At 67.6% G+C, this 115,343-nt stretch carries 109 protein-coding genes and 2 pseudogenes (2 of these 111 cut by a window edge); 73 read left to right on the top strand and 38 right to left on the bottom strand.

The features are described 5' to 3' along the window. From ruvA to HF886_RS09890, 8 genes are all read left to right on the top strand, one after another. Positions 1-472, top strand: the 3' portion of a protein-coding gene (gene ruvA / locus HF886_RS09925; RefSeq protein ID WP_169652191.1) for a Holliday junction branch migration protein RuvA. The gene continues 128 nt to the left of window position 1, outside the view; 472 of the gene's 600 nt are visible here — the last part of the coding sequence; the start codon falls outside the window, past its left edge; the stop codon is at positions 470-472. An 11-nt stretch (positions 473-483) separates the two neighbouring features. Next, positions 484-1,596 (top strand): Holliday junction branch migration DNA helicase RuvB, encoded by a 1,113-nt coding sequence (ruvB, locus tag HF886_RS09920; RefSeq protein ID WP_169621966.1) that lies wholly within the window; start codon positions 484-486, stop codon positions 1,594-1,596. Positions 1,597-1,738: 142 nt separating this feature from the next. After that, positions 1,739-2,071 carry a preprotein translocase subunit YajC gene (yajC, locus tag HF886_RS09915; RefSeq protein WP_169652190.1) on the top strand — a complete coding sequence of 111 codons (333 nt, stop codon included), beginning with the start codon at positions 1,739-1,741 and terminating at the stop codon, positions 2,069-2,071. A gap of 133 nt (positions 2,072-2,204) precedes the next feature. Then, on the top strand, positions 2,205-3,992 hold the full coding sequence (gene secD / locus HF886_RS09910) for a protein translocase subunit SecD (protein WP_169652189.1): 1,788 nt from the start codon (positions 2,205-2,207) through the stop codon (positions 3,990-3,992). A gap of 2 nt (positions 3,993-3,994) precedes the next feature. Beyond that, positions 3,995-5,185: a protein translocase subunit SecF gene (secF, locus tag HF886_RS09905; protein WP_169652188.1), complete on the top strand. Its 1,191-nt coding sequence runs from the start codon at positions 3,995-3,997 to the stop codon at positions 5,183-5,185. 1 nt (position 5,186) lies between these two features. After that, entirely contained in the window at positions 5,187-6,941 is a 1,755-nt protein-coding gene (locus tag HF886_RS09900) for an ABC transporter substrate-binding protein (protein ID WP_169652187.1), read from the top strand. A 26-nt stretch (positions 6,942-6,967) separates the two neighbouring features. Next, positions 6,968-7,495 carry an adenine phosphoribosyltransferase gene (locus HF886_RS09895; RefSeq protein WP_206038678.1) on the top strand — a complete coding sequence of 176 codons (528 nt, stop codon included), beginning with the start codon at positions 6,968-6,970 and terminating at the stop codon, positions 7,493-7,495. A gap of 100 nt (positions 7,496-7,595) precedes the next feature. Beyond that, positions 7,596-9,902, top strand: a complete 2,307-nt coding sequence (locus HF886_RS09890; RefSeq protein WP_169621751.1) for a RelA/SpoT family protein — start codon at positions 7,596-7,598, stop codon at positions 9,900-9,902. A gap of 9 nt (positions 9,903-9,911) precedes the next feature. Here the strand turns inward: HF886_RS09890 and HF886_RS09885 are convergent, their stop codons facing one another. Continuing rightward, positions 9,912-10,709, bottom strand: a complete 798-nt coding sequence (locus HF886_RS09885) for a peptidylprolyl isomerase (RefSeq protein ID WP_296549496.1) — start codon at positions 10,707-10,709, stop codon at positions 9,912-9,914. A 151-nt stretch (positions 10,710-10,860) separates the two neighbouring features. Between HF886_RS09885 and HF886_RS09880 the strand changes: the two genes are divergently transcribed. Continuing rightward, a complete protein-coding gene (locus HF886_RS09880) occupies positions 10,861-11,421 on the top strand; it encodes a dihydrofolate reductase family protein (RefSeq protein ID WP_169652184.1) in 561 nt (186 codons plus the stop codon). A gap of 79 nt (positions 11,422-11,500) precedes the next feature. Here the strand turns inward: HF886_RS09880 and HF886_RS09875 are convergent, their stop codons facing one another. Together HF886_RS09875 and HF886_RS09870 are read right to left on the bottom strand one after the other, a co-directional pair. After that, entirely contained in the window at positions 11,501-12,286 is a 786-nt protein-coding gene (locus tag HF886_RS09875; RefSeq protein WP_169652183.1) for a peptidylprolyl isomerase, read from the bottom strand. Continuing rightward, complete coding sequence (locus HF886_RS09870) at positions 12,286-13,167, bottom strand: peptidylprolyl isomerase (protein ID WP_169652182.1); 882 nt, start codon at positions 13,165-13,167, stop codon at positions 12,286-12,288. The genes HF886_RS09875 and HF886_RS09870 overlap by 1 nt, the downstream gene beginning before the upstream one ends. Before the next feature lie 149 nt (positions 13,168-13,316). Between HF886_RS09870 and HF886_RS09865 the strand changes: the two genes are divergently transcribed. Genes HF886_RS09865 through HF886_RS09855 form a run of 3 tightly spaced genes read left to right on the top strand, consistent with a single transcriptional unit; the run spans position 13,317 to position 15,988 of the window. Beyond that, the gene (locus tag HF886_RS09865; protein WP_296549510.1) at positions 13,317-14,000 is read left to right on the top strand and encodes an MBL fold metallo-hydrolase; all 684 of its coding nucleotides are present in this window, start codon (positions 13,317-13,319) and stop codon (positions 13,998-14,000) included. 52 nt (positions 14,001-14,052) lie between these two features. Beyond that, complete coding sequence (gene hisS, locus HF886_RS09860) at positions 14,053-15,327, top strand: histidine--tRNA ligase (RefSeq protein WP_169621755.1); 1,275 nt, start codon at positions 14,053-14,055, stop codon at positions 15,325-15,327. A 49-nt stretch (positions 15,328-15,376) separates the two neighbouring features. Next, positions 15,377-15,988: a hypothetical protein gene (locus HF886_RS09855; protein WP_169652181.1), complete on the top strand. Its 612-nt coding sequence runs from the start codon at positions 15,377-15,379 to the stop codon at positions 15,986-15,988. 47 nt (positions 15,989-16,035) lie between these two features. Here HF886_RS09855 and HF886_RS09850 read toward each other — a convergent pair whose 3' ends face one another. The 4 genes from HF886_RS09850 to HF886_RS09835 form a co-directional block, all read right to left on the bottom strand. Next, positions 16,036-18,615, bottom strand: a complete 2,580-nt coding sequence (locus HF886_RS09850; protein WP_346765340.1) for a carboxylate--amine ligase/circularly permuted type 2 ATP-grasp protein — start codon at positions 18,613-18,615, stop codon at positions 16,036-16,038. Positions 18,616-18,696: 81 nt separating this feature from the next. Continuing rightward, entirely contained in the window at positions 18,697-19,929 is a 1,233-nt protein-coding gene (locus tag HF886_RS09845; RefSeq protein ID WP_346765339.1) for a hypothetical protein, read from the bottom strand. Beyond that, positions 19,926-20,261, bottom strand: coding sequence for a type VII secretion target (locus tag HF886_RS09840; protein ID WP_169621757.1), 336 nt, complete (start codon positions 20,259-20,261; stop codon positions 19,926-19,928). The genes HF886_RS09845 and HF886_RS09840 overlap by 4 nt, the downstream gene beginning before the upstream one ends. A gap of 122 nt (positions 20,262-20,383) precedes the next feature. Then, a complete protein-coding gene (locus HF886_RS09835; RefSeq protein ID WP_346765338.1) occupies positions 20,384-21,694 on the bottom strand; it encodes a lactate 2-monooxygenase in 1,311 nt (436 codons plus the stop codon). A 201-nt stretch (positions 21,695-21,895) separates the two neighbouring features. Between HF886_RS09835 and HF886_RS09830 the strand changes: the two genes are divergently transcribed. The 4 genes from HF886_RS09830 to HF886_RS09815 all read left to right on the top strand — a co-directional run bounded on the left by HF886_RS09830 (position 21,896) and on the right by HF886_RS09815 (position 24,794). Then, positions 21,896-22,318, top strand: coding sequence for a hypothetical protein (locus HF886_RS09830; RefSeq protein WP_169652180.1), 423 nt, complete (start codon positions 21,896-21,898; stop codon positions 22,316-22,318). Positions 22,319-22,388: 70 nt separating this feature from the next. Next, entirely contained in the window at positions 22,389-23,420 is a 1,032-nt protein-coding gene (locus HF886_RS09825) for an Rv2578c family radical SAM protein (protein ID WP_169652179.1), read from the top strand. 221 nt (positions 23,421-23,641) lie between these two features. After that, a complete protein-coding gene (locus HF886_RS09820) occupies positions 23,642-24,016 on the top strand; it encodes a VOC family protein (protein ID WP_169652178.1) in 375 nt (124 codons plus the stop codon). 49 nt (positions 24,017-24,065) lie between these two features. Next, positions 24,066-24,794, top strand: coding sequence for a GNAT family N-acetyltransferase (locus tag HF886_RS09815; RefSeq protein ID WP_169652177.1), 729 nt, complete (start codon positions 24,066-24,068; stop codon positions 24,792-24,794). A 15-nt stretch (positions 24,795-24,809) separates the two neighbouring features. Here HF886_RS09815 and HF886_RS09810 read toward each other — a convergent pair whose 3' ends face one another. Together HF886_RS09810 and HF886_RS09805 are read right to left on the bottom strand one after the other, a co-directional pair. Next, positions 24,810-25,250 (bottom strand): acyl-CoA thioesterase, encoded by a 441-nt coding sequence (locus HF886_RS09810; RefSeq protein ID WP_169621762.1) that lies wholly within the window; start codon positions 25,248-25,250, stop codon positions 24,810-24,812. 67 nt (positions 25,251-25,317) lie between these two features. Next, positions 25,318-25,785: a MarR family transcriptional regulator gene (locus tag HF886_RS09805; RefSeq protein WP_169621763.1), complete on the bottom strand. Its 468-nt coding sequence runs from the start codon at positions 25,783-25,785 to the stop codon at positions 25,318-25,320. Positions 25,786-25,897: 112 nt separating this feature from the next. Between HF886_RS09805 and HF886_RS09800 the strand changes: the two genes are divergently transcribed. The 4 genes from HF886_RS09800 to HF886_RS21385 all read left to right on the top strand — a co-directional run bounded on the left by HF886_RS09800 (position 25,898) and on the right by HF886_RS21385 (position 30,250). Next, entirely contained in the window at positions 25,898-26,404 is a 507-nt protein-coding gene (locus HF886_RS09800; RefSeq protein ID WP_169652176.1) for a VOC family protein, read from the top strand. A gap of 55 nt (positions 26,405-26,459) precedes the next feature. Beyond that, positions 26,460-27,488: a pirin family protein gene (locus HF886_RS09795; protein ID WP_169652175.1), complete on the top strand. Its 1,029-nt coding sequence runs from the start codon at positions 26,460-26,462 to the stop codon at positions 27,486-27,488. After that, on the top strand, positions 27,485-28,279 hold the full coding sequence (locus tag HF886_RS09790; RefSeq protein WP_169652174.1) for a pirin-like bicupin family protein: 795 nt from the start codon (positions 27,485-27,487) through the stop codon (positions 28,277-28,279). The genes HF886_RS09795 and HF886_RS09790 overlap by 4 nt, the downstream gene beginning before the upstream one ends. A 93-nt stretch (positions 28,280-28,372) precedes the next feature. After that, on the top strand, positions 28,373-30,250 hold the full coding sequence (locus HF886_RS21385) for an SEC-C domain-containing protein (RefSeq protein WP_169652173.1): 1,878 nt from the start codon (positions 28,373-28,375) through the stop codon (positions 30,248-30,250). A gap of 65 nt (positions 30,251-30,315) precedes the next feature. Here HF886_RS21385 and HF886_RS09780 read toward each other — a convergent pair whose 3' ends face one another. From HF886_RS09780 to HF886_RS09765, 4 genes are all read right to left on the bottom strand, one after another. Continuing rightward, a complete protein-coding gene (locus tag HF886_RS09780) occupies positions 30,316-30,594 on the bottom strand; it encodes a hypothetical protein (protein WP_169621768.1) in 279 nt (92 codons plus the stop codon). Positions 30,595-30,850: 256 nt separating this feature from the next. Then, on the bottom strand, positions 30,851-31,861 hold the full coding sequence (locus HF886_RS09775) for a hemolysin family protein (RefSeq protein WP_169652172.1): 1,011 nt from the start codon (positions 31,859-31,861) through the stop codon (positions 30,851-30,853). Beyond that, entirely contained in the window at positions 31,858-33,237 is a 1,380-nt protein-coding gene (locus HF886_RS09770) for a hemolysin family protein (RefSeq protein ID WP_169652171.1), read from the bottom strand. The genes HF886_RS09775 and HF886_RS09770 overlap by 4 nt, the downstream gene beginning before the upstream one ends. A gap of 296 nt (positions 33,238-33,533) precedes the next feature. Next, positions 33,534-33,674 carry a hypothetical protein gene (locus tag HF886_RS09765; RefSeq protein ID WP_169652170.1) on the bottom strand — a complete coding sequence of 47 codons (141 nt, stop codon included), beginning with the start codon at positions 33,672-33,674 and terminating at the stop codon, positions 33,534-33,536. 334 nt (positions 33,675-34,008) lie between these two features. Here HF886_RS09765 and HF886_RS09760 point away from each other — a divergent pair, with 334 nt between their 5' ends. Further along, positions 34,009-35,466 (top strand): SulP family inorganic anion transporter, encoded by a 1,458-nt coding sequence (locus HF886_RS09760; protein WP_169652169.1) that lies wholly within the window; start codon positions 34,009-34,011, stop codon positions 35,464-35,466. A gap of 375 nt (positions 35,467-35,841) precedes the next feature. Here HF886_RS09760 and HF886_RS09755 read toward each other — a convergent pair whose 3' ends face one another. Next, positions 35,842-36,096 carry a hypothetical protein gene (locus HF886_RS09755; RefSeq protein ID WP_169621773.1) on the bottom strand — a complete coding sequence of 85 codons (255 nt, stop codon included), beginning with the start codon at positions 36,094-36,096 and terminating at the stop codon, positions 35,842-35,844. Between the two features lie 149 nt (positions 36,097-36,245). On the opposite strand from HF886_RS09755, the pseudogene HF886_RS09750 reads away from it, so the two are divergent. The 3 genes and pseudogenes from HF886_RS09750 (at position 36,246) to HF886_RS09740 (ending at position 37,754) form a co-directional block, all read left to right on the top strand. Further along, positions 36,246-36,666: pseudogene (locus HF886_RS09750) on the top strand (hypothetical protein). A 107-nt stretch (positions 36,667-36,773) separates the two neighbouring features. Continuing rightward, positions 36,774-37,184, top strand: a complete 411-nt coding sequence (locus HF886_RS09745) for a hypothetical protein (protein WP_169621774.1) — start codon at positions 36,774-36,776, stop codon at positions 37,182-37,184. A gap of 90 nt (positions 37,185-37,274) precedes the next feature. Next, on the top strand, positions 37,275-37,754 hold the full coding sequence (locus tag HF886_RS09740) for a universal stress protein (RefSeq protein ID WP_169621775.1): 480 nt from the start codon (positions 37,275-37,277) through the stop codon (positions 37,752-37,754). Here HF886_RS09740 and HF886_RS09735 read toward each other — a convergent pair. The 3 genes from HF886_RS09735 to HF886_RS09725 all read right to left on the bottom strand — a co-directional run bounded on the left by HF886_RS09735 (position 37,651) and on the right by HF886_RS09725 (position 40,052). Further along, a complete protein-coding gene (locus HF886_RS09735) occupies positions 37,651-38,799 on the bottom strand; it encodes a DUF6670 family protein (RefSeq protein ID WP_169621776.1) in 1,149 nt (382 codons plus the stop codon). The two genes, HF886_RS09740 and HF886_RS09735, sit on opposite strands and share 104 nt — an antisense overlap. 35 nt (positions 38,800-38,834) lie before the next feature. Further along, entirely contained in the window at positions 38,835-39,128 is a 294-nt protein-coding gene (locus HF886_RS21380) for a DinB family protein (protein ID WP_346765337.1), read from the bottom strand. Positions 39,129-39,566: 438 nt separating this feature from the next. Beyond that, positions 39,567-40,052 (bottom strand): hypothetical protein, encoded by a 486-nt coding sequence (locus HF886_RS09725; protein WP_169621777.1) that lies wholly within the window; start codon positions 40,050-40,052, stop codon positions 39,567-39,569. 106 nt (positions 40,053-40,158) lie between these two features. Here HF886_RS09725 and HF886_RS09720 point away from each other — a divergent pair, with 106 nt between their 5' ends. Next, positions 40,159-40,512 (top strand): protease inhibitor I42 family protein, encoded by a 354-nt coding sequence (locus HF886_RS09720; protein WP_169621778.1) that lies wholly within the window; start codon positions 40,159-40,161, stop codon positions 40,510-40,512. Here HF886_RS09720 and HF886_RS09715 read toward each other — a convergent pair. Further along, a complete protein-coding gene (locus HF886_RS09715) occupies positions 40,470-41,384 on the bottom strand; it encodes a neutral zinc metallopeptidase (RefSeq protein WP_240952456.1) in 915 nt (304 codons plus the stop codon). The genes HF886_RS09720 and HF886_RS09715 overlap by 43 nt on opposite strands. Before the next feature lie 140 nt (positions 41,385-41,524). Here HF886_RS09715 and aspS point away from each other — a divergent pair, with 140 nt between their 5' ends. From aspS to HF886_RS09690, 5 genes are all read left to right on the top strand, one after another. Next, on the top strand, positions 41,525-43,321 hold the full coding sequence (aspS, locus tag HF886_RS09710) for an aspartate--tRNA ligase (protein WP_169621780.1): 1,797 nt from the start codon (positions 41,525-41,527) through the stop codon (positions 43,319-43,321). A 290-nt stretch (positions 43,322-43,611) separates the two neighbouring features. Further along, on the top strand, positions 43,612-43,881 hold the full coding sequence (locus HF886_RS09705; RefSeq protein ID WP_169621781.1) for a DUF4235 domain-containing protein: 270 nt from the start codon (positions 43,612-43,614) through the stop codon (positions 43,879-43,881). 168 nt (positions 43,882-44,049) lie between these two features. Beyond that, positions 44,050-46,605, top strand: a complete 2,556-nt coding sequence (locus HF886_RS09700) for a circularly permuted type 2 ATP-grasp protein (protein WP_169652168.1) — start codon at positions 44,050-44,052, stop codon at positions 46,603-46,605. Next, positions 46,602-47,606, top strand: a complete 1,005-nt coding sequence (locus tag HF886_RS09695) for a transglutaminase family protein (RefSeq protein ID WP_169652167.1) — start codon at positions 46,602-46,604, stop codon at positions 47,604-47,606. The genes HF886_RS09700 and HF886_RS09695 overlap by 4 nt, the downstream gene beginning before the upstream one ends. A 139-nt stretch (positions 47,607-47,745) precedes the next feature. Then, positions 47,746-48,912 (top strand): kinase, encoded by a 1,167-nt coding sequence (locus tag HF886_RS09690; RefSeq protein WP_169621784.1) that lies wholly within the window; start codon positions 47,746-47,748, stop codon positions 48,910-48,912. 16 nt (positions 48,913-48,928) lie between these two features. On the opposite strand, the gene HF886_RS09685 is transcribed toward HF886_RS09690, so the two are convergent. After that, positions 48,929-50,542 (bottom strand): alkaline phosphatase D family protein, encoded by a 1,614-nt coding sequence (locus HF886_RS09685; protein ID WP_169652166.1) that lies wholly within the window; start codon positions 50,540-50,542, stop codon positions 48,929-48,931. Between the two features lie 141 nt (positions 50,543-50,683). Between HF886_RS09685 and HF886_RS09680 the strand changes: the two genes are divergently transcribed. The 5 genes from HF886_RS09680 (at position 50,684) to HF886_RS09660 (ending at position 58,000) form a co-directional block, all read left to right on the top strand. Beyond that, positions 50,684-52,096, top strand: coding sequence for a replication-associated recombination protein A (locus tag HF886_RS09680; RefSeq protein ID WP_169621786.1), 1,413 nt, complete (start codon positions 50,684-50,686; stop codon positions 52,094-52,096). A 133-nt stretch (positions 52,097-52,229) separates the two neighbouring features. Beyond that, the gene (alaS, locus tag HF886_RS09675; RefSeq protein WP_169652165.1) at positions 52,230-54,896 is read left to right on the top strand and encodes an alanine--tRNA ligase; all 2,667 of its coding nucleotides are present in this window, start codon (positions 52,230-52,232) and stop codon (positions 54,894-54,896) included. 2 nt (positions 54,897-54,898) lie between these two features. Further along, the gene (gene ruvX / locus HF886_RS09670; protein WP_169621788.1) at positions 54,899-55,417 is read left to right on the top strand and encodes a Holliday junction resolvase RuvX; all 519 of its coding nucleotides are present in this window, start codon (positions 54,899-54,901) and stop codon (positions 55,415-55,417) included. Next, complete coding sequence (locus HF886_RS09665; RefSeq protein ID WP_169652164.1) at positions 55,414-57,171, top strand: endolytic transglycosylase MltG; 1,758 nt, start codon at positions 55,414-55,416, stop codon at positions 57,169-57,171. The genes ruvX and HF886_RS09665 overlap by 4 nt, the downstream gene beginning before the upstream one ends. Then, a complete protein-coding gene (locus HF886_RS09660) occupies positions 57,161-58,000 on the top strand; it encodes a shikimate dehydrogenase (protein WP_169621790.1) in 840 nt (279 codons plus the stop codon). The genes HF886_RS09665 and HF886_RS09660 overlap by 11 nt, the downstream gene beginning before the upstream one ends. A gap of 64 nt (positions 58,001-58,064) precedes the next feature. Here HF886_RS09660 and HF886_RS09655 read toward each other — a convergent pair whose 3' ends face one another. Continuing rightward, the gene (locus HF886_RS09655) at positions 58,065-59,651 is read right to left on the bottom strand and encodes an FMN-binding glutamate synthase family protein (protein ID WP_169621791.1); all 1,587 of its coding nucleotides are present in this window, start codon (positions 59,649-59,651) and stop codon (positions 58,065-58,067) included. A gap of 140 nt (positions 59,652-59,791) precedes the next feature. Between HF886_RS09655 and HF886_RS09650 the strand changes: the two genes are divergently transcribed. Next, complete coding sequence (locus HF886_RS09650) at positions 59,792-60,145, top strand: YciI family protein (RefSeq protein WP_169621792.1); 354 nt, start codon at positions 59,792-59,794, stop codon at positions 60,143-60,145. Between the two features lie 5 nt (positions 60,146-60,150). Beyond that, positions 60,151-61,401 (top strand): DUF6596 domain-containing protein, encoded by a 1,251-nt coding sequence (locus HF886_RS09645; RefSeq protein ID WP_169652212.1) that lies wholly within the window; start codon positions 60,151-60,153, stop codon positions 61,399-61,401. A 16-nt stretch (positions 61,402-61,417) separates the two neighbouring features. On the opposite strand, the gene HF886_RS09640 is transcribed toward HF886_RS09645, so the two are convergent. Then, positions 61,418-61,792: a DUF1622 domain-containing protein gene (locus tag HF886_RS09640; protein WP_169621793.1), complete on the bottom strand. Its 375-nt coding sequence runs from the start codon at positions 61,790-61,792 to the stop codon at positions 61,418-61,420. Positions 61,793-62,037: 245 nt separating this feature from the next. Between HF886_RS09640 and HF886_RS09635 the strand changes: the two genes are divergently transcribed. The 6 genes from HF886_RS09635 to HF886_RS09610 all read left to right on the top strand — a co-directional run bounded on the left by HF886_RS09635 (position 62,038) and on the right by HF886_RS09610 (position 67,839). After that, on the top strand, positions 62,038-63,336 hold the full coding sequence (locus tag HF886_RS09635; protein WP_169652163.1) for a dicarboxylate/amino acid:cation symporter: 1,299 nt from the start codon (positions 62,038-62,040) through the stop codon (positions 63,334-63,336). A gap of 149 nt (positions 63,337-63,485) precedes the next feature. Beyond that, entirely contained in the window at positions 63,486-64,088 is a 603-nt protein-coding gene (locus HF886_RS09630; protein ID WP_346765336.1) for a prepilin peptidase, read from the top strand. A gap of 48 nt (positions 64,089-64,136) precedes the next feature. Beyond that, complete coding sequence (gene aroC / locus HF886_RS09625) at positions 64,137-65,324, top strand: chorismate synthase (protein ID WP_169621796.1); 1,188 nt, start codon at positions 64,137-64,139, stop codon at positions 65,322-65,324. Between the two features lie 4 nt (positions 65,325-65,328). Further along, positions 65,329-65,889, top strand: a complete 561-nt coding sequence (locus tag HF886_RS09620) for a shikimate kinase (protein ID WP_169621798.1) — start codon at positions 65,329-65,331, stop codon at positions 65,887-65,889. Further along, positions 65,886-66,995: a 3-dehydroquinate synthase gene (aroB, locus tag HF886_RS09615; RefSeq protein ID WP_169621800.1), complete on the top strand. Its 1,110-nt coding sequence runs from the start codon at positions 65,886-65,888 to the stop codon at positions 66,993-66,995. Before HF886_RS09620 ends, aroB begins: the two co-directional genes overlap by 4 nt. 40 nt (positions 66,996-67,035) lie before the next feature. Further along, complete coding sequence (locus HF886_RS09610; protein WP_169652161.1) at positions 67,036-67,839, top strand: transglutaminase family protein; 804 nt, start codon at positions 67,036-67,038, stop codon at positions 67,837-67,839. Positions 67,840-67,846: 7 nt separating this feature from the next. Here HF886_RS09610 and HF886_RS09605 read toward each other — a convergent pair whose 3' ends face one another. The 5 genes from HF886_RS09605 to HF886_RS09585 all read right to left on the bottom strand — a co-directional run bounded on the left by HF886_RS09605 (position 67,847) and on the right by HF886_RS09585 (position 70,940). After that, positions 67,847-68,437, bottom strand: coding sequence for a TIGR03086 family metal-binding protein (locus HF886_RS09605; RefSeq protein WP_169652160.1), 591 nt, complete (start codon positions 68,435-68,437; stop codon positions 67,847-67,849). Positions 68,438-68,493: 56 nt separating this feature from the next. Then, the gene (locus tag HF886_RS09600; protein WP_169652159.1) at positions 68,494-69,351 is read right to left on the bottom strand and encodes an alpha/beta hydrolase; all 858 of its coding nucleotides are present in this window, start codon (positions 69,349-69,351) and stop codon (positions 68,494-68,496) included. Continuing rightward, positions 69,348-69,776, bottom strand: coding sequence for a helix-turn-helix domain-containing protein (locus HF886_RS09595; protein WP_169652158.1), 429 nt, complete (start codon positions 69,774-69,776; stop codon positions 69,348-69,350). Before HF886_RS09595 ends, HF886_RS09600 begins: the two co-directional genes overlap by 4 nt. A gap of 75 nt (positions 69,777-69,851) precedes the next feature. Beyond that, positions 69,852-70,289, bottom strand: coding sequence for a hypothetical protein (locus tag HF886_RS09590; protein WP_169652157.1), 438 nt, complete (start codon positions 70,287-70,289; stop codon positions 69,852-69,854). Between the two features lie 72 nt (positions 70,290-70,361). After that, the gene (locus HF886_RS09585; RefSeq protein WP_169652156.1) at positions 70,362-70,940 is read right to left on the bottom strand and encodes a B-4DMT family transporter; all 579 of its coding nucleotides are present in this window, start codon (positions 70,938-70,940) and stop codon (positions 70,362-70,364) included. A 73-nt stretch (positions 70,941-71,013) separates the two neighbouring features. Between HF886_RS09585 and HF886_RS09580 the strand changes: the two genes are divergently transcribed. From HF886_RS09580 to HF886_RS09505, 16 genes are all read left to right on the top strand, one after another. Beyond that, entirely contained in the window at positions 71,014-72,111 is a 1,098-nt protein-coding gene (locus HF886_RS09580; protein WP_169652155.1) for an aminopeptidase P family protein, read from the top strand. Between the two features lie 34 nt (positions 72,112-72,145). Further along, on the top strand, positions 72,146-72,709 hold the full coding sequence (efp, locus tag HF886_RS09575; protein ID WP_169621808.1) for an elongation factor P: 564 nt from the start codon (positions 72,146-72,148) through the stop codon (positions 72,707-72,709). Then, positions 72,710-73,219 carry a transcription antitermination factor NusB gene (gene nusB / locus HF886_RS09570; RefSeq protein WP_169621809.1) on the top strand — a complete coding sequence of 170 codons (510 nt, stop codon included), beginning with the start codon at positions 72,710-72,712 and terminating at the stop codon, positions 73,217-73,219. It abuts the gene before it with no gap. 225 nt (positions 73,220-73,444) lie between these two features. Continuing rightward, positions 73,445-74,059, top strand: coding sequence for a bifunctional pyr operon transcriptional regulator/uracil phosphoribosyltransferase PyrR (pyrR, locus tag HF886_RS09565; protein ID WP_169652154.1), 615 nt, complete (start codon positions 73,445-73,447; stop codon positions 74,057-74,059). Next, positions 74,056-74,997 carry an aspartate carbamoyltransferase catalytic subunit gene (locus HF886_RS09560; RefSeq protein ID WP_169621811.1) on the top strand — a complete coding sequence of 314 codons (942 nt, stop codon included), beginning with the start codon at positions 74,056-74,058 and terminating at the stop codon, positions 74,995-74,997. Before pyrR ends, HF886_RS09560 begins: the two co-directional genes overlap by 4 nt. A 41-nt stretch (positions 74,998-75,038) precedes the next feature. Further along, complete coding sequence (locus HF886_RS09555; protein ID WP_169621812.1) at positions 75,039-76,352, top strand: dihydroorotase; 1,314 nt, start codon at positions 75,039-75,041, stop codon at positions 76,350-76,352. A 9-nt stretch (positions 76,353-76,361) separates the two neighbouring features. Next, entirely contained in the window at positions 76,362-76,862 is a 501-nt protein-coding gene (locus tag HF886_RS09550; RefSeq protein ID WP_169621813.1) for a transporter, read from the top strand. A 118-nt stretch (positions 76,863-76,980) separates the two neighbouring features. Next, positions 76,981-78,165, top strand: a complete 1,185-nt coding sequence (carA, locus tag HF886_RS09545) for a glutamine-hydrolyzing carbamoyl-phosphate synthase small subunit (protein WP_169621814.1) — start codon at positions 76,981-76,983, stop codon at positions 78,163-78,165. Next, the gene (carB, locus tag HF886_RS09540) at positions 78,165-81,512 is read left to right on the top strand and encodes a carbamoyl-phosphate synthase large subunit (protein ID WP_169652153.1); all 3,348 of its coding nucleotides are present in this window, start codon (positions 78,165-78,167) and stop codon (positions 81,510-81,512) included. Before carA ends, carB begins: the two co-directional genes overlap by 1 nt. After that, positions 81,509-82,336, top strand: a complete 828-nt coding sequence (gene pyrF / locus HF886_RS09535) for an orotidine-5'-phosphate decarboxylase (protein WP_169652152.1) — start codon at positions 81,509-81,511, stop codon at positions 82,334-82,336. Before carB ends, pyrF begins: the two co-directional genes overlap by 4 nt. A gap of 421 nt (positions 82,337-82,757) precedes the next feature. Beyond that, the gene (mihF, locus tag HF886_RS09530; RefSeq protein ID WP_006551450.1) at positions 82,758-83,078 is read left to right on the top strand and encodes an integration host factor, actinobacterial type; all 321 of its coding nucleotides are present in this window, start codon (positions 82,758-82,760) and stop codon (positions 83,076-83,078) included. 64 nt (positions 83,079-83,142) lie between these two features. Further along, a complete protein-coding gene (gmk, locus tag HF886_RS09525; protein ID WP_296550808.1) occupies positions 83,143-83,694 on the top strand; it encodes a guanylate kinase in 552 nt (183 codons plus the stop codon). A gap of 100 nt (positions 83,695-83,794) precedes the next feature. After that, complete coding sequence (gene rpoZ, locus HF886_RS09520) at positions 83,795-84,088, top strand: DNA-directed RNA polymerase subunit omega (protein ID WP_169621973.1); 294 nt, start codon at positions 83,795-83,797, stop codon at positions 84,086-84,088. Then, entirely contained in the window at positions 84,085-85,365 is a 1,281-nt protein-coding gene (gene coaBC, locus HF886_RS09515; protein WP_169621819.1) for a bifunctional phosphopantothenoylcysteine decarboxylase/phosphopantothenate--cysteine ligase CoaBC, read from the top strand. Before rpoZ ends, coaBC begins: the two co-directional genes overlap by 4 nt. Before the next feature lie 139 nt (positions 85,366-85,504). Further along, positions 85,505-86,719, top strand: coding sequence for a methionine adenosyltransferase (gene metK, locus HF886_RS09510; protein WP_169621820.1), 1,215 nt, complete (start codon positions 85,505-85,507; stop codon positions 86,717-86,719). Positions 86,720-86,738: 19 nt separating this feature from the next. Then, on the top strand, positions 86,739-88,787 hold the full coding sequence (locus HF886_RS09505) for a primosomal protein N' (protein ID WP_169652151.1): 2,049 nt from the start codon (positions 86,739-86,741) through the stop codon (positions 88,785-88,787). Between the two features lie 11 nt (positions 88,788-88,798). Here the strand turns inward: HF886_RS09505 and HF886_RS09500 are convergent, their stop codons facing one another. Then, positions 88,799-89,086: an antibiotic biosynthesis monooxygenase family protein gene (locus tag HF886_RS09500; RefSeq protein ID WP_169621823.1), complete on the bottom strand. Its 288-nt coding sequence runs from the start codon at positions 89,084-89,086 to the stop codon at positions 88,799-88,801. A gap of 219 nt (positions 89,087-89,305) precedes the next feature. On the opposite strand from HF886_RS09500, the gene HF886_RS09495 reads away from it, so the two are divergent. Continuing rightward, positions 89,306-90,037 carry a hypothetical protein gene (locus HF886_RS09495; RefSeq protein WP_346765164.1) on the top strand — a complete coding sequence of 244 codons (732 nt, stop codon included), beginning with the start codon at positions 89,306-89,308 and terminating at the stop codon, positions 90,035-90,037. Positions 90,038-90,360: 323 nt separating this feature from the next. Continuing rightward, complete coding sequence (locus HF886_RS09490) at positions 90,361-91,347, top strand: alpha/beta fold hydrolase (RefSeq protein WP_169621825.1); 987 nt, start codon at positions 90,361-90,363, stop codon at positions 91,345-91,347. A gap of 38 nt (positions 91,348-91,385) precedes the next feature. Here HF886_RS09490 and HF886_RS09485 read toward each other — a convergent pair. Then, positions 91,386-92,420: pseudogene (locus HF886_RS09485) on the bottom strand (DUF2804 domain-containing protein). 167 nt (positions 92,421-92,587) lie between these two features. Here HF886_RS09485 and fmt point away from each other — a divergent pair. The 5 genes from fmt to crcB all read left to right on the top strand — a co-directional run bounded on the left by fmt (position 92,588) and on the right by crcB (position 96,877). Continuing rightward, positions 92,588-93,511: a methionyl-tRNA formyltransferase gene (fmt, locus tag HF886_RS09480; RefSeq protein ID WP_169621827.1), complete on the top strand. Its 924-nt coding sequence runs from the start codon at positions 92,588-92,590 to the stop codon at positions 93,509-93,511. Beyond that, entirely contained in the window at positions 93,508-94,953 is a 1,446-nt protein-coding gene (locus tag HF886_RS09475) for a transcription antitermination factor NusB (protein WP_169652150.1), read from the top strand. The genes fmt and HF886_RS09475 overlap by 4 nt, the downstream gene beginning before the upstream one ends. 77 nt (positions 94,954-95,030) lie before the next feature. Beyond that, positions 95,031-95,960 (top strand): 1-phosphofructokinase family hexose kinase, encoded by a 930-nt coding sequence (locus HF886_RS09470; RefSeq protein ID WP_169621830.1) that lies wholly within the window; start codon positions 95,031-95,033, stop codon positions 95,958-95,960. Positions 95,961-96,053: 93 nt separating this feature from the next. After that, positions 96,054-96,503 (top strand): CrcB family protein, encoded by a 450-nt coding sequence (locus tag HF886_RS09465; protein ID WP_169652149.1) that lies wholly within the window; start codon positions 96,054-96,056, stop codon positions 96,501-96,503. Next, entirely contained in the window at positions 96,500-96,877 is a 378-nt protein-coding gene (gene crcB, locus HF886_RS09460; protein WP_169621833.1) for a fluoride efflux transporter CrcB, read from the top strand. The genes HF886_RS09465 and crcB overlap by 4 nt, the downstream gene beginning before the upstream one ends. A 42-nt stretch (positions 96,878-96,919) precedes the next feature. Here the strand turns inward: crcB and glpX are convergent, their stop codons facing one another. From glpX to HF886_RS09410, 10 genes are all read right to left on the bottom strand, one after another. Continuing rightward, the gene (glpX, locus tag HF886_RS09455) at positions 96,920-97,930 is read right to left on the bottom strand and encodes a class II fructose-bisphosphatase (protein WP_169652148.1); all 1,011 of its coding nucleotides are present in this window, start codon (positions 97,928-97,930) and stop codon (positions 96,920-96,922) included. 44 nt (positions 97,931-97,974) lie between these two features. Beyond that, positions 97,975-98,898: an urea transporter gene (locus HF886_RS09450; protein ID WP_169652147.1), complete on the bottom strand. Its 924-nt coding sequence runs from the start codon at positions 98,896-98,898 to the stop codon at positions 97,975-97,977. 52 nt (positions 98,899-98,950) lie between these two features. Continuing rightward, positions 98,951-100,012: an urease accessory protein UreD gene (locus HF886_RS09445; protein ID WP_169652146.1), complete on the bottom strand. Its 1,062-nt coding sequence runs from the start codon at positions 100,010-100,012 to the stop codon at positions 98,951-98,953. Then, positions 100,012-100,644 carry an urease accessory protein UreG gene (ureG, locus tag HF886_RS09440; protein WP_169621839.1) on the bottom strand — a complete coding sequence of 211 codons (633 nt, stop codon included), beginning with the start codon at positions 100,642-100,644 and terminating at the stop codon, positions 100,012-100,014. Before ureG ends, HF886_RS09445 begins: the two co-directional genes overlap by 1 nt. A 66-nt stretch (positions 100,645-100,710) precedes the next feature. After that, positions 100,711-101,403, bottom strand: a complete 693-nt coding sequence (locus HF886_RS09435) for an urease accessory UreF family protein (RefSeq protein WP_346765165.1) — start codon at positions 101,401-101,403, stop codon at positions 100,711-100,713. A gap of 9 nt (positions 101,404-101,412) precedes the next feature. Continuing rightward, a complete protein-coding gene (gene ureC / locus HF886_RS09430; protein WP_169621841.1) occupies positions 101,413-103,137 on the bottom strand; it encodes an urease subunit alpha in 1,725 nt (574 codons plus the stop codon). Continuing rightward, positions 103,137-103,562, bottom strand: a complete 426-nt coding sequence (ureB, locus tag HF886_RS09425) for an urease subunit beta (protein ID WP_169621843.1) — start codon at positions 103,560-103,562, stop codon at positions 103,137-103,139. Before ureB ends, ureC begins: the two co-directional genes overlap by 1 nt. Positions 103,563-103,623: 61 nt before the next feature. Further along, entirely contained in the window at positions 103,624-104,520 is an 897-nt protein-coding gene (locus tag HF886_RS09420; protein WP_169652145.1) for a hypothetical protein, read from the bottom strand. A gap of 1 nt (position 104,521) precedes the next feature. Continuing rightward, positions 104,522-104,827 (bottom strand): urease subunit gamma, encoded by a 306-nt coding sequence (locus tag HF886_RS09415; RefSeq protein WP_169621845.1) that lies wholly within the window; start codon positions 104,825-104,827, stop codon positions 104,522-104,524. Positions 104,828-105,523: 696 nt separating this feature from the next. Beyond that, positions 105,524-107,152 carry an ammonium transporter gene (locus HF886_RS09410; protein WP_169652144.1) on the bottom strand — a complete coding sequence of 543 codons (1,629 nt, stop codon included), beginning with the start codon at positions 107,150-107,152 and terminating at the stop codon, positions 105,524-105,526. 393 nt (positions 107,153-107,545) lie between these two features. Between HF886_RS09410 and HF886_RS09405 the strand changes: the two genes are divergently transcribed. The 7 genes from HF886_RS09405 to HF886_RS09375 all read left to right on the top strand — a co-directional run. Continuing rightward, the gene (locus HF886_RS09405; RefSeq protein WP_169621847.1) at positions 107,546-110,962 is read left to right on the top strand and encodes an FUSC family protein; all 3,417 of its coding nucleotides are present in this window, start codon (positions 107,546-107,548) and stop codon (positions 110,960-110,962) included. A 138-nt stretch (positions 110,963-111,100) separates the two neighbouring features. Then, positions 111,101-111,784, top strand: coding sequence for a ribulose-phosphate 3-epimerase (rpe, locus tag HF886_RS09400; protein ID WP_169621848.1), 684 nt, complete (start codon positions 111,101-111,103; stop codon positions 111,782-111,784). After that, positions 111,781-112,800: a bifunctional diaminohydroxyphosphoribosylaminopyrimidine deaminase/5-amino-6-(5-phosphoribosylamino)uracil reductase RibD gene (gene ribD / locus HF886_RS09395; RefSeq protein ID WP_169621849.1), complete on the top strand. Its 1,020-nt coding sequence runs from the start codon at positions 111,781-111,783 to the stop codon at positions 112,798-112,800. Before rpe ends, ribD begins: the two co-directional genes overlap by 4 nt. A 65-nt stretch (positions 112,801-112,865) precedes the next feature. Then, positions 112,866-113,471: a riboflavin synthase gene (locus HF886_RS09390; protein WP_169621850.1), complete on the top strand. Its 606-nt coding sequence runs from the start codon at positions 112,866-112,868 to the stop codon at positions 113,469-113,471. 74 nt (positions 113,472-113,545) lie between these two features. Then, on the top strand, positions 113,546-114,796 hold the full coding sequence (locus tag HF886_RS09385; protein WP_169621851.1) for a bifunctional 3,4-dihydroxy-2-butanone-4-phosphate synthase/GTP cyclohydrolase II: 1,251 nt from the start codon (positions 113,546-113,548) through the stop codon (positions 114,794-114,796). After that, positions 114,796-115,278 carry a 6,7-dimethyl-8-ribityllumazine synthase gene (ribH, locus tag HF886_RS09380; RefSeq protein ID WP_169621852.1) on the top strand — a complete coding sequence of 161 codons (483 nt, stop codon included), beginning with the start codon at positions 114,796-114,798 and terminating at the stop codon, positions 115,276-115,278. Before HF886_RS09385 ends, ribH begins: the two co-directional genes overlap by 1 nt. Next, positions 115,275-115,343, top strand: the beginning of a protein-coding gene (locus tag HF886_RS09375) for a PH domain-containing protein (protein WP_169652143.1). 402 nt of this gene lie beyond the right edge of the window; 69 of the gene's 471 nt are visible here — the first part of the coding sequence; its start codon is at positions 115,275-115,277; its stop codon lies beyond the right edge, outside the window. The genes ribH and HF886_RS09375 overlap by 4 nt, the downstream gene beginning before the upstream one ends.

The raw sequence follows: 115,343 nt of genomic DNA, 5'->3' as shown, positions 1-115,343 counted from the left end.
CGCGCGGCTCATGACGGCGATGATCGTGCGCGAGGACTCGATGACCCTGTTCGGGTTCGCCGATCCCGATGCCCGCGATCTGTTCGGGCTCCTGTTGACCGTCTCCGGCGTCGGACCCCGGCTCGCGATGGCGACGCTCGCCGTCCTCGAACCGGACGCGTTGCGGGCGGCGCTGTCGGACGGCAACACCGCCGCCCTCACCCGGGTTCCGGGAATCGGCAAGCGTGGCGCCGAACGGATGATCGTGGAACTGCGCGACAAGGTCGCCGCGTTCGGCGGCAACGGCGCGGCTCCACTGTCGGCCGTGCCCGCATCGCCGGTGCGCGAGCAGGTCGTCGAGGCGCTCGTCGGTCTGGGTTTCCCGCTCAAACAGGCGGAGCAGTCCACCGACACGGTGCTGGCCGATGGCCCGGACGCCGACACGTCCGCCGCGCTGCGGGCGGCGCTGTCGTTGCTGGGTAAGTCCCGGTGACCGGCGACGATCTGCCCGACGAGGGCGGTTCGTACGACGATCCGCACGACTCTCCGGTGACGGCCGCGTTCACCGCGACCGACGGTGACATCGAAACGAGCTTGCGTCCGAAGAGTCTCGACGACTTCATCGGGCAGCCCAGAGTGCGCGAGCAACTCCAGCTGGTGTTGCGCGGTGCGACCATGCGCGGCGGCACACCCGACCACATCCTTCTCTCCGGCCCTCCCGGGCTGGGCAAGACGTCCATGGCGATGATCATCGCCGCCGAGTTGGGAGCGTCGCTGCGCCTGACGTCCGGTCCGGCGCTCGAGCGTGCGGGCGACCTCGCGGCGATGCTGTCGAACCTCGTCGAGGGCGACGTCCTGTTCATCGACGAGATCCACCGGATCGCGCGCCCGGCCGAGGAGATGCTCTACCTCGCCATGGAGGATTTCCGGGTCGACGTGGTGGTGGGGAAGGGGCCGGGAGCTACTTCCATACCCCTGGAGGTCGCGCCGTTCACGCTCGTCGGTGCCACCACCCGCTCCGGTGCTCTCACCGGTCCGTTGCGCGACCGGTTCGGGTTCACCGCCCACATGGATTTCTACGAACCCGCGGAGTTGCAGCTCATCCTGCGGCGTTCGGCGACGATTCTGGGTATCGACCTGCACGACGACGCGAGCGCCGAGATCGCCGGACGCTCGCGCGGCACACCTCGCATCGCCAACCGGTTGCTGCGCCGGGTGCGCGACTACGCCGAAGTCCGGGCAGACGGTGTCGTGACACGCGACATCGCCCGCGCGGCGCTCGAGGTGTACGACGTCGATCCGATCGGCCTCGATCGCCTCGACCGCGCGGTGCTCGGCGCTCTGGTGCGCAGCTTCGGTGGTGGGCCGGTCGGCGTGTCGACATTGGCGGTGGCGGTCGGCGAGGAGCCGGGAACCGTCGAGGAGGTCTGCGAGCCGTTCCTCGTGCGTGCCGGAATGATCGCCCGCACGCCACGTGGTCGCGTCGCGACGCAGGCGGCCTGGCTGCAGCTCGGACTGACTCCGCCCCCGGAGGCAGCCACCGGTGGCATCGAGGTGCGCGCACGGGAACCGCAGCTCGATCGATCCGGTGAGGGCCCGGGACCACCCGGGGTCTAGCGCCCCGTGCGCGTGGTCGTAGGGTCTGCGGCGAGGTAATGGCACACTGGTTTATTGCATCGGTCCGTGGAGGCCGATTCCGACGTCGAGCCGGCCCTGCTGCCGCCACGACACTGGCTACAACCGAGGACTGACTTCAACGATGGAACTGCTATTCCCGCTCCTGATTCTCGCCTTGCTCGTCCCGACCTTCCTGGGCGTACGGCGTCAGAAGAAGGAAATGGCCAAGGTAGCGGAGCTGCAGGACTCGCTGCGCATCGGCGACCGCGTCATGACGACGGCAGGCCTGCACGCCACGGTGGTCTCGCTCGCGGAGGACACGGTCGAACTCGAGATCGCACCGGGCGTCGTGACCACATGGTCGCGCCTGGTCGTTCGTGAGCGCGTCGAGCCCGCGCACGACTCCGCAGACGACGGCGGCATCGTGTCGCTGGGCAAGGACAACCCGTCCGAAGGGCGTCCCACCGAGCACTGACGCCGACGCTGCGGCGCACCGAGACATTGTGTCGGCGCCGATGCGGCTGCGTGGCCGCCCCACGCGCGTAATGCGCCTCTGAGGGCTGCTCATCTCCGATTCCACTCACTCGTATCGAGGAGACACACACACCGTGGCACCTTCCAATGGATCGGTGCATCCCGCGCGTTCGCTCGCCCTGTTCGGGGTGATCCTGGTAGCGCTGTATGCATTGGTCTTCTTCACCGGGGACAAGTCGCCGGCTCCCAAGCTCGGTATCGATCTGCAGGGCGGCACCCGGGTGACGCTCACCGCGCGCACCCCGGACGGCAGCAGCCCGAGCGCCGACAGCTTGAAGCAGGCTCAGCAGATCATCGAAACCCGCGTCAACGGGCTCGGTGTATCGGGCTCGGAGGTGGTCGTCGACGGCGACAACCTGGTGATCACGGTGCCCGGCGACGACAGCTCGCAGGCGAAGACGCTCGGACAGACGGCGCGGCTCTATATCCGTCCCGTGCTCGGAGGACCGATCGCAAGCTCCAACTCGGCGGCCGAGCAGCCTGTCGAGGAGGACGGCCCTGCCGACGGCGCCCCGGCCCCGGAATCGGAGACGGACGCTCCGGCAGAAGCTCCGCCGGCCGAAGAGGAGGGTCAGGCACCCGTTACGGACGGCGCGGAGCCGCAGGGCCGTCCGTTCCCGGCACAGAACCCGACGGACGCGCCGGTCGAACCGGGCGAGCCCGCGGACACACCTGCGCCTGCGACAGACGCTCCCGCGACGGACGCTCCCGCCGAAGCCCCGGCCGCCGACGCGGTTCCCGGAAGCCCGCAGGCGGAAGCCGCCGACCAGATCGCTGCGGCCCGGGCCCTCCGTCAGAGTTCCGACCCCGCCGTCCAGCAGGAGGCGGCTCTCTCGCTCGACTGTTCGGCTGCCGACCCGCTCGCGGGCAACGACGATCCGGCACTTCCGCTCGTGGCCTGCTCGACGGACGACACCTCCGTCTACCTGCTCGGCCCGAGCATCATCGACGGACAGCAGATCGCCGACGCGTCCTCGGGATTCAACTCTCAGCAGTCCCGCTACGAGGTCAGCTTGACCTTCGACACCGAGGGCAGCAACACGTGGGCGCAGTTCACCGCCGCCAACATCGGTAAGCAGGCCGCCTTCACCCTCGACTCGCAGGTGGTCAGCGCTCCGGTCATCCAGGGTGCGACGCCCGCGGGTAGTGCCACCTCGATCACCGGCAACTTCACCAACACTCAGGCGAGCGAACTCGCGAACACGCTCAAGTACGGTTCGTTGCCGCTGTCCTTCGTCGCATCGGAAGCCGAGACCGTCTCGGCCACCCTCGGTTTCGCTTCTCTCGAAGCGGGTCTGATCGCGGGTGCCGTCGGACTGGCCCTGGTGTTCCTGTTCTGCCTGGTCTACTACCGGATGCTCGGTATCCTCACCGCGCTGTCGCTCATCCTGTCCGGGTTGGCGGTCTACGCGGTGATGGTGCTCCTCGGCCGGTACATCGGATTCACGCTCGACCTCGCCGGAATCGCGGGCCTGATCATCGGTATCGGCATGACCGCGGACTCGTTCGTGGTCTTCTTCGAACGCATCAAGGACGAGATCCGCGAAGGCCGGAGCTTCCGCTCCGCAGTGCCGCGAGGCTGGGCACGTGCCCGTCGTACCATCCTGTCCGGCAATGCGGTCAGCTTCATCGCCGCAGCGGTGCTGTACGTTCTCGCGGTCGGACAGGTGCGAGGGTTCGCCTTCACCCTGGGTCTGACCACGATCCTGGACGTCGTGGTGGTCTTCCTCGTGACCTGGCCGCTCGTGCACCTGGCCTCGCGGTCGAAGTTCTGGTCCAAGCCGAGCGTGAACGGTCTGGGCGCAATTCAGCAGGTGGCGCACGAGCGCCAGCTCGCTGCGGTAGCGGCGAAGGAGGCGTGACCATGACCGACACGACAACAGCGGAACGACCCACCACGCGTCGCGGAACACTTGCCGGGCTCTACACCGGTACCGGTGCCTTCGAGATCGTCGGGCAGCGCAAACGCTGGTACATCGTGACCGCGGTGATCGTGCTGCTCGCGTTGCTGAGCATGCTCGTGCGCGGCTTCACGTGGGGCATCGACTTCGAAGGCGGCACCCGCATCCAGATGCCGGTCGTCGCCGATGTGACCACCGAGAACGTCGAGACCGTCTTCAGCGACACGCTCGGTTTCGAGCCGGAGTCGGTCCAGACGGTCGGCGCCGGTTCGGGCGCCACCATCCAGATCCGGTCGGACACCCTCGACCAAGGACAGGTCGCCGCCGTGCAGTCGGCACTGTTCGAGGAGTTCCAGCCGGCCGGTGCCGACGGGCAACCCTCGATCAACGCGATCAGCGTCGCGGACGTGAGCGAGACGTGGGGCAGCCAGATCACCGAGAAGGCACTCATCGCCTTGGTGGTGTTCCTGGTGATCGTCAGCGTGTACATCGCGATCCGGTACGAACGCGACATGGCGGTCGCGGCGATCGCCGCCCTGTTCTTCGACATGATCGTCACCGCGGGTGTGTACGCGCTCGTCGGTTTCGAGGTGACGCCCGCGACCGTCATCGGCCTGCTGACCATCCTCGGTTTCTCCCTGTACGACACGGTGGTGGTGTTCGACAAGGTGGAGGAGAACACCCGGGGCATCCTGCATCTGCATCGGCGGACCTACGCAGAGCAGGCGAACCTCGCCGTGAACCAGACCCTCATGCGGTCGATCAACACGACCGTGATTTCGGTGCTGCCCGTGATCGCGCTGATGGTCGTGGCGGTGTGGTTGCTCGGGGTCGGCACGCTCAAGGATCTGGCACTCGTCCAGCTCGTGGGCATCATCGTCGGCGCGTTCTCGTCGGTGTTCTTCGCCACCCCGCTGCTCGTTACGCTGAAGGAATGGCGCGGACCGATCGCCAAGCACACCCGCAAGGTACTGGCCAAGCGCGAGGAGGCAGCGGCACGCGCCGCAGCCGCCGGAAGCGGCGAAGTCCCCGGCACCGCAGGGACTTCGGTGGCCACGCCTGCAGGTCCTCCGGCAGCCCGCTACGCGCCCGTTCAGCGAGCCCCCAGGCCGGGAGCCCGACCGACCGGAAAGCGCGCCAAGAGAAAGTCCTGATATGCCGGTGACCGAGTGGATTCAGCGAACGCACGCCTCCCGCCGGAGGGGCCGGCCACGACGCGCGGCTCTGGGCATCGCGCTTGCGGTGGTCGCGGCGGCAACGGTCTCGTGTGCCACGGAAGAAGAACGGGTGCACTCGATCGGCTACGCCATCGACAACACGGTGACCAGCTACAACGCCAACACGGTCGACGGTGCTGCGTCGGGAGCCCGGCAGGCGTTCACGCGGGTACTGCCGGGCTTCGGGTACATCGCCCCGTCGGGCTATGCCGTCTCCGACACGGACATCGGCACCGCCACCGCGGTGCCGGGGGATCCGCTCACCGTGCAGTACCGGCTCTCGCCCGACTCGGTCTACTCGGACGGTGTGCCGATGTCGTGTGACGATCTCGTACTCACCTGGGCGGCGGCGAGCGGACGGTTCACCACGCCGGACGAATCCGGCGGGCAGGTCGACGTGTTCGACTCGTCCCGGCGCGGCGGGTACGCCGACATCGACCGCGTCGACTGCCAACCCGGATCGAAAGACGCGACCGTCGTGTTCAAGGGCGGTCGCGGCGACGCGGACTGGAACACGCTCTTCGGTGCGACCGAACTGATGCCCGCCCACATCGCCGCGCGGCAGGCGGGTGTCGCCGACCTGGTCGGGGCGATCAACGGCAACAACCTCGACGAGGTCCGCCGCATCGCCGAGTTCTGGAACACCGGATGGTCGCTCACGCCGGGCGAATTCGATCCCGCGTTGTTCCCGTCCGCGGGCCCGTACCGCATCGAGTCCTACACCGTGGAGGAGGGACTCGTCCTGGTCGCCAACGAACGGTGGTGGGGTAACGCACCCGGCACCGACCGGATCGTCGTCTGGCCGAGAGGGACGGAGATGACGGCTGCGGCGGAAAGCGGACAGATCCAGGTCGTCGACGTCGGCGCCGGATCCATGAGCGAGGCGCACAGGGTGGTGGGCACCGTCGAATCCTCCACGGTGATCTCCCGCAATCTAGAACAGATCGTGTTCGCCACCCGCGGGGTCTTCGAGAATCCCGCAGCGCGCCGGGCATTCGCGCTGTGCGTTCCCCGCACGCAGTTGTTCGACGAGCTCGGTGCCTCGGGCGCGGGCTCGGGCTTCGCGACGGGCCCGGTCTCCTCGCGTCTGCTGGCGACCGATTCGCCGTTGTACCCGCAGACGGCTGGTCCCGCCGAGCGATACCTCCAACCCGACCTCGAGGCGGCGCGCGGCGAACGCACCGCGTCCGGTCAGGAACGCATGGAGGTCCGGGTCGGTTACCTCGCGCCGGACGACAGGCGGGCCCGCACCGTCGAACTGATCGCCGCGTCGTGCCGCGACGCGGGGATCGACGTGGTCGACGCCGGATCGGAGTCGTTCGTTCCGTCCCAGCTGGGAACCGACGTCGATGCCGTGCTCGCCGGTACCGCCGCGGCGGCAGGTTCCGGTGGCACTGCCGACATGGACATCGCGCGCGGCGCGCTGCACTCGGGTACCGGCAGCAACATCGGCGGATTCGCGAACGGGCGGGTGGACGAGATTCTCGACGGACTGCTCGTCGCGGGCGACCAGCAGGGCATCTCGGGTCTCGTCGGCGACGGAGAACGGATCCTGTGGGACGAGATGCCGACTCTGCCGCTGTTCGTGCAGCCCCGCTCGATCGGGTTTGCGTCCGGGCTGGCAGCCGGGGTTCCGAATCCCACCACCGCGGGTTCGGGCTGGAACATGGACCGGTGGATACTGACAGGATGAACGTTTCTCGGACCGATTCCTCCGATTTGATCGACCAGGCCGCCGCAGCCGTCACCGCCCACACGCGGTGGGTCGACGACTTCCCGAACCCGGGTGTCCGATTCGCCGATCTCACGCCGGTGTTCGCCGACGGTCCGGCGTTCTCCTCGATCATCACCGCTCTGTCGTCGGTCGCCCCCGGTGCAGAACTGGTCGCCGGGATCGACGCCCGCGGGTTCCTGCTGGGCGGCGGCATCGCCCGCGATCTCGGCGTCGGGGTGCTGGCCGTGCGCAAGGCCGGCAAGCTTCCCCCGCCGGTGCAGACGTGCGAGTACACCCTCGAATACGGCACTGCCGCCATCGAGATCCCGGGTGATTCCAAGATTCTGCACGGGCGGCGGGTACTGATCGTCGACGACGTGCTCGCCACCGGCGGCACTCTCGGCGCGACCGTCGAACTCCTCGAGCGCGCCGGCGCCGACATCGTCGGCGTCACCGTGGTGACGGAGATCGAGGCCCTGGGCGGGCGTGCGCGGCTCGCGGGGTACCCACTGACCTCGCTCGTCCGGATCTGAGTACTACAGTTGCGGCAGGTACCGGTGGACCGGCCGTGCCCCGTACGTCCGGACAGGATCTGTCCGGACTCCGGGCGCGTGGCCGAGATGGGAGAGTGGCATGACCCAGAATCTTGATCGGTCCCAAGGCTCCGGACCGACGCCGACCCCGGCGTCGACGTCCGCATCCCGCCGTGTGCGCGCCCGGTTGGCGCGCCGCATCACGGGCCAGCGCGGTACCACCTTGAAGCCGGTTCTCGAACCGCTCGTCACAATCCATCGCGAGTTGTATCCGAAGGCCGACCTGTCGCAGCTGCAGCACGCCTACGACGTAGCGGAAGAACGCCACGCCGATCAGAAGCGCAAATCCGGCGACCCGTACATCACCCATCCCCTCGCGGTCTCGACGATTCTCGCCGAACTGGGCATGGACACCACCACTCTCGTGGCGGCACTGCTGCACGACACCGTGGAGGACACCGGCTACAAGCTCGAAGACCTCACCGCCGATTTCGGTGAGGAGGTCGCACACCTCGTCGACGGTGTGACCAAGCTCGACAAGGTGGTGCTCGGTAACGCCGCCGAGGGCGAGACCATCCGGAAGATGATCATCGCGATGGCCCGGGACCCCCGGGTACTCGTGATCAAGGTCGCCGACCGGTTGCACAACATGCGCACGATGCGGTTCCTGCCGCCAGAGAAGCAGGCGCGCAAGGCGCGGGAGACGCTCGAGGTCATCGCACCTCTCGCACACCGGCTCGGCATGGCGACCGTCAAGTGGGAACTCGAGGATCTGTCGTTCGCGATCCTGCACCCGAAGAAGTACGAGGAGATCGTTCGTCTCGTCGCGACGCGTGCGCCCTCTCGTGACACCTATCTGGCGAAGGTCCGGGCGGAGATCAATCAGACGCTCGCGGCATCGCGTATCGATGCGGTTGTCGAGGGACGCCCCAAGCACTACTGGTCGATCTATCAGAAGATGATCGTCAAGGGCCGCGACTTCGACGACATCCACGACCTGGTCGGTGTGCGGATCCTGTGCGACGAGATACGCGACTGCTACGCCGCGGTCGGTGTCGTGCATTCGCTGTGGCAGCCCATGGCCGGACGGTTCAAGGACTACATCGCGCAGCCGCGGTACGGGGTGTACCAATCGCTGCACACCACCGTGATCGGCCCCGAGGGCAAGCCGCTCGAGGTGCAGATCCGCACGCACGAGATGCACCGCACCGCGGAGTTCGGCATCGCCGCGCACTGGCGGTACAAGGAGACCAAGGGACGCCACTCGGGCGACGTCGGCGAACTCGACGACATGGCCTGGATGCGGCAGTTGCTCGACTGGCAGCGGGAAGCCGCGGACCCGGGCGAGTTCCTCGAGTCGTTGCGGTACGACCTGGCCGTCAAGGAAATCTTCGTCTTCACCCCGAAGGGTGATGTGATCACCCTTCCGTCCGGTTCGACGCCCGTCGACTTCGCGTATGCCGTGCATACCGAGGTGGGGCATCGCTGCATCGGGGCACGTGTCAACGGCCGTCTCGTCGCGCTGGAGCGCAAACTCGAGAACGGTGAGGTCGTCGAGGTGTTCACCTCGAAGGATCCGAACGCCGGCCCGAGCCGCGACTGGCAGTCGTTCGTGGTCTCGCCGCGTGCGAAGGCGAAGATCCGCCAGTGGTTCGCGAAGGAACGGCGCGAAGAGGCGCTCGAGTCCGGTAAGGACGCGATCGGGAAGGAAGTCCGTCGCGTCGGTCTGCCGTTGCAGCGTCTGATGAACGCCGACCTGATGCTCGGTGTCGCCCGGGAACTGAAGTACTCCGACGTCTCGGCCCTCTACACCGCGGTGGGCGAGCACCACGTCTCGGCACACCATGTCGTGCAGCGCCTCGTCGCACTGCTCGGCGGTGTCGGAGGGGTGGAGGAGGAACTGGCCGAGAGGTCGACGCCGTCCACCATCCCCACCCGGTCGCGGCAGAGCGGCGACTCGGGCGTGCTGGTGCCGGGTGCACCGGGCACCGTCTCGAAGCTCGCGAAGTGCTGTACCCCGGTGCCGGGCGACGAGATCATGGGGTTCGTGACCCGCACCGGTGCGGTGAGCGTGCATCGCACCGACTGCACCAATGCCGGTTCGCTGCGTGAGCAGTCCGAGCGGATCATCGACGTCGAATGGGCGCCCTCGCCGTCGTCGGTGTTCCTCGTGGCGATCCAGATCGAGGCACTCGACCGGCACCGGCTGTTGTCGGATGTGACGAAGGCTCTCGCCGACGAGAAGGTCAATATCCTGTCCGCCTCGGTGACCACGACCGGTGATCGAGTTGCGGTGAGCCGCTTCACGTTCGAAATGGGCGATCCCAAGCACCTCGGCCACGTGCTGAACGTGGTCCGCAACGTCGAGGGTGTGTACGACGTGTACCGGGTCACCTCTGCGTCCTGACGGGCAGGGTTATCGCACCGCCTCGATGGTCACGGGCGTGATCGGCGTGCCGCCGCCGAGTGGATTGGTGCCGTCGTTGCCGGATGCCGCAGCCGCGTCCAGCACCGGCAGCCCCGCATCGGCGACACGTCCGAACACGGGGTAGTTCGGACGCAGCAGCGAGTCGCCGAGAAGCAGGAAGAACTGGCTTCCGTTGGTGTGGGCCACGCCCGTGTTGGCCATCGCCACGGTGCCACGGGGGTACACGACGGCTGCGGGCCGGTGCGGCTGTCCGTCGTAGGCCGGCACCGGATACTCGTCCGCGAAGGTGTATCCGGGGCCGCCCGTGCCGGTCCCGGTCGGGTCACCGCATTGGTACAGGTGACTGCCCGGATCGTTGGACAGCCGGTGGCACGACGTTCCGGTGTAGAAACCGCGCTCCGCGAGACCCACGAAATTGTTGACGGCGCACGGCGCGAGCGAGCGGTCGAGGACGAGGGGAACCGGCCCGGCCGACGTGTCCAAGGTCAGATTCACGACGCCGGAGGTGGGTGCGGTCGACGGCGGGTGGGCAACGGTGCCTTCTCCCCGGTCGACGTAGGTGCACGAGACCGTCGCCGCGGCGGGACGCGGTACAGCGGGCAGTGCGGGGTAGATGGACATGTCACGGGGTGGCGCGCCACGCGTGCTCGATTCCCCGGCGGCGAGGACCGGGGCCGTCTTGCCTTCGTCACTGCTACAACCGGTTGCGAGAACCGGTACCGCGGCGACGAATACCGCGAGAACGAGACGTACCAGGTGCGTACGCACAGAAGTGTCGAAGGTCACAATTCGGGGAGCGTAGCCTACGCGGTGACGAACGGATAGGGACCCGATGTCGTCCCACCGGATGACATGCCCTCGTACGAGCGCTCCTCGATGAGTTCGTTTCCCGGCCGGAGTCGGTACGGGTACAGAACCCGACTGCCTCGGAGGAGCGATGCGCACCCTCGCGATAACCCAGAACATCACCCTCGACGGATCCATCGAAATCCTGGCCGACTGGTTCTCCCCGCCCACGGAGGTCGAGGACGCCGATGAGGACCTCCTCGCGGAGACCCGTGCGCAGTCCGGGCAATCCGACACGATGCTGCTCGGCAGGCGGACGTTCGAAGACTTCCGTAGCTACTGGCCGCTGCAGCGCGACGATCCGACCGGGGTGGCCGAATACCTCGACGATGTGGACAAGTACGTGGTGTCGTCGACCCTCCGCGATCCCGGATGGCAGAACACCACGATTCTCCGGGGAGACCCGGTCGAACAGATCCGCACACTGAAAGCCGGTCCCGGCCTGGACATCGTGGCCACCGGAAGCATCACGTTGTGCCACAGCCTCATCGAGGCGGGCCTGGTCGACGAGTACCGGCTGTTCGTGTACCCGGTGGTGCAGGGCCGGGGTCGTCGGCTGTTTCCCGACGGGTACACCACGGCAGGGCTGCGTCTCCTGGATGCGCGACGATTCCGCGGAGGAGTGGCACTCACGCGGTACGAGGCGCCGTGAGAGTGCCCCGAGACGACGCCGGCCGTCCGTCCCGGCACACGGGAGCGGACGACCGGCGGTCGTGAGAAACGGGTGGGAATCAGCCCTCGACGGTCACCGATTCGATCTGTACCCCGCGGTTCGGCGCGCCACCGCCGGCGGCCATCGAGCCGTCGTCACCTTCGGCCGCGACTTCTTCGATCACGGCGAGCCCGGCGTCGTCCACGGTGCCGAACACGGTGTAGGAGGGCGGAAGCTGCGAATCCGCGTACACGAGGAAGAACTGGCTGCCGTTGCTGCCCGGCCGTCCCGTGTTCGCCATCGCGACGGTGCCGCGCGGGTAGATCACGGGCTGCCGAAGCTGCGCGTCACCCTGCTGGTAGAGGTTCTCCGGGTACTCGGTGTCGAACCCGTATCCGGGTCCGCCGGTCCCGGTGCCGCTCGGGTCTCCGCACTGCAGGACCTGCAGACCGGGAGAGGTCACCAGCCGGTGGCACGGCGTGTCGTCGAAGTAACCCTGCTCGGCGAGCGAGACGAAGCTGTTGACCGTGCACGGTGCTTCCGCCCGGTCTAGTTCCAGCCCGATCGGCCCCACACTCGTGGTGAGGGACACGCCGACGGTGCCGTCGGCGGGTACGTCCGTTGCGGCCGGAGCGCTCACGTCACGAGCAGGGTCGCCGGACGGGGTGTAGGTGCACGACACCGGGTCTCCGCCCGCGGGACGCTCGGGCAGCGCGCCCGTGTACTCGGGAGACTGCGCCGCACCGTTTGCCGTCGCCGATCCGGACGGGGAGGCGGCGGTGTCGTCACCCCCGTCGTCCGAACATCCGGTGAGGATCAATGCGAGCCCAGCGCCGACGGCGAGGGTGGTACGGAATCGAGTCATCAGTCCATCCTGACCGAGGTGAGTGTCGTGGCTGCCGCGGGGGCACCGTCGGCGGCTCCGCCCGAGACACCTGCGCCGGCGATCTTGTCGAGCGTCGCGAGACCGGTGTCGTCGATCGTGCCGAACACCGTGTACTGCGGGGGAAGTACGGAATCGCCGTACACCAGGAAGAACTGGCTACCGTTCGTGCCGGGACCGGCGTTGGCCATCGCCACCGTTCCGCGCGGGTAGACCACCGGCTCCTGCGACGCGGGGTCGTCCGCCGCGTACTGGTCGGTGGGGAATTCGTTCGCGAAGCCGTAGCCGGGTCCGCCGGTACCGGTGCCCGTCGGGTCGCCGCACTGCAGTACCCGCAGGGAAGGCGACGTGGTGAGGCGATGGCAGGTCGTGTCGTCGAAATATCCCTGGCTCGCGAGGGACAGGAAGTTGTTGACCGTGCACGGGGAGTCGCTGTTGTGCAGGATCAGCCCGATGTTGCCCTGGGGGGTCTCCACGCTCACGCTGATATCGGTGTTGTTCTCACCGGTGGTCATGATGCCTTCGGTGCGCGGCGCCTCGACCGGCTTCGCCGGTTCGCTCCCGTCGGCCGGGTACTCGCAGTTCACGGTCTCCGGCAGCGGTTCGGAGCGGCCCGCGGGCAGTGCCGGATACTCGCTGTCGGTCTCGGCCGTCGTCTCGGCCGCGGACGCATCCGTGGCCGTGTCGTCCTCACTCCCGGTGATCGACCAGAGGGCCGCGGCGGCAGCGACGACCACGACGACGCCGAGCGCCGACAGCGCGATGGTCATGCGTCGGCGCCTGCGCTCGCGTTCGGCCCTGTGCTCGAGCTGCCGTTCGAGTTTGCGTTTCGCGGCGTTGCGCCGCTGTGCGTTGCTCGGCACTGCAGTTGTCCTCCCGTGAACCGATCGATGGTGTGCCCGCGCTCTCGGGCCGAGTCGAGTTTGCCACCCCAACCTGAGAGCGAAAGGACGGGGCGCTGCGCCTACTCTGTAGGGGACCGCGAATGCCCACACTCGTAGGAGCGATGCCCGTGCTCGTGACCGGATTCCCTGCCGGGATGTTCCAGACCAACTGCTACATCCTCGCGCAGGACAACGCGAAGGAGTGCGTCGTCGTCGATCCCGGACAGGATGCCGCCGAGCCGTTGGGCGAATTCCTCATCGGCTCCGATCTCGCGCCGCGCGCCGTGTTGCTCACGCACGGCCATCTCGATCACATGTGGTCGGCTCAGGCTGTCGCGGACCGGTACGAGATCCCCGTCTACATCCATCCCGGCGACCGGATGATGCTCACCGACCCGCTGCAGGGCATGGGGTCGAGCCTCGCGCCCTTCCTCGACGGCGTCGAGTTCGTCGAGCCGCAGGAAGTGGTCGAGTTCGCCGACGGCGACGAGATCGAGCACGCAGGCATCGAGTTCGTGGTGGACCACACGCCCGGCCACACCCAGGGCTCGGTGGTGCTCCGCACCCGCACCAGCACCCCGGACGGTGCCGGCCTGCAGGTAGCCCTCACCGGCGACACCCTGTTCCAGGGCTCGATCGGCCGTACCGATCTGCCCGGTGGCAATCACGAACAGCTCCTGGACTCGATCGCGCGCAAGCTGCTCGTCCTCGACGACTCCACCGCGATCCTGCCCGGACACGGCGGGTCCAGCACTATCGGCCAGGAGCGTACGTCGAACCAGTTCCTGGTCGGGCTCCCGCAGTCCCGCTGACGGCTTCGCGCTGCCGGCACCATCGAACCGCCCACGAGAGAAAGCAGTACCAGTGAGCAAGGCCTCTACGTTCTCGGCGCCCAAGGGTGTGCCCGATTACGTTCCCTCGCAGTCCGCGGAGTTCGTCGCCGTGCGCGACGGTTTGACCCGAGCTGCGCGACTCGCCGGTTACGGGCACATCGAGTTGCCGATCTTCGAGGACACCGGCCTGTTCGCGCGGGGGGTCGGTGAGTCGACCGACGTCGTCTCCAAGGAGATGTACACCTTCGCCGACCGCGGTGACCGCTCCGTTACGCTGCGTCCGGAAGGTACTGCGGGCGTGATGCGTGCGGTCATCGAGCACGGCCTCGACCGCGGGCAACTGCCCGTCAAGCTGTCGTACGCGGGTCCGTTCTTCCGGTACGAACGGCCGCAGGCAGGCCGCTACCGTCAGCTCCAGCAGGTGGGCGTCGAGGCGATCGGTGTGGACGATCCGGCGCTCGACGCCGAGGTCATCGCGATCGCCGACGCCGGATTCCGGAGCCTCGGTCTCGAGGGATTCCGGCTCGAGATCACCTCGCTCGGCGACCAGACCTGCCGTCCCCGGTACCGGGACCTGCTGCAGGAGTTCCTGCTCGGCCTTCCTCTCGACGAGGACACCCGACGGCGCGCCGAGATCAACCCGCTGCGGGTGCTCGACGACAAGCGTCCCGATGTGAAAGCGATGACCGCGGACGCTCCGCTGATGCTCGATCACCTCTCCGACAGTGCGAAGGCGCATTTCGACGAGGTGCTCGGTCATCTCGACGCGCTCGGCGTCCCGTACGTGGTGAACCCGCGGATGGTGCGCGGACTGGACTACTACACGAAGACGACGTTCGAATTCGTGCACGACGGCCTCGGCGCCCAGTCGGGCATCGGTGGCGGTGGACGGTACGACGGACTGATGGAACAACTCGGCGGGCAAGCCTTGTCGGGCATCGGGTTCGGGCTGGGTGTCGACCGCACGATCCTCGCCCTCGCAGCCGAGGGCAAGACGGCCGGAAACCCGGCGCGCTGCGAGGTGTACGGGGTGCCGATGGGGGACGCGGCCAAGGCTGCACTCGTCCCGGTCGCACATCGCTTGCGCGCGGCCGGGATCCGCGTCGATCTCGCGTACGGCGGACGCGGCGTCAAGGGTGCGATGAAGGCGGCGGACAAGTCCGGCGCCGTGGTCGCGCTGGTCCTCGGCGAGCGGGAACTCGAAGCGGGGGAGATCGTCGTCAAGGATCTGCGCAACGGTGAACAGCACACCGTGCCGCTCGCCGATGTCGTCGCACGCGTGGGGCAGGTCGTTGCCGGCGGATAACGGGCATGACGGCTCGGCGGCGAGAGGCCGGGGCGGTTCGCCCGCAGCGGTGTCTCTCGACCTGATCCCGGCCCGCTTGCTGCGACCACGTGTTCGGAAGGTCGCGCTGGCCGCGCTGGGAATCGGGCTCCTCGCGGGTGTGCTCGTGTACCTCATCGCCCCGTTGTGGGCCGCGATCGTGGTGGGCGTGCTGGTCGCGGCTCCGCCGACGATCGGCGCGTTCGCCGCGACCCACCGCCATCTGCGGATCGAAGGCACGGTCGTCACCGTCTCGGGCATGCTCCGTTCCCGGAGTGTGGATCTTCGGCAGCTCGCGGGGGTGGAACTGCTCGTCCGGGTCGCCCGCGTGTCCCAGGTGGTGCTGCGGGTCAACGACGGCAACCACAGCCTGGTGACGATTCCTCTGGCGCTCTACGCCGGCGAGGGAGCGCGCGAACTCGACGTGCTCGCACTGCGCACCCTCGCCAATGCGCTCGCAGCGAGCGAACTCGCACCGGCAGCGGCGATCTCGTCGGTTCTGGTGGAACAGCTCCGCGCCGAAGCACGCGACGCCGGCCTCGACGAACGGCCGCTCTACCGGGCGATCGTGCTCGCCCGGGACGCGGGACGGGTTCCTCAGACCACCCTGACCGATCACGAAGTGGCTTCGCTCATCGAGTGAGCAGTACCGGGGAGGGCGCGCGCCGGGTGCGGGTCGGTTGCGCGGTTTCAGGGCTCGAGAATCCAGGTGTCCTTGGTGCCGCCGACCCGCGTCCGGTCGACGATCGCGCTCCCCGTCGGCGCGACGCGGGTGAGCAGCGCCGGTGCGACTTCGGCGGACACCGAGGACCCGGACGTGACGAGGTGCACGAACGCACGGAGATCGACCGCACGGGGATGCACCGTCTCGCCGTCGAACGTCGGATGCGTCGACGACGGCACCATTTCGTGGGCCACGAACCGTTCCGGAAACGACATCACCTCGTGGCGGCGGAGGTCGAGTTCGGCGGCACCGGCCTCCGGACCGATCATGATCTCCGCGTCGTCGCTGCTGTCGACGGGTTCGACCACCAGTTCGCCGAGGTGGGCGAGAACATGGTCGCGGTGCGCACGGTCCGCACACGCCCATGTGGACACCTGGTCGAGCAGCGGACGCTGTCCCAGGTAGTACTCGATCATCGCGGGCACGTAGCCGAAGACGGACTTGTCCTCGGCCACGCCGCTGCCGAGCGCGTTGGCCAGCGTGAGGGTCCCGTCGCGCATCGCCGCGAGCAGTCCCGGTCCCAGCGGACGCCCGTCGTAGCCGGCCGACGACAGCAACCTGTCCTCGTCGATCCGTGCGTACAGCACATCCACCCGCGTGAAGGACGGCCCGCGCTGGATGTAGGTGACGTCGTCGCGCACGACCAGTTCGGCGGTCTGGACGAGCTCGATTCCCGCGAGATCTGCGATCATCGTGTGTTCGAACCAGCTGGGGTCCTGCGCTCCCGCGCTCAGGACGGCAACGGTGACGTCGCCGCGCGCTGCCGGGGGCGCAGCGTCCCGCAGCGTTCGTGCGATCTGCGAGGGAACCGTCTCGACGTCGACAACGCCGGTCGCCGGCCACAGATCGCCCAGGAAACGCCGCGTCATCGCACGGTGTGCCAGCGCATGTCCCGTACCCGACGGACTGCGGAGGTGGTCCCCGAGCACAACGAAGCGGCCCGGTCCTGTGCAGGCGAGGTCCACGGCGGAAATGTGTGCGCGCACCGCGCGTCCCTGCGACACCTTTCCGGTACTGCGGTAACCGCGTGCGAGATCGAGAACCTCCGGTGGCAGCACGCCCGCCGCGACGATCTCTCCGCGCCCGTAGATGTCGACGAGGAAGCTGTTCAAGGCTCTCGCGCGCTGCTCGAGCGCGCGTTGAAGGTGCTGCCACACTTCGGCGGTGACGATCCGGGGCACCACGTCCATGGGGAACGGCTGGGGGCCTCCGGCACCGCGCGCACGGAAGGTGAACTTCTCCGCGCGCTGCGTATGTCCGATGTCCTCCTGCACCTTCTGCAGCGCCGCAGCGCCGAACCGCGACAAGGCCTCGACCGTGCGCAGGTAGACGGCTCGCGGCGCACCGTCGGCGTCGATCGCTTCGTCGTACGGCGTATCGCCACCGGAAGACCGGTACCCGTGGAACAAGGTGCGGGGTGAGTGCGTCGCGGCCCCGGCCGACGAGGGGCAGCCGGCGGTTTCCGCGAGCAGATGATCAATGACATCGGTCAGTTTTCCTCTGCGGCGCAACACTCTTCGCTGCCGGGCGGCCGAACTTCCGCGCGTGGCGGCGTCCGATGCGAGCTGCGACACCAGGTCCCAGTCGCCGTTCTCTTCGAGTTGCGGCCGCACTGTGTGGACGAACCGCGTGAGAATGTCGACGGCGGGGCGGGGGAGTGACACGTCGAGATCGATGAGGTCGCCCTCCATGCCGCTTCGCGCTGCTCGCCACATCGCCGCCCGTACGAGCGTCGGCGACGGGACCGGGTTCGCGTCTCCCGCTCGCACCGTTGCGACTTCCCGGTCGACGAGGGCGCGGTAGAGACCGGTGACGAGCGTGATGGTGTCCACGGACGGGCAACTGTCGCACACGCGCAGTTCGAGGGTGGGCAGATGCGAGGAGGGGCGCACATCGAAATAGACCATTCCGGGATCGGTGATGACCCCACTCGACACCAGGTCTGCGACCAGTCGGTCGTACTCGGCGGCAGACGACACCGGCGCCGCGGGCCCGGAGGTGGGCCATCGGATCCACATCAGCGGCCGGACGCTCGAGTACCCGGTGTCCGAACCGTCCGGCCAGAACGGTGAGCTCGCGCTGAGCGCGAGGAACAGCGGAAGATGAGGCGTCACCCGGTGTGCCACCCGGATCGCTTCGTCGCGGTCGAAGATCTCGACGTGAACCTGGGTTCCGCAGATCAGCTGTTCATGTGCGAGCAGTTGGTAGTCCGTGAGCATGCGGCGGAACCGGGGAGTCTCGGTCACCCGGATCTCCTCCCGCACAGCCAGCGGGACCGATCCCGCTGCGACCACGCCCAGCCCCATCGTCGCCGCGGTGGAGACGAGGAACGCGCGCTTGGCCTGCAGGTCGGCTCGTAACGCGGCGAGACGGGTATGGACGGCGCTGTTGGCTTCCACGACACACCGCTGCATCTCCGCGACGTAACTCGCGTCGGACAGACGGGCGAGCAGTGCGGGTGCGCGCGGAACGAGACGTCGCGTCCTCACGTCGATGAGCTGAAATTCCTCTTCGACGCCGATCTGCCTCGGATGCACATCGACCACTCTCACGACGGTACGCGAGAGGACCTCGGTCCCGGCCGTCCTTCGGAACCGCAGGTTCGGGCCTCATTGTGTGGGCTGCGGCTACCAGGTGTGGTCGCCACCGATGACCGCCGGGGTTACCAGCGGCAAGTCGCCCACCACGTCGGTGCTCGTCGCCGCGGCGACGAGGAAACCGGGGGTGGTGCGGTGTTCGCCGTCGTCCTGACGCGCGCCCGCGGTCGACGGGAGGGCCCCGGCCATCGACCCACGTCCCGTCGTTCCTGCGATACCCGCCGCACCGGCTCCGCCCGCTGTGCCCGGTGCCATCGCCGCGCCCGGCACAGCCGGGGGGAGGGAGACGGGGTTCGACCCGGCGGCCCCGTAACCCGCGCCCGGCGCCGCAAAGGCGGACGACATACCTCCGCTCGCAGTGGCGCTCGGCACGGTATTCGGGAGGGTGTGCCCTGCGGGAACTGTCGGTGCGTATGCGGAGGGGGTGGTGGAGGCATCGCCACCCGGCGCTGCGGAGCCGGCGAGGCTGGAGACCGTTCCGGTGACCGTCGAGACGGTGTCGGTCGCGAGCCCGGAAAGCGCCCGCGGGTCGGTGAGCGCCGTCGCCACCGGCGCGGGCACCGGGATGGGCGTGGTCAGCGCAGTCATCGCCCCGGTGTGTACCGCGAGCTCACCTCGGGTTCGAGCGACGACGGCGAGTGCGGCGTGCAGGTGTTCGATTGCCGAGGCGATCAGTGCCGCTTGGCCGGGCGGCGTGATCGCCACCGGGGCAGCCGCAACCGCGATCGACACGAAAGAGCTTGCAATACCGGTCAACTCGATGTTTCCCCGCTCGACACTTGCGGTCGCCGCGCGCGTCACGGCGCCGATCCGGTCGCCGCGGTCGGCGAGTTCGACGCTCGCCTGCCGGGCACGGAGGCTGTGATCGGCGGCAGAATCTGCGGTCGAGCCCTCCCACGATTCGGGAAGAGCGTGAAGTGCGCTGCGTCCCAGCGCCGTCGCGTTCTCGAGGAGCCGTGACCCCTGCTGCAGCACGGCCGAGGGATCGAGTGCCTCGACGACTCCCGTGCCGAAGAGCGAGCCGAGTTCGGTGAGTGGCCGCAGGAACTCGTGGAGATCGGGTAGGACCGGAACCGGAAGCGACTGCAGCAGTTCCGTGATCGCATTCGCGTCGGGCAACGGGGGAAGCTCCCCCAGCGGCGGCGGTGTGGGGCACGTGAGCGCCGGGAGCGGCGCGTCGAGCACCGGTCCGACGGGAGATGCACGGAGTGCGTCGAGAACGGTCGGCGCCGGCGGAAGAGCGGTGTGCACGGCCTGGTTCACAGTGCCCCCGTTGCCTGCGACAGTGCTGTTGCGGTGGTGACATCGGCGCTCTCGTACCCGGCTGCGGCCTCGTGCGCCGCGATCCCGCAGGAGCCGTACGCGAGAGCGAGTTGCCCGACGGCGCGGGTGTGCTCGGACTGCGCTGCGCCGAAGACGCCGAGGAACTCGGCGCCGATCAACCCCAACGCCGGGCTGAGCGACGCGATGTTCGCGTGCAGATCGATCGCCCCGGCGTGCGCGACACTCTCGGCCGCGTGCAGATTCGTGGTACCGAATGCCCTGATTCCCTCTGGCACCACCCGGATTCCGGCACCGGGAAACAAACCGCTCATCGAACCCCCCTCGAAGATCAGTGTGCCGAGCACTGTAGCTCGAGGCACCTGCGTCGGCGAGGTGACAGCCGGCGGTCGGCGGCCGTGCGCATCCCGATCGGTGTGTCCTCGGCCGCGGACCGTCAGAACAACGGATTGGGGCGAACGAACCGCTCGTCGATGTCGGGGATCGACCGGGCCCCGGCGAGCGCCATGGTGAGATCGAACTCGGCGATCACGTTGCGGATCACTTCTTCGACCCCGCGCTGTCCCGCGACGGCCAATCCGTACATGTAGGGCCGGCCGAGCAGCACGGCGTCCGCACCGAGCGCGAGCGCGACGAACACATCGGATCCGCTTCGAATACCGCTGTCGAGCAACAGAGTAGGTTCACGCCCGATCGCGGCCCGGATCTCGGGAAGCGCGTCGAGCGACGCGATGGACCCGTCGATCTGGCGCCCGCCGTGGTTCGACACCACGATCGCGTCGACACCCAGATCGACGGCGCGGCGGGCATCGTCGGGGTGCAGAATTCCTTTGAGCACGATCGGCAGGCTCGTCCGGTCGCGGAGGGTAGCGAGGTGCTCCCAGCTCGAGCCCGGATTCGAGTAGATGTCGAGGAAGGTTTCCGCGGCTGCGCGGGGCATCGGGGAGCGAAGGTTGTCGAGAAACCTGCCCGGATAGTTGCGGGTCATCGACATCAGCGTGCGGACCGCTCCCGCTGTGATGTCCGGCCGTTCCGTGACGAAGTCCCGCGCTGCGGCCACCCGCTGCCGGACGATGTCGAGGAAGCGCGGATCCGAGGTGTACTGGGCGATGCCTTCGCCCCGCGCGAACGGCAGCGAACCGAGATTCAGATCCTGGGGACGCCATCCCAGCATCGTGGTGTCCAGCGTGACGACGACGGCTTCGGCACCGCTCGCCTCCGCCCGACGGAGCAGGCTGTCGACGAGGTCCTCGTCCGAACTCCAGTAGAGCTGGAACCAGCGGGACGCCGAGCCCATCGCGGCGGCGCAGTCCTCCATCGGGTTACAGCCCTGATTGGAGAAGATGTACGGCACGCCGGTCGACGCCGCTGCCCGCGCGATCGACAGGTCGCTGTCGCGGGCCATCAGCGCGCCGGCGCCCACGGGGGCAAGCAACAGCGGCGACGACAACGACGTGCCCGCCACCGTCGTACTCAGGTCACGCTCGGTGACACCGTGTGCCATCCGCGGAACAATCGCCCACCGGTCGAACGCGCGCCGGTTGTTGCGCATCGTGCGCCCCTCGCCGGCGCCGCCGGCGACATACGCCCAGGCCCGCGTCGAGCTGGCGCGCCGCGCGGCGCGTTCGAGATCGCCGAACGCGGTCGGCACTGCGGGCCGGCGCCCCAGCGCTCCGCTGCGGTAGACAACGCCTTGGCGGTCTCGGCCGGGACCGGCGGCGGTCACAGGCACGGTGGTTTCGCTCACGAGTTCCCCTTTGCTCGGGCGCACAAGTGCACCGATCCTTCCGCAGAACGGCGGAACAGGACACTACTACGCCGGGGACTTCCGGTAACGCGGCACAGGACCCACGACGACCGCCGTCGCGGCAACGAAACCCAGCCGTTCACCGTCGTCGGCGCATATGCTTCGCAGGATCTCTCCGGACTCACCGACCCCAGGAATCCCATGAACCTCTTGCGTGCTCTCGGTGCCTGCACGATCGCACTCGGCATCTCTGCTTCCGCGACGGCGGGGATCGCCTCTGCGGCAGCGACCGTCCCGTTCCAGATCGACCCCGCATCGTTCGGAAACCCGAACGGGAGCTTCGACGTACCGCCGTCCAGATGCGTGGCCGTGCTCGAGGATCGCCCCGGTATCGTCACCATCTCCGGCGGGAAGCAGGACGGGTGGGGCTGCATCATCGGCTCGGAGGTGACGTGGCTGAACCTGTCGACCGGCGCCTCGGGCACCGCGTGGCTGTCGGACGGGCTGAACGGGTTCCCGCCGAAAACCACTCTGAACACCGGCAGTGGGCAGGTTGTTCTCACACTCAGGTCGACAGTCGGCACGACCACGACCCCCGGTTTTGCCACCTTCTCCGTGCCGTAGGTGATCGGGCGACCCATCTCGTCGTAGATTCTCGATTGACAGGTCATCGCACACATGTTCGACTGTCTGTATGCGGTGGGCGGCTCAGACAGTGGATGCGGACGACGGAGCCCTGCCCGGACTGGATCGGGCGGGTCTCGTACGCAGCGTGCAGACCCCCGAGTTCGAAGGAATCACGTTCCACGAGGTGCTCTGCAAGAGCGCGCTCAACAAGACCCCCGAGGCATCGAAACTGCCCTTCCGGTACACGGTCAACACCTTCCGAGGGTGCAGCCATGCGTGCCGGTACTGTTTCGCCCGGCCCACGCACGAGTATCTCGATCTCGACGCCGGCCACGACTTCGACAGTCAGCTGGTCGTCAAGACCAACGTGGCCGCTGTGCTGCGACGGGAACTCGCGCGCCGGTCGTGGACCCGCGAGCACGTCGCACTCGGCACCAACACCGATCCCTATCAGCGGGCGGAGGGGCGATACCGGCTCATGCCCGGGGTCATTCGTGCCCTCGCCGAATCCGGCACACCCTTCTCGATACTCACCAAGGGCACCCTCCTGCGCCGCGACCTGCCGTTGCTGACACTCGCTGCCCGGCAGGTCGATGTCCGGCTCGCGGTGTCTCTGCCGATCGGCGACCACGACCTGCAGCAGCAGATCGAGCCGGGCACCCCGTCGCCCAGGGCGCGTCTGGACATGATTCGCGCCATCACCGACACCGGGTTGTCGTGTCACGTGATGGTTGCTCCGGTCATCCCGTTCCTCACGGATTCGAGCCGCCACCTCGACGAACTCTTCGCAGCCCTCGCCGCTGCCGGCGCGTCCTCCACGACGGTGATCCCGATGCATCTTCGCGGTGCCACCCGCGGATGGTTCCTGTCGTGGCTCGGGCAGGAACATCCTGCGCTGATGCGGCGTTATCGCGCGCTCTACGGGCGCGGTGCCTACGTGTCTCCGGAATACTCGCGCTGGCTCGACGACCGGGTTGCCCCACTGGTCGAGCGTTACGGACTCGGCGGCCGGAAACTCGAGCATCGGGAGATTCCGCCGGTGTCTTCCGAGCGGGGTAGGGAAGACGCCGGCACGGTCGTCGCGCCGACCCTGTTCTGACTTTCTCCCGGCCGGAAAGCGTTGTCCGCCGGAGCATTGCGGTGTAGCCTCGGGCCGGTGAACACCGGGCCGGCATCATGCCACACACGGATTGGTGATCCGGTGGAGTTCTGATCTCCGCACAGGCGCCGACACGGCGTCGTGACACCACAGTTCGAGGACCGCCTCGCTTTCGTGAGTACCGCAGCCACTACTCCACGAACAGAAAGCGAGGTCTCTTCATGCCGGCTACGTTCAACCACACCATCATTGCGTCGAAGGATCGGAACCGATCGGCCGACTTCTTCCGCGAACTGCTCGAACTCGGGGAAGCCCCGTCCTGGGGTGTGTTCACGAACCTCGTGCTCGACGACGGCGTTCTGCTGCAGTTCGCGGAACCGCCGGTGGACATCCAGATGCAGCACTATGCCTTTCTCGTCGACGACGACCTGTTCGACCGTGCCTACGCGCGACTGACCGCGGGCCGCATCGACCACTGGGCCGATCCGCAGATGACCCGGCCGGGTGAATGCAACTCCGGGCACGGTGGGCGAGGGGTGTATTTTTTCGACCCGTCCGGGCACGCCATCGAGATGATAACCCGTCCGTATCTGTAACGTCAGGGGAGGATGTCGAGTCGGCGATCTGTCCGAAACGGAGAGTGTGATGACCGAAGCGAATGTGGCGGGTGGGCTCCCGATCAGGATCGTCGATATCGGGGATCTTCCGGCAGACATGCTCGACGAGTTCTACGACGATGTTCTCACGCCGTCGTTTCCGGACGAGGAACTGCTCTCACCCGATGCGCTCGCTGCCGCCCTTGCCGACCCTGCGGGGACGATGTGCGCCTCCGTAGCTGTCAGCGACGACGGATTTGTCGTGGGGGGCGCTGTCGGACAGTGGTTTCCGGAATGCAGAGTGCTCTTGACGGTGTATCTCGCAACGCACCCGGGGCGCCGCGGCGGTGGGATAGGCCGGGCGGTGCTCCGGGCCGTGAGGCAAGAGTGGCTACGGCGATACGATCCGCTGCTCATCCTCGGAGAAGCGGAAGATCCGCGCCATCACCGCGACAGAGGGTTCGGGGATCCGGGCCGGAGGCTCGCGTTCTACGTGAACGAGGGGGCACGCGTGCTCGACGTGCCCTACTTCCAGCCGCGGTTGCGGCCGGAGGACGTGCGGGTGCCGCATCTCCTGCTTTTGGCGTTCGCCATCGACGATCGGTCCCGGCGCGGCGACGGTCTCGATGCCGCGCCGGTCCGGTGCTTCCTGGAGAAGAACCTGCTGGCGAACGAGGGCACGATCGGTGACGATCCCGAGACGTCGGCGCTGAGAAACGCGGTGGAAGGTCCGGTCGTGCAGTGGGCGGACCCGCTCGCCGCACACCACGGGAGTTGAGGCTCGGCAGTCCGTTCAGGCGGGGAGGTCGAGCAGGAACTTGTCGAGGACGGCACGTGCGTCGTCGGTGATCGGGCGCGGGCCGCCACCGAGTGCGGTGCTCACATCGATCGAATCGGCCAGGGCGACGCACCGGCCCTGCTGGAACAGCGCCGAGCCCACCGTGAGCGAGGACGTGCCGACGCGCAGTATCCCTGTCGCGATGACGACCTCGTGGGGATAGAAGACCTCGGAAAGATAGTCGATCTCCACCCGCGCGAGTACTGCACGCTCGAACAGTGGGCTTCCGTGTGCCGGCGCGATCGCTTCCATGATCATGACCCGGGCTTGTTCGAAGTAGCGCGCGATCGAAATGTTGTTGATGTGCCCGAGCGCGTCGGTGTCGCTGAACAGCGTCGTGATCGTTCGCTGGATGGGATAGAGATCGAGCGAGGTGCGGCGCGGGTCGTGGCGCATCGGGGAACCGCCTTCGGGTGTCGAGTCTGTGGCGCTACACAACCTAGCGGCCCGCGGCGACGGGGTGTCAGGCGAGTCGGCGCCGTTCGGCCAGACGAGTGCGCACCTTCGCGAACGCCTCACCCATCACGGCCACCTCCTGCGGATCGAGTACGTCGAACATCGCAGCCCGCACTGTGGCGACGTGCTCCGGACTCGCGTCCGTGAGGGTCGACGAACCCTTGTCCGTCAACTCGGCCCAGGCGCCGCGTTTGTCGGACTCGCATTCCACTCGGCTGACCCACCCGGCTTTCTCCATCCGTGCGATCGCCCGCGTGATTCCGCTGCGGGTGGTCGTGCTCGCCTCCGCGAGATCGCTCATGCGCATGCGCCTGTCGGGTGCTTCGGACAGGAGCACCAGGATTTCGAAGTCGGCGGAGGAGATTCCGGCGTCGCGGAGAAGTTGCTTGTCGAGTTCTTTGAACAGCATGCGAGTGACGTCCAGGTAGGACCGCCACAATGCTTGTTCCTCGTCGTCCAGCCACGTCGTCGCCATATGTGCACTATATCCGAAGTAGTTGACTGTGCAACGAACCGTGTGCAACTCTGGTTGAGCAATCAACTACATCGGTCCGGCGTACGATCGCCGGTGGACGGAGGAGGCCGCGATGACCGACGACCGCACCGGCTCGGCCGACCGGTTCGAGCAGCAGCGCGAGCGGATCCGCGCCCGATATCTGGCGCCCCCGGCTACCCGCCCGGCGTCCTCGGCGCGGGGACTTCACCACACGGCGCTCGTGAGCAGCGATGTGGAACGCACCGTCGAGTTCTATCAGGGGTTGCTCGAGTTTCCGCTCACCGAGGTGATCGAGAACCGCGACTACGCCGGATCCTCGCATTTCTTCTTCGACATCGGAGACCGGAATCTCCTGGCGTTCTTCGACTTTCCCGGCCTCGACCTCGGGCCGTATCGCGAGGTCCTCGGGGGGCTGCACCACGTCGCGATCAGTGTGGAACCCGTGCGATGGAATCGCCTGCGAGACAAGCTGGTCGACGCGGGTGTGGACCTGCTCGAACACAACGAGGTGTCGCTCTACTTCCGGGACCCCGACGGAGCACGACTCGAACTGATCGCCGATCCACTCGGCGAGATGTACGGATCCGACGTGCTCTGACCCGATCCGCTCCCGCGATCCCTACGTCCGTCCCTCGATCGGAGGCACCGAATCCATGAGCAACACAGAGGCAGATCCCACCGAGATCCGGTGTTGCACCGAGGATCGCGCGGTCGGCGCCGCGCGGCACCCACGCGTGGAGATCATCAGCGCGCGCGACGTGCCTCTCGGTGGTCCACGAGCCATGCCCGTGCGCCGCACTCTGCCGCAGCGGCAGCGCTCACTCATCGGCGCATGGTGCTTCGTCGACCACTACGGTCCCGACGATGTGGCCGCGACCGGCGGCATGGATGTCGCACCCCATCCGCACACCGGCTTGCAGACCGTGTCGTGGCTGTTCACCGGGGAAATAGAGCACCGTGACAGTCACGGTGTGCACGCACTCGTCCGTCCCGGGGAGGTCAATCTCATGACCGGCGGGCACGGCATCTGCCACTCGGAAGTATCGACGGCCGGCACGACCACGCTGCACGGCGTGCAACTGTGGGTGGCGCTGCCGGACGGTGCCCGGGATGCTGCCCGCGACTTCCAGCACTACGTCCCGCCGGCCATCGATCTCGGCGGCGGGAGGGCGCGGGTGTTTCTCGGGACCCTGGCCGGGTCGTCCTCGCCCGTCACCACGTTCACGCCGCTGCTCGGTGCCGAGATCGTCGTCGAACCAGGCGCGAGCGTCACGGTCGAGATCGATCCCGCGTTCGAACACGGACTGCTGGTCGACACCGGAGCTGTCGAGTTGTTCGACACGCGGTTGTCCCGCGGTGTGCTCGGCTATGTCGGAACCGGCGTGTCCTCGCTGTCGGTGGTGAACCCCGGCGACAGCCCCGCGCGCCTGGTGCTGCTGGGCGGAACCCCGTTCGGCGAAGAGATCGTGATGTGGTGGAATTTCGTCGGTCGAGACCACGACGAGATCGCCGCCTTCCGCGAAGAATGGGAACGGGAATCCGACCGCTTCGGCCGGGTGGACGGCTACGCGGGCGAGGTGGCGCGCCTGCCTGCTCCGCAGTTGCCCCACGCTCGTATCCGACCGCGTCGCAACCCGCCGACCGCAGACGCGCACTACCGACCCCGGGAAGAGAACCGATGAGTACCGCAGCCCACGACATCCGGCTCGACGTTCGGCGCGCGGACGAGCGCGACAAGACCACGATCGGGTGGCTCGATTCGCGTCATTCGTTTTCGTTCGGGCACCACTACGATCCCGCCAACACCCACCACGGGGTGCTGATGGTCAACAACGACGACATCGTCTCGGCCGGACAGGGATTCGACACGCATCCGCACCAGGACATGGAGATCGTCACGTGGGTCCTGGAAGGGTCGCTGGTCCACCAGGACTCGGCCGGGCACTCCGGTGTGCTCTACCCGGGCTTGGCTCAGCGGATGAGTGCGGGGACAGGAATCCTCCACTCCGAGAAGAACGATGCGTGGCGTTTCGACGGGGCGAGCGGCATTCACGCCGACCGGCACGACGATCCGGTGCACTTCGTCCAGATGTGGGTGCTGCCCGACGAAGCGGGCATCACTCCCGGTTACGAACAACTCGAGATCGACCACGAACTGCTGTCCGGGGGTCTCGTACCGGTGGCGTCCGGCATGACGAAGTACGCCGACCATTCCGCGATCCGCATCAAGAACAAGTACGCGGCGATGCACGTGTCCCGGGTCCGGCCCGGGCAGCCGATCGGACTGCCGGACGCACCGTACCTGCATGTCTTCGTCGCCCGCGGTGAAGCGGCGCTCGAAGGTGTCGGTCCGCTGGCAGCCGGCGACGCCGTGCGCATCAGCGGTGGGGGAGGGCAGCAGGTGACCACCCGGTCCGGTGCCGAAATCATCGTGTGGGAAATGCACGCGGCCCTCGGCAGCCCCGCAGCATGACCGGGGTGGCGGCTTTCCCGAGTCGCCACGAGACGGGCACACCGCCACAGCAGAGGACGTCGATCGTCCGAGACGGGGCCGTAGGATCGTGTGGTGAACGAACCGTCAACCGACCCTGTCGCCGCTGCCGTCGCGATACTCGACGAACGATGGCCGCTCACCGTCGACGAAATGGCCGCGGCGCTGTCGGATCGTGGTTTCGGCGACGTCTGCACGCTCGAAACAGCCCTCGAACTGGGCGACGCGTTCGACGACCCGCGAATCATGCACTTGAGCGACGGCCGGTTCGTCTTGCCGCGCAACCTGCTCGAGGGACGCATCTGGACGCACCGCCTCACGGCCGGGGAGATCTCGGCAGACGCGATAGAACTGTTCGACGTGATGATCCCGGTCTGCCTGCCGAGCGCGGACCCGGCGATGCGTGTCGTGATGCCGGGCGAGGAATCGTTCGGAGCACGGGGGTTGCCGGGCGTGGCCTGGGCCCGTCTCGGGGTGTTGCTCTTCCCGGAAGGCTTTCTCTCCGACACCACTCTCGGTGACCTGATCGCGGTGACCTGCGTCGGTGGGGAACTCGTCGTCGACCTGTATCCCGACCAGAATGCCGGTCGCGGGAGTCTGGGCGGGTGGCTGGCCGATCGCGCCGCCCGGTTGTCGGACCCTGAGGACGCGCTGTACCCCGACACCGATCTGTTCGTCGCCCTCGCCGACGACAAGGATCTGGCCCGGGACGCGTGCCTGCCCCTGAGCGAGCAACTCGAGGGGGCCGGACTCGTGCGGGACGGATTCCGGCTGGTGCGGTCCGGCACCGTCACTTCGGCACCGACAGGCGGATACCTGGTCGAAGTAGCCACCGACTCCTTCTCCCGTGCCTTCGATCTCGACACCCGGTCCGCACGGGGCGCCATGGCATTCCTCGCCCTTGCGGGATCGCTTGCCGTCGGCAGCGACAGCACCACCACCCTCGACTCGCATTTCGCGGAGCCCGACGACTTCGCGGGTCTCGCCGACGCGCGTGTTGCCCGGGTGTGCGTGGACGAAGCGCTCGGGCGGCTCGGGTTCGATCCGGTGGTGGTGGCCGCGGCCGCCGAACAGGTGCTGCGGCGAGGACCGCGCCGGACGCGTGCGAGTGCCCTCTGGATCGCCGGCCGGGCCGCCCAGGTGGGCGGTGACGTGGACGAGGCCGAACACCGCTACCAGCTCGCCCTGGCAGAGAGCCCGGACTGGGAACCTGCGCTCGAAGACCTCGCCACGATCGCTGCGATGCGAGGTGATGCGGCACGCGGTCTTCGCCTGCTCGAACGGGCCACCGGGGGCACATCCCACGGCATGTATCCGTTCCTTCGTCGTTTCGAGCCGGTCGAACATCCGGAGCTGGGGCGCAACGACAGGTGCTGGTGCGGATCGGGACGCAAGTACAAGGTGTGCCATCTGGGACGATCCGACGCATCACTGAGCGACCGTGCGGTGTGGCTGTATGCGAAGGCGAGCGTGGTCCTCGACGAACCGCGGTGGACCGGAGTGCGTGCGGAACTCGACGTCGCAGCGGGGACACACGTGGGCGAGTCCTCGGTGGATCGGCTCGTCGCCGATGTCGCGCTGTTCGATGCGGGGGCGTTCGACGAGTTCGTCGACAACTGGTCGGCGCTGCTCCCGGTCGACGAAGGTGAGCTCGCACTGCGATGGAGGGGAGCGTCCCTCGACGGGTTCGTGGTCGAGGCGACCGATCCGGGAGAAGGACTCACCGTCCGGAACGTGCGGACCGGCACCGTGTCCGACGTCCGGGACCGCACGGTCTCCGCCGTCCTCGACGGTGCCACGGTCGCGCTCCGGCTCCTGCCGGTGGACTCGGAACTACACAACTACGGCGGCGTGCACGTCGTGCCCGAGCAGCGTCGCGAGTTCGTACTCGATATTCTCGAGCGTCCCGAACCGGCTCCTTCCGATCTCGTCCGGGCCTTGACGTCCGAGTGACAGGACGTCCGAGCGACAGGACGTCCGAGTGACAGGGTCTTCGAGCTACCGAGAGTCGGCGGCAGCTACGTTGCGGAGGCGAACAGATCGCTGACGGCGTCGAGTGCGCTCGCGCACCGGACGTCGTCGGCATGGAGTTTCTGCATGAGTGTTGCCTCGGTGGGCGAGCACACGCCGTCGAGCACGTTCTCGGACACGACGGCACAAGCGATGTGGCCCGGCGTATAGGTCCGGGTCGTCTGCCAGCCTTGTTGAACTGCGATTGCACGCACCGCCGCCCATTGGGATATCTCCGAAGCATCGGGATAACCCACGAACAACAGGCGTCGCTGGGATGTCTGCATGTGTCGAGCCCCTGTCTTGTGCTGTACCTCAGAGTGGTGCGGCCTGGACTGTGATCGAAAAGTGACGTTACGCACACACCGTGTCCACGTGAAAACTATGACAGACACGCAGCCCTACTCGCCGGTACGGCGTGTCGCGCTCGATCGGTGGGGAAAGGCCAGGTGGGGGGGTATCGCGAAAAACCGCGGGGCCACCGCGCCGGATGTACCGGCGGGGTGGCCCCTGGTTGTGTTCGGGCTCGAGCGCGTGTGCTCGTCAGGCGGGCGCCGCCGCCGTCGGGAGCAACCTGGCGAGGACGTCGGCGAGGGTGATCAAGCCGACCACCCGACCGTCTTCTGTGACCGTCGCCAAATGATTGCGAGTTTCCCGCATGGTGCGCAACGCCTCGTATACAGGCACCGACATGTCGAGAGTCAACGCCGGCCGCATCAGATCCGCAGCGGTGACGTCGGCGTCCGCACGCAGGCTGTCCCGTACGTGCACGACTCCGTCGACATGGCCGTTGCCGCGCACCAGCAGTCTCAGGTGACCCGTGCGACGGGCCGTCTCCTGGATCTCCGGCGCAGTGGCCTCCGGCCGCACGCTGCTCGGCGGATGGGGAGTAACGATGTCGGCGAGAGTGAGTGCCTCGAGCTCGAGCGCGCTGGTCAGGTGACCGTGGTACCTCTCGTCGAGCGTGCCGACAGTCGCGGAATGCTCCACGAGGTGACGCAGCGCATCCGAATCCTGGCCCGTGCTGACCTGGTCGACCGCATCGACACCGACCTTGCGGAGGCACCAGTTCGCCAGATGGTTCAGCTGGACGATGACCGGCCGGGTCAGCCACATGAAGCCACGCATCGGAATCGCGAGCATCGTCGCCGACTTCTCGGGATGCGCGATGGCCCAGGACTTCGGCGCCATTTCTCCGACGACGAGATGCAAGAACGTCACGACGATCAGCGCGAGGATGAACCCGGCGACATCGGCCAGCCACAGCGGCGCTCCCCACGCCCCGAACAGGGGTGTGAGCCAGTGGTGCACAGCGGGCTTGGTCGTCGCGCCGAGCGCGAGTGTGCACACCGTGATGCCCAGCTGAGATCCTGCGAGCAACACCGACAGTTCCGACGCGCTGCGCAGGGCCGCACGCGCGGACCGGCTGTCCGGTGCCGCGTCTTCGAGCCGGTGGCGGCGCGCGGCGATCAGGGCGAACTCCACGGCAACGAAAAACGCGCTCGCCGCGATCAATCCGACCGTGACGACCACGACAACCCAGGGATTACTCATCGTGTGCCGCCTCCTTGTTCTCGACGGTCACGGTTCTCGAGGGTCACGCGGAGCGAGGCCGGCACATGCTTGTCGATGTCGCGGACCTCCGCCACGAGCATTCGACGTGGTGGCCGTTCCTCGTGGACGAGGTCCGCGGGATCGGGATCGAGTGGGATCTCGACCGTGTCTCCGATCTCGGGCAGGCCACCGAATTCGGTGATGACCAAGCCGGCGAGTGTCTCGTAATCACCTTCGGGCAGTTCGTGTTCGAGGGTGCGGCTCACCTCGTCGAGGTGGGCGTCGCCCCGAATCAGCCAGCCGTCGCCGTCACGCACGATGACCTCGGCCGAGGCCGCCGGATCGTGCTCGTCGGCGATCTCACCGACGAGTTCCTCGGCGATGTCCTCGATCGTGACCACGCCGGCGAAACCGCCGTATTCGTCGATCACCAGCGCCATCTCGTCGTTCGCGGCGGTCAGTTCGGTCAGCACGTCCGGCAACGGCAACGTCGCGGGGACGATGACCGGTGGACGGCACACCGACGCAGCTGTGCCTGTCTGGACATCGGCGTCGAGAAGATCGTGCAGATGTACGACGCCGCGCAGGTCGTCGGACGACGTACCGACCACGGGGTATCGCGTGTGCCCGGTGCTCATCTTCGCGAGGATGTCGCTCACCGGTTCGTCGAGGTCCACGACGTCCACATGTGCGCGCGGGATCATGGAGTGTTCTGCAGTGCGGGTGGGGAAGTCGAGGATGCGGTCGAGAAGCGTCGAGAGTTCCTTCGGGAGTTCGCCCGCGTTGCGGGACTCGGCGACGATGTGCTCGAGGTCGCGGGGTGTCGCGGAATGCTCTACGTCGTGGACGGGTTCGATTCGCAGTGCTCGCAGAAGCAGGTTGGACGAAGCGTCGAACAGCCGGATCAGCCAGCCGAACAGCCTCAGGTAGATCGTCGTCGACAGTGCCAGCCACAGTGCGACCGGTTCCGGCCGTGCGATGGCGAGGTTCTTCGGGACGAGTTCGCCGAAGACCATCTGGATGACTGTCGAGAAAAGGACGGCAAGTACTGTGCCGAACACCACACCGACTGCGGTGGGGATTCCTAGTCCGCCGAATGCTTCTCCGAGCCCGCTACCGATGAGGGGCTCTGCGACGTAACCGACGAGAAGGCCGGTGACGGTGATTCCGAGCTGTGCGCCGGAGAGCATGAAGGAGGTGCGTCGTGTGACGGACAGGGCGCGTGCGGCGGAGGTGTCGCCGCTTTCTGCGCGGGCTTTCAAACGCGACCGGTCTACGGCCATGTAGGCGAATTCCTGGGCTACGAAGTAGCCGGTCACGGCGGTAATGGCCAGAACGACGGCGATTCCGAACGCGATTCCGAGGGCGGTCAACACGGGAGGATCCGGGGCTCGGTGACAGGGGGGTCGTCACTGTTGGGCGGGATGGGTCTTCGAGGTTTGCGCTTGGCGCGACTCATGGCTCTCTCTGGTAACTCGCGGACAAAGGGTCTTCACAGGATAAGACGGATATGCCTGCCGCAAAGTTCCCCGTGCGCCGGAAGTGCGATCGTCGGCACACAGGTGCAGTCGTCGTCTCCCCGTGGGGCACGCATCGTCGTGCGGCCTGGGGCACGCATTGTCGCGAAGCGTGGGGCGACCGCACCTGCGGACGTGTGATTTACGTGACGATGTCAGGGGCGCGACGAGAACAACCCTTCGTACTCGGGCGCGGCGGGAGGCGGGCTCTGGGGCACCGATTCGGGCACTGTCTCGTCGTTCGGGTTGCTCGGCTGCAGGAAGAGCGGACCGGTGAACTCGCTGTCGTGGCTCATGCCGTCCTTCTTTCGGACTCGGGCTTTCGGGAACGGGGTTTTCGGAACAGGGTTCTTCGGAACTCGGGGCGACGGAAGCGTTCTCGGCGGTGAGGGTCGCCGGGGCGGGTAGAACGTGCGGGGTCCTGTGACGATCGGGCCCGCTGACGATCACGTGCGCTGGACGATCAGGCGCGATGACGATCGAGTCCGCTCGGATGTGCTTGTGGAGCACGGGTGTTCATCGGGCTGCGTGGTGCGGGCTACGACCGTGCGCTGCATCACACCCTATATGTCGATGTCGGCTACGGCGACGCGACACGGCGTCCGGACGCGCCGCGCCTAGAATCTTCCGGTGCACACCGTGTCCGACACTCTCCGCTCGCCTCGACGACTCACGACCGAGGTTCTTGCCGGTTTGGTGACGTCGCTGGCGTTGATCCCCGAAGTCGTTTCCTTTGCGGTGATCGCCGGAGTCGACCCGAAGGTCGCGCTCTACACGTCCTGCATCATGGCGATGACCATCGCGTTCGTCGGCGGTCGGCCGGCGATGGTGTCCGCCGCGGCCGGTGCGACTGCATTGGTGATCGCACCCCTCGTCGCCTCGCACGGACTCGACTATCTGATCGCGGCCGTCTGGCTCGCCGGTGCGCTGCAGATCGTGCTCGCCGTCGCCGGAGTCGCGAAACTCATGCGATTCATCCCACGATCGGTGATGATCGGCTTCGTCAATGCCCTGGCGATCCTCATCTTCGCGGCGCAACTGCGACATCTGTTCGGGGTGCCGTGGCTCGTGTATCCGCTGGTCGCGGCGGGGATCGTCATGATCGTGGTCATCCCGAAACTCACGACCGCAGTGCCGGCCGCGCTCATCGCGATCGTCGCACTCACCGGTGTGGTCGTCCTCTTCGGTATCGACGTGCCCGACGTCGCCGATCAGGGCGAGCTGCCCGGGGGCTTTCCCACGTGGATGATTCCCGACGTCCCCTTCACCATGGACACCCTCGCGATCATCGCCCCGTATGCGGTGGGCCTGGCGCTGGTCGGACTCATGGAATCACTGATGACGGCGAAGCTCGTCGACGAGATCACCGACAGTCGTTCCGACAAGACCCGCGAAGCGTGGGGCCAGGGTGTTGCGAACTGGGCGGGTGCGCTCTTCGGTGGCATGGGCGGCTGCGCGATGATCGGCCAGACCATGATCAACGTCAAGGAGGGACGCGCGCGGACCCGGATCTCGACGTTCCTGGCCGGCTTGTTCCTGCTCCTGTTGTGTGTGACGGTCGGCGACGTGGTCGGGGCCATCCCGATGGCTGCGCTCGTGGCGGTGATGCTCGTGATCGCGGTGACCACCCTCGACTGGCACAGCATCGCACCGCGGACGTTGCGCTTGATGCCCCGGAGCGAAACCGTGGTGATGCTGGTGACGGTCGGCGCGACACTGGTCACCGACAATCTCGCGATCGGAGTGGTTTCGGGTGTGCTCACGGCGATGGTCGCGTTCGCTCGGCGCGTCGCGCACATGACCCGGGTGGAGACGGTCGACGAGGGGGAAGGCAGTCGCACCTACCGGGTGTCCGGCGAGCTGTTCTGGGCGTCGAGCAACGACCTGGTGTACCGCTTCGACTATGCGGGCGATCCCGAGCACGTGGTCATCGATCTCACCGATGCGGAGGTATGGGACGCCTCGACCGTGGCGACGTTCGATTCCGTACAGCACAAGTACGCGGAGAAGGGGAAGCGAGTGGAGATCGTCGGACTCGACGGCGTGAGCATGGAGCGCCTCGAGCGCCTGTCGGGAAATCTCGACTGACCCGATCGTGTCGGAGTACGCGGGGCACTTCACCGACTCTGGAAACCGGACAATCCCCGCAATAACCTTCGCCCCGAGTCGATCTCGCCCCCCAGGCTGCGGAAGAGGCGGAATGCGGTAACAATGGGATGCCAGTGGCAGACGTCACTGATACGACCGATGTGCACCGCCTGATAGGAGAAGCACCGTGATCGATTTGGCCTTCCTGGCAGATTTCTTCAGCGCCGCCGCGAACCTCTTCGAGGCCCTGAACTTCTTCTCCGGTTCGGCTGAGGCTGCCGGTCTGTAGCGGGCTCGTAGAGCGCAGCGAGGGCCCGTGGGTTTCGACCCACGGGCCCTCGCCGTTCCGTCGTCGGTGGGAACCGGTCGTCCGGGTCATCCCCCGAGATGTGCGACCGTCGCCTCCAGGGTGCTCGCCACCAGTTCGAGGTCGGTCTCGGTGTGCTCTCGGTCCTGCGGCAACTGCTGCCGCAGTTCCTCTCCCGTGACGACGACGAATGCTCGACGGCGCTCGTCGGTGTCGGCGGCGTCCACGACGTGGAACCGGCCCTCCTCGAGAACCAGCACGGGGTCCGGAGACGACGAGCTGAGCAGGTCGCGCAGATCATCGGCCGTCAGATGGGTTGACACATCGTCCTCCTGATTCGATGGGCGGGTACTCGCCGGTGCGTACCCGGCAACGCACGCCCTGAATCGGCGATCCGGTGCCGGAACGTCCGCGCTGGATCGGTGGGAAACCTGACGTGAGTCGACCCGAGCGGCTGCGATACAACTGATTGATGACAGAGACGCGATCGTCGGACTGTGCTGAACCACAACGCGGCGTTCCTCGGCGGTGGAAACAGATCGATCCCTCGCGTCGTGGTGTTGTGCTGGCTTGGGTCGCTTTCACTCTGCCGTTCGGTGGCGCCCGACTCGTATCTGTGGGGGATCGTCCTGCTGGCAGGTGTTGCGATCTTCGGCCTGGTCGACCGGACTCCGAAAGCGCGAGCGTGGATGGGTCTAGCGTTGGGGGTGGCGCTCGCTCTCATCGTCGACGAGGCGGCACTGCTGATCACTCTCGAAGACGTGTACTGGCAATCCGAAGGATGGCCGTCGGTCGCGCCGGCGATCAGTGTGATCGGGATCGTCGGAACGGGACTGGTACTGACCCGGAGCAGATCCGGAAACAATGGCGGGTCCGGGAATAGTGACGGATAACAACCATCCGACCCAATGGCGGAAACGCGGCCGCATCGCCGCCGCGCCGGTCTACAGTTTCCGAAACTGCCGGCGGACGAGCGGGCAGCGACAGTAACGGAGATCCGATGACTTCCGTATCGCGATACGTCGCCCGAGGTGTTCTCGCAGTGGGATGTGCTGTAGCCGTCGCCCTGGGCGCGGCGGGGACCGCTGCCGCCGACGAATGGCCGCCGATGCCCGATTATCCCACGCCGTTCGTGCCGTTCGAGACGAAGAACTTCCTCACCCCGACCGACCCGGGCTACTGGAATCCGCTCGACGCACGGGAGCGGCTCACGTCGCCTTTCGGGACCTCCACGCGAATCGTGTGCACCGCATTCCACGGCGTGACGTACGACTGCTGGCAAGCCGACGAGCACGGAAACCCGCACAAGCTCGTGAAATTGCCCGCGAACATACCCAGCGTGACCGGCAGTTCCATGCCGGGCGGAGGAAACAGCCATTACGTCTATCCGGGGTTCATCCCCGGCATCTGACGCACGCCTGCACCAGGCGGATGCGTTCGCCTGCGGTCGCGTACGGCATTCGATTACGGTCGAAGGACCGCGACGAAGGGCAGCCGCACGATGACCTCGAGCAACGAGTCTCCGCGAGTGGTGGTGGGAGTCGACGGGTCCGAATCGTCGATCAATGCTCTCCGATGGGCAGCGCGACTCGCGTCCGGCCTCGGCGCGGGCATCGACGCCGTAACTGCGTGGGAGCTTCCGAACACCTACGGATTCGTGGCGTATCCCGAGGACTACCGCCCCGACGTGGACGCGGCGAGCGTGCTCGGGACGGCTCTGACCGATGCGTTCGGAGAGAACCGTCCACCGGGTCTACGCGAGCGCGTCGCCAAAGGGAATCCGGCTCAGGTCCTGACCGAGGCGAGCCACGACGCAACCATGGTCGTGGTGGGCAGCAGGGGACACGGGGGATTCGCCGGGCTGCTACTCGGTTCGGTCAGTTCGTATGTCGCCGAACATGCGGCGTGTCCCGTACTGGTGATTCGGCGAGGCGCCCGCGGCCTGGAAGAGCCCGTCGATCCGGCGACCGCCGATCGATGAACTCGAAATAACCTCGTCCGGAGACCTCGGCTCCTCGCCACACCGCCCTGTATGCGAACCCGGTGACGAATCCGCTGCCGAGACCGAACGTGAACTCGGTATCCATGGTCGCGTGCAGATCCAGCCACGCGTGTCCGTCGGCGTCCACGACGACGAATCGGGTCTCGGCCGGTACCTGCATCGGGACTCCGTACGGCGTCGGTTCGGGTGAGTCACGCAGTCGCACCACCTCGAACGAGACGTTCTCGAAACGGGTGCCGTACCTGTCGCGGGACCGGTGCAGCGCGGTGGTCATGAACGGGACTCCGCCGAGGGAGTACCGGCTCAGCAGGATCTGGTTTTCGGCATCGAGATTGACGATCTGGTACACGAAGTAGTCGAGCGGTGCCTTGAGTGCCGCGGGTAGTGGACTGTCGCGCAAGAGATACGGGCTGGGGCAGGCCCCGTATTCGAAGGAACACAACCCGTTCACCTCCGCGGTGGTCCCGCGATGGGTGATCGTCCCGTCGTACTCGGTCAGTAGCCCGAAATGCTTGTAGACCGGGTTGCGGAAGAACCACGACACCTTGTCGGTATTGGTGAGGCGCAAAGCGATATCGACGCCGCCGAGTCGACCGGCAAGCCGGTACTCCGGGTAGCTGCCGGTCAGCGTCAGGTCGTCACCGAACCGGACGAGTGAGCCATCCGGTTCGGCAACGAAGGTGTCGCCGAATGCATAGTTGCCGAAGTGCGCGGGATGGGACGCCGCGGTCCCGGCCACCAGCGCCGCGTTGCGGCGAGGACTCCCGGCGATCGCGTCGTCGTTGTCGAATGCGACGGATCCCGTCGCGCCCACCAGGGACATCATCGAGAAGAACCGGTGCGGCTCCGGGAGATCCGGAATCATGACTCCGAAATGTGTCCATCCGTACCGGCGGGACCGCAGATGCGGCAGGAGGATTTCCGGTTCCGAGAAGGGTTGTCCGTCCGATGATTCGGCCGAATCGGCGATGCGGAGTGCAGAGCGCAGAATGCTCCGGATACCGGTGGACGCGATGCGATGCATGGCCGGGATACTGCCACGTGGATGAACGGGCAGCGTCAGGACACTGCGGCTCGCAGCAACCGCAACTGGCCGATTTCTGCGACGTTCTTCATCAACTCGGCGTCCACCCACGCGATCATGTGGGCGACGGTCTTGTCGGGGTTGTCCGGCCACGGGAACGGCGCGGGGGCGTCGAGATCGGCGTCACCGAGGGTGTCCAACAGGGCCGTCCACTCGTCGCGCAGGCCACGCAGCCAAGCGATCGCCGACGCACCGTCGCCCGGCCACCGGATCTCGGTGCGGTCGCGGGAGTCCGGCCACGGGCATGGTCGATCGTCACCGACCACCACCAGCCCAGGTGCCAGGTGAGCCAGCCGATCGTCGGTACCGGCGCGGGGTCGGGCTCGGATTCGTCGAAGTCCGATACCCGTTCGCCGTCGTCGCCGCGGCGCACCGACCAGCACAGCGGCGCGGGTTCCCACAGGAAGTCGCCGGGTTGCAACTGTCCGAGGTGCAGTTCGAACAGCGACCAGGTGAGGTCGAACTGCCAGCGCAGCACATCGAGTCGGGGCGAGGACATCGGCTCATCGTAGGGTGGCCGCGGTCCGTGGCGCAGCACCCGACCCGCGAAAGAGAGGCCGGCGACCGAAGCGGCGAAGTCCATTCCGGGGATTTTCCCAGGGCGCGGACCGCCGGTTCGGTCGCCGGGCACACGATTGCCGGTCTCGCTCAGGCACGTCCGTGCGCGCCGATCACAGACCGGATCCGGAAAGTCCTGTGATGGGGGATCACCAGGGAAGGGTGTCGGGTGTGCTCGTGGCGGGGGCGTCGAGAAGCTTGTCGAGCCACAGCACCGCTTCGACGAGCATCTCGAGACGGCTCATCCAGTCCATGCCCAATCCGACGGGACCCAGTTTCACACGCGCTTCGGAAGCGCCACCGGCGAGCACGTCGGCGACGGCCTTCATGACGCTCGATTCAGGTTCTTCGAGGCTGCTGAGGTCGACCTCTGCGCCTCCCGTGGTGCGGATCGTGAGAGCGACACCCTCGTCGCCGCGTAGTCCCGGTCCGAGCTTGCTCACCAGAACGTCCGCGATGCTGCTGACGACCCACCGGTAGACGCCGTTGTAGGGAGGCGGGCGCGAATCGGTGCTCGAGATGAGCGCGCCGACGGCCTCGGTCAGTTCGTTGTATGCCTTGCCGTCCGCGAGGGCGAGCAGATACCCGCCGACCTCCGCGTCCGTACGTGTGATGCCGAGTGATTCGTCGTTCATCTCGGTCGGGTGCCCGCGAGAGTGCGTTGCCACACATCCGGTTCCGGAACCGGTGGTACTCACGAGAACAGTGGTCTGCGTCACAAGGACCTCGTACGCTGAGATCATGAAGCACATCAGCACCGGCCCGCACGATGTGACCGTCGATGTCGGGGACATGGTCGAACTGCACTTGAAGGAGAACACTTCCCGCGACTACTGCTGGTTCACCAACCGGGTGGGTGCGGGGTTGGTGCTGCACGACGTCCGGTGCGTGCCCTCCGAAAATCCGTTTCCCGGGGCGTCGATCGACCGGATCTTCTACCTCAAGGCACGGCGTCCCGGGCGCTGGCCGGTGTCACTGCGCATGCGGCGGCTGGCCGACCTCGACGCCGATCGCGCACAGATGACGGTGACGGTGCGCAACGGCGTCTCCGGTCAGCGCAACGCGTCCGGGGAATCCAAGTCGCGCGCCGAGTAGGTGTCGCACGCGTCGACCTGTCCGGTCCGGTAGCCGGCGAGGAACCATTTCTGGCGCTGCTCCGACGAACCGTGGGTCCACGCTTCGGGGTTGACGCGACCCGACGCGGCGGACTGGATCCGATCGTCACCCACAGCCGACGCCGCCGACAGGGCGTCGCGGATGTCGGTGTCGCTGAGTGGCGACAGGAACGGCTGCCCGGTGTTCGGATCCGGCATCGTGTCCGCGTAGTACGCCCATACCCCTGCGTAGCAGTCGGCCTGCAATTCGGTGCGCACCGCACCGGACTCCGGCCCGCGCGGGTCTGCCTGCGCACGTCCGAGGTCACCGAGCTGGTTCTGGATGTGATGCCCGACTTCGTGTGCGACCACGTACTCCTGCGCGAGTGGTCCGGCACTGGCGCCGAAGCGGGTGACGAGGTCGTCGAAGAAACTGGTATCGAAATATGCCGTCTCATCGGCCGGGCAGTAGAAGGGGCCGATATCGCTGGTGGCATTGCCGCAGCCTGTCGAGGTCGCGCCGGCGAAGAGCACGACCTCGGGTTGCACGTACGGCACTCCGGTCTGCTGAGCGAGATTCTCATCCCACACGAGATCGAGGCTCCCCACCGTGCCCACGATGCGGCAGTCGACCTTCGCGTTGAAGTCGGCGCCCGTCTCGCATCCTTCGACGGTGCCGCCTGCCCCGTACCCGGTGGACTCGCCGGGGTCGCCGGAGCCGAGCAGCGACCCGGGATCTCCACCGAACAGCAGCGCGAGGATCAGGATCAGGATGCCGCCGGTGCCGCCGCCGAGCGCGATCTTGCCGCCGCGTCCGCCGCCCCCGGTACGGACTCGGCCCGGGTTCATCCGTGCGCCCTCGTTGAAGGTCATCGCATCGCTCTCTCGTCGCAGTGCCCAGAAGTCGCACAAGCTTGTCACGAGGCGATTCGGCATGCGTGTGCCCGCCCTGTTCTTGTCTTTCGTAGGATTACACCCGACGAACCCGTCGCTGTCGTTTCGAAAGGACTTCCGTGCTGCGCACCCATCTCGCCGGCTCGTTGCGAGCCGAGCACGCCGAGCAGACTGTCACCCTCACCGGTTGGGTCGCTCGGCGCCGCGACCACGGCGGGGTCATCTTCATCGACCTGCGCGATGCGTCGGGGGTGGCGCAGGTGGTCTTCCGCGACCCGGGAGTGCTCGAACAGGCGCACCGTCTGCGCGCCGAATACTGCGTCAAGGTCACCGGCGTGGTCGAGATGCGGCCCGAGGGAAACCAGAACTTCGAGATTCCCACCGGCGCCATCGAGGTCAATGCCACCGAACTCGAGGTGCTGAACGAGTCCGCTCCGCTGCCGTTCCAGCTCGACGACCAGGCAGGCGAGGAAGCCCGCCTCAAGTACCGCTACCTCGACCTGCGCCGGGAAGGCCCGGGCAAGGCCATCCGGCTGCGCAGCAAGGTCAACGCCGCCGCACGGGCAGTGCTGGCCCAGCACGAGTTCGTCGAGGTCGAGACCCCCACGCTGACGCGCTCCACGCCCGAGGGCGCCCGTGACTTCCTGGTACCCGCCCGCCTGCAGCCCGGGAACTTCTACGCACTGCCGCAGTCCCCGCAGCTGTTCAAGCAGCTGCTCATGGTCGGCGGCATCGAGCGGTACTACCAGATCGCCCGCTGTTACCGCGACGAAGATTTCCGTGCGGACCGGCAGCCCGAGTTCACCCAGCTCGACATCGAGATGGCGTTCGTGACGCAGGACGATGTCATCCTGCTCGCCGAAGACGTGCTCGAAGCACTGTGGCGTCTCGTCGGCTACGAGATCCGGACGCCGATCCCGCGGATGACGTACGCGGATGCGATGCGTCGTTTCGGGTCGGACAAGCCCGACCTTCGATTCGGGATCGAACTGGTCGAGTGCAAGGAATTCTTCAAGGACACCACCTTCCGGGTCTTCCAGGCCGAGTACGTCGGTGCGGTCGTCATGGAAGGTGGCGCGAGCCAGCCGCGACGCCAGCTCGACGCGTGGCAGGAATGGGCCAAGCAGCGCGGGGCCAAGGGTCTGGCGTACGTGCTGGTGGGGGAGGACGGGGAACTCACCGGTCCGGTTGCCAAGAACCTCACCGACACCGAGCGCGCCGGACTCGCGGCACACGTGGGCGCGAAGCCGGGCGATTGCATCTTCTTCGCCGCCGGCGCCACCAAGCCGATGCGTGCACTCCTCGGCGCGGCACGCGGGGAGATCGCCCGCAAGCTCGACCTGATCGATCCGAACGCGTGGGCGTTCGTGTGGATCGTCGACGCGCCGCTGTTCGAACCGGCCGCAGACGCGACGGCGAGCGGCGATGTGGCACTGGGGCATTCGGCGTGGACGGCGGTGCACCACGCCTTCACCTCGCCCAAGCCCGAATTCATGGACACGTTCGACACCGACCCCGGATCGGCGCTTGCGTACGCGTACGACATCGTGTGCAACGGCAACGAGATCGGCGGCGGTTCGATCCGTATCCACCGTCCCGACATCCAGGAACGCGTGTTCAAGGTGATGGGCATCTCGGAGGAGGAGGCGAACGAGAAGTTCGGCTTCCTTCTCGACGCGTTCAAGTACGGCGCGCCCCCGCACGGCGGCATCGCCTTCGGCTGGGATCGCATCACCGCTCTGCTCGCCGGGATGGATTCGATCCGCGAGGTCATTGCGTTCCCGAAGTCGGGTGGGGGAGTCGATCCGCTCACGGACGCTCCGGGGCCCATCACTCCGGAGCAGCGTAAGGAGTCGGGTATCGATTACAAGCCCGAACCCGAAGCGGACAAGGCTGCACCTCCCGCCAAGAGCTGATTCGGCTACCGGCTGATCCGGCTGGGTCGAGGCCGCACGTCCTGAGGGGCGTGCGGCCTCCGCTTTCTCTGGGGGGCAGTTTTCCTCTGACCGGCGGAGTTCGAATCGGACGGAAGTCCTAGAAATACCGAATCCAACGCCGACTCGAAACCCCGCCACGAACCCGCCGCTCACAATGCGAGCGCTCTCGGCGTCGTCGTGCTCGCCGTTTGCGCCCCGGAGCAGGCGGGTACCTCGGTCGGGAGATCGCGGTGCCACCGTCGGCACCGCACCGGAGGAGGAACCTGCACATGCCCGACGCAAGCGTGATGATGTACAAGCCCCTTGCCCTGGCGGCGAGTGTCGGGGGAGGTGTGCTCGCGGGAGCGGTCTTCCAGCAGGTGTGGAAGCGAGTGGGGCAGAATCGCCCGAAGCCGGAACCACAAGACCTGTCACAGAGCACCCGCGACGTGCTCATCGCAGCCGCGTTGCAGGGCCTGATCTTCGGCATGGTGAAAGCCGGCGTGGACCGCGCAACCGCGAAGAGCTTCAGCAAGGTCACCCACAAGTCGCCGGCATAGTCACCTTCGGTCCGGAGCAGTGACGTGCGGCACCCCGCACGCCGCCGGGTCCGCCGCGAATACACGTTGAGCAACTCCACCTGGCAGAGTTGACCCGTCGCCGGTGCGACGGTCGAGCGAGTCGTGAACGACGGTGCGCCGACGGAAAGATCGAGAGGGCGGCGCTTCATGCACGACGTGGCCGAGGCGGATCCGGTCGGGGAGTACGACACCCCGTTCAGTCCGCAGTACGACGAGCTACACACCGCTTCCGGTGAGATCCGGGAGCACTGGAGCGAACTCGCCGGGGTGCTCGAGGGCCGCTCGCCCGCGGTGCTCGAGCGCTACCGGCGACGTGTACGCACCCTGGTCGACAATCACGGCATCACCTACAACCCGGTCGACTCGGTGGGCCCGGACGGAGAACCGACCGGCCCGGTGCGCTGGGAAGTAGACGCCTTACCCCTGGTTCTCGCCGCAGACGACTGGGCGGTCCTCGAACGAGGGCTCGTGCAGAGATCGCGCGTGCTCGACGCACTGCTGGCAGACCTGTACGGCCCGCAGCGCACACTCACCACGGGCTTGCTGCCTCCGGAGTTGGTCTTCGGCCATCCCGGATACCTGCGAGCGGCTCACGGAGTCACTCTTCCGGGGCCGCATCAACTCTTCATCCACGCGGTGGATGTGGCGCGGCATCGCGACGGTAGCTTCCGTGCGATCCGCGACCACACCCAGGCGCCGTCCGGTCTCGGCTACGCGATGGCGGATCGTCGGGTCGTCGCCCATGCGATGCCGGAGATCTACACCACCGCCGGCCCGCGGCCCCTCGCACCGTTCGGTCACGCGCTCAGGCTCGCGCTGCGCGATGTCGCGCCCAGCGGTGTCGAGGACCCGTTCGTGGTGGTGCTCAGTCCGGGTGCGCAATCCGAAACAGCCTTCGACCAAGCGCATCTCGCGAGCGTGCTGGGCGTGCCGCTCGTCGAGTCGGCCGACCTGACCGTGCGGGAGGGGAGGCTGTGGATGCGTTCGCTGGGGTCGCTGACCCGCGTCGACGTGGTGATGAGGCGCATCGACGCCGACTACGCCGACCCGCTCGATCTCCGGCGTGATTCGAGGCTGGGCGTGGTCGGGCTAGTGGAAGTCGTCCGTCGCGGTGGAGTGTCACTGGTCAACCCCCTGGGCAGCGGAGTCCTCGAAAACCCCGCGCTCGCGGGATATCTTCGGCCGCTCGCCCGGGCGCTGCTCGACGAGGAACTCCTGCTCGAGTCGGAGGAGACGCACTGGGGCGGGACCGCCTCCGGACTCTCGGAACTCACCTCGCGCCTTCCCGATCTGGTCTTGCGCTCCACCGTCACCGCGGAAACCGTCGTCGGCGAGACCTTGACCGTCGCAGAGCGGGAGGAATTGCTCGCCCGCGTGAAGGCGCAACCTGGCAAGTGGGTGGCGCAGGAACGTGTCGAGTACTCCCACGCGCCCAGCCTCGACGGAACGGCCGTGACGGCGTCTCCCGTGAGTCTTCGGTTGTTCACCGTTGCGCAGCGCGTCGGATACACGCCCATGCCCGGCGGGCTGTGTGAGGTGCTGGTACCGGGCGCCGCGCCGGAAACCGAACCGCGAGTGGCGGCGAAGGATGTCTGGGTACGGACTGTCGCGGGTGGCGCCACCACCGACGCGGCGGGCTCTGCCGCGCCGGAATCGCTACCGCGTTTCGCGGCGCCTTCCACCGAGGTGGTGGCCTCGCCGCGCGTGCTCAACGACATGTTCTGGATCGGCCGCTACAGCGAGCGCGCAGAAGACACGGCGCGACTGCTCATTTCGATGAGGGAGCGTTACCAGGACTACCGGAACCGGCCGTGGCTCGAAGGCAGCGAGTGCTTGCCGGTTCTGCTCGGCACACTCGTCTCGACGTCGCAGCTCAGCGAGGGTGTCTCTATGGTCGACGACCATCGCAACGTCGCGGCGGAGTTCCGCGCCCTGACCGTCGATCGTGCGCGGCCGGGCTCGCTGGCGCAGTCGTTCGGTGGACTCGAACGCGCCGCCCGCGCCGTGCGCGACCAGCTCTCGCACGACACCTGGACGGTCCTGGCCGACGTGCAGCGCGCCCTCGACGACCTCGCGGTCGATCCGGAAGACGACGGCGCGCAGCTCGGCGCGACCCAGTCGGCGGTGCTCAACGGCATGCTCGCCCTGTCCGGCCTCGGCGCGGAATCGATGGTGCGCGACCTGGGCTGGCACGTGATGGACATCGGCAAGCGCCTCGAGCGGGGCCTGGCGCTGGTGTCGCTGCTGTCCTCGACCCTGACCCGCGAGCACACCCGGCCCACCGAACGCGCGCTCATGGAGTCGGTGCTCGCCGCAGCGGAGAGTTCGGTGACGTTCCGGCGACGCAACACCACGGTGCGCGTCGCCGCCGTCGCCCAACTGCTCCTGTTCGATCCGGGTAATCCGCGCTCGCTCGCGTACCTCCTCGATCGGCTGCGCGAGAACCTGGTGGCATTGCCGCACTCGTCGGGCTCGTCCCTGCCGGAACGGCTCGTCGACGAACTCCTCGCGACATTGCGCCGCTGCGACCCGTCCGACCTCGAGACCGTCACCGACGGTGTCCGGGCGGAGTTCGCGCGCCTGCTCGACTCCACCCACGCCGGGCTGACGGAACTCGCCGTCGTCTTGATGAAGGGACCGCTGTCGTTGCCCGGCGGAACCCGGCCGCTGTGGGGCGGCACAGAGCGGAGGGACCTGCCATGACAGTCGCCGACGGATCCAGCGATCCCGGTGTGCGGCGGTACCGCATCGTGCACCGCACCACCTACCGCTACTCGGGCGCGGTGACCTCCTCCTACGGACGCGGATATCTGCTTCCCCGGGAAACCGACCGGCAGCAGGTGCTCTCCAGTGAGGTCACCGTGAGTCCCTCGCCGGCGGACATGTCCACCGGCGCGGACCTGTGGGGCAACCGCGACCTGTTCTTCCACGTCACCGACACGCACGACGTGCTCGAAGTGGTCGGACGCTCCGAGGTCGCGGTCTCACCTCCGGACCCGGGGCGGTTGCGGATGCCGGCGTGTCTGGCGCCGTGGGAAACGGCCCGCCCGGCCGGTCCCGCCGGTGCGCTGGCCGTCGACTTCGTACTCGATGTGCATCCACCCGAGATCGACGACGACGTGCGTGCCTACGCGGAGAAGACGTTCACGGCCGGGCGACCGATCGCCGAGGCGATCGTCGACCTGACACACCGAATCTTCACGGACTTCACCTACCGGTCGGGGTCGACATCCGTGTCCACCCGCGTTGCGGAAGTCCTCGCGGCCGGATCTGGCGTGTGTCAGGACTTCGCGCGCCTGGCGATCGCCTGCCTGCGCTCCCAGGGGCTCGCCGCACGCTACGTCTCCGGATATCTCGCGACCGACCCGCCGCCCGGCAAGGAACGCATGGTCGGGGTGGACGCGACGCATGCGTGGGCGTCGGTGTGGCTGCCGGACGGCACATGGCTGGACTTCGACCCCACGAACGATCAACTCGGCGACGAGCGGTACACGACCGTGGCGTGGGGACGCGACTATGCGGATGTGTCGCCGTTGCGGGGCGTGATCTACACGGAGGCGCAGGACAGCACGATCGAGGTGTCGGTCGATGTCGCGCCGGTCGACGAAGAATTCTCCGCTGCGGGAGGACGTTCCGATCAGGGTGATCGAAACCCCGTGGACATCGGGAACACGTCCGCGGGTGCCCGGTCGTCGATCCCGTGAGACACCCGGTGCGCTGCCGGGACGGTGCAGGTCCGGGCAAAGCGGACGTGCCCTGTCGAGCGTGACCGTCGAAGGTCCTGAGTGACCGAGGTCTTCTGCGAGCCCATTCCGTGACCGAGAACCTGTAGATTGGTCCGTGATGACTGCAACATTGGCGGACCCCGTGTCAGAGGTAGTGCAGGCAGCCGAGCAGCTGCTCACTCGTCGTACCGGGGCGCCGGTCAAACTGGCGGATCCCGTCGACCTCGGGGGCAGCGGCAGGTCGGTTGTTCTCCGGGTGCGGGTCGCCGCGAACCCCTTCTCGTTGCCGCGCACACTCGTGCTCAAGCAGGTGCCGCCGTCGCGCGGTGCCGGCCACGTCGACCTCCACGGTTCCGCGACAGACGAGCAGATCGCGTTCCTGCGCGAAGCGGTCTCCTACCAGTTCGCGACCGCCCTCGCCAAGGACCACCGTCCCGGTGCGGAACTGCTCGCGTACGACTTCGCGACCCGGTTGCTCGTCCTGAGCGATCTCGGCGACGCGACCCCTCTCGCGACCCTGATGCGCAGTGGTGACAGCGAGACCGTCGGCAACACGCTCATGGCGCTTGCGCAGGCTCTCGGCCGGATGCACGCCGCGACCGTGGGACGAGAAGAGGACTTCGCGGCGTTGCTGCGCCGCGCCGACGTCTCGCATGTCGCCGACACGGTGTCCGAACAGGCGATCGACGCAGTGCGCGGTGTGCCCGAACTGCTGGGTACCGATTTCGGTCTCACCGTGCCCGATTCGGTCCGGGAACGGGCCGAACGCGCCGCAAAGCTGTTCACCGGCGGTCGTCACCGGGCCTTCAGCCCGTCGGACCTGTGCCCGGACAACATCGTCGTCGGCGACGACGGCGTGCAGTTCCTCGACTACGAGTGGGGAGGCTTCCGGGACGCGACCCTCGATATCGCATTCGCCCTGACGTCCTTCCCCCTGTGCGTGTGTGCCGTTCCCATGACCGTGGAGCGGATGCGGGCGATGGCCGACGCGTGGCGCGCCGAGGTCGTCGGCATGTGGCCGCACCTGGCCTACGACGAAGTGCTGGCCGAACGCCTTCTGGACGCGCTGCTGGCGTGCGTCTGGCTCAGCACCCATCTCTTCCTGCCCGAGGACCACGCCCGGATCGCCTCGGTACGCGAGCACGAACTGTCGGTGCCGCGAATCGAAGCACTGCGTTCCCGCTGGATGCTGCTCGCGGATTTCGCGGCCGACACCGGCCACGACGACGTCGCCGGACATGCGCGCGAGGTGCTCGAACAGCTCGAGGCACGCGAAGCGGCCTGACGCCCACCAGTCCGGGTTACACCGGCGGTACGGGTTCGACGCATGCGGTGCCGTTCAGCACACGGAAGCCCGCTGCTCGTCGTGCGCCGGTCGACGGGTCGGTACGGTCGCCGAGGAAGAACCATTCCATCTGCACCGCATCCGGGGTCACCTCGAGCACCCCGAAGCCGTGCGAGTCCAGTTCGACGAACCGAACGTGCCGGTTGGTCGACCGCACGACCTCCTCCAGCGCCGGTGATGCCGTGCGCGGCGGGACCCCCAGCAACTCGTCGATGTTGGCCGACGTCACCGACGGCACCACGAACTCGGTGGCGACGGTGCCCGCACCCGGATAGGCGGCCGGATCGGCGGGAATGTCCATCGCCCACGACGTGTGGATATCGCCCGTGAGGAACACGACATTGCGTCGTCCCGCGCCGCTGATCGCGTCGAGCAGACGCCGACGGTCGGCCGGGTACCCGTCCCACTGGTCGGTGCTGAACGGCACCCCGTTCGACGGCGCACCGAGCAGTGCGGTGAGCGCACCGGTCGTGCGCACGTCGAGGGGAGGGAGCAGGAGCGGTGCGAACATCACGGAGTTGCCGACGAGCTGCCATCGAGTCGGAGAACTCGTCAGGCCCGCGGTGAGCCAGGCCATCTGGTCCTTGCCCGTGATGGTGCGGCCGGGCTCGTCGACAGTCTTCCCGTCTACCGGCCGAGCCTGCTCGGAACGGTACGTGCGCAGATCGAGCATCGACAGTTCGGCGAGGTCACCGAACCGGAGCCGCCGGTACAGACGATCGCCTTCCCTCCGGACCGGCATCCATTCGTAGTAGGCCCGGACCGACGCGGCCTTGCGCGCGGCCCAGTCGCCCTCGGTCGCCGGGTCGTGGTTCTCGGCACCGCCCGACCACGCGTCGTTCGCGGACTCGTGGTCGTCCCACACCACGATCCACGGCACGAGGGCGTGTAGCCGCTGCAGATCGGGGTCGGTCTTGTACTGGCCGTGCCGCATCCGGTAATCGGCGGTGGTGACGATCTCGTGCGACGGACGATGCGCCCGTACTTCGGATCCCGTCGAAACGGGGAACTCGCCGGCCGCGTACTCGTACAGATAGTCGCCCAGATGCACCATCGCGTCCAGGTCGCCGCGTGCGGCGAGATGCCGGTACGACGCGAAGTAGCCACCCTCCCAGTCCGCGCAGGATACGACGCCCAACCGGAGACGCTGGACGTGCGCGTCGGCGGCCGGTGCGGTGTGTGTGCGCCCGGTGGGGGAGACGGCCCCGCCGGCGAGGAAGCGATAGTAGTACTCCGTGTCGGCGGCCAGGCCTGTCGCATCGACCTTCACGGTGTGGTCCGCGTCGGCTGTCGTCGACACCGATCCCGAGGCCACCGTGTCGGAGAAGTCGGCGTCCCGGGCGATCTCCCACTGCACCGTGGTCGCGGGGCCCACGCCCGAGCCGGGGACCGCATCGGGTGTGGGAGTGACGCGGGTCCAGAGGACGATCGCGTCGGGAAGCGGGTCACCGGAGGCCACGCCGTGTGCGAAGACAGGCGGAGCCGCCGACGCGCCGGGAGCGGTCGCCGCGGCCAGGGCAGACGTGCCGGCGACCACCGCGCCGGCTCGCAGGAGTGTTCGACGCGTCACACGAAGTAGGGGCACGGCGTCGATCTGACCATGCCGAGGGTCCCGATTCAGGGCAAACGGCAGATATGCACCGAAATGTCGCCGCTTGTTCACCGGGTACTGCGACCGCGACGGTCGGTGGGAGCTTGTAGCGTCGGAGTGGTGAGTGACGTATTCGGTGCGGAGGATCCTTCGGCAGAACCGGACGCCCTCTTCGAGGCGCCGCGCGCAGAGGAACCCGAACCCGAACCGGAGATACGCCGCGCACCCGCAGCGCCGACCGGGCCCTCGGCTCCGCTCGCCGCCCGCATGCGTCCCGCGAGTCTCGACGAGGTGGTCGGCCAGCAGCACCTGCTCGAACCCGGCGCTCCGCTCCGACGCCTCGTGGAAGGTTCGGGCGCGGCGTCCGTCGTGCTGTACGGCCCGCCCGGGACCGGGAAGACGACGCTCGCGTCATTGATCTCCGGTGCGACAGGCAGGCGGTTCGAAGCGCTCTCGGCTCTGTCGGCCGGTGTGAAGGACGTGCGTGCGGTCATCGATGTGGCGCGCCGCCGCCTCGCCCACGGCGAGCAGACGGTGTTGTTCATCGACGAGGTCCACCGGTTCTCGAAGACCCAGCAGGATGCGTTGCTCGCCGCCGTGGAGAACCGGATCGTGCTGCTCGTCGCGGCGACGACCGAAAACCCCTCCTTCTCCGTCGTCGCTCCGCTGCTGTCGCGCTCGCTGGTGCTCCAACTGCAACCGCTCGGCACCGAGGACATCCGGCAACTGCTCGAACGCGCCCGCGTCGACGAACGCGGACTCGGTGGCGTGGTGGACATCACCGACGACGCGCTCGATCACCTCGTACGTCTCGCAGGCGGCGACGCGCGACGCGCGCTCACCGCGCTCGAGGCGTCCGCCGAGACGGCGTCGGACCGGGCCGGCGACGGCGACGCCGTCATCGATCTGTCCACGGTCGAGTCGAGCATCGACAGGGCCGCGGTGCGCTACGACCGCGACGGCGACCAGCACTACGACGTCGCGAGCGCGTTCATCAAGTCGCTGCGCGGCTCCGACGTCGATGCCGCCCTGCACTACCTGGCGCGGATGATCGTCGCGGGGGAGGACCCCCGCTTCATCGCCCGGCGCCTGATGATCCAGGCCAGCGAGGAAGTGGGAATGGCCGACCCCACCGCGTTGCAGACCGCCGTCGCCGCATCACACGTCGTGCAGCAGGTCGGGATGCCCGAGGCTCAGCTCGCTCTCGCCCAGGCCACCATCCACATCGCGACAGCCCCCAAGTCGGGTGCGGTCACCGCTGCGCTGGGAGCGGCGATCGCCGACGTCAAAGCGGGCAAGGCCGGGATGGTGCCCGCGCACCTGCGTGACGGGCATTATCAGGGCGCGCAGAAGCTCGGCAACGCCGTCGGGTACCGCTACCCGCACGACCATCCGGACGGCGTGCTCGCCCAGCAGTACGCGCCCGACGAACTGGTCGGGGTCGACTACTTCCGGCCGACCAACCACGGAGCCGAACGTGAACTGGCGTCGCGGGTGCCGAAGCTCCGCCGCATCGTGCGAGGCGAGCGGTAGGCGGGCGTGACGCCCGTCGTACCGACCGGAAGCCGGTTGCGCCGGGACGTTAAGCTGAACGATGGCCGTTTCGCGCGGCCGGCAGGCCACACCGGGCAGTTCCCGGAACCGTCACACGACAAAGGACCATGACGTGCAGACCCACGAGATCCGTAGGCGCTTTCTCGATCACTTCGTGAAGGCCGGCCACACCGAGGTACCCAGCGCGTCGCTGATCCTCGCCGATCCGAATCTCCTGTTCGTCAATGCCGGCATGGTTCCCTTCGTGCCGTTCTTCCTCGGGCAGCAGACCCCGCCGTACACCCGTGCGACATCGGTGCAGAAGTGCGTGCGCACGCTCGACATCGAAGAGGTCGGCAAGACGACCCGGCACAACACGTTCTTCCAGATGGCCGGCAACTTCTCGTTCGGGGATTACTTCAAGGAAGAGGCCATCGCCTTCGCGTGGTCGCTGCTCACCGGCTCCGTCGACGACGGCGGTTACGGCATCGATCCGGAAAAGCTCTGGGTCACCGTGTATCTCGACGACGACGAAGCGTTCGCGATCTGGCGCGACAAGATGAACGTGCCGGAGGCCCGCATCCAACGGCGCGGCATGAAGGACAACTACTGGTCCATGGGAATCCCCGGCCCGTGCGGCCCGTGCTCGGAGATCTTCTACGACCGCGGCCCCGAGTACGGCGTCGAGGGCGGCCCGGAGGCCGACGAAGACCGCTACATCGAGATCTGGAATCTCGTCTTCATGCAGAACGAGCGCGGCGAAGGCCGCTCCAAGGACGACTACCCGATCCTCGGACCGCTGCCGAAGAAGAACATCGACACCGGTATGGGCGTCGAGCGGGTGGCGTTCCTGCTCCAGGGCGTCGAGAACGTGTACGAGACCGATCTGCTCCGTCCCGTGATCGACAAAGCCGCCGAACTGACAGGCGCGGTGTACGGCGCCAAGCACGAGGACGACGTCCACTTCCGGGTGATCGCCGACCACGCCCGCACGGCCGCGATGCTCATCGTCGACGGCGTCAACCCCGGCAACGACGGCCGTGGATACGTTCTGCGTCGTCTGCTTCGCCGGATCGTGCGCTCGGCGCGTCTGATCGGCGCCGACCGTCCCACGATGGCCGAGTTCATGACCGTCGTCCGCGACACGATGGCGCCGTCCTACCCCGAACTCGCGACCAACTTCTCGCGCATCGAGACGGTCGCGGTCGGTGAGGAGACCGCGTTCCTCAAGACGCTCGGCACCGGCAGCAAGCTCTTCGAAGGGGCGGTCGACGCCGCGAAAGCACAGGGCGAGACCGTGCTCGGCGGAACCGCCGCATTCACCCTCCACGACACCTACGGCTTCCCCATCGACCTCACGCTCGAGATGGCGTCCGAGGCCGGATTGACCGTGGACGAGGACGGCTTCCGGTCGCTGATGGCGGAACAGCGCCAGCGCGCGAAGGACGACGCGCGGGCCCGCAAGCACGCGCACGCCGACCTGACGGTCTACAAGGAACTCCTCGACCGTGGCCCCACCGAGTTCACCGGCTTCGGTGAACTCGTGACCGAGGCGCACGTGCTCGCCGTGATCACCGGGGGCGAACGCCTGCACACCGCATCCGCCGGGCAGAAGGTCGAACTCATCCTCGACCGCAGCCCTCTCTATGCGGAGTCGGGCGGCCAGATCGCCGACGTGGGAACGATTACCGGGCCGGGTCTGAAGATCAAGGTCGACGACGTCCAGAAGATCGCCAAGCAGTTGTGGACGCACAAGGTCACCGTGGTCGAAGGACAGGTGACCGAGGGCGACGCGGTGCTCGTGCAGGTCGACCCCGAATGGCGCAAGGGCGCGACACAGGGCCATTCCGGCACCCACCTCGTGCATGCCGCGCTGCGGGAGGTCCTCGGACCCAACGCCGTGCAGGCCGGTTCGCTCAACAAGCCCGGCTACCTGCGGTTCGACTTCTCCTGGCCCGGTGCGTTGTCGGAGCAGCAGAAGCAGGACATCGAGGTCGTCACCAACGAGGCGGTCGCAGCGAACTACCCGGTCAACACGTTCGTCACCGACCTCGACAAGGCCAAGAAGATGGGCGCGATGGCGCTCTTCGGCGAGAACTACGGCGACGAGGTGCGTGTCGTCGAGATCGGTGGCCCCTTCTCGATGGAGCTGTGCGGCGGCACCCACGTCCAGCATTCGTCGCACGTCGGGACCGTCACGCTCCTCGGTGAGCAGTCGGTGGGGTCGGGTGTGCGCCGGGTCGAGGCCTACGTCGGACTCGATTCCTACCGCCACCTCGCGAAGGAACGGGCATTGCTCGCAGGCCTGTCGTCGACGCTGAAGGTTCCCTCCGAGGAGGTGCCCGGACGCGTCGAGTCGCTGATCGAGCGGCTCAAGGCGGCAGAGAAGGAACTGGAGAAGACGAAGGCGGCCAACGTCGCGGCGGCAGCGGGCACTTACGCCGGCAAGGCGCAGCGAATCGGCGACCTGCTCGTGGTGGCCGAGGCGGCACCCGAAGGCGTCACCGGCAACGACCTGCGCACCCTGGCATCCGATATCCGCGGCCGGCTGGGCTCCGAGCCCGCTGTCGTGCTGCTCCTGGGCAGTGCCGACGGAAAGGTTCCGTTCGTCGTCGCCACCAGCAAGCCCGCGCAGGCGATGGGCATCAAGGCCGGCGATCTCGTCGCGAGCTTCGGACCCGCGATCGGCGGACGCGGCGGCGGCAAGCCCGATATGGCACAGGGGGCGGGCTCGGATCCGTCCGGCATCCGTGCCGCACTCGATGCCTTCCGCGCCCGGCTCAGCGAGCTGGCCGGCTGAGCGTGGCTGACCTGCCGGGCCCGGATCGACCCGGGGCCGACGACCCCGGCCGAGGCCGACGAATCGGGATCGATGTCGGGAGCGTGCGGATCGGGGTCGCTTCGAGCGACCCCGATTGCATCCTCGCCACGCCCGTCGAGACCGTGCCGCGCTCGAAAGACCGCGGTCCCGACGCGCCGGATATCCGGCGCATTGTCCAAATCGTTATGGAATACGAGGCCGTGGAGGTTATCGTCGGGCTGCCGCAGACGCTGCGCGGTGAGCCCGGCAAGGCCGCGAAACTGGCGAGCGACTTCGCTCGCCGCATTCGCAGGCAATTGCCCGACGTTCCCGTGCGCATGGCCGATGAACGTTTCACCACGGTCACTGCGGCGCGTGCCCTCCGCGAGAGCGGGGTGAGCGCAAGGGGCGCGCGGCCGGTGATCGACCAGGCCGCGGCCGTGGCCATTTTGCAGGGTTGGTTGGACGAGCGGAGCGCAGCAGTGAACGAAGCCGACGGAGACCTCGGGGGAAGCCGGTGAACCGGCACGGGCAGTCCGACGACCGTTCCGAACCCACAAGGCAGGGGTTGTTCTCCGACCCGTACGCCGGCAGCTACCGGGGACCGGCGGATCGGCGTGGCGAAGGCGACTACCGCTACGACACTCCGCCGCAGCAACCGCACCCGACGCGTTCGCCGGACGACGACGAGACGAACGTGCTGCATTTCGAGGAGGGGGCGTTCGACGGTCCGCCTCCCGGTCATGCACCCGGCTCCGGCTATGCGCCCGAGCAGAGCGGACAACGACCCGGCTACGCCGACGACGAATACGCCGACGGGTACTCCTACGCACAGCGCGAGGGGTACCGCTACGACAACACCGGCGATGCCTACGACGACACCGGAGACGGATACGACGGCGACGGCTACAGCCGCCACCCCGCGCCTCGGGACGGGAACAATCCCTACCCCGCAGCCGCCCCGGGCCGCGACTCCGCCGCCGCCCCGCGCGACGAGTACGACGACTACGACGAGGACGACTACGACTCGTCCGCGTACGACGACGAGGACTACGCCGAGACACGCGCAGTACCCGCGGCTGTCGGCGCGCCGTCGCCCCGGGGCAAACGAACCGGAGGCGCCGTCGCCCGCAAGAAGCGCGGACGCATCCTCGGGTCGCTTGCCGCGGCGCTGGTGCTCGTCGTCCTCGTGGGCGGTGGTTACTTCGCCTACACCAAGCTTGCCGGGCCCGATCCCGCACCCGACTTCACCGGGCCTGCCGGACCCGAGGTCGTCGTGCAGGTGCAGCCGGGAGACACGGCACAGGAGATCGGCACCGAGTTCGTGGACAAGGGCGTCGTTGCCAGTTCCGCGGCGTTCTACGAAGCCGCCGTGCAGAACTCCGGAATGAACGCCCTGCACCCGGGCTACTACCGGGTGCCGACCAACGTCCCGGCGGTCGACGCTGTTACGGCGCTGGTGAGCGGCACCAGCCGCGTGGGCGCATTCGTCGTCTCCGAGGGCCGGCAGCTTCACGACATCCGCGACGTCAATACCGGCGCGGTGCGCAAGGGCATCTACACGCTCATCTCCGAAGCAAGCTGTTACGACGACGGTGGCACGCCGACCTGCCTGACCTATGAGGAACTCGAAGCAGCGGGCGCGAGCCCCGACCTCGAAGCTCTGGGAGTCCCGGAGTGGGCCCGCGAAGCGGTCGCGAACGTCCCCGACCGGGCACGCCAGCTCGAAGGGCTGATCGCAGCCGGAAGCTGGGATATCGACCCGAGCGCCGAACCGGTCGAGGTGCTGCGCAGCCTCGTCTCCGCGAGCGCCGCCAAATACGACGAGACCGGTATCACCGCAGCTGCCGCGAAGGTCGGGCTGACCCCCTACGAACTGCTGGTCGCTGCGTCGCTCGTCGAGCGGGAAGCGCTGCCTGCCGATTTCTCCAAGGTCGCCCGCGTCATTCTCAACCGCCTCGAAATCGGGCAGATGCTGCAGTTCGACTCCACGGTGAACTACGCACTCGACGAAACGGAACTCGCCACCACCGACGCGGACCGGGCACTCGTGACCCCGTGGAACACCTACGCGAGCGTGGGCTTGCCGGCGACACCGATCTCGTCGCCGAGCATCGGCGCCCTCCAAGCGGTAGAGAACCCCGAACCCGGTGAGTGGACCTACTTCGTGACGATCGACGAGAAGGGCACGACCCTGTTCGCGAACAACTACGAAGAACACCTCGTCAACACGCAGAAGGCTCTGGAAAGCGGAATTCTCAACAGTGGCAGATGATCTGAACGCGGTGGCCCGCAGGGCCGCGGTCCTCGGGAAGCCGATCGAACATTCGAAATCCCCGCTGTTGCATCTCGCGGCCTACCGGGCGCTCGGGCTGACGGACTGGACCTACGACCGGATCGAGTGCACCGGCGAGGAACTGCCCGGTCTGGTGTCGGGTCTCGGGGACGAGTGGGTCGGTGTCTCGGTGACGATGCCCGGCAAGTTCGCTGCCCTGGAATTCGCGACCGAGCGCACCGAGCGCGCCGTGACGATCGGGTCGGCGAACACCCTCGTGCGGGTCCCCGGAGGGTGGCGCGCGGACTGTACCGACGTCGACGGCGTCACGGGAGCGCTGCGCTCCGGCGGGGTACGCGACCTGAGGGGTGGATCCGCGGTCGTGGTGGGTTCGGGCGGCACCTCGCGTCCCGCGCTCGTCGGACTGACCGACCTCGGTGTCCGCAGCGTGACGGTGGTCGCGCGCGACGAGGGTCGCGCCCGGGCCACGTTCGATTGTCTCGGGGACGACATCGAGGCCCGGTGGGTGCCGTTCGATGCTCCCGGCCTCGGACAGATGTGCGCGGAGGCGGACGCCTTGGTGAGCACCGTGCCCGCTGTTGCGGCAGCGCCGTACGCCGACGCACTCGCCCGCGCTCCGTACATTCTCGATGCGATCTACGATCCGTGGCCGACGCCGCTCGCCTCGGCGGCGGAGGCCCGCGGGACGGTGGTCATCAGTGGACTGCACATGCTCCTCAACCAGGCGTTCGGGCAGGTGGAGCAGTTCACCGGCCGGCCCGCACCCCGAGAAGCCATGGCGCGCGCGGTGGGGCTGGACTACGCCTGAGACCGGCGGAGGGGTCGCGCAGCGGCACCGAGCACCGGTTACCGGCGACTTACCGTTCGGCCCGCTAGGTTCCCGGGGGTTTCGTCGCGGCCCCGGGCGACCCCGCGCCGCCGGAGGCCTCGGGTTCGCCGGCCGTCATGATCCGGGTGATCGCCTCGCGACCTGCGGGGCTCGGCAGCCCCCAGTCCGTCCGGTAACCGTAGAGTTCGGCGAGGGTCACCGAATGCCGGTTGCCGTCGGCGACTTCGACGTCGTCGGCACCGATCAGGCTCGGATGTGCCACCCCGCACGCCTCGGCCACTTTGAGGACGTCGCGCCGTAGCGCCCGCAGATAGCCGTCGACCCGGTCGGCCTTGGACGGAATATCCAGGCCCCGCTCGAGCCATCGATTGTGGCTGGCGACTCCGGTCGGACAGGTGTCGGTGTGGCACTTCTGTGCCTGAATGCAGCCGAGTGCGAACATCGGTTCACGGGCGACGTTGAGCATGTCGCAACCGAGGGCGAATGCGGCCACGGCATTGTCGGGCATGCCGAGCTTGCCCGATCCGATGAACGTGACGTCGTCGGCGAGGCCTGCTTCGGCGAACTGACGATAGACCCGCGCGAAGCCGCTCCGGAACGGCAACGACACTGCGTCGGTGAAGACGAGCGGAGCGGCGCCGGTGCCGCCCTCGCCGCCGTCGATGGTCACGAAGTCCACGCCCCGCTCGCCGCTGCGCATCGACTCCACGAGCGAGTGCCAGAACGTCGGATCACCCACGGCCGCTTTGATTCCCACCGGAAGGCCGGTTTCCGAGGCGACGCGTTCGACGAAGTCGAGCATGCTGTCGACGTCGTGGAAAGCAGTGTGCCGGGACGGACTGACCACGTCGTGGCCCATCGCGACGCCGCGGATCTCGGCGATCTCGGGGGTGACTTTGGTAGCCGGCAGCAGGCCGCCGAGCCCGGGTTTGGCGCCCTGGCTCAGCTTGATCTCGATGGCCTTGACCGGCGCCGACTCCGTGAGTGCGACGAGGCGGTCGAGGTCGAACCGGCCCTCTTCGTCGCGGCACCCGAAATAGGCGGTACCGATCTGGAAGATCAGGTCGGCGCCGTGGCGGTGATAGCGCGAGAGCCCACCTTCGCCGGTGTTGTGCATACATCCGGCCGACGCGGCTCCCTTGTTCAGCGCGGTGACCGCGGCCGAGGACAGGGACCCGAAGCTCATTCCCGAGATGTTGACGAACGAACGAGGCCGGAACGCTTTCGCCCGGCCTCGTGGTCCGCCGAGAATCTTCGCCGAGGGCACCTCGAGTGCCTCACCGCTGTGTGGCGCGCCGGACGCGGGGACCTGTGAGAACGTGCGGTGCTTGATGATCGTGTATCCGTCGGTGTATTCCACATCGTTGTCGGTGCCGAACCCGAAGGTGTTGTTCTCCTGCTTCGACGAGGCGTACACCCATCGGCGCTGGTCGCGGGTGAACGGACGCTCCTCGTCGTTGCGGGTGATGATGTACTGCCGCAACTCCGGTCCGACGGCCTCGAGGAGATGTCGTCCGTGCCCGACGACCGGGAAATTGCGCAACAGCGAGTGCTTCCGCTGCAGCATGTCGTACGACGCCACCGCGGCCAGGGCCGCAGCCGGGATGCCGAGGGCCTTCGACCACTCCATGACCTCACGCTAGGCGGAATGAGTCGTCCTCGTGCCCACTTAACCGTTCGTCTTCTCGGCCGGATGTCGAATCTGCCGCCTATCGTTCGTGTAGTAGATGAACGGCCGGAACAGCCGGCCACCTCGAGAAGGATTCGGCAATGGTCCAGTACCTGCTCAGCATCTATCAGCCCGACGGCGATCCGCCGCCGCCCGAGGAACTCGAGCCGATCATGCGGAAGCTGGAGGTCCTCCAACGCGAACTGCGCGAGGCCGGAGCGTGGGTCTTCTCCGGAGGCCTTCACGCGGCAAGCACGTCGACCGTCGTCCGGGCCGGCGGTCAGGGCGTCGTGACGACCGACGGGCCCTATATCGAAGGGAAGGAACACCTCGGAGGCTTCGACGTCATCGAGGCCCAGGATCTCGACGCTGCACTTGTCTGGGGACGCAAACTCGCCGAGGCCACCACGCTGCCGATCGAGGTGCGTCCCTTGCAGTGGGGATCGTGCGGCTGACTCCGATGTCGGTGACGTCTACACAGATCGAACGGATCTTCCGCGACGAGTACGGACGTGCAGTCTCGGTGCTCACCCGCGTCTTCGGCGACCTCGACCTCGCCGAAGACGCGGTGCAGGAGGCGTTCACCGTCGCGGTGAACCGCTGGCCGGGGGAGGGGATCCCGCCGAGTCCGGCGGGGTGGATCATCACCACCGCGCGACGCCGCGCCATCGACCACGCACGGCGGGAGGTCCTGCGGGACGCGAAACACGCCGACGCAGCGAGGCTTCTCGGCGTGCAGGAGGGCGACGTCCACGAGGGTCTCCCCGGACCCGGCCTGCCCGACGACCGGTTGCGACTGATCTTCACGTGCTGCCATCCCGCGCTCGCCCCGGCGACCCGGGTGGCACTGACCCTCCGCCTGCTCGGCGGTCTCGGTACCGCGCAGATCGCGCGCGCATTCCTCGTTCCCGAACCTACGATGGCGCAGCGTATTTCACGGGCCAAGGCGAAGATCCGCGACGCCAGGATTCCCTACCGCACGCCGTCCGCGGCCGACCTTCCGGAACGGCTGGGCGCGGTGCACGCGGTGCTCTATCTGATCTACACCGAGGGGCACACCGCCGGGAGGGGAGCAACACTCGGCGATACCGACCTCAGTGCCGAGGCGATCCGGCTCCTCCGGCAGTTGATCGAACTCCTGCCCGACGACCCCGAAAGCACGGGACTGCTGGCGTTGATGCTCTTCGGCGAGTCGCGTCGCGCCGCACGGACCACCGCCGACGGGCGGATGGTGCTTCTCGCCGACCAGGATCGCACCCGCTGGGACCGGAACCTGATCCGGGAAGGACAGGTCCTCGTCCGGCGCTGCATCGAACTGAACCGGCCCGGTCCGTATCAGCTCCAGGCCGCAATCGCTGCCGTGCACGCCGACGCGGCGACCGCTCCTGCGACCGACTGGTCGCAGATCGTGCAGCTCTACGACCACCTTCTGGCCCTGCATCCCACTCCCGTCGTGGCGCTCCATCGGGCCATCGCCCTCGCGGAGACCGACGGGCCCGAGGTGGCCCTGCGGATCGTCGACGAACTGGATCTCGACCGCTACCACGTCTTCCATGCGGCGCGCGCGGATCTTCTGCGGCGTCTCGGCCGGCAGCGAGACGCGGCGGTCGCGTACGAGAAGGCCGCGACCCGCACCGCGAACAGCGTCGAGCGTGCCTATCTGTCGGGCCGGCACGACGAGCTCGGGCGGCGCCGCAGCAGTGGCGACTGACTGGGCCGGCGCGGCGTCAACCGGACGGGGGAGTGACAGGCACCTCCCCCTCCGTACGTCGCTGCCACGGCCAGCGCCCGTCGATCTCGAGTTGCAGCGACCAGCTGAGGAACGTTCTGATCAGGACGATCAGCGCGAGAACCCCGACAGAGGTGAAGGTAGGGGTCACCGCCACGGTTTTGATGATGTCGGCGGCCACCAGGAACTCGAGACCGAGCAGGATCGACCGTCCCAGACTGCGCCGGTACTGCTCGTAGACGGCGACTCCGGGGGAGCGCACCCGAGCCGCCACCGCGGTCCACGTGGCGGACGCGGCTCCCAAGACGATGGCCGCGACACCCACGACGTCGATCGCAGAACCGACGTGCTCGAGGACCGACGAAAGCTCCATATCCAGCGTTCCTTCCGGTGATCGGCAAGCGCTCCCTGTCGATGCTCGCAGAGTCCGCCGATTCTGCACCGGAACTTCCGGTCGGAGTTCGACGAAGTGCCGGTCGGCTCCGGCGACATCGGACCCCGATCGCCGCAACGACGCCGTAATGCGCAGGCAACTCCGGCGACGTGAGCGCCGCTTACGTTTGCGCGGCCACCTTCGTTCTGTTCGAACGTGGCCGAGGCACGGAGTCGGGAGATTCGATGAACTTGGTGAAGAATTCGGGAGTCCACATCGGACTCGCTGCTGTCGCGGGGCTGGCATTCGGGTTGATCGTCGGGGAATGGGCGGCGAATCTGCAGTTCGTCGGCGACATGTTCATCCGGTTGATCCAGATGTCCATCGTTCCGCTGGTGATGGCGTCGGTCATCGTGGCAACCGGATCGATGAGCGGCGCCGGGACGGGCAAGATCGCCTTCCGGACCTTCACATGGATGATCGGGTTCTCCCTGGTGGCCGCGGTGCTGGCCTGGGTTCTGAGTTCGGTCATCCGCCCGGGTGACGGCATGGTCTTCGGTGGCGAGCTGGATTCGGCGCTCGAGGCGTCTGCGGGTGATGCCCTCGGTTGGCAGGACACCGTCGTGAACTTCGTGTCGAAGAACATCTTCGACGCGATGTCGACGGCGACCATGGTTCCCATCATCGTGTTCTCGTTGCTATTCGGTCTCGCGCTGCGCCAGCACATCACGAAGTCGGGTGACGATCGCGTCCTCACGTTTGTCGATCAGGTGCAGCAGATCGTGCTGACGATGATCCGGCTGGTCATGTACATCGCCCCCATCGGCGTCTTCTGCCTGCTGGCCTCCCTCGCGGGGGATGTCGGGTTCTCGGTCGTGACCACCGGCCTGAAATACCTGGGAACCACGCTTCTCGGCGTGCTCATCCTGTTTGCGTTCTTCACCGTGGTGGTGAGCGTGCGGACCGGGTTGAACCCGTGGAAGCTGCCGTCCAAGCTCGCCGAGCAGACGGCGATCGCGATCACCACGACCAGTTCGGCGGTGACCTTCCCGACGGTTCTCAAGAACACGGTGGAGAAGGTCGGCGTCAGCCAGAAGATCGCGAACTTCACGCTGTCGGTCGGACTGACGATGGGCTCCTACGGTGCCGTCCTCAACTACATGATCGTCGTGATGTTCTTTGCCCAGGCCGGAAACGTCGACCTGAGCATCGGGCAGATCGTTCTCGGCATGGGACTGGCGATCCTGCTCAATATGGGCACCATCACCGTGCCCGGCGGCTTCCCGGTGGTGGCGATGTTCCTGGCAACCTCGCTCGGTCTGCCCTTCGAGGCGGTGGGCCTGCTGATCGCTGTCGACTGGTTCACCGGCATCTTCCGGACGTTCCTCAACGTCAACGGCGACACCTTCGTCGCGATGCTGGTCGCCAACGCCGACGACGAGATCGACCGCGACGTCTACAACGGGCGCAAGGAAGTCACCGCCGACACCCTCGACGTCGAGGAACTCGACGACATGCTGGCGCGCGCCGACCGCGCGGACTGAACCCGTCCGAGCTCGGCCTGCCGGCCGGACTGCGTGGCCTGGCCGGTTGCGGTTCGAGTTTGTCCACAGGGCGCGTGTTTCTCCCCGGAGTGCCGACGACGATGTCGGCCGGAGCCGGGTGTGCCGTCCGCCGCGGCACGCTGGCATCCGTGACGATCATCGGGGGTGTGGTCGCGGGTGCCGCGGTGGGTTCGGCGGTGTACGCGCTGGCAGCACGACTGGCGGGCAGGGTGCCCGCAGCCGGGATCTGTGAGATCGCGTGCGCGGTGATCGGGGCCGTGGCGACCCTCGGCGGCACAGCCCCCGCCACGCTCGCCTTCGCACTTCTCGGGTGGTGGAGTGTCGGCCTGGCCACGGTCGACATCCTGGTCCGGCGGTTGCCGAACATCCTCACCCTCGGCGGTGGCGCAGGGGTAGTTTCCGTCGCCTGGTTCACCGGCCACGGCGCCGCGGCGCTGGCGGGCGCCGCACTGATGGCGGCTCCGATGCTCGTCGTGCACCTGGTGTCCCCGCGGTCGCTGGGAGCCGGCGACGTCAAACTCGCAGTTGCGCTCGGGGCCGCCACCGCCGTCGCCGGCACCCGGGCGTGGCTCGTCGCGGCACTGCTCCCGTCGGTGCTGACCGTGCTGGTCGTGGCGGTCCTCGGAGTCGTGCGTCGCCGGGCTCCGCGTGCGGAGCGTGCACTGCCCGGGGTGCCGCACGGGCCGTCGATGTGCGCCGCTGCGCTGCTCGGATTCTGCGTGGAGCAATGACCAGGGGTGGCGTCACCGCGCGGGCGGCGCCCGTGGAAGGATGACGGGGTGCTGCGTTGGATAACTGCCGGAGAATCCCATGGTCCCGCCCTCGTCGCGATGCTCGAGGGGATGATCGCCTCTGTCGAGGTGACATCGGACGACATCGCAGACCAGCTCGCGCGCAGGCGGCTCGGTTACGGCCGTGGCGCTCGCATGAAGTTCGAGGCCGACAAGGTCACCATCATCGGTGGTGTCCGGCACGGGCGCACCCTCGGTGGCCCGATCGCCATCGAGATCGGCAACACCGAGTGGCCCAAGTGGGAAACCATCATGTCCGCCGACCCCGTGGCCCCGGAGCTGCTCGAAGGGCAGGCGCGTAACGCGCCGCTCACGCGCCCCCGACCCGGTCATGCCGACTACTCGGGCATGCTCAAGTACGGATTCGACGACGCGAGGCCGGTGCTCGAACGTGCCAGCGCGCGCGAGACGGCGGCGCGAGTCGCCGCCGGAACCGTGGCCCGCAACTTCCTCCGGCAGGCATTCGGTGCCGAGGTCGTCTCTCACGTGATCTCCATCGGCGCCTCCGAGCCGTACGTCGGCCCCGAGCCCGGAGCCGCCGATCTCGCGGCAATCGACGCGAGCCCGGTGCGCGCGTTCGGTAAGGCCGCCGAGGAATCGATGATCGCCGAGATCGAAGCAGCCAAGCGCGACGGCGACACGCTCGGCGGCATCGTCGAGGTCGTCGTCCACGGTCTGCCCGTCGGACTCGGATCGTTCGTCAGCGGAGCCGATCGCCTCGACTCGCGACTTGCCGCGGCACTCATGGGAATTCAGGCGATCAAGGGTGTCGAGGTCGGCGACGGCTTCGAGACTGCGAGGCGACGCGGCAGCGCCGCTCACGACGAGATGCGCCCCGGGCCCGACGGTGTGCTCCGTTCCACCAACCGCGCAGGCGGTATCGAGGGTGGCATGACCAACGGCGAGACCTTGCGGGTACGCGCCGCGATGAAGCCCATCTCGACGGTCCCGCGGGCACTGTCGACCGTGGACATGACCACCGGTGACGAAGCGGTCGCCATCCACCAGCGTTCCGACGTGTGCGCGGTCCCGGCCGCGGGCGTCGTCGCCGAAGCGATGGTCGCGCTCGTCGTCGCGCAGGCCGCCCTGGAGAAGTTCGGCGGAGACTCGCTCCCGGAAACGGTGAGCAACATCGAGCACTACCTGAAAGGTGTTGCGGCGCGCCCGCCGCGGTAGAGGCATGGCGCCGCGTGCAGTGCTCATCGGTCCGCCCGGGGCCGGCAAGTCGACCATCGGCCGACGAGTCGCCCAGGCGCTCGACCTGTCGTTGCTCGACACCGATGCGGAAATCGAACGCACCACGGGCCGCACGATCCCCGAGATCTTCGAGCAGGACGGCGAACCGGTGTTCCGGCAGATCGAGGAGAAGGTCGTCGCCGAGGCACTCGCTCAGCACGACGGCATCGTCTCGCTCGGCGGTGGCGCCATCCTGTCCGACCGAACGCGGCAACGTCTGGCCGGGCATACCGTCGTGTATCTCGAACTCAGCGTGGCCGAGGGGTTACGGCGCACCGGCAACAACACCTCGCGGCCCCTGCTCAACGGGGGAGACCCCGCCCAGAAATATCGCGATCTGATGCGCCGCCGACGCCCGTTGTACCGGCAGTCGGCGACCATTCGGGTGCGGACCGACGGTCGCAGCCCCGGCCGCGTCGTCCAGCAGGTCCTCGCCAAACTCGGTGCGGCGGAAGATGCCGCTGCCGTCCAGACCACTCCAGAGAATCGGAGCACCACACCGTGACCGAACCGGTACGCATCGACGTCAACACAGCTCATCCCTATCCCGTCGTCATCGGACGTGGGTTGCTCGGCGACCTCGTCGGCGCGCTGTCCGGCACCCGGACCGTCGCCATCTTCCATCAGCCCACGCTCACCGAGACCGCCGAGGCGGTGCGGGAGGCGCTCGCCGAGACGGGAATCGACGCCCACCGCATCGAGATCCCGGACGCCGAGGACGGCAAGGAACTCGCGGTCGCAGGCTTCTGCTGGGAGGTTCTCGGCAGGATCGGCCTCACTCGGTCCGACGCGATCGTGAGCCTCGGCGGCGGAGCAGCCACCGACCTCGCGGGGTTCGTGGCCGCGACCTGGATGCGCGGGGTGCGGGTCTACCACGTACCGACGACGCTGCTGGCGATGGTCGACGCCGCCGTCGGCGGGAAAACCGGGATCAACACCGAGGCGGGCAAGAACCTCGTCGGGGCGTTCCACGAACCGTCGGCGGTGTTCGTCGACCTCGCGACACTCGAAACGGTGCCCCGCAACGAGATCATCGCCGGACTCGCGGAGGTCATCAAGACCGGATTCATCGCAGACCCGGTGATTCTCGACCTCATCGAAGAGGATCCGGCAGCCGCGGTCGATCCGCTCGGTACGGTGCTTCCCGAATTGATCCGTCGTTCCGTCGAGGTCAAGGCGAAGGTTGTCGCGGCCGACCTCGAGGAAGCCGATCTTCGCGAAATCCTCAACTACGGACACACTCTCGGGCACGCGATCGAGCGGCGCGAGCGTTACCGCTGGCGTCACGGCGCCGCCGTGTCGGTGGGTCTGGTGTTCGCCGCGGAACTCGGGCGGCTCGCAGGCCGGCTCGACGATGCCACCGCGGAGCGTCATCGGACGATCCTCGAATCCGTCGGGCTGCCCACCACCTACGATCCCGACGCGTTCGGCGATCTCCTCAAGGGAATGCAGAGCGACAAGAAGAACCGCGCGGGGTTGCTGCGTTTCGTCGTGCTCGACGGTCTCGCGAAGCCCGGACGGCTCGAGGGACCGGATCCGGCCTTGCTGGTAGCCGCGTATTCCGAGGTGGCACGCCAAGGTTCGGCCGACGCGGGGACCGTTCTGCTCTAGCGGTTCGGTGCCCGAGAGCGACGGGTGGCACGATCGTCGTATGAAACGTGAAGTCGCCGCCGCGCTCGAGTTCGAAGTCACCGAGCCGACCCGGATCGAAATGAAGATCGCTGTGGCGAACCCGGACGACGCCGAGGTTCGAGAGTCGATGCGGGTCGTCCACAACGACGACGAGATCACCGCCCGGGAGGTCGTGGTCGAGCACGGAACCAGAATCCACATGCTCGACTGCGCACCCGGCAAGGTGACCGTCGACTACTCGGCCACCGTGAACGGTTCGTTCCCCTCGGCACCGGTAACCGAGGCCGACCTTTCGATGTATCTGCGCCCCAGCCGGTACGCGGAGGCAGACAAGTTCTTCGGGTTCGCCGCGTCGCGGTTCGGGTCTCCCGAACCGGATGCCGAGACGCTCGCGCGGATCGTCGAGTTCGTCGAACAGCACCTGATCTACACGCCGGGAGCCAGCCGCGGTACCGACAGCGCCGCCGACACCCTGCTCGCCGGTGCCGGGGTCTGCCGCGACTATGCGCACCTGACGATCGCGCTGCTGCGGGCGGTGAACATTCCCGCGCGACTGGTCTCCGTCTTCGCTCCCGGCTGCAGCCCGATGGACTTCCATGCCGTCACCGAGGCGTACGTCGACGGCGCCTGGTGCGTCGTGGATCCGACGCGGCTGGCCCCGCGCTCGTCCCTCGTGCGGATCGCCACCGGCCGGGACGCCGCCGACACCGCGTTCCTCGACAACCACGGCGGCAGCCTCACCTTGAAGAGTTCGAAGGTGACCGCCGTCGTGGTCGGGAGCCTGCCGGTCGACGAATACGCCTCGCCGGTTTCGCTCGGCTGACCCCCCTTCAGCCCGGCGGAGCCCAGGACGGATCGCGGCCGGTGAGTCCGAGCAACCTGTGTAGGGCGGGCGCGTCGCCCGGTACCGAGACGGCGGGGCCGAACAGCGCACCCTCCGTGCGTTGTTCGTCGGACACGGTTCCGGCGAACGCGAGGCACGCGGCGATCTCGTCGGGCTCGCACGCATAGGGCTGCCCGGTCGCGACGGCGAGGTCCCAGCCGTGCACGACGAGTTCGTCGAGTGCGACGAGCCCGGCGATCTCGCCTGGGAGATCGATGCCGCCCGCGCGGGTGGTGCCCGCCCACGCATCGGGATCACGCCACGCGTCGGCGAGGGCGCTCAGCCTCGCGGTGGCAACATCGTTCCAGCCGCCCGGAAGCTCACCCGTCGGGAGTGTCGGTGGCGTGTCGGTGAGGCCCTCGAAGTCCTTGCTCGCCGCCGCGGTGAAGGCGAGCGTCAGCCCGAGCACGTGGTCGACGAGCATCCCGACCGTCGCCTCGGTGCACGGTGTGGCCGCGAGCAGATGCTCGTCGCCGATCCCGTCGAGAACCCGGTCCATGCGGCGTGTCGCTACGGACAAATCGATCATGTCGGTCATCGGTATCTCCTCTGTGCGAAGGTCACCTGTGTTCCGACCGGCGACGCGCCCCGAACTCACCGCGTATCGGTGCGCGAGGGGCTCAGAAAAGTGAGGATCCGGCCGGTCTGTCCGAGGATGGCGTGACCGGCATCGGGCAGAACCTGCACGTCCGCATCGGGGAAGCAGCGCCGTGCACGCTCGGCGGTCTCGCCGGAATCGAACATGACGTCCCGTGTGCCCACCACCACCAGGACGGGCGCGGTCACGGTACCGAGCGCGTCGTCCGGAAATACCGGGAGTTTCTCCGTCCGGGGCCGGAACGCGCCGAACGTCTGTGCCACGTCGTCGAGCACAGGGGCGACCTCGGGGCCGGTCAGGCCCGTGACCCGTGCGACGGCGCGCCGCCGGCCCCACCGTCCGAGCGGCAGCGTCGCCATCGCGGGCAGCATGCGCAGGGGCGTCGCGCGGCCGATGCCGCCGGGGCAGAGGAGAACCAGGCGTGTCACGCGGCCGGGTCGCCGGATCACGTAGTCCAGCGCGCTCCATCCGCCGAGCGACATGCCGACCATCGCGCACGTGGTGATACCCAGTCCGTCGAGCACCTGGTCGAGCCACCGGGCGGGCTCGTCGGTGTCGAGCCGAGGTCGCGCCGGCGCGCTGAGTCCGGGTTCACCGACCAGGTCCACGGCGTAGGTGCGGAAGCTCCCGGCCCACGAGGCGATGTCACCGAGCCACGTCGACGTGTTCGCGCCGGCGCCGTGCAGCAATACGAGGGGAGGCGCATCCTTCGGGCCGGACGCCACCACGAAGGTCTCGCCTGCGTCGGTCGGGATCCGAACGTGCTCGGAGGGCACCGGCCACGTCGCGAGGTGCTCGCGATAGCGCTGCAGCACCTGCTCGGCGGCGGTGGCGGACTTGTAGATGGAGTTCACGACGCGAGGATCCCTTCGATGTAGTCGAGCAGCCGGGCGGTGTCGGCGAGCCCTCCGAGGACGACGACTTTCATGCGCCCGCGTTCCTCGTCGTAGACGGTGTCGATCCGCAGTGGTGGTCCGGCGTCGCGAGTGCCCGCGGCGGCGGTCAGCACCGTGGTGAGGCGGTGTGCAGTCTCCGGGCTCACGGCATCGATGTCGACGATGCTCGAGACGTCGGTGTGGCGTTGTCTTCGCACCGTCTCGCGCGGCGGCGCCGGTACCGCCCTGCCGGTGAAAGCGTCGAGGTCGGTGTGTGCGATGCGGTACTGCTTGCCGATGCGCACTGCGGGAAGCTTGCCGTCGCGGACGTAGTTCCGGACGGTGCGTACGTGCAGGCCGAGGCGTTCGGCGACCTGCTCGACGGAGAGCAACGTTTCTTCCATGAAAATACCGTATCGCTCCCTATCGTGATGTCAATAGGGAGCGATACGGTATTTTGGGGAGGGTAGGAACGGTGGTCAGGTGGTGAGTACCAGGAGGAATCCGCCGCCACCGGCGTCGATCCGCGTCGTGACCGACAGCCCCGGCGCGAGTCGCGACAGCCGGTCCACGAGCCAGTCACCGGCCTCGACCGCATCGGCCTTGCTCGGACAGCGGGCGACGGCGACGCGGCCACCCTTGCGCGTGAGTTGCTCGACCACACCGATGATGGGGGCGGGATCGACGACGAACAGGTGATCGGGCCACGGCACGACGGGTTTGACCGCACCCTTCTTGGTGTTGCACGCCCGGTGCGCGAGTCGTTCCTGGCCACCCTTCGCGCCCTTCTTCGCAGTCGTGATGCTGTCGACGCTCGGACCGCGCGGATCGTTGACCGACATGGTGGCGTCCACCGGCTCGTCACACAGCCAGCATCGCCACGCGTCGCGTTCGCCCACTTCGTCCATCTTGCTCATGGTGTCGACGCTACACAGCGGCGTGAGCGGGTCACCGTGCCGATAGCCCGGGGGCGAGGGACGACCGGCAGGTCAGCGCTCGGGACGTGGCGCGTGCGGGTCGACCGCGGGGAACACCTCGGTGGGTGCGTCGTCGTTGCGCCAGGCGGGGTCGGCGGCCGGCGCGCCCGCAACCGTGGCCGGTTCGCGCTGCTCCCGGGGCGCCGTCCGGTCGCTCTCGTCGGTCTTCTCGCCGCGACCGGCGAAGAACCGGCCGGCGGTCACTGCGGCCATCGCCGGCAGGAACACCAGGAGCACCGTGAACGCGGCACCGGAGGTCAGTTCGAACAGAATCGACTTCACGCCGATCGGGATGGCGGTGAGCGTATCGACGAGCCAGGTGAGGAACCCGGCCACGATGCCGGTGACGGCGCCGGCCGCGAGCCACCGCATCGTCAGGTCCTCCCCGTCGTCCGGGTCGGGGTACGCCCTCCGGTCGCGGATTCCGTCGATGCCGGCCCACACGACCGCCGCCAGAATGACGACGGCCAGACCCAGCCATCGCAGAATCGATCCCTGCAACGGCCACTGCATGAGGGCGGCACCGAGTAGGGCGCGCACGATCACGTGGACGAGGGAAAGCCCCAGTCCGCGAACCAACCACGGTTTCATGTACCCGAGAGTAACGGCTTCGGGCGGGAAAGTGTGTCTCGTCCCACACCGGGGCGCGGGGTACGTTGGGCGAATGTCCGCCGACCACGCCTCCCGTCGTCGCGCACTGCGTGCCCTGCTCGCCGAGCGCGACCTCGACGCCCTGCTCGTGACCGACCTTCTCAACATCCGGTACCTGACCGGCTTCACCGGTTCGAATGCCGCTCTCGTCGTCGCCACGGACGACGACTCCGACGAAAGCCGCACCGTGATCAGCACGGACGGCCGGTACGTGACCCAGGTCGCCGCCCAGGTTCCGGACCTGCGCGCGGACATCGCGCGGGCCTCCGCTGCGCATCTCGTCGCCGCCGCGACCGAACCGCCCGCGACCTGGGGCTTCGAAAGTCACGTCGTCACCGTCGACGAGCGTTTCCGGTGGGACGGGCTCGGGAGCGCCGCGCGTTTCGTCCCTGCGCCGGGACTCGTCGAGGAATTGCGCATGGTCAAGGACGAATACGAGGTGGGCCTGCTCCGTGAGGCGTGCGCGGTCGCCGACCGCGCACTGGCCGATCTGATCGAGGCGGGTGGTCTGCGGCCGGGGCGTACCGAGAAGGAGGTCGCGCGAGATCTCGAGTGGCGCATGTTCGAGCACGGCGCGGACGGCATCTCGTTCGAGACGATCGTCGCGTCGGGCGAGAACTCGGCCGTCCCGCACCACCGGCCCACCGGCGCGGTCCTCGCGGCGGGAGATTTCGTCAAGCTCGACTTCGGTGCCCAGGTGGGCGGATACCACTCCGACATGACCCGCACGTACGTGCTCGGGCACGCTCAGGACTGGCAGCGTGACGTGTACGACCTGGTACTGAGGGCGCAGCGCGCCGGGCGGGAGGCACTCGCGCCGGGTGCGGAGTGCGCCGCGGTGGACGCGGCCGCGCGCAGTGTCGTCGCCGCTGCCGGGCATGCGGATCTGTTTCTCCACGGCCTCGGGCACGGGGTCGGACTCGAGATCCATGAAGCGCCGGGAATCGGGGCGGCGGCGACCGGTACACTTGTCGCCGGTGCGGCGGTGACCGTCGAGCCGGGTGTGTACTTCTCGGGGCGCGGAGGCGTGCGGATCGAGGACACGCTCGTGGTGCGGGAGCAGACTCCGGAATTGCTCACGCTCACCGACAAGACATTAACCGTCGTTTGAGGCGGTTTCCCCGACTCTAGGAGACGCGAAGTAAGTGGCTGACACCAGTGATTTCAAGAACGGACTCGTTCTGAAGATCGACGGCCAGCTCTGGCAGATCATCGAGTTCCAGCACGTGAAGCCGGGCAAGGGCCCCGCGTTCGTGCGTACGAAGCTCAAGAATGTGACGTCGGGCAAGACCGTGGACAAGACCTGGAACGCCGGTGTCAAGGTCGAAACCGCTACGGTCGACCGCCGTGACATGACGTACCTGTACAACGACGGCACCGATTACGTGTTCATGGACTCGCAGACCTTCGACCAGATCTCGATCAGCCCCGAGCTGCTCGGCGACGCCGCGAAGTTCCTCCTCGAGAACATGGCCGTGCAGGTCGCGACGAACGAGGACGTTCCGCTGTTCGTGGAGCTGCCCGTGACGATCGAGCTCGTCGTCAAGCACACCGACCCCGGCCTCCAGGGCGACCGCTCGACCGGCGGCACCAAGCCGGCGACCCTCGAGACCGGCGCCGAGATCCAGGTCCCGCTGTTCATCAACACCGGCGACAAGCTCAAGGTCGATTCCCGTGACGGCAACTACCTGGGGCGAGTGAACTCCTGAGTGTCCGGTACCCAGAAAAAGCTCGGGGCCCGTCACAAGGCCCGTAAACGCGCTGTCGATCTGCTCTTCGAAGCAGAAGCACGCGACGTTCATCCCGCCGACCTCGCGGCCGACCGGGTCGAACTCGCCATCGCGGACGACCAGGTCGCACCGGTCCCGCCGTACGCGCAGACCATCATCAACGGTGTCGCCGACAACCTCGACGAAACCGATCGCGTCATCGCCGACCATCTGCACGAGTGGACACTCGATCGGCTGCCCGCCGTCGACCGAGCGATCCTCCGCATCGCGGTGTGGGAGTTGTTCCACGCCACGGACGTGCCGCCGGTCGTCGCGGTCGACGAAGCCGTCGAACTCGCCAAGCAGTTGTCGACCGACGATTCGCCGGCATTCGTCAACGGCGTACTCGGCCAGATCGTGGTGGTCGCGGACCAGGTGCGCGCCGCAGCCGCAGCCACCCTGGTCCGGCCGCCTGCCGAGGCGCCCTCGCAGGACTCCGACGAGTCCTGACGGGACTTCGGTTCCACCTTCGTTGAGCGGGTTCCCGTGGGCATCGTCCCATCGGAGCCCGCTCACGTGCTTTTCATCCCGCGTTTCCACCGCCGGGGATGTCGACGTCCTGTGTTGCGCTTCACCCGCGCACCGCGCTTTCGGGCAGGTGCACGCTGCTAGGCTCGAACACTGTCAGGCATCCTTTAACGATCCGTCCAGTGAGGCGGAGAAGGAGGTCGCTGCATGACCGTGTCCGAGGACGGGTCCACAGCTTCTACCCATTCTGCGTCTCCCGCCGACGCACCCGCGCGTGAGCTTCTCTCCGCGGCGGATGTGCACCGCACCATCGCGCGAATCGCGCACCAGATCATCGAGAAGACCGCGCTCGACACCCCCGCCGAAGCGCGGCGTGTCGTCCTCCTGGGCATCCCGACGCGCGGCATCACGCTCGCGAACCGGCTCGCCGACCGCATCGAAGAATTCTCCGGCGTCCGCGTGCCCGTCGGATCACTCGACATCACCTTGTACCGGGACGACCTGCGCACCAAGCCGCACCGCCCGCTCGAGCGCACCTCGGTGCCCGACGGCGGCGTCGACAACACCCTCGTCGTGCTCGTCGACGACGTCCTGTTCTCGGGCCGTTCCGTGCGCGCCGCTCTCGATGCGCTCCGCGACCTCGGGCGTCCGGAAGCCGTACAACTTGCCGTGCTGGTCGATCGCGGCCACCGCGAACTCCCGTTGCGTGCCGACTACGTCGGGAAGAACGTTCCCACCGCGCGCAGCGAAGACGTGCGAGTGCTGCTCACCGAACAGGACGGCCGCGACGCCGTGGAGATCTCGGGAGGCAAGACCCAGTGAAACACCTGCTCACCATCGCAGATCTCGACAAGGATTCCGCGACAGGGCTTCTCGACGAAGCAGAACGTTTCGAGCAGGCGTTGCTCGGCCGTGAGGTCCGCAAGCTTCCCACGCTGCGTGGCCGCACCGTCATGACGGTGTTCTACGAGAATTCGACGCGCACCCGCGTCTCGTTCGAAGTCGCGGGCAAGTGGATGAGCGCCGACGTGATCAACGTCTCGGCCTCCAGTTCCTCCGTCCAGAAGGGCGAATCGCTGCGCGACACGGCGCTGACGCTGCACGCAGCCGGAGCGGATGCGCTCATCGTCCGGCATCCCGCCTCCGGCGCGGCGCACCGGATCGCGCAGTGGACCAACGAGTCCGGATCGGGCCCGGCCGTGATCAACGCCGGCGACGGAACACACGAACATCCGACGCAGGCGCTGCTCGACGCGCTCACCCTGCGTCAGCGGCTCGGCGGAATCGAAGGACGCCGCGTCGCGATCGTCGGCGACGTGCTGCACAGCCGCGTGGCGCGTTCCAACGCTCTGCTGCTGAGCATGCTCGGCGCGGAGGTCGTGCTCGTCGCTCCCCGCACCCTGCTGCCGGTCGGTGTGGAGACGTGGCCGGTGCGTGTCGCGGAGTCGCTCGACGCCGAACTGCCCGGACTCGACGCGGTGCTGGTACTGCGCGTGCAAGCGGAGCGGATGAACGGCGGGTTCTTCCCGTCGGCCCGGGAGTACTCGATCCGCTACGGCCTGAGCGCCAAGCGCGCCGCGGTGCTTCCCGAGCATGCTGTGGTCCTGCACCCGGGACCGATGCTGCGCGGTATGGAAATCGGGTTCCCGGTCGCCGACGCACCGCAATCCGCCATCCTGCAGCAGGTCGGCAACGGCGTGCACGTGCGCATGGCGGTGCTGTTCCGGCTGCTCGTCGGTACGGAAGGCAACCTGTCGTGAACGCCGCTTCGGAACACACCCACGGAAGAGGAGATACCCCGGTGACGCCGCAGGTGCTCATCCGCAACGTCCGGCTCTACGGCGAAGGGGATCCGGTCGACGTCCTGCTCGGCGACGAGCAGATCCTCGCCGTCGGACCGGGACTCGACGCCGACGCGAACGTCGAAATCCTCGACGGCACCGATCGCATCCTGCTGCCCGGTTTCGTCGATCTGCACACCCATCTGCGCGAACCCGGACGCGAGGACACCGAGACGATCGACTCGGGTTCGGCCGCGGCCGCCCGCGGCGGCTACACCGCCGTGTTCGCGATGGCGAACACCGATCCGGTTGCCGATTCGGCGGTCGTGACCGACCACGTGTGGCGTCGTGGCCAGGAGGTCGGCCTCGTCGACGTGCATCCGGTCGGTGCCGTGACGGTCGGTCTCCAAGGCAGGCAACTCGCCGAGATGGGGTCCATGGCCTCCGGCATCGGGCAGGTCAAGTTGTTCTCCGACGACGGAAAATGCGTCGACGATCCGCTGCTCATGCGCCGCGCGCTCGAGTACTCGTCCTCGCTCGGAGTGCTCATCGCCCAGCACGCCGAGGAACCCCGCCTGACGGTCGGAGCCGTGGCACACGAGGGACCCACGGCCGCACGCCTCGGCCTCGCCGGGTGGCCGCGCGCCGCAGAGGAGTCCATCGTCGCCCGGGATGCGCTTCTCGCGCGCGACGCCGGCGCACGCGTGCACATCTGTCACGCGTCCACCTCGGGCACGGTCGCGCTCGTGGAATGGGCGCGCTCGCAGGGCATCGCCATCAGTGCGGAAGTCACGCCGCATCACCTGCTGCTCGACGACTCGCGGCTCGAGACCTACGACGGCATCAACCGTGTCAACCCGCCGCTGCGTGAGCGGTCGGATGTCGAGGCCTTGCGCCGGGGACTGGCGTCCGGGGTCATCGACTGTGTCGCCACAGACCACGCTCCGCACGCCGATCAGGACAAGTGCTGCGAGTTCTCACAAGCGCGTCCCGGAATGCTCGGCCTCGAAACGGCGTTGTCCATCGTTATCGAGACAATGGTGCGTCCCGGTCTGCTCGACTGGCGCGGTGTCGCGCGGGTGATGAGCGAGCGCCCCGCAGAGATCGTCGGGCTCGACGACCAGGGGCGCCCGCTGGAGGTCGGTGAGCCGGCCAACGTGGTGCTCGTCGATCCGGACACCGAGTGGACGGTGCACGGGCCGGACCTGGCGAGCATCGCCGGCAACACCCCGTACGAGGACATGACCTTGCCGGGACGGGTCACCGCGACAGTGCTGCGCGGCCGGATCACCGCCCGCGACGGCGCGGTATACCCCCGGACCGACGGAAAGTAGGAACACGAGATGGACCGGATAGTGCTCACCGTCGGATTCCTGGCGTTGTGGGTCGTGCTCGTACTGCTGATGTGGAAGGGCTGGCGCGGCCGGGCCCGACGACAGCAGGACGCGATCGGGGAACTGCCGGTGGTGCCCGCGGAACTGGGGGAGCGGCTCATCGAGCCGAGCACGGGCCTGTACGTCGGCAGCACGCTGGCGCCGAGCTGGCAGGACCGCGTGGCGGTGGGCGACCTCGGCTTCCGCGCCAGTTCCGAACTGAGCCGGTACCGGACGGGAGTGCTTCTGGAACGGCACGGCGCGTCGCCGATCTGGATTCCCGAGGAGTCGATCCGCGCGATCCGGACCGAACGCGGCTTGGCGGGCAAGGTCATGACGAAGGACGGCGTGCTCGTGATCCGGTGGCAGCTGCCGTCGGGGACCGAGGTCGACACGGGCTTCCGTGGGGACGACAAGTCGATCTATCCACAATGGACTCGGGAACAGACTCGGGACGAGAACGAAAAGTGACGATCACAACGACGATGACGATCACAGCGACGACGAACATCACGAAGACGAACACGACACGCGAGATTTCCGCCCGTACGGCCGGTTCTGGTGCGGTCGAGAAGAACGGAGACAACGCATGAGCGGCGGAACATTCGGAGCCGGCACCGCGGTGCTGGTCCTCGAAGACGGACGGGTTTTCCGTGGCACGCCTTTCGGTGCGGTCGGACAGACCCTCGGCGAGGCCGTGTTCAGCACGGGCATGACCGGATACCAGGAAACACTCACCGACCCCAGCTACCACCGGCAGATCGTCGTGGCCACCGCGCCGCAGATCGGCAACACCGGCTGGAACCACGAGGACAACGAGTCCGTCGGGCCCACCGGTGACGCCGCAGATTCGAAGATCTGGGTGGCCGGGTTCGTGGTGCGGGACCCGTCGCGACGTGTCTCGAGCTGGCGGGCGAGCGGATCGCTGCAGGACGAACTCGCGCGGCAGAACGTCGTCGGGCTCGCGGGGATCGACACCCGCGCACTCGTGCGGCACCTGCGCACCCGCGGCTCGATGCGGGCCGGCGTGTTCTCCGGCGACGCTCTCGTGTGGAAGGGCGACGACCTCGACGTCGACGCACTCCTCGACCGGGTCAAGAGCCAGCCGTCGATGCTCGGCGCCGACCTCGCCGGTGAAGTGAGCACCAGCAGTGGATACGTGGTCGAACCCACCGGCGGCGACCCGCGCTTCACCGTTGCCGCGATCGACCTGGGCATCAAGACCAACACGCCGCGGATGTTCGCCGAACGCGGCATCCGCGTGCACGTGCTGCCGTCCAGCGCGACGCTCCACGACATCCTGGACCTGAAGGCCGACGGTGTGTTCCTGTCCAACGGCCCCGGCGACCCGGCGACCGCGGACGGGGCAGTGCACCTGACCAAGGAGGTGCTCGGACAGGGCCTGCCGCTGTTCGGCATCTGCTTCGGAAACCAGATCCTCGGCCGTGCGCTCGGCCTGAACACCTACAAGATGAAGTTCGGTCACCGCGGCATCAACATCCCGGTCGTCGAACACGAGACCGGCCGCATCGCCATCACCGCGCAGAACCACGGTTTCGCGCTCGAAGGTGAAGCGGGCCAGGAGTTCGATACTCCGTTCGGCCGCGCGGTGATCAGCCATACGTGCGCCAACGACGGTGCCGTCGAAGGCGTCAAGCTCGCCGACGGTTCCGCGTTCTCCGTGCAGTACCACCCGGAGGCAGCGGCCGGGCCGCACGACGCCTCCTACCTGTTCGACCGTTTCACCCGCATGCTCGAGGGAGAGAAGAACTGATGCCACGCCGTACCGATCTCTCTCACATCCTGGTCATCGGCTCCGGCCCGATCGTCATCGGGCAGGCCTGCGAGTTCGACTACTCCGGCACCCAGGCGTGCCGGGTCCTCCGCGAGGAGGGCATGCGCGTCTCGCTGGTCAACTCCAACCCGGCGACGATCATGACCGACCCGGAGTTCGCCGACGCGACCTACATCGAGCCGATCACCGCCGAGTACGTCGAGAAGGTCATCGCCGCGGAAGCTGCGAACGGCACTCCGATCGACGCGGTGCTCGCGACGCTCGGCGGCCAGACCGCGCTCAACACCGCCGTTGCGCTGTCCGAGCAGGGCATCCTCGACAAGTACGACATCGAGCTGATCGGCGCGGACTTCGACGCGATCCAGCGCGGCGAGGACCGGCAGAAGTTCAAGGACATCGTGGCCAAGTGCGGTGGCGAGTCCGCCCGCTCCGCGGTCTGCTACACGATGGACGAGGTCCGCGCGACCGTCGCCGAACTCGGATACCCGGTCGTGGTGCGCCCGTCGTTCACGATGGGCGGCCTCGGCTCCGGCATGGCGTACAACGAAGCCGACCTCGAGCGCATCGCCGGTGGCGGTCTCGCCGCGTCGCCGACCGCGAACGTGCTGATCGAGGAGTCGATCCTCGGCTGGAAGGAATACGAACTCGAGCTGATGCGGGACGGTCGCGACAACGTCGTGATCGTGTGCTCGATCGAGAACGTCGATCCGGTCGGTGTGCACACCGGTGACTCGATCACCGTGGCACCGGCGATGACGCTCACGGACCGCGAATACCAGAAGATGCGCGACCTCTCGATCGCCATCCTGCGTGAGGTCGGCGTCGAGACCGGCGGCTGCAACATCCAGTTCGCCATGGACCCGAGCGACGGCCGCCTCGTCGTCATCGAGATGAACCCGCGCGTGTCGCGGTCGTCGGCGCTCGCGTCGAAGGCCACCGGCTACCCGATCGCGAAGATGGCCGCCAAGCTCGCCATCGGTTACACACTCGACGAGATCGTCAACGACATCACCAAGGAAACGCCCGCGTGCTTCGAGCCGACGCTCGACTACGTCGTGGTCAAGGCTCCGCGGTTCGCGTTCGAGAAGTTCCCGGGCGCAGACGGCACCCTCACCACCACGATGAAGTCGGTGGGCGAAGCGATGTCGATCGGCCGCAACTTCGCCGAGGCCTTCGGCAAGGTGCTGCGTTCGCTCGAGACCAAGCGTGCCGGATTCTGGACCGGCCCGGAGGTCGAGGGGTCGCTCGACGAGCTGCTGAAGGCGATCGAGACGCCCACCGACGGCCGGATCTACCAGGTCGCCCAGGCGTTCGAGCTGGGTGCGACCCTCGAGCAGGTCTTCGAGGCCACCAAGATCGACCCGTGGTTCCTCGAGGAGATTTCGCAGATCGTCGGGATGGGGGACAAGGTCCGCGCCGCCGAGACGTTCGGTGCCGAGGATCTGCGTTACGTCAAGCACCACGGTTTCTCCGACCGCCAGATCGCGGCGCTGCGTCCGAGCCAGTTCGCGGACGAGGACGCGGTCCGCGCGCTGCGCAACGAGCTCGGCGTGCATCCGGTGTACAAGACGGTCGACACCTGTGCGGCGGAGTTCGAGGCGAAGACCCCGTACCACTATTCGACCTACGAGCTCGATCCGAACGCGGAGACCGAGGTCGCGCCGCAGCCCGACAAGCCGAAGGTGCTGATCCTCGGCTCGGGTCCGAACCGCATCGGCCAGGGCATCGAGTTCGACTACTCGTGCGTGCACGCGGCACTGACGCTCTCGGATGCCGGCTACGAGACCGTGATGGTCAACTGCAACCCCGAGACGGTCTCCACCGACTACGACACCGCCGACCGCCTGTACTTCGAGCCGCTCACCTTCGAGGACGTCCTCGAGGTGTACCGGGCGGAGTGCGAGTCCGGCACGGTCGCCGGGGTCATCGTGCAGCTCGGCGGACAGACGCCGCTGGGGCTTGCGCGGCGGCTGAAGGCGGCGGGAGTCCCGATCGTGGGGACCAGCCCCGAGGCGATCGACCTCGCCGAGGACCGCGGCGAGTTCGGACGGGTGCTCGAAGAGGCCGGTCTGCCCGCCGCGAAGTACGGCACCGCCACCACCTTCGACGGTGCTCGTGACATCGCGGCCGAGATCGGTTACCCCGTGCTCGTGCGCCCGTCGTACGTGCTCGGCGGCCGCGGCATGGAGATCGTCTACGACGAGAAGTCGCTCGCGGACTACATCTCCCGCGCCACGGAGATCTCCGACGACCGCCCGGTCCTCGTGGACCGCTTCCTCGACGACGCGGTCGAGATCGACGTGGACGCCCTGTGCGACGGCACCGACGTCTACATCGGCGGGATCATGGAACACATCGAGGAAGCCGGAATCCACTCCGGTGACTCCGCGTGTGCCCTGCCGCCGATCACCCTCGGACGCTCCGACATCGAGAACGTGCGCCGCTCGACGGCAGCGCTCGCGGCCGGGATCGGGGTCAAGGGCCTGCTCAACGTCCAGTACGCGCTCAAGGACGACATCCTGTATGTCCTGGAGGCCAATCCTCGGGCGAGCCGCACCGTGCCGTTCGTGTCCAAGGCCACCGCGGTCCAGCTCGCCAAGGCGTGCGCTCGGGTGATGCTCGGTGAGTCCATCGCCGAACTGCGCGAGGCCGGGATTCTGCCGGCCGAGGGCGACGGCAGCGTGATTCCGCTCGGGGCACCGGTAGCCGTGAAGGAAGCGGTGCTGCCGTTCAACCGGTTCCGCCGCGCCGACGGAACCGGTATCGACACGTTGCTCAGCCCGGAGATGAAGTCCACCGGCGAAGTGATGGGCATCGACGACGATTTCGGTACGGCGTTCGCGAAGAGCCAGACCGCCGCCTACGGATCGCTGCCCACCTCGGGCACGGTGTTCGTCTCGCTCGCGAACAAGGACAAGCGGTCGATGATCTTCCCGGTCAAGCACCTCGCCGACCTCGGATTCCACATCGCTGCCACCGTCGGGACCGCAGAGGTCCTGCGCCGCAACGGTGTTCCCTGCGAACACGTCTACAAGGTGTCCGAGGAGGAACGCCCCGAAGGTGCACCGGACGTGGTCGATCGCATTCGTGCCGGCGACATCGCCATGGTGATCAACACGCCGTGGGGTAATTCCGGACCCCGCGTCGACGGGTACGAGATCCGCAGCGCGGCTGTCGCGGCGAACATTCCGTGCATCACGACGGTGCAGGGTGCGTCGGCGGCGGTGCAGGGCATCGAGGCAGCCATCCGCGGTGACATCGGCGTCAGCTCGATTCAGCGGATGCACGCACGACTGCGCGAAGCCGCGGTCGCCGGACAGTCGTGACCACGTTCGGAGGGCGGCTCGCGGATGCGCTCGCGAGCCGCGGGCCGCTCTGCGTGGGCATCGACCCGCATCCGCAATTGCTGACGGCGTGGGGTCTCGGAGTCGACGCCGACGGACTCGACAAGTTCAGCGAGCTGTGTGTGGAAGCGTTCGACGGGGTCGTCGCCGTGGTCAAGCCGCAGGTCGCGTTCTTCGAGGCGTTCGGTTCGGCGGGTCTGGAAGTTCTCGAACGCACCATCGCCGTACTGCGCGGTTCCGGGACGCTCGTCGTCGCCGACGCCAAACGCGGTGATATCGGCTCCACCATGGACGCGTACGCCCGCACCTGGCTCGCCGACGAGTCGCCGCTGTGCTCGGACGCGGTGACCGTCTCGCCCTATCTCGGTTTCGGTGCGCTCGCTCCGGCACTCGATCTGGCGGCGCAGACGGGCCGTGGGATCTTCGTGCTGGCAGCGACCTCGAATCCGGAGGGAGCGCAGGTGCAGCGGGCCCGGCTCGACGACGGTCGCACCGTCGCTCAGGCGATGGTCGACGAGGCCGCGGCGTGCAATACCGGAGCCGGCCGCCTCGGGTCGGTCGGTGTGGTGGTCGGCGCGACGCTGACCGACGCTCCCGACTTGCGGGCCTTGAACGGCCCCATCCTGATGCCGGGAGTGGGGGCGCAGGGCGGAACCGCCGACGACGTCCGACGGCTCGCAGCGGGCAATCTGAGGGCCGTGGTGCCGAACGTGTCCCGGGAGGTGCTGCGCGCGGGACCGTCCGTCTCCGCGTTGCGGGAGGCTGTCGCCCGCACGGTCGAACGATTCGCGTTCCTTCAGGACTAGTTCCTCCACGACCGAGTCCCTCGAGGGCTGAGGGGGCCGAGGTCCGTACGTGCACGTGTACGGTCCTTGACCTGCGGATCCGCGCGCCGCGACACGCGGAACCGCAAGATTTTTTTCCGGGGTTCTCGATGACACCCTCCACGGCCGGCAGTGATCTTGCGCGCTCACCCGGCGGTGGCGGCGTGTATGTCCATCGAGACGCCGTGACCTGCGACTTTTCACCGTTCGGGCAGGTCGGCTCGCAAAATTCGCGGGATCTTCCGGCGGCGTGTGGGCCCCGGAATCGGCACGCACTACCGCACGGATTTTCGAGCGTCACGGCGGGGGGGCGGTTCGCATTCGACGGAAGTCGTGAGTACGGTCGCTATCGCCGCTGGTTACAGCGGTGAAGACTGAATTCCAACGATGAGACGGAGGAACCGTGGCCCTTCCCCAGCTGACCGATGAGCAGCGCGCCGCTGCTCTGGAGAAGGCGGCTGCTGCCCGTCGTGCCCGGGCAGAGCTCAAGGAGCGCCTCAAGCGCGGCGGCACCGACCTGAAGCAGGTGCTGAAGGATGCCGAGAACGACGAAATCCTCGGCAAGATGAAGGTTTCCGCTCTGCTCGAGGCCCTGCCGAAGGTCGGCAAGGTCAAGGCGCAGGAGATCATGACCGAACTGGAGATCGCTCCGACCCGCCGTCTGCGCGGACTCGGCGATCGCCAGCGCAAGGCCCTGCTCGCCAGGTTCGATTTCGACGCCTGAGACCGTGGTAGCTGACGCACACCCCGTGACGGACAGCGCACCCGCAGCGCGGAGGGGCCGGCTGATCGTTCTGGCCGGCCCCTCCGCGGTCGGTAAGTCGACTGTCGTGCGCCTTCTGCGCAACCGGGTGCCGAATCTGATGTTCAGTGTCTCCGCGACCACTCGCGCCCCACGACCGGGCGAGGTGGACGGGGTGGACTACCGCTTCGTCACCCGCGAGGAATTCGACCGCATGATCGACGACGGCGAGTTGCTCGAATGGGCCGACATCCACGCAGGCCTGCAACGTTCGGGCACACCCGCAGCGCCGGTACGCGAGGCGCTCGCCGCCGGGCGACCGGTGCTCGTGGAGGTCGATCTGGTGGGGGCCCGCGCAGTGCGGGCCGCGATGGACGAGGCCGTCCTGGTCTTCCTCGCACCGCCGAGCTGGGAGGTGCTCGTCGAGCGCCTCACCGGACGCGGCACCGAATCCGCCGACGTGGTGGCCCGCCGCCTGGACACCGCGCGCACCGAACTCGCCGCTCAGGACGAGTTCGATGTCGTCGTTGTCAACGATGATGTCGACCGTGCGTGCGAAGAATTGGTATCCTTGTTAGTCGGTCCCGAAAACGGGTGACCGGAGCGTGCTTGCGGGCGCCCGACCGGTGCCGTTTGCAGAGTCCGCCGACGCTAGATTTCTATCCCGCGAAAACTCAGGAGAACACCGAGTGAGCAGCATGCAGTCAGCAGCGATCGACCTCGAGGGCAACGCCCTTCCGGTCTACGACACTCCGCTGGGTATCACCAACCCGCCGATCGACGAGCTGCTCGAACGCGCCTCCTCGAAGTACGCCCTGGTGATCTACTCGGCCAAGCGCGCCCGGCAGATCAACGATTACTACAACCAGCTCGGTGACGGCATCCTCGAGTACGTCGGCCCGCTCGTCGAGCCGGGTCTGCAGGAGAAGCCGCTGTCCATCGCGCTGCGCGAGATCCACGCGGATCTGCTCGAGCACACCGAAGGCGAGTGAGCCTTCACGCCGCGGACGGCGCTCCGGAAACCGGACAGCGCCGCCGCGTCGTCGTCGGAGTCGCCGGCGGGATCGCCGCGTACAAAGCGTGCGCACTGATCCGGGCGTTCACCGAGAACGGCCATCACGTGCGGGTCGTTCCCACCGAATCAGCACTTCAATTCGTCGGGCGCGCCACCTTCGAGGCACTCTCCGGTAACCCCGTGCACACCGGCGTCTTCGCCGACGTGCCGGAGGTACCGCACGTGCGGTTGGGGCAGGAGGCCGACCTCGTCGTCGTCGCGCCCGCCACCGCCGACCTCATGGCCCGGGCGGTATCCGGCCGCGCCGACGATCTCCTCACGGCCACTCTTCTCACCGCGCGGTGCCCGGTGATGTTCGTGCCCGCGATGCACACCGAGATGTGGGAACACCCCGCCACGGTCGACAACGTCGCAACTCTGCGTCGTCGCGGCAGTGTCGTGGTCGAGCCCGCCTCGGGTCGTCTCACCGGCAAGGACACCGGAGCGGGGCGTCTGCCCGAACCCGACGAGATCTACGCGCTGGCGGCACTGATGCTCGAACGTGCCGACGCGCTGCCCCGCGACCTGGTCGGCCGGCGTATCGTCGTGTCCGCAGGTGGCACGCGCGAACCTCTCGATCCGGTGCGGTTCCTGGGCAACCGCTCGTCGGGCAAGCAGGGCTATGCGCTTGCCCGCCTGGCCGCGCAGCGCGGCGCGGACGTCACCCTCGTGGCCGGCGCGGTCGCAGGCCTCGACGATCCTGCCGCCGTGGACGTCGTGCGGGTGCAGACCGCCGCGCAGATGCAGGACGCGGTCACCAAGCATGCCGCGACCGCCGACGCCGTCATCATGTCGGCCGCGGTCGCCGATTTCCGCCCCGCCGCCTTCGCCGAAAGCAAGATCAAGAAGGGTGCGGGCGAACCGGACTCGATCGCGCTGACGAAGAACGACGACATCCTCGCCGGACTGGTGCGCTCCCGTGCCGACGGTGGACTGTCCAAGGACACCGTCATCGTCGGATTCGCAGCCGAAACCGGCGACGAACACGGCGACGTCCTGACCTATGCGCGTGAGAAACTTGCCCGCAAGGGCTGCGATCTTCTCGTCGTCAACGCCGTGGGCGACGGCAAGGCATTCGAGGTCGACCACAACGACGGATGGTTGTTGTCCGCGGACGGCTCCGAGACGGCGCTCGCCCACGGATCCAAGGCTCTGATGGCAAGCAGGGTCCTCGATGCACTGCGACCGCTGCTGGCGCAGGTAGAACGGACGTAGAGTCCGATGATTTTAATACTCGCGCCGACGCTGCCGGGACAGTAGCGTCGGCACAGTGGCCGGGCTCGACCCGACCGGGAGTGCGTGCCGCTCCACAGCGTTCGTTCAGAGCTAGACACATCAGTCGAGAGGGAGTTCTGTGAGCAAGACCGGCGGTCGGCTTTTCACCAGCGAGTCCGTGACCGAGGGGCACCCGGACAAAATCTGCGACGCGATCAGCGACTCGGTCCTCGACGCGCTGCTCGCGGACGACCCGCGTGCCCGTGTCGCAGTGGAAACGCTCGTGACCACCGGTCAGGTGCACGTGGTGGGTGAGGTGACGACCTCCGCGTATGCCGATATCCCCAAGATCGTGCGCGACCGCGTGCTCGAAATCGGGTACGACAGCTCGTCCAAGGGCTTCGACGGCAACTCCTGCGGCGTGAACATCGCGATCGGCGCGCAGTCGCCGGAGATCGCCGGGGGCGTCGATGTCGCGCTCGAGGCTCGTAGCGGCACGCTGACCGACGACGAGGTCGCGCTGCAGGGCGCCGGCGACCAGGGCCTGATGTTCGGATACGCATGCTCGGAAACCCCGGAACTGATGCCGCTGCCCATCTCCCTCGCGCACCGGCTCTCGCGCCGGCTGACCGAGGTGCGGAAGACCGGTGTGCTCCCGTACCTGCGGCCGGACGGCAAGACCCAGGTCACCATCGAGTACGAAGGCGACAAGCCGGTCCGCCTCGACACCATCGTGATCTCCACTCAGCACGCCGCGGATATCGACCTCAACAACCTGCTCACCCCGGATCTCCGGGCGCACGTCGTCGACGCCGTACTCGCGGACCCGAACCTCGCCGATCTCGACGTCGCCGATGTCCGGCTGCTGGTCAACCCGTCCGGATCGTTCGTGCTCGGCGGCCCGATGGGCGACGCCGGCCTGACCGGACGGAAGATCATCGTCGACACCTACGGCGGCATGGCCCGCCACGGCGGTGGCGCGTTCTCGGGTAAGGACCCGTCGAAGGTCGACCGTTCCGCCGCGTACGCCATGCGCTGGGTCGCCAAGACGGCCGTCGCCGCGGGACTGGCGGACCGGATCGAGGTGCAGGTCGCATACGCGATCGGCAAGGCCGCTCCCGTCGGCCTGTTCGTCGAGACCTTCGGCACCGAAAAGGCCGATCCCGCGCGGATCCAGCAGGCGGTCAACGAGGTCTTCGACCTGCGTCCCGGCGCGATCGTCCGCGACCTGGATCTTCTGCGCCCCATCTACGCCCAGACGGCTGCGTACGGTCACTTCGGCCGCACCGACATCGAACTGCCGTGGGAGAACACCGACCGCGCCGACAAGCTTCGCGCGGCCGCCGGACTCTGACGGTCACGGTCGCACCCGGGTGGCTGCCGCCACACGCGCTGCCGACAAGCGCGCTGCCGACACACGCGCTGCCGAGGTCGACCCGGTAGGGCGCGTTCTGCCGCTGCTCTCCGTGCCGCACCTGGACCGGGAGTTCGACTACCTCATCCCGCACCACCTCGACGCGGACGCCCGGCCGGGCGTCCGCGTCCGAGTGCGTTTCGCGGGCCGGCTCGTCGACGGGTTTCTGCTCTCCCGCACCGCGACGAGCGAACACCCGGGCAAACTCGGGGCGCTCGACCGCGTCGTGTCGGCCGAACCTGTTCTCACGCCCGAGATCGCTGCGCTCGCCGACGAAGTGGCGACCCGCTATGCCGGCACCCGCGCCGACGTACTCCGGCTCGCCGTACCACCGCGTCACGCCCGGGTGGAAGCGGAAGAACCGCGACCGGTCGATCCGCCGGCGGTCCCGGCGTTCGATCGTGGTCCCTGGGCGCGTTACCGGCACGGTGAGAACTTCCTCGAAGCTCTCTCGTCGGGTCGCGCACCTCGGGCGGCGTGGCAGGCACTTCCCGGGGAAGACTGGCCGACCCGCCTCGCGGAACTCGCGGCGCTCACGGCGGCGGCCGGTCGTGCGGCGGTGCTGGTGGTTCCGGACCAGCGCGACCTCGACCGTGTGCTCGCCGCCTGCGTGCACGTCGCCGGCGCAGAACACGTGGTAGGACTGACCGCGGGTCTCGGTCCGGCCGAACGGTATCGCCGATGGCTGGCGGCTCTGCGCGGCTCGGCCCGGATCGTGGTGGGCACCCGCGCCGCGGTGTTCGCACCCACACCCGACCTCGGGCTCCTCGTCGTCTGGGACGACGGTGACGACCTGCATTCCGAGCCCCGGTCGCCGTACCCGCACACCCGGGAAGTCGCCGCGCTGCGGGCGCACGCCGTGGGCGCGGCCGTCGTCATTGCCGGGCACGCGCGGACCGCCGAGACGCAGGCGCTCGTCGACTCGGGCTGGGCACACGACCTGCTCGCCCCGCGCGAGGTGCTCCGGGCGTGGGCGCCGAAGATCACCGCGCTCGCCGACAGCGATCAGGCGATCGAGCGTGACCCCGCTGCGCGCGCCGCCAGATTGCCGGCGATCGCGTTCGCGGCGGCGCGGGCAGCACTCGGATCGGGACATCCGGTGCTCGTGCAGGTCCCGCGCCGCGGGTACGTGCCGGCCCTCGCCTGCGGTAAGTGCCGCGCCCCGGCGCGGTGCCGACGGTGCAACGGCCCGTTGGCGCTGCCGGCGGCGGCGGGGCCGGACGGTGCCGCGATACCGGCGTGCAAGTGGTGCGGGGTCGCCGACGCCACCCACCGGTGTCATGCCTGTGGTGCGCGTTCGCTGCGGGCCGTCGTCGTCGGTGCCGGCCGCACCGCCGAAGAACTCGGGCGCGCGTTTCCCGGGGTACCGGTGATCACGTCGGGCGGCGGCGAGGTCAAAGCCACCGCGCCGGGAGGTGCCGCACTGGTGGTGTCGACGGTCGGCGCGGAACCCGTCGCCGACGGGGGATACGGTGCCGCGCTGTTGCTGGACGGGTGGGCGCTGCTCGGGCGTGCCGACCTCCGAGCCGCCGAGGAGGCGATGCGGCGGTGGCTGGCGGCGTCGGCGCTGGTGCGGCCGTTCGCGGACGGTGGGCAGGTGGTGGTGGTCGCCGACTCCGGGATTCCGACCGTGCAGGCACTGGTGCGGTGGGATCCGGTAGGTCACGCCAGGCAGGAGGTCGCCGAACGCACCGAAGTCGGCTTCCCTCCCGCCGTGCACATGGCTGCGCTCGACGGTGGCTCCGCCGCAGTCGCGGAGCTTCTCGAGGCGACCCGTCTGCCCGACGGAGCCGAAGTGCTCGGACCCGTTCCGCTGCCTCCGGGACAGCGACTGCCGTTCGGCTCGGACGGCCCGGAACCCGAGGAGGTGCACCGCATGATCGTGCGGGTCGCCCGGCATCTGGGCCGGGACCTGGGCGCCGCGCTGCGGGAAGCGCAGGCGACCCGGACCGCGCGCCGTGCGGACGGCCCTTTACGTGTTCAAGTGGACCCGCCGCGTATCGGTTGATCCCGCCACGGTCAGGTGAGCGAGCGAACCTCGGCCACAGCGTATTCCGCGACCGATGCGGACACGACGGATGCGGCTGCGTCGCTGTCGGGTCCGGATCCACGGAAGCGCTCGACGGCGGAGGGGGAGTCCCACCGCTCGAACACCACGACGCGAGACGGATCGATCAGGTCTGCGGTGACAGAGAATTCGAGGCACCCGGGGGCGAGGCGCGCCTGTTCCACGACATCGGCGCATCCCGCGAGGTAGCTCCCGCGTGCGCTCGGGTCGACGACGATGTGTCCAGCGACGATGATCATGTTTCTCCTCGTGGTCGGGCCTCTCACACGGTGTGACCGGCGCAACAGCGAGAACTCATCGCTGTCACCGCACACGAACGGTGCCGGGCAACTACGATCGCTTGCCATGCGCCCTCTTGCTCAGGCCTCACCGTCGCCGCCCTGACCGCACTCGCTGTTTCCGGCAGCGGGATCGCCGCCGCGGCACCGGCACCCGTTCTCGACGACAACGGGGCGATCGTGGCGCCGAGCAGCACGCAGATCTCGTTTGCGCATTCGCCGACCGGGTTCCGCGCGGGCACCGCCAACGAACACGAATCCCGTGCCGGGGTCTCGATCGTCAAGTTGTATCTGGCCGAGTACGTCTTCCGGTACGGCGACGCCGCCGACCATGCCGACGCCACGGAGATGATCCGCGCGTCGAACGACGCGATCGCCAACCGGCTTCATGCGAAGTACCCCCAGGCGATCTCGACGACGGTAGAAGAGTTCGGGCTCACCGATACCTACGTGCCCGGTTACTGGGGCAACGGAACCACGTCGACTCACGACATGGTCACCTATCTCGAAACGAAGAAGCGCACCGATCCGAATTCGCCGGTACTCGCCGCCATGGCATCGGCATACGGGACGGCCGCCGACGGGTACGCGCAGAACTACGGCACCGCGCTGCTGGCGGGTGTCATCGGAACGAAGTGGGGATGGAGCGACGATCGCTCGTTCAATGCCTCGGCATCGTTCGGGCCGGACTTCTCGGTGGGCGCCTCGACATACGGGTCGGCCGCGCAGCTTTCGGAGCACGTCCTGGGCGCGTTCACCGACGGCGGGCCTGCCGCACCGGAGTCCGGTTACCGCCTTACCGAGTGCGCGGCGGCACGCTGGCTCGCGGACGACCCGGTCCTCGCCGTACCCGCCCAGCAACTGCTCGACGGGCTTCCTCCCGCTGTGGCAGAGGCCTTCTGCGAAGGCTGAGGCTCTCGTAGGTCGCAGCACGCCGGTAGTTACCCGATCCGGTAGTTACAGGAGCCCGGTGGTTACCGGCACCCGGTGGTGCCGACAGCCCAATAGTTACAGCAGCTTTCCGGCCTCTCCCGTCGACTTCTCGTCGACGGGAGGGGCCGGTTCTGTTGTGCTCGTTCGCTCGTGTTCCGGCTCGGGAAACTGTCCCTCGTTCAAGTGACAGCGCGATGATCATCGGTGGGCTTAGTATCTTTAACAGATACAGTTGCAGTCGTTTGTGATCGAACCCTTGTTTCGATGACGTGGCACGACCGCGTTGCGACAGGAGGCGCCACATGGTGGTCCGACGAGTGTGGTCGGCCGGGCTCGCGGCTCTGTGCGTTGCCGCGTTCACGGCGGGAGTGGCGGGTGCGCAACCGCTCGTCGGGGTGACGGGGTCCTCATCCTCTGTGCCCGTGGTGCCGGGGCCGCCGGCGGTAACCCACGCGGAGGCTGCCGAATACGCGGAGAACAATCCCGGCGCGGTGCCGCCGCAGACGAACGACTTCTCGTGTGTGCTCTCGCCGGAGAACCCCCGGCCGGTGGTGCTTGCGCACGGGACCGACTCCAACAGCTACTCCGACTTCGCCGCACTCACACCCCTTCTCGCTGCATCCGGGCGGTGCGTCTTCGCGGTGAACTACGGTTTGGCGGCCGGGGCCGAGTCGTACGGCACGGGTGAGATCCGGGTGTCCGCAGCACAATTCGGCGAGTTCGTGGAGCGGGTCCGGGCCGAGACCGGAGCTACCGAAGTCGACGTCGTCGGGTATTCGCAAGGCGCGGTCGTCACCCGCTATTACATCAACAAACTCGGAGGCGCCCACGTGGTCGACCGCTGGGTCGGGGTGGCGTCTCCCAGCTACGGCGGCACCTTCTACGGTCTCGCGACCGCGATCGCCGCGTTACCCGGCGCAACCGACTTCCTCGAGGGCGAATTCTCGGTGGCGCTTGCGGAGCAACTCCAAGGTTCGGTACTGCTCACCGAATTGAACGCGCCGAGCGACACCGTTCCCGGCGTGCAGTACACCACCATCGGAACCCGATTCGACGAAGTGATCCAACCCGCCGACAACGTTGCGTTGCGCGGAGAAGGTGCGGTCAATCTCGTCGTCCAGGATCTGTGTCCACAGAATCGGACCGGCCACTTCAACATGGTCTACGACGAATTCACGTTGCAACTGATCCGGCATGCCCTCGATCCCGATCGAGTCGCACTGGGCACGTGCACCCGGGTTGCGCTGGGAACCGGAATCCCGGAGGTCGTCCGCCAGGCCAACTTCTGAGCGCACCGGTCACCGCGGAAACGGTCGGCATCGACCGGTCACCAGCGGTTGCGCACCTTTTCCGCGAAACCGAGGAGGTTCTCGATCTCGAGCCGGCTACCGTCGTCGAGGACGACGAAGCCGGTTTAGCGGCCGAACACCTGATGCTGGGTCGAACGGAGAACGAGAGCGTTCACGTCCGCGGCCCGATCGTGAATCGGCACGAACTCCATCTCGAAACGGTGGTCGTTGCTGGTGAATCGCCACGGCGCACCGTCGTACGTGCCGACCGGCAGGTGGAACTGCACGCGGTCGAGTTTGTGGGCCACACCGTCATGGAAGACCACGTTCTCGCTCGCCGCGCCGGTGTCCCCGAACCCGTAGCCGATGTTGAAGCCGAAGGGCAGTCCGTCGTGCAGGCCGGACGCCGAACCCCAGTACCAGGTGTTGTCGTAGGTCCAGACTCCCCGGCCCCAGTCGAATACGCCGAACGCTGTCGCGGGGTCGAACAGGTGCTCGCGGCCGTCGACCGTCACGCTGCCCCGGGCGGGCAGGCAGTTGATCTTCTGGTTGTAGTAGAAGGCCTTCGGGCTGGACGGGAACGGGGTGGCGATCACCATCCGGTCCATCGGCGGCTGAGTCAGCACCAGCTCACCCGACAGCCCGCGGCCTCCGCCGAACCCGGGATGGTCGACGATCAGCCGTCGTGCCTGTCCCTCGTTCCGATACTCGATGTGCACGTCGCCGCGGCGAACCACCACATCGCCCGAGTCGGCGCTCGCCGGCAAGCCCAGACGGCCGCGCGGAAAGGGGATCATCGTGTTCTCCGTGACGTCTGCCGGCCCGGCGAGGTCGAGCCAACTGACGCCGAGCAGACCCATGTAGCCGTTGTCGGCCACGGTCAGAGCGATGCCGTAGGGGCCGGAATCGCCGTCGGACAGGACGCAGTAGTAGTCCCATTCCTTGACGCGCAGACCGGACGCCGCGACCTTCCGGCGGTCGTACCGACGTTCCTCGCTCGCGCTCCATCCGGTCTCGATGAGCGTTCCGCCGTCGTCGAGGAGAGGGCCGGTGGTGAGGCGTCGTTGCTGCATACCCGGCGAGACTACTGGGCTGTGGTGGCGACACCGTGTCGGTGTGGGCGACCGACTCCCTAGAATGGGGGAGCCATCGTCGCCGAACCCTGGAGCAGTATTCGTGACACACCCGCCGGTTAGCTTCCGCATCGCAGTGCGCCCACCCGCACCGGCGGTGCTCTGACATGCGGGTGGTGTTCGCAGGTACTCCCGGCCCCGCAGTGCCGGCACTGCGGCGGCTCATCGCCTCGCCCCGCCACGAGGTCGTCGCGGTCGTGACGCGGCCCGACACCACCGCCGGTCGCGGCCGGAAGGCGGTCCGATCCGAAGTGGGGCAGGTCGCCGACGAACACGGTATCGAGGTGCTTGCTCCGCAGGCACCTCGCGACCCCGAATTCATCGCCCGTCTCACCGAACTCCAGCCCGATTGCTGCCCCGTCGTCGCATACGGAGCGTTGATCCCGCCCGCCGTGCTGGAGATCCCCCGGTACGGCTGGGTGAACCTGCACTTCTCTCTGCTCCCCGCATGGCGCGGAGCAGCACCGGTGCAAGCCGCGATCGCCGCGGGTGACGAGATCACCGGAGCCAGCACGTTCCGGCTCGAAGCCGGTCTCGACACGGGCCCGGTGTACGGCGTGGTGACCGAGATGATCCGGCCCACCGACACCGCCGGTGATCTGCTGGGTCGTCTCGCGGAGGCCGGTGCAACGCTGCTCGAATCGACGCTCGACGGTCTCGAGGACGGCATCCTCGTTCCGGCGCCGCAACCCGCCGAGGGTGTTTCCCACGCCCCGAAGGTCACCGTGGACGCCGCACGGGTCGACTGGACGCGGCCTGCGCACGTGGTCGACCGCCACGTCCGCGCGGTCACCCCGGCGCCGGGCGCGTGGACCATGATCGGCGACCTGCGAGTCAAGCTCGGGCCGGTGACCCCCGTCGACGAGACGCTCGACCCCGGCGAACTCGCGGTCCTCAAGAACGGCCTGCTCGTCGGGACAGGGTCCACCGCGGTGCGGCTCGGCACCGTTCAGCCCCCCGGCAAGAAACCGATGGCAGCAGCAGATTGGGCGCGCGGCGCCCGACTCGACTCGAAAGTACGTGCGCAATGAGTGAAGCTCGCAAACCGGCCCGGCGTTCAGGGCAGAAGCCGGGCGGACATACCGGGCGCAACACCGCCCCACGGCAGACTCGCCGTCCCACCCAGTCGGCGGTGGATCCGGCTCGCACCGCGGCGCGGGACGTACTGCGCGCGGTCCGCGAGCGCGATGCCTACGCCAATCTGGTGCTGCCGGCCCTCCTTCGCGAACGCAAACTGGACTCTCGTGACGCGGCGCTGGCCACCGAACTCACCTACGGGGCGGCACGCGCGCAGGGACTGCTCGACGCCGTCATCGCCGATGCCGCCAACCGTCCCGTCGACGAGATCGACGGCGCGCTGCTCGACGTGCTGCGGCTGGGCACCTATCAGTTGTTACGGACCAGGGTCGCCCCGCACGCCGCCGTGGCGACCAGCGTCGACCTCGTCCGCACCGAATTCGGTTCGGGCCGAGCAGGATTCGTCAATGCCGTGCTGAGGCGAGTGGGGGAACGAACCGAGGACGAGTGGATCGACCTGCTCGCACCCGACCCCGAGCGCGACCCGGTGGGGCACCTGGCGTTCCGGTACGCGCACCCGCTGTGGATCGCCCAGGCATTCGTGCATTCCCTCGGTGCCGACGCAGGGGAACTCGCCGACGTGCTCGCGGCCGACGACGCCCGTCCGATCGTGCATCTTGTCGCCCGGCCCGGTGTGATCACCGCTGAGGAGCTTGCACTCGTGACCGGCGGCGAGATCGGTCCGTGGTCGCCGTACGCGGTGCACATCGAACACGGCGATCCCGGTCGGCTCGAGCCGGTCCGCGAGGGCATGGCCGCGGTGCAGGACGAAGGCAGCCAGCTCGTCGCGCGAGCGCTCACGCTGGCTCCGCTGCTCGGCGAGGACACGGGGCGCTGGCTCGATCTGTGCGCCGGACCCGGTGGCAAGGCGGCACTGCTCGGCGCTCTCGCCGCGCTGGACGGATTCTCGGTGGATGCGGTCGAACCCGTCGAGCACCGTGCCGACCTGGTCCGCAAGACCGCGCGTGATCTCCCGGTGGTCGTGCATGTCGCGGACGGCCGCGACTCGGGTCTCGAGCCCGGGTACGACCGGATCCTGGTCGATGCACCCTGCACCGGACTCGGGTCGCTGCGCCGCCGGCCCGAGTCGCGCTGGCGCCGTAGGCCCGAAGATGTGGCCGACCTCGTCAAACTGCAGAAAGAGCTTCTCGGCGCGGCGATCGGTCTGCTGCGTCCCGGTGGCGTGGTGTTGTATTCCACCTGCTCGCCGCACGTCTCGGAGACCGTCGGGGTGGTGTCCGACGCGGTCCGCCGGTACGGGGTCGAACAACTCGACACGAGGGAACTCCTCCCGGGTGTGCCGAAACTCGGTGACGGACCGGGTGTGCAGTTGTGGACGCACCGGCACGGCACGGACGGGATGTTCATGGCGGCTCTGCGCAAACCGCGCGACTGAGACATCCCGACGGGACAACACGTACGAGGACTCTGCCGGACCCGTCGGGTGTCCTGTCGCACGGCTAGGGTTTCGGTATGCCCGATATCGTCACCCTGACCATGAATCCGGCCCTCGATGTCACCACCTTCGCCGAGGAAGTCGTACCCACCCGCAAGCTCCGGTGCGAGGAGCCGTTCTACGACGCGGGGGGTGGAGGCATCAACGTCGCCAAGGTCGCGCGTGTGCTCGGTGCGTCGGCGGGAGCGGTGTTCCCGGTAGGTGGCGCACGGGGCCGGCAGATGAGCGGGCTGCTCGACGACGACCACGTCGACGCGTATGTCGTGCCCATCGTCGACGACACCCGCGAATGCTTCACCGCGATCGACCGCAAGACCGGGCTCGAATACCGGTTCGTCACACCGGGGCCGGACCTGACTCGCGACGAACAGGAGCGTTGCCTGGCGGTGCTCACCGAAGCAGCCCGGGGCGCACAGTATCTCGTGGCCAGCGGCAGCTTCCCGCCCGGCGTCTCCGGGGCGTTCGTCCACCGGGTCGCGGAAGTCGCCCACGCCGCCGGGGCGCGCTTCGTGCTCGACTCGTCGGGAGAGGCTCTGGCGAGCATCGAGTCCGGGGTGTTCCTCGTCAAGCCGTCGCTGGGCGAACTGTGCGAGTGGGTCGGCCGTGACCTGCCCGGCACGGACGACCGGATCGAGGCCTCGCGCGAACTGGTCGAGCGCGGGGTCGCAGAGATTGTGGTGGTGTCGCTGGGCCCCGACGGCGCGATCATGGTCACCGCCGACGACGCCGTCGAGGTGCCCGCGCTGGAGGTGGAGGTACGGAGCGCCGTGGGTGCCGGTGACAGCATGGTCGCCGGACTCGTCGTCGGACTACTGCAGGAACGCACGCTGCGCGACGCTCTGGCGCTGGGTGTCGCGTGCGGCACCGCAGCGCTGTTGACCGCCGGAAGCCGCGTATGCCGTCGTGAGGACATCGATCGGTTCGACGCGGTCGCCCGGAGCACGTAGGCAAAGCGCCGTGGTACCCGGCTCGCTCGGTTAGCATGGGAGGATGGATCTTCGGCCGAAGTCCTCGCGCACCCGACATGCGGGAGAGCGGGAATGAGTAACGGGCGGCCAGCCTATCTGCAATGGGCCTCGATCGGACTGGTAGCGATCGGAGGCCTGTTCGGGGCCGGCAGCCGCGAAGGCGTTTCGCTGGCTATCCCGAAACTCGGCGAAGTCCCGATCGCGATCGCCGTCGTGAACATCGTCGGTGCATTTCTCCTCGGCTATCTGTACGAAGCCGTCACCCGGATCGACAGCGCGAAGCCCACGGGGAAGAATCTGAAGCTCCTTCTGGGAACCGGATTCTGCGGCGGTTTCACCACTTACAGTTCGCTTGCGACCGACACGGCGGTGCTCTTCCGGGACGGATACATCTGGCAGGGCGTGGTGTACGTGGTCGGGACACTGATCGTCGGTGCGTGCGCCACCTGGGCGGGAATTGCGGTTGCCAGTAGCGTCAACGCGCGCATGACGCCGCCCGCCGGGGGAGGGATGACATCGTGACGCCGCTCATCTTCATCACGCTGAGTATCGCGGGTGGGGTCGGAGCAGTCGTGCGCTTCGTCCTGGACGGTTTCATCCGTGCACACATGAAGACGAAGTTCGCGTGGGCGACGACCATCATCAACGTGTCGGGATCGCTCGTCCTGGGATTCCTCACGGGACTCACGGTCGAGCATCTCGTCTCCACCGACGCCAGCTATGTCATCGGAACCGGATTCCTCGGTGGATACACCACATTCAGTACGGCGAGTTACGAGACGGTGCAACTGATCAAGGAGCGCCGATACGGGGATTCGTTCATCAGCGGTGTGGTGATGCTGGTGCTGGCCCTCGCCGCCGCAGGAATCGGGTTGTGGATCGGCACGTCGATCTGAATCCGAGTTCGCCGGGGGAGCGCCCCGGTCCGTTGCTCCGGTTCACGTCCGTGCGGCCTCGCTGTGGGGACCGGGAAAATCCAGTCGGTGCTCGGCCTCGATGATCCGGACGGTGCCGGACTTGCTGCGCATCACGATCGATTGAGTGCCCGCGCGGTTTCCGCCGAAGTACCGCACTCCACGCAACAGCGGCCCGTCGGTGACTCCCGTGGCGGCGAAGAACACGTTCGCGCCGCCGACCAGGTCCGTCGTGTGGAGGACCCGATCGGTATCGTGCCCCGCGGCCCGAACCTGCCCGCGTTCGCCGGCGTCCCGGGGAGTCAGTTGCGCTTGAATCGTTCCTCCCAGGCACCGCACCGCCGCTGCCGCGAGGATGCCTTCCGGTGTGCCGCCTATGCCCATCGCCATATCGATACCGGAGGTCGGACGCGCAGCGGCAATGGCCGCGGCGACGTCCCCGTCCGGCAGCAACCGCACCCGCGCGCCGGCCCGGCGGATCCGGTCGACCAGTTCGGTGTGACGCGGCCGGTCGAGCACGGCCACGGTCAGGTCCGCGACCGACGTGCCGAGCGCGGCGGCGACGCGCGAGATGTTCTCGGAGACCGGAGCGGTGATGTCCACGGCGTCTGCCGCGTCCGGGCCCACGGCGATCTTGTTCATGTAGAACACCGACGAGGGGTCGAACATGGCCCCGCGCTCGGCTACCGCCACGACGCTCAGCGAATTCGGCGCGCCGGCGGCCATCAGGGTGGTGCCCTCGACCGGGTCGACCGCGAAATCGCACTCCGGTCCCGTGCCGTCGCCGACCAACTCGCCGTTGAACAGCATCGGTGCTTCGTCCTTCTCGCCTTCGCCGATCACGACGACGCCCCTCATGGTCACGGTCGACAACATGACGCGCATCGCGTCGACCGCCGCACCGTCCCCGCCTTCTTTGTCGCCGCGTCCGACCCACCGGCCGGATGCCAGTGCGCCGGCTTCCGTCACACGGACCAGTTCCAAGGCGAGATTGCGGTCCGGGAACAGGGGTCCCGCTTCTCCGGTGGCGCTCATGTCGTGGATGCTCCTCCGAACGCGGTTCGTTGCGCGTGCTGTCGTCAGGGACGCTCGGCAGAGGGAATGTAGTGCGCGATCACCAGGAACACCCACGTGGTGAGAATGTACGGCCACGTGTAGGTGGGAACCCCGAGGTCGTGCATCCACAGGGTGACGACTGCGGTGACGACGGTGCCGATCAGCGCGAGGACCCAGGAGACAACACTCTCCTTCAAGAAGGTCACGGAGAGCGCGATCGCGGTGAGCACACCGGAATACCCGCTCAGACCGTTTCCTGTCTCGGTGAGGCTCTCGCCCAGTGCGAGGGCACACAGCGTGCCGACGACACTACCGAGCAAACCCGCCAGACCGACCTTCCAATTCGCAATGAACAGGCCGATGAGGATGAGGGCACCGGCCCAGACATTGTCGACCAGAACCACTTCCGAGACGTTGGTCAGCAACGACCGGAAGAACGCCACCGTGGTCGAGTCGATGGTCATCGACGACGATTCGACCCACCAGCGTTCGAAACCGAAATGGATGATCGTCGCCACGATGCAGAACGGTGCCGTCGTCGACGGGAGTCCGTAGATCTTCAGCGGTGTCCGCATGAACAGTGCATTGACCAGCCACGTGACCGGTGCGGCAAGCGCCCCGCCGACGAGTGCGATGGGGTACGAGAACCACTGGCTGCCGAGGGTGGCAAAGGTCGCAGCGCCGACCAGGGCCCCGGAGAAACCTTGCATACCGAAGATCAGGTCGGACGCTTTCGTGCGGATGACCCACCCGGTAAAGGTTTGTGCCACACAGCCGATCGCCACCAGCACTGCCATCTGCCAGCTGGCGACGACGAAGGCCACCATGATGAGCAGCGAGGTGTAGATGTTCGCCTGGAAATAGATCTGTGACGGACCGTGGCCGAACCCCACCAGCCAGGAGCGCGGTGAGGCCATGGAATCCTGCGGTGCAGTTCCCGTAGTCATGTCCAGCTCCTTCGCCGTGCATCCGGTATGGATCGGTGACCGTCGAGCGCCCCTACATCTTGCGGATCGCCGGAGCGGCGAACCCCGTGAGTGCTTCGTGAGCCGCTCCCGCCGCCGCGTGAGTGGCGCGGGCCACCGTGACAGGATCGTTGGCGACCAAGCGCATCCAGACGCCGGCGTCGTTCGGCAGCGCACTCACACCGAACAAGCCGTCCGGCAGAGTGGCGGCCAGCGCGTCGTGGAGCAGATCCGCGAGCACGGCGACCGGCACCAGCGGAGTGAACACGTACAACATCGCGAGGATGTCGTGGTCGGCCAGGACGCCGAGACTCGGTGCTGCGGCGGAATCGTGATCCTCGCCGGGACACAGCCGGACCCGGTCGAGTGCCACGAGACGACCGCCGGGCCGCCGGACTTCGACGTCGGACGCGTAGACCTCGTACCTGTGGCGCTCGTCGCGGGCGAGCCGTCCGGCATACACGGTCTCCCCGAGAAGGAGCGTGGCCGATTCGTCGAGCGTCACCGAGGTGTGCTGGTAGAAGCGCGATCCGGCGAACGGAACCACGGGTTCGGGCAGGTACTCGGTGTACGCACCGGCCCCCACCGAGATGTTCGTGACGGACGACGCGTAGTCGTAGTCCATCCGATACACCCTGGTTTGCGCCTGCGTCGTCACATGTGCCGAGGTGCCTGTCCCGAATGTGAGATCGGTGCGCAACCGGTCCGCCTGGAGAATGCCGCCGCCCGAGGACATCACGTACGTGTACGGAACATCGGGGCGCAACGGATCGAAGTACAGCGGGCGCATGATCTGCAGCGGTGACTTCTGATAGTGCTGCACGAGTTCGGTGCGGTCCCGGTCCTGGTTGTGCTCGAAACCGAGTTGGAGGATACCGACCTTGCCCGGGCTCCCGACCGGGAGAGGCGAGTCACCACCCGCATACCGGAGTACCTCGGCCGGCACCCGGACGGGCTCGAAGTAGTCCGGCTGGAGCCGATATCCACCGGGGTGCACCGGGCGGACGGGTAATGGGCTCACGGGTGCCAAGCCCCGGGGCGCGTTCGGATCCGCCCCGGGATCGAGGTCCCTGCCCGTCGAGATGTCGGCCGTCATCAGACGAGTTCGGTCCGTGCGCCGTTCCACAACGACAAGATCTGGTCGAGGAGCACGTCCAGGCCTTCGCCGGTGAGCGAGTTGGTGAGGACGACGGGGGCGCCATCGCGTACCCGGATGGCGTCACTCTCCATCACGCCGAGATCCGTCCGGACATACTGTGCGATGTCGATCTTGTTGATCACCAGGATGTCGCTGTCGGTGATGCCCGGACCCCGCTTACGCGGCATCTTCTCGCCTTCCGCCGTGTCGAGGACGAACACGAAGACGTCGGCCAGCGAGGGCGAGAACGTGAGAGTGAGATTGTCCCCACCGGATTCGTAGATCAGCGTGTCGATATCCGGGAATCGCTGCAGCAATTCCTCTCCGACGGCGAGATTCATCGTCGGGTCGTCGCGCACGGCCGTGTGCGGGCACGCGCCGGTCTCGACGCCCACCACCCGTTCGGGGTCGAGCACCCCGTCGAGTTCGCGCCGGACGTGCTGCGCGTCCTCCTGGGTATAGATGTCGTTCGTGATGACACCCGGAGTGCGTCCGGCTGCGATGAGCAGGGGCACAAGCGCTTCGGTCAGTGCCGTCTTCCCCGATCCCACCGGTCCCCCGATACCGATCCTCAATGCGTTGTCACCCATAGTTTTCGTTCCCCTCGGATCTTCACGGGGCCGGCACGTCGGCCGGCCGCTCTTCGGTATGCGCGGTCAACTGGCGAACAGGCGCGCCTCGGCCCGTTCGTGCTGTGCGGACATGATGTCGGCCATCGGTGCGAAGCCTCCGAGATCGTGCACGTCACGTTCGGCGGCGTCGTGTGCCACCTGCTCGATCACCGGGCCGACGGCGTGCAGAATCACCTGCGCCTGCCGGTGATCGGCCAGCCGGAGGCGCAGCGCGGCGCCCACGAAACTCACCGCGAATGCGGAGAGATCGGAGGCCACCGCGATGCCCGTTCCGACGCCGGTCGCCGAGTAGATGAGAGCGGACACCACCGGCTGGCATCCCGGCGTGGCCCGCGCCTTCACTCGCCGTTGGTACTCGTCCAGCGCGTCGCTGCCGAGCACCACGTCGGCAAGGTCCGCGAGCTGGTGACCGCTGCGTACGGACGCCCGTCGCATCTCGGCATTCAACTTGGACGCGAACAGGCGGTGATCGATTTCCTCGACGAGCTCCCAGTCACCCGCCCCCGCCGCCCGATGTGCGGCGGCGAGGGCTGTCGCGTCCCCGGGCCCGACCGTGTGGACGAGCAACGAACACAACAGGTCCTGCACCTCACCGGGGTCGACGAGGCGGGCCTGACTGTAACCCTCCAGTCCGTGCGACATGGTGTAGAAGCCGCTCGGGAACGCCGAGTCCGAGAACTGCAGACTCGTCAGCAACTGGCGAATATCGGACGTCACCGTGTCACCTCAGGCCAGGAAGAACATCTGCGTGAGCGGGAGGGTCTGCGCAGGATCGATCGCCGCCGGTTTTCCGTCGTACGTGACGTCGTAGGTCTCGGGATCGACTTCGACGACCGGGGTGGCGGTGTTGCGCACCATGTGCTGCTTTCCGATGTTGCGGCACCTCTTCACCGGCAGCACCTGACTCTCCAGCCCCAGCTTTTCGGGCACACCGTTCGCGATCGCCGCCTTCGACATGAACGTGGCTCTCGTGGACTGCAATGCCCTGCCCTGCGCACCGAACATCGGGCGGTAGTACACCGGCTGCGGCGTGGGCAGCGACGCGTTCGGTTCACCCATCAGACCCCAGTTGATCAGGCCGCCTTTGACGATCACCTTGGGCTTGGCGGCGAACGACGTCGTCGGCCACAGCACGATGTCGGCCATCTTCCCTTCTTCGAGCGACCCGATGTAGTCCGAGACGCCCTGGGTGATCGCGGGGTTGATGGTGATTTTCGCCAGGTAGCGCAGCACGCGGAAGTTGTCGTTGTCCGGTGAGTCCTCCGGCAGCTTGCCGCGCTTGTCCTTGCAGTGGTGTGCGATCTGGAACGCACGCATGAAGGACTCGCCGATACGGCCCATGGCCTGTGAATCGGAGGACACCATCGAGATGATGCCTTCGTCGTGGAACACCGTTTCGGCGGAGATCGTCTCGGCACGCACGCGGGAGTCCGCAAATGCGACGTCTTCCGGGATGTCGTGCGACAGGTGGTGGCACACCATCACCATGTCGAGCAGTTCATCCACCGAATTGGCCGTGTAGGGGAGCGTCGGGTTGGTGGAGGACGGCAGCACGTTCGGGTGACCCGTGACCTTGATGAGGTCGGGTGCGTGTCCGCCGCCGGCGCCCTCGCTGTGGAACGTGTGGATCGTCCGGCCGTCGATCGCATCCAGAGTGTTCTCGACGAAGCCCGACTCGTTGAGGGTGTCGGTGTGTACGGAGATCTGGATGTCGTAGCGGTCGGCGACGTCGAGTGCGTTGCTGATCGCGGCGGGTGTGGCGCCGTAGTCCTCGTGCACCTTCAGACCTGCCGCGCCGGCTTCGATCTGCTCACAGAGCGCCTCCGGCAGGGATCCGTTCCCCTTTCCGAGGAAGCCCATGTTGACCGGCATGGCTTCGGCGGATTCGAGCATCCGGTGGAGGTTCCAGACGCCGGGGGTGGTGGTGACACCGTTGGTGCCGTCCGTCGGTCCGGTGCCGCCACCGAACAAGGTGGTGATTCCGTTCGCCAGGGCCGTCACCCCCTGTTGCGGGGAAATGTAGTGCACGTGGGAGTCGAAGCCGCCCGCCGTCGCGATGCAATGTTCACCGGCGAGGAGTTCGGTACCCGGCCCGACGACGAGTCGGGGATCGACGCCCTTCTGAAGATGCGGGTTGCCGGATTTGCCGACACCGGCGATCTTTCCGTCCCGTACTCCGATATCGCCCTTGAGGACGCCGAGCACCGGATCGAGGATGATCGCGTTCGTGATGACGAGGTCCAGCACTCCCTGGGCATCGGTTCCCTGGGGGTCGGCACCCATTCCGTCGCGCGCCGTCTTGCCGCCGCCGTAGACGATCTCGTCGCCGTAGTTGCCCTCGTTGAAGTCTTTTTCGATCTCGATGACGAGGTTCGTGTCGGCGAGGGTGACTCGGTCACCCGTCGTGGGTCCGAAGAGGTCCGTGTACTGCTTGCGCGAGATGATTGCCATTACTTTGCGCCCTTCTTCTTCTTCGAGGTGCTCGAGCTCTCTCGCGCCTTGGGTGTGCCGTCCTGGTACTCGAGTTCCTTCATGAGCGCCATGGCACGGATCTTTGTGCCCTCGGAGTCCAGACCGCCGTCGACGAGGTTGTTGAAGCCGATGACGTGGCGGTTGCCGGCGTACGCGACGAGGGTCACCTCACGGGTGTCGCCGGCCTCGACGCGCACCCCCAGCCCGGAAGGCAGATCCAGGTGCATTCCGTAGGCGAGTTCACGATCGAACAGCAGCGCCTTATTGACCTCGAAGAAATGGAAATGGGACCCGATCTGGATTGCACGATCTCCGGTGTTGCTCACCTGCAGGGTGACGCTGCGCCGCCCCGCGTTGATCTCGATGTCGGCTTCGCTGTGGTCGTATGTGGGCTTGGCTACCATGATGATTCCTTCCTCGCGGAGCGGTTGCGTGTTGCAGCGCGCCGTCGGGTCGATCTGCCGGTCAGTGTGAAGACGCGGTAGCGGGGTGTCGGTGGCTGTGTTCGGTGCCGGGATCGTCGCCGGGACGGCTCCGATCTGCGTGCTCGTGTCCGTGTCCGTGTCCGTGGCCGTGCGCGCTGTCCGGCGAGTCGTCGAAAGCGTGCGAATGGGCGTAGCCGTGGCCGTGGTCCGCCATCAGGCCGGACTCGACTCCGGTACGGCCGTGGGCGAGTTCGTGCACTGCGTCGCGGATGCGCGCATCGATGATGCGGATCGCTGCCTGTTCGCTCATCAACGGTCCGTAGAACTCACAGCCGGTAAACCTGCTGTCGTCCAAAGGAACAGGGGACTCCCGGCGAAAGCCTGCCGGAACGACTACGGCGTGCGGGTTGCCGAGCCGTCGCAGCCGTTGCAGAACGTCGACAAGATCGTCGTCGGTGTGTGTCGTGGCAACCTCCACTACGTTGCCTGCTCCGTGGGTGCGCACGAGGTGCGCGACGCGGTGCAGTTCCGCCTCGTCGAAAGGGTCGGAGGAAGGGGCCTGGATCACCATCGCGGCGTCGGACGAGCGGCTCCGAATACCCGTGGCCGCCAGGCGCAGCCACGAGATCAGATGGTCGGGGCTGCCGAACGGCGCCGCCAGCGCGAGACGTTCCGGCGCACTCGCTGCCAGCCACCGCACCGTCTTGGCGGTGTCGGCCACCAAGGTCGGATTACGCCCCATCGTCATGGGAACGACCACGATCGGGCCGTCTCCGGACGCCAGATGGCGGGTGAGCAGATTGTGGAGCGGCCGGCCGATCGGGGTGACGAACCACCGGTTGCGAGCCTGTTCGAGGTATCGCACGTCCGCGCCCTCGGCGCTTTCGTGGCCCGCGACCAGAATCGTGGTGGCGTCTTTCCCGGCGGGTTCGGCCACGTCAGTTCCCGATCGGGTCGTGGCAGGAGACCAGCTTGCTCCCATCGACGAACGTCGCTTCGACCTGCAGGAGCGGCAGGCGTTCCCGCACGCCTCCCATGCAGTCCTTCTCCGCGACGATCGTTCTTCCCAGCTCCATCACTTCCGCAACGGAGCGTCCGTCGCGAGCGCCTTCCAGGATCGCCTCGCTGATGAGCGCGGTTGCCTCGCTGGCGTTGAGCTTCGTGCCCCGTTCGCGTCGTCGGCGTGCAAGTTCTGCAACCTGGTACACGTAAAGCTTTTCGATTTCTCGTGGAGTCAAATCCATTTCTGCTCCCGCAATGCCGTAGGTTCCGATTCGATGAGCATCTCCCGGCGACGAGCCGGAGCTCGCTGTCTCGGACGATACGCCGGATCCGCAATGAAGTTCGGCCTTTGGTTTTTTCATCGGACGCGGGCAGCGCCGACGCCGAGACCGATAAGCGCGGCAACACCCGGCGAACCTCCAGATATAGGAACAGCGGTCGTTGTCGTCGTCCGTGAATTGAATATCTATTCATATGTGCAGTCGTTCAGCCTGCATACGTGGCGCCCGACGCTGTAGTGACGTGCGTCTGCTGCTCCGACCCTCCACCGGGGAACGAAAGGCTTCGTGTGCCGGATCCGTGGAAGACTGCATTTCGGCCGATCCGAAGAATGGTCGACTCGGTGGTGCGAATCGGCTGCACAATTTCCGGACGGAACAAAAGCCCGAAACGGACGGATCGCAATTCTTTGTCGTGCGTTCAGTTTCGGAGTCGAGCGAGAGTCGGTGAATTGCGCGTGGACCGCCGGCGGTCGGGTCGCCGTATCGGGTAACGGCAAGCCCGGACATATTTCTCGAGGTCCAGAATTGCGGCCGACCGGATTTCCGTACCAGCGTCGTGGTTCTTCGACGGCGGACACATCATCGCCGAATCCGGTCGTGACATCGATAAGGCGTGCGGCGCACAGTCGCCGCACGCCCCTCCACCGCTCGGGTGTGCTATCCGCTCTCGACCGGCACGACGGTCATTTCGACGAGGTCGTCGCCCAACGCCGACAGGGCGCTTCGCACGCTGGTCAGCGACTCCGCAGGGGTCAGGATTTCCGCGCGGACCCGTGGGGTGACATCCATGGTTCGTTTCTGTCCTCGGACCATCTGGTCGACCGACGAAGCCGTCGTGACGAATACCTCGGACAACATCGCGCGGCGGGCACCTGCGGCGAGCACTTCCCGTTCCACGCCCGCGGCCCCGCCCGAGTCGAGAACGGCGGTGACCAGGTACAGCGTGTTCCCGGGCTCCAACGGCTTCGGAGCCGCGGAAACCGTTGCCCCGTCGGCCGTGGGATCGGGGGGAGTGGGACCCTCGTGGTACGCGCTCATCCCTTGCTGGCTGAGGTCGAGGTGTTCTTCTTCCTCGGCACTGACGCGCAGTCCGATCGTCTTGTCGATCGCGAAGGCGATCACCAGCGTGAGCACCAACGCGTAGGCGATCACCGAGGCCAGTGCGACGACTTGATATCCGAGCAGCGTCAATCCGCCACCGTGGAACAGACCGTCTCGGCCGATCGCGTTGATGGCTTCTTCCCCGAAGAGCCCGACGCACAGGGTGCCGAACACGCCGCCGATGAAGTGGACCGCCAGCACGTCGAGCGCATCGTCCACGCGCAGAAGCCGTTTCAGGCCGAGGGCCAGGTAGCAGACAACTCCGGCGAGGGCGCCGATGACTACCGCGGCCCAGCTGCTGACATAACCTGCGGCGGGGGTGATGGTCGCCAATCCGGCGACCGCGCCGGTCACGGCTCCGAGCACGGTCGAATGGCCTTCCCGGTACCGCTCGAACACCAGCCAGACAAGCATCGCAGTGGCACCCGCCAACTGGGTGTTGACCAACGCCTGCGCGGCAACTCCGTTGGCCTGCAGTCCGTCACCGGCGTTGAAACCGAACCAGCCGAACCAGAGTATTCCCGCTCCCACGATCACCAACGGGACCGAGTGCGGCAGTGGTGCCCGGTTGGGCCGCACCTTGCGCCGCCCGAGGACGATCAACAGACCGAGTGCGGCAGCCCCCGCCGACGCGTGGACAACCATTCCACCTGCCCAGTCCTGCGCTCCCATCTTGGTCAACCATCCCGTGGGGGCCCACAACCAGTGCGCGACGGGTGCGTACACGATCACCGACCAGATGGCGATGAACACTGCCCACCCGAAGGCCTTGAGGCGATTGGCCACTGCGCCGGTGGCCAGCGCCGGGGTGATGATCGCGAACATCAACTGATACGCGAAGAACGCCAGCGTCGGGATCGCCACGGTTTCGGTCACCACGTGGAGGTCCGGCTTGGGGGCGTCGTCGATGTTGGTGAGTGCGACGAATCCGAGATCGGCGACGATCCCGTTACCTCGGTCGTTACCGAACGCGATGCTGTACCCGAAGGCGAACCAGGTGAGCGAGATGATGCCGAGCCCGATCAGATTCTGCTGCAACATCACGAGGGTGTTGCGCTTGCTCACCATGCCGGCATAGAAGAACGCCAGGCCCGGTGTCATGAACAGCACAAGGGCTGCGCACACCAGCACCCACGCGGTGTCACCGGTGTTGATCACGTCTTGGGACAAGGTCGTAGAGGTCATCGACGGGCCTGCGCTTTCGGGCGAGGTGTGTGATCAATCGCGAACGGCTCTGCTGAACAAGGCATTTCGGACTTCTGTCGACCTGGAGATGGTGCCTGCGGGCTTCGCCCTGCATGGTGTCGAGCGGTATGCATCGAGCGACCTCCGATCCTTGCACCGGTCAGTCACGCTTTTCTCGGCACGCCGGCGCACTGTCGCCGGAAGGACGAGACTTGCAGTCCGACGCGAGCATATACACCGTGTTTGTGTCACGCGGGTCAATCGCGTCAACTCGAACGGGCCGCTCATGAACAGGTTCTCGCGGTACACCTCGCGATCGCCCGGATAGTCCGTTCTTCGCCGTCGATCCCGTTATCCCGTACCCGTACGGTCGTGTAGCCCTAGACTTGCGCCGTGGACGCTGTCCAGTGGCTCGGGATCATCATCCTTGGGTTGACGCTGCTGGATGTATTCCTCACCGCCCTCAATTACGACGACGCAGGCTTTCTCACGCGCGCTGTGACGTCGTGGGTCTGGCGTGTCATCAGACGAGTGACGCGAAAGATGTCACGCGGACGGCGACCCGCCGTACTCCGTCAGGTCACGGGCATTCAGCTCATCGTCACGGTGGGCATGTGGGTGGGCGGCACGATCCTGGGATACGCCTTCATCTACGTCGGCATGATGAGGGAGCAAGACTTCCTGTACAACGGCGGCACCGACGATGCCTTCGGCGCAATTTATTTCAGTACAGCCCAGCTCTCCACGGTGGGCACGTCCCAAGTCGTTCCCGACACCGATGTATCCCGGATCATCTCGGTCCTGGAGACTCTCACCGGTGTCGTGCTCGTCTTCCTGATTCTCACGTTTCTTCTCGGGGTCTACGGAGTGATCAGCGCCCTGCGCGGTCTGTCCGCGCAGTTCTACAATCCCGGAAACAGCGTCGGCGACCCGGTCGCGAGCCTGAAGCCGTACTTCCCGGGCGGCGAATCGCGCGACCTCGACTCCAAACTCTCGTCCATCGCCGACAGTTTCAGCAGCTACACCGACGGTGTCCGGCTGCACCACTCCGCCTACTACTTCCAGAGCGGCCGCGACACGTTCTCGCTGCCGTATTCGATCCGGATGCTGAGCGGGGTCGTCGGGGCACTTCGGTGGGGGTTGCCCAGATCCCACCCGGTGACTGTCGAGCCGATGCTGCTTCCGCTCACCGACCAGTTCCTGAAGTTCGCGGACTACATGCATCCTCTGCTCGGGTGGACGAGCACCGATGTTCCCGAGACGAGGTCGCGTGGGGAGTTCCGCCGGCTGATCGGGGAGGACATCGAGCTGCACCGGACGGACGGACATCGCTCGGCGCCTCCTGTCGAGAGCGAGGATCCGTGGGTTGCCCGGTTCGCCCGGGTGAATCGGAAGATGGGCGAACTCGTTCACCTCGAACCACTCACCGATCTCGACGAGGCCTACGAACGGTACGTCGAGTGGCTGCCGTTCGCGTACCGGGCGCAACAGTTCACCGATGCGGTCGGCCGGGACCTCGATTATCAGCCGGTGTACGCGCCCGGCTGGGCGGATGTTCCGGAAACCACTGCTCCGGGAACCCGGAAGCCCGCCACCGGCGGCGTACGAGCCTTCTTCGCCAACCGGTTCACGCTCATCGATCCCGGCTACATCCGGCTATTCGGGTCCTTGCGCGTGCTCATCGCGGCGGTGGTCTCGGTGGCGGTGGTGGCGATCGGCCTCGAACTCGCAGGGAAAGCCCCGATGCCCACGGCCATCTTCGGCGGAATGATCGCGATGTTCGCGGGCGGGGTTGCGGCGCAAAGCGGTGCGCGCCCGGGACTCGCCAAGTTCGGCGGGATGCTGACGCTCGTCCCCGTGGTCGTCGCGGTCGGTTTGATCACCCTGGTTCCACGCGAACGGTTGCCGTCGGTGCTCGCCGTCGCCGCCCTCGCCTTCGTGGGTGTGTTGCTGTCCCGGTTCGGACCACAAGGGGCCGGGCTCGGCCGCGTGTTGTTCATGACGTTCTACTTCAGCCTGCTGCTTCGGCTGAGCCCTGACGATTTCTGGCTGTACGCACTGACGGGGCTGGTGAGCGTCACCGCGTCGGTACTCGTTCAGTTCATTCCGCTCGGTCACGGACACGTCGGGCTCGTACGGAGCGGCGTCCGGGCGTTCGAGAACAGTGTTGCGCACAGCATCGATCCCCTCGTCGATACGGTGTCGGCAGCCCGGTGGGATCCGGATCTGCGCAAACGTATGCACAGCGGACTCGACCAACTCCACCACACCGCGTCCTTTCTGGGAGGTCAGCTCACCAAACAGGACCCGGCCCTGCACTTCTCCGCAGAGCAGCAGAACAACCTGCGAATACGTCTCTTCGATGTCGAGCTCGCAACGGTCAATCTGTCTGCGGCGGCTCGGGATGCGACCGGGTCGGGCATGCCCATCCCGGTCCGGGCTCGGCTCGCCGGCGAACTCGAACAGCTCCAGCTCCACATTCGTAGTTATCCGGACCTTCCGGCGTGGATGGGCGATTCCGGAGACGAGAACGACGCGATCCGTCCACCCGACGACGTGCCCGATCCCATCGACTGGCCTCTGCCGGCGCAGCGGTTGCATCATGCCGTGCGCGAACTCCGGTTTGCTGTGGACGCGTTGCATACCGCCCGCCCCGAAGACCTCATCGGCAGCCCCGGCGACACCGATGGTGCAGGCTCGACTTCCGCGGTCGGAGCGGGATCTGCTGCGGGTGAGCAGGAATCGTCCTCCGCTCCGAGCGGAGGACGCGCGCCGGCCGGCACGAACGCCGGGCCGATCCGACGCGCGGTGCAGGCCGCACTCGCGACCGGGCTGGCCCTCTGGATCGGAGGGTCCGTATCGGAGACCTACCAGTATTGGGCCGCGCTGCCGGCGTTCTTTGTACTGGGTGAGACGGACGGGGAGACGTTTCTCAAGGGGATGCAGCGCATCGTCGGAACCGTGGCCGGAGCCGCGATCGGGTTCGGCTTCGCGATCGTGGTCGGGACCGACACTCCCGTGGTCCTCCCGCTGCTGGCCCTGTGCATCTTGGCGTCGACGTACTTCCGTCCTGTGTCGTCCGTCCTGTCGGCGCTCTGGATCACGGCGTTCGTCGCGTTGCTCTACGACCTGCTGGGAAGACTGGATACCGAAACCATCGAACTGCGTGTCGTGGAGACGGTGATCGGAGCGGGGCTCGCGCTGGTGGTCGCCGCGGTCGTTCTGCCCACCCGTACCCGCACCCGCTTGTCGTCGGACACGTCTCAGTTGGTGCGGACCGTCCAGGACGTCACCGGCATCTGTCTCGCACACCTGCGGTCCGGATCCACGGGGACCCTGGACAGGCAGGAACTCGCACGCCGGGAACTCGCGCTGACCACGCTGGTCCAGAAGGTCGAGGCCACCGCCGTCCCGCTGCGCCGTTCTTCCGGGGCGCTCGATGTCCGGGGGATCGAAGGGCGGCTCACCGCACTGTGGGCTCTGTTGTTCTACACGCGGCATCTGGTGTCCGCCACCGAGCGTCTCTCGGCCGACGAGAACGTCCTGACCGACTCGCAGTGGGGCGCGATCCAGGATATCGGTGAGGACAACTTCGAGGCCCTGCTGAAAGCGCTGGCAGGGGAGACGCCCTCCGCGGTGCAGGAGGACATGCAGGCCACCGACGAGTACGACATCCCGCACGACAGCACGTTGTCCCGTGTGCTCCAGTCTCTCGAACGAATCGATCAGACCGTGACCTTCATGGTCGAAGAGGTGTTGCCGAGTGAAGGGCGACTGTCGCGGTTCACGTCGTCGTTCCGCCGGGTCTGAACCCGAATCTCGGGAGACTGTCCGAATACACTGCCGGGCAGTCGTTTCTGTTTCGTCTCGATCCGCGGCGACGCCGCCGGGCGGAGCGTCCGTGCTGGTGACCGGCACGTGCGATGCGCTCGTCTAGACTCGATCGATGTGGCCCACCCGATGATTGCCCCCTCGATTCTGTCCGCCGATTTCGCTCGTCTCGCCGACGAGGCGCAGGCCGTCGCCGGTGCCGACTGGCTCCACGTCGATGTGATGGACGCCCATTTCGTGCCGAACCTGACTCTCGGTCTGCCCATCGTGCAGTCGCTGCTGAAGGCGACGGACATCCCGCTCGACTGCCATCTGATGATCGAGAACCCGGGCCGGTGGGCCCCGCCCTATGCCGAAGCGGGCGCACACAACGTGACGTTCCACGCCGAGGCGACGGACGATCCGGTGGCCGTGGCCCGCGATATCCGCGCCGCAGGCGGTAAGGCCGGACTGTCCGTCAAACCGGGCACCCCCATCGAGCCCTACCTGGAGATCCTCCGCGAGTTCGACACGCTGCTCGTCATGAGCGTCGAACCCGGTTTCGGCGGCCAGGCGTTCATTCCCGACGTACTCGACAAGGCGCGCGCGGTGCGGAGACTGGTGGACTCCGGCGAACTGCGCCTCCTGGTGGAGATCGACGGCGGAATCAACGCGGACACCATCGAAGCGGCGGCGGAGGCCGGCGTGGACTGCTTCGTGGCCGGTTCCGCCGTCTACGGTGCCGAGGATCCGGCCGAGGCGGTGCGCAAGCTGCGCGCACAGGCGGCGGCCGCCTCGCCGCACCTGACGCTCGCGACGTGACGCCCCCCGAAGTCACCGAGGCATTCCAGTTCGCGCTGGATGCGTCGGAGGCCGTGCGGGGAACCACCAGCCCGAACCCGCCGGTCGGCGCCGTGATCCTCGACGCGAACGGGCAGGTCGCCGGGGTAGGTGCCACAGCACCTCCGGGTGGTCCGCACGCGGAAGTGCGGGCCCTGGCTGCGGCCGGCGACCGGGCACGCGGCGGCACCGCCGTGGTCACCCTCGAGCCGTGCAACCACACCGGACGCACCGGCCCCTGCGCCCGCGCGCTCATCGACGCCGGAATCGTGACGGTGTACTACTCCGTCCCGGACCCCGGTCCGGTGGCAGGGGGAGGAGCAGAGACCCTGCGTGCCGCGGGGATCACGGTGCATCCGGGACTCGGGGCCGACGCCGTCATCCACGGCCCGTTGCGGGCCTGGCTTCACCGGGCACGCACCGGCCGGCCCCATGTCACGTGGAAGTACGCGGCGACGCTCGACGGCCGGAGCGCCGCGCAGGACGGAACCAGCCAGTGGATTTCCGGACCGGAAGCGCGTGCCAGGGTGCACGACGAGCGCAGTCGGCTCGACGCGATCGTCGTCGGCACCGGGACGGTTCTGGCCGACGATCCGTGGCTGACCGCCCGGCTGCCCGACGGAGATCTCGCACCGCACCAACCGCTGCGCGTGGTCGTGGGGATGCGGGAGATCCCGACCTCGGCACGTGTGCTCGACGACGCGGCGCCGACGCTCGTGCTGCGTACCCGCGACATCGGGGACGTCCTCGACGCCCTCGCCGACCACCCGGACGTGCTGCTCGAGGGCGGGCCGCGACTTGCCGGGGCGTTCCTCGCCGCGCGCAGTGTCGACCGGATACAGGCCTACCTCGCGCCGATGTTCCTGGGTGCGGGAACGCCCGCTGTGCAGGACGCCGGCGTACACAGCATCACCGAGGCGCTACGGTTTCGTCGGGAGCGCATCGACACCGTCGGCGCGGACGTGTTGTTGACCCTGGTCCCGGAACGGGATCTGTGAGACCGGTCCCGGAACGGGATCTGTGAACCGAACCCGGCCTCGGCCGGGAGTGAAGGAGCCCGAACGTGTTCACCGGCATCGTCGAGGAACTGGGTGAGATCGTGGCGCGAGAGGATCTCGCGGACGCAGCGCGCTTCACCGTGCTCGGCCCGGTGGTGACCTCCGACGCGAAACACGGCGACTCGATCGCCGTCAACGGCGTGTGCCTGACGGTGGTGGACGTGCAGGCCGGCGACTCCTTCACGGCGGATGTGATGCAGGAGACACTGAACCGGTCTTCGCTGGCGCGGCTCGCCGCGGGAAGCCGGGTCAACCTCGAGCGTGCTGCCGCGCTGAACAGCCGGCTGGGCGGGCACCTCGTGCAGGGACACGTCGACGGCACCGGCACCGTGATCTCCCGGGCGCCGTCCGAGAACTGGACGGTGGTGCGAATTTCGCTGCCGGACAGCATCTCTCGATACGTGGTCGAAAAGGGATCGATCACCGTGGACGGAGTGTCCCTCACCGTCTCCGCGCTCGGTGGCGATCCGGGTGACGAGTGGTTCGAGATCTCGCTGATCCCCACCACCTTGTCGCTGACCACTCTCGGTTCAGCCGAGCCCGGCACGCTGGTCAACCTCGAGGTCGATGTGATCGCCAAGTACGTGGAGCGACTGCAGAACGCCCGTTAGGTAGTCGTAGGGTGGACACGACAAGTGGACGCGAAGCACGAGTCGTCCGGATACGAGATTTGGAGCCCAGGCAAGTGACGAGGTTCGACACCATCGAGCGCGCGGTCGCCGATATCGCCGCCGGTAAAGCGGTAGTCGTGGTCGACGACGAAGACCGTGAAAACGAGGGTGACCTCATCTTTGCGGCGGAGAAAGCCACACCCGAACTCGTCGCCTTCATGGTGCGATACACCTCCGGGTACCTGTGCGTCCCGCTCGACGGCGACGACTGCGACCGGCTCGGGCTGCCTCCGATGTACTCGACCAACCAGGACAAGCACGGCACCGCCTACACGGTCACCGTCGATGCGAAGGAAGGCATCGGCACCGGCATCTCCGCGTCCGACCGTGCGGCGACCATGCGCCTGCTCGCCGATGCAGACTCGCGCGCCGACGACTTCACCCGGCCCGGCCACGTCGTGCCGCTGCGTGCCAAGGAGGGCGGTGTCCTGCGCCGCCCCGGGCATACCGAAGCCGCCGTCGATCTCGCCCGCATGGCCGATCTCCGTCCCGCCGGTGTCATCTGCGAGATCGTCTCGCAGAAGGACGAGGGCGAAATGGCCCGCACCGACGAACTGCGTGTCTTCGCGGACGAGCACGAACTCGCACTGATCTCGATCGCCGACCTCATCGCGTGGCGCCGCAGGCACGAGAAGCACGTCGTGCGGGTCGCAGAGGCGAGAATCCCCACCCGGCACGGGAGCTTCACGGCCGTCGGATACCAGAGCATCTACGACGAGGTCGAGCACGTCGCGCTGGTGATGGGAGATATCGCCGGACCGGACGGCGACGGGGCAGACGTCCTGGTGCGGGTGCACTCCGAGTGCCTCACCGGCGACGTCTTCGGTTCACTGCGGTGCGACTGCGGACCGCAGCTCGATGCGGCTCTCGAGATGGTCGCGCAGGAAGGCCGGGGCGTCGTGCTCTACATGCGCGGACACGAGGGCCGTGGAATCGGCCTGATGCACAAGCTCCAGGCCTACCAGCTTCAGGACGCCGGCTCGGACACCGTCGACGCGAACCTCCAGCTCGGCTTGCCCGCCGACGCCCGCGACTACGGCATCGGCGCGCAGATCCTCGTCGACCTGGGTATCTCCTCGATGCGCCTGCTGACCAACAACCCGGCCAAGCGCGTCGGCCTCGACGGCTACGGTCTGCAGATCACCGATCGGGTCCCGATGCCGCTGCGCGCCAACCGCGAGAACCTCACCTACCTGCGGACCAAGCGCGACCGCATGGGCCACGACCTCGTCGGACTCGACGAGTTCGAAGCCGGGGACGCCTGATGAGCGGGGAAGGTCTGCCCGACCTGCAACTCGGTGACGCCGCGGACCTCCGCCTCGCCGTCGTCGCAGGCAGCTGGCACGCCGAGATCTCCGGTGCCCTGATCGCCGGCGCCCTGCGCGTCGCCGATCGCGCCGGCATCACCGACGTCACGGTCGAGCGGGTCGCGGGGGCTGTAGAACTTCCCGTCGTCGCACAGCAACTGGCACGAACCCACGATGCCGTGGTCGCACTGGGCGTGGTCATCCGCGGCGGAACTCCGCATTTCGAGTACGTGTGCGACGCGGTCACCTACGGACTGACGCGGGTTGCTCTCGACGAGAGCACACCCGTGGGCAACGGGGTGCTCACCACCGACACCGAGGAGCAGGCGCGTGACCGCGCGGGACTGCCCGGCTCGGCCGAGGACAAGGGCGAGCAGGCATGCGCGGCCGCACTCGACACCGCCGTGACGTTGCGCCGGCTGCGGGAGGCCCGGACATGACCTCTGCCGACACCCGATGGGAACTCGAGGTCCGACCGGCGAAGATGCGCCTGTGGGTGATCCTC

The organism is Rhodococcus sp. 105337, assembly GCF_012844225.1.
Taxonomy (GTDB): Bacteria; Actinomycetota; Actinomycetes; order Mycobacteriales; family Mycobacteriaceae; genus Rhodococcus.
Note: the sequence above shows the minus strand (reverse complement) of the source record. Positions and strands in the feature narration are given on the sequence as shown.

Bases quoted from the DNA above. Each gene is read 5' to 3' on its own strand.
- yajC (WP_169652190.1), top strand. From the start codon at position 1,739: ATGGAACTGCTATTCCCGCTCCTGATTCTCGCCTTGCTCGTCCCGACC.
- secF (WP_169652188.1), top strand. From the start codon at position 3,995: ATGACCGACACGACAACAGCGGAACGACCCACCACGCGTCGCGGAACA.
- HF886_RS09900 (WP_169652187.1), top strand. From the start codon at position 5,187: ATGCCGGTGACCGAGTGGATTCAGCGAACGCACGCCTCCCGCCGGAGG.
- HF886_RS09890 (WP_169621751.1), top strand. From the start codon at position 7,596: ATGACCCAGAATCTTGATCGGTCCCAAGGCTCCGGACCGACGCCGACC.
- HF886_RS09880 (WP_169652184.1), top strand. From the start codon at position 10,861: ATGCGCACCCTCGCGATAACCCAGAACATCACCCTCGACGGATCCATC.
- HF886_RS09875 (WP_169652183.1), bottom strand. From the start codon at position 12,286: ATGACTCGATTCCGTACCACCCTCGCCGTCGGCGCTGGGCTCGCATTG.
- HF886_RS09840 (WP_169621757.1), bottom strand. From the start codon at position 20,261: ATGAGCGGTTTGTTTCCCGGTGCCGGAATCCGGGTGGTGCCAGAGGGA.
- HF886_RS09830 (WP_169652180.1), top strand. From the start codon at position 21,896: ATGAACCTCTTGCGTGCTCTCGGTGCCTGCACGATCGCACTCGGCATC.
- HF886_RS09825 (WP_169652179.1), top strand. From the start codon at position 22,389: ATGCGGTGGGCGGCTCAGACAGTGGATGCGGACGACGGAGCCCTGCCC.
- HF886_RS09820 (WP_169652178.1), top strand. From the start codon at position 23,642: ATGCCGGCTACGTTCAACCACACCATCATTGCGTCGAAGGATCGGAAC.
- HF886_RS09815 (WP_169652177.1), top strand. From the start codon at position 24,066: ATGACCGAAGCGAATGTGGCGGGTGGGCTCCCGATCAGGATCGTCGAT.
- HF886_RS09810 (WP_169621762.1), bottom strand. From the start codon at position 25,250: ATGCGCCACGACCCGCGCCGCACCTCGCTCGATCTCTATCCCATCCAG.
- HF886_RS09805 (WP_169621763.1), bottom strand. From the start codon at position 25,785: ATGGCGACGACGTGGCTGGACGACGAGGAACAAGCATTGTGGCGGTCC.
- HF886_RS09800 (WP_169652176.1), top strand. From the start codon at position 25,898: ATGACCGACGACCGCACCGGCTCGGCCGACCGGTTCGAGCAGCAGCGC.
- HF886_RS09795 (WP_169652175.1), top strand. From the start codon at position 26,460: ATGAGCAACACAGAGGCAGATCCCACCGAGATCCGGTGTTGCACCGAG.
- HF886_RS09790 (WP_169652174.1), top strand. From the start codon at position 27,485: ATGAGTACCGCAGCCCACGACATCCGGCTCGACGTTCGGCGCGCGGAC.
- HF886_RS09780 (WP_169621768.1), bottom strand. From the start codon at position 30,594: ATGCAGACATCCCAGCGACGCCTGTTGTTCGTGGGTTATCCCGATGCT.
- HF886_RS09775 (WP_169652172.1), bottom strand. From the start codon at position 31,861: ATGAGTAATCCCTGGGTTGTCGTGGTCGTCACGGTCGGATTGATCGCG.
- HF886_RS09765 (WP_169652170.1), bottom strand. From the start codon at position 33,674: ATGAGCCACGACAGCGAGTTCACCGGTCCGCTCTTCCTGCAGCCGAGC.
- HF886_RS09745 (WP_169621774.1), top strand. From the start codon at position 36,774: ATGACTTCCGTATCGCGATACGTCGCCCGAGGTGTTCTCGCAGTGGGA.
- HF886_RS09740 (WP_169621775.1), top strand. From the start codon at position 37,275: ATGACCTCGAGCAACGAGTCTCCGCGAGTGGTGGTGGGAGTCGACGGG.
- HF886_RS09735 (WP_169621776.1), bottom strand. From the start codon at position 38,799: ATGCATCGCATCGCGTCCACCGGTATCCGGAGCATTCTGCGCTCTGCA.
- HF886_RS09725 (WP_169621777.1), bottom strand. From the start codon at position 40,052: ATGAACGACGAATCACTCGGCATCACACGTACGGACGCGGAGGTCGGC.
- HF886_RS09720 (WP_169621778.1), top strand. From the start codon at position 40,159: ATGAAGCACATCAGCACCGGCCCGCACGATGTGACCGTCGATGTCGGG.
- HF886_RS09715 (WP_240952456.1), bottom strand. From the start codon at position 41,384: ATGACCTTCAACGAGGGCGCACGGATGAACCCGGGCCGAGTCCGTACC.
- HF886_RS09705 (WP_169621781.1), top strand. From the start codon at position 43,612: ATGCCCGACGCAAGCGTGATGATGTACAAGCCCCTTGCCCTGGCGGCG.
- HF886_RS09700 (WP_169652168.1), top strand. From the start codon at position 44,050: ATGCACGACGTGGCCGAGGCGGATCCGGTCGGGGAGTACGACACCCCG.
- HF886_RS09695 (WP_169652167.1), top strand. From the start codon at position 46,602: ATGACAGTCGCCGACGGATCCAGCGATCCCGGTGTGCGGCGGTACCGC.
- HF886_RS09690 (WP_169621784.1), top strand. From the start codon at position 47,746: ATGACTGCAACATTGGCGGACCCCGTGTCAGAGGTAGTGCAGGCAGCC.
- HF886_RS09655 (WP_169621791.1), bottom strand. From the start codon at position 59,651: ATGGAGTGGTCGAAGGCCCTCGGCATCCCGGCTGCGGCCCTGGCCGCG.
- HF886_RS09650 (WP_169621792.1), top strand. From the start codon at position 59,792: ATGGTCCAGTACCTGCTCAGCATCTATCAGCCCGACGGCGATCCGCCG.
- HF886_RS09645 (WP_169652212.1), top strand. From the start codon at position 60,151: ATGTCGGTGACGTCTACACAGATCGAACGGATCTTCCGCGACGAGTAC.
- HF886_RS09640 (WP_169621793.1), bottom strand. From the start codon at position 61,792: ATGGAGCTTTCGTCGGTCCTCGAGCACGTCGGTTCTGCGATCGACGTC.
- HF886_RS09635 (WP_169652163.1), top strand. From the start codon at position 62,038: ATGAACTTGGTGAAGAATTCGGGAGTCCACATCGGACTCGCTGCTGTC.
- HF886_RS09620 (WP_169621798.1), top strand. From the start codon at position 65,329: ATGGCGCCGCGTGCAGTGCTCATCGGTCCGCCCGGGGCCGGCAAGTCG.
- HF886_RS09610 (WP_169652161.1), top strand. From the start codon at position 67,036: ATGAAACGTGAAGTCGCCGCCGCGCTCGAGTTCGAAGTCACCGAGCCG.
- HF886_RS09605 (WP_169652160.1), bottom strand. From the start codon at position 68,437: ATGACCGACATGATCGATTTGTCCGTAGCGACACGCCGCATGGACCGG.
- HF886_RS09595 (WP_169652158.1), bottom strand. From the start codon at position 69,776: ATGGAAGAAACGTTGCTCTCCGTCGAGCAGGTCGCCGAACGCCTCGGC.
- HF886_RS09590 (WP_169652157.1), bottom strand. From the start codon at position 70,289: ATGAGCAAGATGGACGAAGTGGGCGAACGCGACGCGTGGCGATGCTGG.
- HF886_RS09585 (WP_169652156.1), bottom strand. From the start codon at position 70,940: ATGAAACCGTGGTTGGTTCGCGGACTGGGGCTTTCCCTCGTCCACGTG.
- HF886_RS09580 (WP_169652155.1), top strand. From the start codon at position 71,014: ATGTCCGCCGACCACGCCTCCCGTCGTCGCGCACTGCGTGCCCTGCTC.
- pyrR (WP_169652154.1), top strand. From the start codon at position 73,445: ATGACCGTGTCCGAGGACGGGTCCACAGCTTCTACCCATTCTGCGTCT.
- HF886_RS09550 (WP_169621813.1), top strand. From the start codon at position 76,362: ATGGACCGGATAGTGCTCACCGTCGGATTCCTGGCGTTGTGGGTCGTG.
- carA (WP_169621814.1), top strand. From the start codon at position 76,981: ATGAGCGGCGGAACATTCGGAGCCGGCACCGCGGTGCTGGTCCTCGAA.
- carB (WP_169652153.1), top strand. From the start codon at position 78,165: ATGCCACGCCGTACCGATCTCTCTCACATCCTGGTCATCGGCTCCGGC.
- rpoZ (WP_169621973.1), top strand. From the start codon at position 83,795: ATGCAGTCAGCAGCGATCGACCTCGAGGGCAACGCCCTTCCGGTCTAC.
- HF886_RS09500 (WP_169621823.1), bottom strand. From the start codon at position 89,086: ATGATCATCGTCGCTGGACACATCGTCGTCGACCCGAGCGCACGCGGG.
- HF886_RS09490 (WP_169621825.1), top strand. From the start codon at position 90,361: ATGGTGGTCCGACGAGTGTGGTCGGCCGGGCTCGCGGCTCTGTGCGTT.
- fmt (WP_169621827.1), top strand. From the start codon at position 92,588: ATGCGGGTGGTGTTCGCAGGTACTCCCGGCCCCGCAGTGCCGGCACTG.
- HF886_RS09475 (WP_169652150.1), top strand. From the start codon at position 93,508: ATGAGTGAAGCTCGCAAACCGGCCCGGCGTTCAGGGCAGAAGCCGGGC.
- HF886_RS09470 (WP_169621830.1), top strand. From the start codon at position 95,031: ATGCCCGATATCGTCACCCTGACCATGAATCCGGCCCTCGATGTCACC.
- HF886_RS09465 (WP_169652149.1), top strand. From the start codon at position 96,054: ATGAGTAACGGGCGGCCAGCCTATCTGCAATGGGCCTCGATCGGACTG.
- glpX (WP_169652148.1), bottom strand. From the start codon at position 97,930: ATGAGCGCCACCGGAGAAGCGGGACCCCTGTTCCCGGACCGCAATCTC.
- HF886_RS09450 (WP_169652147.1), bottom strand. From the start codon at position 98,898: ATGACTACGGGAACTGCACCGCAGGATTCCATGGCCTCACCGCGCTCC.
- HF886_RS09445 (WP_169652146.1), bottom strand. From the start codon at position 100,012: ATGACGGCCGACATCTCGACGGGCAGGGACCTCGATCCCGGGGCGGAT.
- ureG (WP_169621839.1), bottom strand. From the start codon at position 100,644: ATGGGTGACAACGCATTGAGGATCGGTATCGGGGGACCGGTGGGATCG.
- ureC (WP_169621841.1), bottom strand. From the start codon at position 103,137: ATGGCAATCATCTCGCGCAAGCAGTACACGGACCTCTTCGGACCCACG.
- ureB (WP_169621843.1), bottom strand. From the start codon at position 103,562: ATGGTAGCCAAGCCCACATACGACCACAGCGAAGCCGACATCGAGATC.
- HF886_RS09415 (WP_169621845.1), bottom strand. From the start codon at position 104,827: ATGGATTTGACTCCACGAGAAATCGAAAAGCTTTACGTGTACCAGGTT.
- HF886_RS09410 (WP_169652144.1), bottom strand. From the start codon at position 107,152: ATGACCTCTACGACCTTGTCCCAAGACGTGATCAACACCGGTGACACC.
- ribH (WP_169621852.1), top strand. From the start codon at position 114,796: ATGAGCGGGGAAGGTCTGCCCGACCTGCAACTCGGTGACGCCGCGGAC.